General features: G+C 60.9%; 84 protein-coding genes and 1 tRNA gene (1 of these 85 running past the window's edge). 56 read left to right on the forward strand and 29 right to left on the reverse strand.

Translation table 11 applies throughout. The features are described from left to right. From tssF to ACQZ2L_RS10085, 15 genes are all read left to right on the forward strand, one after another. Positions 1 to 1036: the 3' portion of a type VI secretion system baseplate subunit TssF gene (tssF, locus tag ACQZ2L_RS10015; protein WP_430325907.1), read on the forward strand. Its footprint begins 731 nt before the window's first position; only the last 1036 of its 1767 coding nucleotides appear in the window; its start codon lies beyond the left edge, outside the window; its stop codon occupies positions 1034 to 1036. Continuing rightward, positions 1000 to 2016 (forward strand): type VI secretion system baseplate subunit TssG, encoded by a 1017-nt coding sequence (gene tssG, locus ACQZ2L_RS10020; RefSeq protein WP_430325908.1) that lies wholly within the window; start codon positions 1000 to 1002, stop codon positions 2014 to 2016. Before tssF ends, tssG begins: the two co-directional genes overlap by 37 nt. Then, positions 2013 to 2582 (forward strand): FHA domain-containing protein, encoded by a 570-nt coding sequence (locus tag ACQZ2L_RS10025; RefSeq protein ID WP_430325909.1) that lies wholly within the window; start codon positions 2013 to 2015, stop codon positions 2580 to 2582. The genes tssG and ACQZ2L_RS10025 overlap by 4 nt, the downstream gene beginning before the upstream one ends. Next, on the forward strand, positions 2579 to 3364 hold the full coding sequence (gene tssJ, locus ACQZ2L_RS10030) for a type VI secretion system lipoprotein TssJ (RefSeq protein WP_430325910.1): 786 nt from the start codon (positions 2579 to 2581) through the stop codon (positions 3362 to 3364). Before ACQZ2L_RS10025 ends, tssJ begins: the two co-directional genes overlap by 4 nt. A 54-nt stretch (positions 3365 to 3418) precedes the next feature. After that, complete coding sequence (tssK, locus tag ACQZ2L_RS10035) at positions 3419 to 4756, forward strand: type VI secretion system baseplate subunit TssK (protein WP_430325911.1); 1338 nt, start codon at positions 3419 to 3421, stop codon at positions 4754 to 4756. A gap of 1 nt (position 4757) precedes the next feature. Continuing rightward, positions 4758 to 5570, forward strand: coding sequence for a type IVB secretion system protein IcmH/DotU (gene icmH, locus ACQZ2L_RS10040; RefSeq protein ID WP_430325912.1), 813 nt, complete (start codon positions 4758 to 4760; stop codon positions 5568 to 5570). A gap of 124 nt (positions 5571 to 5694) precedes the next feature. After that, the gene (locus ACQZ2L_RS10045) at positions 5695 to 6210 is read left to right on the forward strand and encodes an Hcp family type VI secretion system effector (protein ID WP_103436934.1); all 516 of its coding nucleotides are present in this window, start codon (positions 5695 to 5697) and stop codon (positions 6208 to 6210) included. Positions 6211 to 6284: 74 nt separating this feature from the next. Next, positions 6285 to 8450 (forward strand): type VI secretion system Vgr family protein, encoded by a 2166-nt coding sequence (locus ACQZ2L_RS10050; RefSeq protein ID WP_430325913.1) that lies wholly within the window; start codon positions 6285 to 6287, stop codon positions 8448 to 8450. Beyond that, entirely contained in the window at positions 8447 to 9373 is a 927-nt protein-coding gene (locus tag ACQZ2L_RS10055; protein WP_430325914.1) for a DUF4123 domain-containing protein, read from the forward strand. Before ACQZ2L_RS10050 ends, ACQZ2L_RS10055 begins: the two co-directional genes overlap by 4 nt. Beyond that, complete coding sequence (locus ACQZ2L_RS10060) at positions 9366 to 12359, forward strand: T6SS effector BTH_I2691 family protein (protein ID WP_430325915.1); 2994 nt, start codon at positions 9366 to 9368, stop codon at positions 12357 to 12359. The genes ACQZ2L_RS10055 and ACQZ2L_RS10060 overlap by 8 nt, the downstream gene beginning before the upstream one ends. Beyond that, complete coding sequence (locus ACQZ2L_RS10065) at positions 12356 to 13249, forward strand: DUF6708 domain-containing protein (RefSeq protein WP_430325916.1); 894 nt, start codon at positions 12356 to 12358, stop codon at positions 13247 to 13249. The genes ACQZ2L_RS10060 and ACQZ2L_RS10065 overlap by 4 nt, the downstream gene beginning before the upstream one ends. Before the next feature lie 384 nt (positions 13250 to 13633). Further along, the gene (locus ACQZ2L_RS10070; RefSeq protein ID WP_430325917.1) at positions 13634 to 14524 is read left to right on the forward strand and encodes a DUF6708 domain-containing protein; all 891 of its coding nucleotides are present in this window, start codon (positions 13634 to 13636) and stop codon (positions 14522 to 14524) included. Continuing rightward, positions 14521 to 14775, forward strand: a complete 255-nt coding sequence (locus ACQZ2L_RS10075) for a PAAR domain-containing protein (protein ID WP_430325918.1) — start codon at positions 14521 to 14523, stop codon at positions 14773 to 14775. Before ACQZ2L_RS10070 ends, ACQZ2L_RS10075 begins: the two co-directional genes overlap by 4 nt. A 127-nt stretch (positions 14776 to 14902) precedes the next feature. After that, the gene (locus tag ACQZ2L_RS10080) at positions 14903 to 15826 is read left to right on the forward strand and encodes a hypothetical protein (RefSeq protein ID WP_430325919.1); all 924 of its coding nucleotides are present in this window, start codon (positions 14903 to 14905) and stop codon (positions 15824 to 15826) included. A 184-nt stretch (positions 15827 to 16010) separates the two neighbouring features. Next, positions 16011 to 16928 carry a LysR family transcriptional regulator gene (locus ACQZ2L_RS10085; protein WP_314874034.1) on the forward strand — a complete coding sequence of 306 codons (918 nt, stop codon included), beginning with the start codon at positions 16011 to 16013 and terminating at the stop codon, positions 16926 to 16928. Between the two features lie 49 nt (positions 16929 to 16977). Here the strand turns inward: ACQZ2L_RS10085 and madM are convergent, their stop codons facing one another. The 9 genes from madM to mdcA are packed head-to-tail and all read right to left on the reverse strand — an operon-like array spanning position 16978 to position 24193. After that, the gene (madM, locus tag ACQZ2L_RS10090; protein ID WP_101318465.1) at positions 16978 to 17739 is read right to left on the reverse strand and encodes a malonate transporter subunit MadM; all 762 of its coding nucleotides are present in this window, start codon (positions 17737 to 17739) and stop codon (positions 16978 to 16980) included. Between the two features lies 1 nt (position 17740). Next, positions 17741 to 18157: a malonate transporter subunit MadL gene (gene madL / locus ACQZ2L_RS10095; protein ID WP_430325920.1), complete on the reverse strand. Its 417-nt coding sequence runs from the start codon at positions 18155 to 18157 to the stop codon at positions 17741 to 17743. Between the two features lie 59 nt (positions 18158 to 18216). After that, on the reverse strand, positions 18217 to 19143 hold the full coding sequence (mdcH, locus tag ACQZ2L_RS10100; protein WP_430325921.1) for a malonate decarboxylase subunit epsilon: 927 nt from the start codon (positions 19141 to 19143) through the stop codon (positions 18217 to 18219). Further along, the gene (locus ACQZ2L_RS10105; RefSeq protein ID WP_430325922.1) at positions 19140 to 19745 is read right to left on the reverse strand and encodes a malonate decarboxylase holo-ACP synthase; all 606 of its coding nucleotides are present in this window, start codon (positions 19743 to 19745) and stop codon (positions 19140 to 19142) included. Before ACQZ2L_RS10105 ends, mdcH begins: the two co-directional genes overlap by 4 nt. Before the next feature lie 4 nt (positions 19746 to 19749). After that, entirely contained in the window at positions 19750 to 20532 is a 783-nt protein-coding gene (mdcE, locus tag ACQZ2L_RS10110; protein ID WP_430325923.1) for a biotin-independent malonate decarboxylase subunit gamma, read from the reverse strand. After that, positions 20529 to 21383, reverse strand: a complete 855-nt coding sequence (locus ACQZ2L_RS10115) for a biotin-independent malonate decarboxylase subunit beta (RefSeq protein ID WP_430325924.1) — start codon at positions 21381 to 21383, stop codon at positions 20529 to 20531. Before ACQZ2L_RS10115 ends, mdcE begins: the two co-directional genes overlap by 4 nt. Then, positions 21376 to 21675 (reverse strand): malonate decarboxylase subunit delta, encoded by a 300-nt coding sequence (locus ACQZ2L_RS10120; protein ID WP_430325925.1) that lies wholly within the window; start codon positions 21673 to 21675, stop codon positions 21376 to 21378. The genes ACQZ2L_RS10115 and ACQZ2L_RS10120 overlap by 8 nt, the downstream gene beginning before the upstream one ends. 2 nt (positions 21676 to 21677) lie before the next feature. Beyond that, complete coding sequence (locus ACQZ2L_RS10125) at positions 21678 to 22532, reverse strand: triphosphoribosyl-dephospho-CoA synthase (protein WP_430325926.1); 855 nt, start codon at positions 22530 to 22532, stop codon at positions 21678 to 21680. Next, positions 22532 to 24193 carry a malonate decarboxylase subunit alpha gene (gene mdcA / locus ACQZ2L_RS10130; protein WP_430325927.1) on the reverse strand — a complete coding sequence of 554 codons (1662 nt, stop codon included), beginning with the start codon at positions 24191 to 24193 and terminating at the stop codon, positions 22532 to 22534. Before mdcA ends, ACQZ2L_RS10125 begins: the two co-directional genes overlap by 1 nt. A gap of 326 nt (positions 24194 to 24519) precedes the next feature. Between mdcA and ACQZ2L_RS10135 the strand changes: the two genes are divergently transcribed. Both ACQZ2L_RS10135 and ACQZ2L_RS10140 read left to right on the forward strand, forming a co-directional pair. Beyond that, positions 24520 to 25344: an MBL fold metallo-hydrolase gene (locus tag ACQZ2L_RS10135; protein WP_430325976.1), complete on the forward strand. Its 825-nt coding sequence runs from the start codon at positions 24520 to 24522 to the stop codon at positions 25342 to 25344. Positions 25345 to 25488: 144 nt separating this feature from the next. After that, a complete protein-coding gene (locus tag ACQZ2L_RS10140; protein WP_430325928.1) occupies positions 25489 to 29823 on the forward strand; it encodes an NEL-type E3 ubiquitin ligase domain-containing protein in 4335 nt (1444 codons plus the stop codon). 44 nt (positions 29824 to 29867) lie between these two features. Here the strand turns inward: ACQZ2L_RS10140 and ACQZ2L_RS10145 are convergent, their stop codons facing one another. Continuing rightward, positions 29868 to 30611 carry a ribonuclease T2 family protein gene (locus ACQZ2L_RS10145; protein WP_430325977.1) on the reverse strand — a complete coding sequence of 248 codons (744 nt, stop codon included), beginning with the start codon at positions 30609 to 30611 and terminating at the stop codon, positions 29868 to 29870. 93 nt (positions 30612 to 30704) lie between these two features. Then, positions 30705 to 31799 (reverse strand): hypothetical protein, encoded by a 1095-nt coding sequence (locus ACQZ2L_RS10150; protein ID WP_430325929.1) that lies wholly within the window; start codon positions 31797 to 31799, stop codon positions 30705 to 30707. 296 nt (positions 31800 to 32095) lie between these two features. Here ACQZ2L_RS10150 and ACQZ2L_RS10155 point away from each other — a divergent pair, with 296 nt between their 5' ends. The 3 genes from ACQZ2L_RS10155 (at position 32096) to ACQZ2L_RS10165 (ending at position 35419) form a co-directional block, all read left to right on the forward strand. After that, the gene (locus tag ACQZ2L_RS10155) at positions 32096 to 33844 is read left to right on the forward strand and encodes a S8/S53 family peptidase (RefSeq protein ID WP_430325930.1); all 1749 of its coding nucleotides are present in this window, start codon (positions 32096 to 32098) and stop codon (positions 33842 to 33844) included. 233 nt (positions 33845 to 34077) lie between these two features. Next, complete coding sequence (locus ACQZ2L_RS10160; protein WP_430325931.1) at positions 34078 to 34806, forward strand: glycosyltransferase; 729 nt, start codon at positions 34078 to 34080, stop codon at positions 34804 to 34806. Between the two features lie 304 nt (positions 34807 to 35110). Beyond that, the gene (locus tag ACQZ2L_RS10165) at positions 35111 to 35419 is read left to right on the forward strand and encodes a hypothetical protein (RefSeq protein WP_430325932.1); all 309 of its coding nucleotides are present in this window, start codon (positions 35111 to 35113) and stop codon (positions 35417 to 35419) included. Positions 35420 to 35588: 169 nt separating this feature from the next. Here the strand turns inward: ACQZ2L_RS10165 and ACQZ2L_RS10170 are convergent, their stop codons facing one another. From ACQZ2L_RS10170 to ACQZ2L_RS10200, 7 genes are all read right to left on the reverse strand, one after another. After that, positions 35589 to 36020 carry a PaaI family thioesterase gene (locus ACQZ2L_RS10170; protein WP_430325933.1) on the reverse strand — a complete coding sequence of 144 codons (432 nt, stop codon included), beginning with the start codon at positions 36018 to 36020 and terminating at the stop codon, positions 35589 to 35591. A 16-nt stretch (positions 36021 to 36036) separates the two neighbouring features. Then, on the reverse strand, positions 36037 to 36474 hold the full coding sequence (locus ACQZ2L_RS10175) for a hypothetical protein (RefSeq protein ID WP_430325934.1): 438 nt from the start codon (positions 36472 to 36474) through the stop codon (positions 36037 to 36039). Positions 36475 to 36726: 252 nt separating this feature from the next. After that, positions 36727 to 36802, reverse strand: a tRNA-Gly gene (locus tag ACQZ2L_RS10180). A gap of 63 nt (positions 36803 to 36865) precedes the next feature. After that, positions 36866 to 37426, reverse strand: a complete 561-nt coding sequence (pgsA, locus tag ACQZ2L_RS10185; RefSeq protein ID WP_314874064.1) for a CDP-diacylglycerol--glycerol-3-phosphate 3-phosphatidyltransferase — start codon at positions 37424 to 37426, stop codon at positions 36866 to 36868. A gap of 33 nt (positions 37427 to 37459) precedes the next feature. Next, on the reverse strand, positions 37460 to 39283 hold the full coding sequence (gene uvrC / locus ACQZ2L_RS10190; protein WP_430325935.1) for an excinuclease ABC subunit UvrC: 1824 nt from the start codon (positions 39281 to 39283) through the stop codon (positions 37460 to 37462). 6 nt (positions 39284 to 39289) lie between these two features. Continuing rightward, positions 39290 to 39928, reverse strand: a complete 639-nt coding sequence (gacA, locus tag ACQZ2L_RS10195; protein ID WP_101318436.1) for a response regulator transcription factor GacA — start codon at positions 39926 to 39928, stop codon at positions 39290 to 39292. A 126-nt stretch (positions 39929 to 40054) separates the two neighbouring features. Continuing rightward, positions 40055 to 40381 carry a helix-turn-helix domain-containing protein gene (locus ACQZ2L_RS10200; protein ID WP_430325936.1) on the reverse strand — a complete coding sequence of 109 codons (327 nt, stop codon included), beginning with the start codon at positions 40379 to 40381 and terminating at the stop codon, positions 40055 to 40057. Positions 40382 to 40830: 449 nt separating this feature from the next. Here ACQZ2L_RS10200 and ACQZ2L_RS10205 point away from each other — a divergent pair, with 449 nt between their 5' ends. The 11 genes from ACQZ2L_RS10205 to ACQZ2L_RS10255 all read left to right on the forward strand — a co-directional run bounded on the left by ACQZ2L_RS10205 (position 40831) and on the right by ACQZ2L_RS10255 (position 55080). Continuing rightward, positions 40831 to 42138 (forward strand): nucleotide sugar dehydrogenase, encoded by a 1308-nt coding sequence (locus tag ACQZ2L_RS10205; RefSeq protein ID WP_430325937.1) that lies wholly within the window; start codon positions 40831 to 40833, stop codon positions 42136 to 42138. Positions 42139 to 42201: 63 nt separating this feature from the next. Continuing rightward, positions 42202 to 43734: a glycosyltransferase gene (locus ACQZ2L_RS10210; protein ID WP_178080758.1), complete on the forward strand. Its 1533-nt coding sequence runs from the start codon at positions 42202 to 42204 to the stop codon at positions 43732 to 43734. Between the two features lie 17 nt (positions 43735 to 43751). Next, complete coding sequence (locus tag ACQZ2L_RS10215) at positions 43752 to 44915, forward strand: PilZ domain-containing protein (RefSeq protein WP_430325938.1); 1164 nt, start codon at positions 43752 to 43754, stop codon at positions 44913 to 44915. A gap of 22 nt (positions 44916 to 44937) precedes the next feature. Then, entirely contained in the window at positions 44938 to 46389 is a 1452-nt protein-coding gene (locus tag ACQZ2L_RS10220; RefSeq protein WP_430325939.1) for a sel1 repeat family protein, read from the forward strand. Beyond that, a complete protein-coding gene (locus ACQZ2L_RS10225) occupies positions 46386 to 47840 on the forward strand; it encodes an alginate export family protein (RefSeq protein WP_430325940.1) in 1455 nt (484 codons plus the stop codon). Before ACQZ2L_RS10220 ends, ACQZ2L_RS10225 begins: the two co-directional genes overlap by 4 nt. Before the next feature lie 14 nt (positions 47841 to 47854). Then, positions 47855 to 49282: an MBOAT family O-acyltransferase gene (locus ACQZ2L_RS10230; protein ID WP_430325941.1), complete on the forward strand. Its 1428-nt coding sequence runs from the start codon at positions 47855 to 47857 to the stop codon at positions 49280 to 49282. A gap of 9 nt (positions 49283 to 49291) precedes the next feature. Next, positions 49292 to 50386, forward strand: a complete 1095-nt coding sequence (locus ACQZ2L_RS10235) for an alginate O-acetyltransferase (RefSeq protein ID WP_430325942.1) — start codon at positions 49292 to 49294, stop codon at positions 50384 to 50386. Positions 50387 to 50405: 19 nt separating this feature from the next. Further along, complete coding sequence (locus ACQZ2L_RS10240; protein ID WP_430325943.1) at positions 50406 to 51035, forward strand: alginate O-acetyltransferase AlgF; 630 nt, start codon at positions 50406 to 50408, stop codon at positions 51033 to 51035. A 24-nt stretch (positions 51036 to 51059) separates the two neighbouring features. After that, complete coding sequence (locus ACQZ2L_RS10245) at positions 51060 to 52469, forward strand: alginate O-acetyltransferase AlgX-related protein (RefSeq protein ID WP_430325944.1); 1410 nt, start codon at positions 51060 to 51062, stop codon at positions 52467 to 52469. After that, positions 52460 to 53611, forward strand: a complete 1152-nt coding sequence (locus tag ACQZ2L_RS10250; protein WP_430325945.1) for a polysaccharide lyase — start codon at positions 52460 to 52462, stop codon at positions 53609 to 53611. The genes ACQZ2L_RS10245 and ACQZ2L_RS10250 overlap by 10 nt, the downstream gene beginning before the upstream one ends. 14 nt (positions 53612 to 53625) lie before the next feature. Next, entirely contained in the window at positions 53626 to 55080 is a 1455-nt protein-coding gene (locus tag ACQZ2L_RS10255) for a right-handed parallel beta-helix repeat-containing protein (protein ID WP_430325946.1), read from the forward strand. 3 nt (positions 55081 to 55083) lie between these two features. On the opposite strand, the gene ACQZ2L_RS10260 is transcribed toward ACQZ2L_RS10255, so the two are convergent. The 3 genes from ACQZ2L_RS10260 to ACQZ2L_RS10270 all read right to left on the reverse strand — a co-directional run bounded on the left by ACQZ2L_RS10260 (position 55084) and on the right by ACQZ2L_RS10270 (position 58256). Next, positions 55084 to 55515 carry a GNAT family N-acetyltransferase gene (locus tag ACQZ2L_RS10260; RefSeq protein ID WP_430325947.1) on the reverse strand — a complete coding sequence of 144 codons (432 nt, stop codon included), beginning with the start codon at positions 55513 to 55515 and terminating at the stop codon, positions 55084 to 55086. A gap of 85 nt (positions 55516 to 55600) precedes the next feature. Further along, positions 55601 to 56296, reverse strand: a complete 696-nt coding sequence (locus ACQZ2L_RS10265; RefSeq protein ID WP_430325948.1) for a glutathione S-transferase N-terminal domain-containing protein — start codon at positions 56294 to 56296, stop codon at positions 55601 to 55603. Positions 56297 to 56861: 565 nt separating this feature from the next. Then, a complete protein-coding gene (locus ACQZ2L_RS10270) occupies positions 56862 to 58256 on the reverse strand; it encodes an amino acid permease (RefSeq protein WP_430325949.1) in 1395 nt (464 codons plus the stop codon). 421 nt (positions 58257 to 58677) lie between these two features. Here ACQZ2L_RS10270 and ACQZ2L_RS10275 point away from each other — a divergent pair, with 421 nt between their 5' ends. Further along, the gene (locus ACQZ2L_RS10275) at positions 58678 to 59928 is read left to right on the forward strand and encodes a 2-aminoadipate transaminase (protein ID WP_430325950.1); all 1251 of its coding nucleotides are present in this window, start codon (positions 58678 to 58680) and stop codon (positions 59926 to 59928) included. A gap of 3 nt (positions 59929 to 59931) precedes the next feature. Here the strand turns inward: ACQZ2L_RS10275 and ACQZ2L_RS10280 are convergent, their stop codons facing one another. Continuing rightward, positions 59932 to 60231: a hypothetical protein gene (locus tag ACQZ2L_RS10280; RefSeq protein WP_101318402.1), complete on the reverse strand. Its 300-nt coding sequence runs from the start codon at positions 60229 to 60231 to the stop codon at positions 59932 to 59934. 182 nt (positions 60232 to 60413) lie between these two features. On the opposite strand from ACQZ2L_RS10280, the gene ACQZ2L_RS10285 reads away from it, so the two are divergent. Continuing rightward, positions 60414 to 60842 carry a hypothetical protein gene (locus ACQZ2L_RS10285; RefSeq protein WP_430325951.1) on the forward strand — a complete coding sequence of 143 codons (429 nt, stop codon included), beginning with the start codon at positions 60414 to 60416 and terminating at the stop codon, positions 60840 to 60842. A 99-nt stretch (positions 60843 to 60941) separates the two neighbouring features. Further along, positions 60942 to 63053, forward strand: coding sequence for an elongation factor G (gene fusA, locus ACQZ2L_RS10290; protein WP_430325952.1), 2112 nt, complete (start codon positions 60942 to 60944; stop codon positions 63051 to 63053). A 55-nt stretch (positions 63054 to 63108) separates the two neighbouring features. Here the strand turns inward: fusA and ACQZ2L_RS10295 are convergent, their stop codons facing one another. After that, complete coding sequence (locus ACQZ2L_RS10295; protein ID WP_430325953.1) at positions 63109 to 64551, reverse strand: SulP family inorganic anion transporter; 1443 nt, start codon at positions 64549 to 64551, stop codon at positions 63109 to 63111. Positions 64552 to 64751: 200 nt separating this feature from the next. On the opposite strand from ACQZ2L_RS10295, the gene ACQZ2L_RS10300 reads away from it, so the two are divergent. The 16 genes from ACQZ2L_RS10300 to ACQZ2L_RS10375 all read left to right on the forward strand — a co-directional run bounded on the left by ACQZ2L_RS10300 (position 64752) and on the right by ACQZ2L_RS10375 (position 85066). Beyond that, positions 64752 to 65486 carry a secretin N-terminal domain-containing protein gene (locus tag ACQZ2L_RS10300; protein WP_430325954.1) on the forward strand — a complete coding sequence of 245 codons (735 nt, stop codon included), beginning with the start codon at positions 64752 to 64754 and terminating at the stop codon, positions 65484 to 65486. Positions 65487 to 65985: 499 nt separating this feature from the next. After that, the gene (aceA, locus tag ACQZ2L_RS10305) at positions 65986 to 67311 is read left to right on the forward strand and encodes an isocitrate lyase (protein WP_101318394.1); all 1326 of its coding nucleotides are present in this window, start codon (positions 65986 to 65988) and stop codon (positions 67309 to 67311) included. A gap of 595 nt (positions 67312 to 67906) precedes the next feature. Beyond that, positions 67907 to 68320 (forward strand): NADH-quinone oxidoreductase subunit A, encoded by a 414-nt coding sequence (locus ACQZ2L_RS10310; protein ID WP_101318392.1) that lies wholly within the window; start codon positions 67907 to 67909, stop codon positions 68318 to 68320. 9 nt (positions 68321 to 68329) lie between these two features. Then, positions 68330 to 69007 (forward strand): NADH-quinone oxidoreductase subunit B, encoded by a 678-nt coding sequence (locus tag ACQZ2L_RS10315; protein WP_101318390.1) that lies wholly within the window; start codon positions 68330 to 68332, stop codon positions 69005 to 69007. Positions 69008 to 69086: 79 nt separating this feature from the next. Next, the gene (gene nuoC, locus ACQZ2L_RS10320) at positions 69087 to 70868 is read left to right on the forward strand and encodes an NADH-quinone oxidoreductase subunit C/D (protein ID WP_101318388.1); all 1782 of its coding nucleotides are present in this window, start codon (positions 69087 to 69089) and stop codon (positions 70866 to 70868) included. Between the two features lie 2 nt (positions 70869 to 70870). After that, on the forward strand, positions 70871 to 71368 hold the full coding sequence (nuoE, locus tag ACQZ2L_RS10325; protein ID WP_101318386.1) for an NADH-quinone oxidoreductase subunit NuoE: 498 nt from the start codon (positions 70871 to 70873) through the stop codon (positions 71366 to 71368). Then, complete coding sequence (nuoF, locus tag ACQZ2L_RS10330; protein WP_101318384.1) at positions 71365 to 72741, forward strand: NADH-quinone oxidoreductase subunit NuoF; 1377 nt, start codon at positions 71365 to 71367, stop codon at positions 72739 to 72741. Before nuoE ends, nuoF begins: the two co-directional genes overlap by 4 nt. A 134-nt stretch (positions 72742 to 72875) precedes the next feature. Next, positions 72876 to 75590: an NADH-quinone oxidoreductase subunit NuoG gene (nuoG, locus tag ACQZ2L_RS10335; protein WP_430325955.1), complete on the forward strand. Its 2715-nt coding sequence runs from the start codon at positions 72876 to 72878 to the stop codon at positions 75588 to 75590. Beyond that, entirely contained in the window at positions 75587 to 76594 is a 1008-nt protein-coding gene (gene nuoH / locus ACQZ2L_RS10340; protein WP_101318381.1) for an NADH-quinone oxidoreductase subunit NuoH, read from the forward strand. Before nuoG ends, nuoH begins: the two co-directional genes overlap by 4 nt. 11 nt (positions 76595 to 76605) lie before the next feature. Further along, a complete protein-coding gene (nuoI, locus tag ACQZ2L_RS10345; protein ID WP_101318379.1) occupies positions 76606 to 77154 on the forward strand; it encodes an NADH-quinone oxidoreductase subunit NuoI in 549 nt (182 codons plus the stop codon). Between the two features lie 10 nt (positions 77155 to 77164). After that, positions 77165 to 77665 carry an NADH-quinone oxidoreductase subunit J gene (nuoJ, locus tag ACQZ2L_RS10350; RefSeq protein ID WP_101318377.1) on the forward strand — a complete coding sequence of 167 codons (501 nt, stop codon included), beginning with the start codon at positions 77165 to 77167 and terminating at the stop codon, positions 77663 to 77665. Between the two features lie 3 nt (positions 77666 to 77668). Then, positions 77669 to 77977, forward strand: a complete 309-nt coding sequence (nuoK, locus tag ACQZ2L_RS10355; protein ID WP_103436825.1) for an NADH-quinone oxidoreductase subunit NuoK — start codon at positions 77669 to 77671, stop codon at positions 77975 to 77977. After that, on the forward strand, positions 77974 to 79827 hold the full coding sequence (nuoL, locus tag ACQZ2L_RS10360) for an NADH-quinone oxidoreductase subunit L (protein WP_430325956.1): 1854 nt from the start codon (positions 77974 to 77976) through the stop codon (positions 79825 to 79827). Before nuoK ends, nuoL begins: the two co-directional genes overlap by 4 nt. Positions 79828 to 79876: 49 nt before the next feature. Further along, a complete protein-coding gene (nuoM, locus tag ACQZ2L_RS10365) occupies positions 79877 to 81409 on the forward strand; it encodes an NADH-quinone oxidoreductase subunit M (protein ID WP_101318371.1) in 1533 nt (510 codons plus the stop codon). A gap of 7 nt (positions 81410 to 81416) precedes the next feature. Further along, the gene (nuoN, locus tag ACQZ2L_RS10370) at positions 81417 to 82886 is read left to right on the forward strand and encodes an NADH-quinone oxidoreductase subunit NuoN (RefSeq protein ID WP_186701572.1); all 1470 of its coding nucleotides are present in this window, start codon (positions 81417 to 81419) and stop codon (positions 82884 to 82886) included. 131 nt (positions 82887 to 83017) lie between these two features. Beyond that, on the forward strand, positions 83018 to 85066 hold the full coding sequence (locus ACQZ2L_RS10375) for a TonB-dependent receptor family protein (RefSeq protein ID WP_430325957.1): 2049 nt from the start codon (positions 83018 to 83020) through the stop codon (positions 85064 to 85066). Between the two features lie 7 nt (positions 85067 to 85073). On the opposite strand, the gene ACQZ2L_RS10380 is transcribed toward ACQZ2L_RS10375, so the two are convergent. Then, positions 85074 to 86135 carry an AI-2E family transporter gene (locus ACQZ2L_RS10380; RefSeq protein ID WP_430325958.1) on the reverse strand — a complete coding sequence of 354 codons (1062 nt, stop codon included), beginning with the start codon at positions 86133 to 86135 and terminating at the stop codon, positions 85074 to 85076. Between the two features lie 130 nt (positions 86136 to 86265). Between ACQZ2L_RS10380 and yegQ the strand changes: the two genes are divergently transcribed. The 4 genes from yegQ to ACQZ2L_RS10400 all read left to right on the forward strand — a co-directional run bounded on the left by yegQ (position 86266) and on the right by ACQZ2L_RS10400 (position 89703). After that, positions 86266 to 87600: a tRNA 5-hydroxyuridine modification protein YegQ gene (gene yegQ, locus ACQZ2L_RS10385; RefSeq protein WP_430325959.1), complete on the forward strand. Its 1335-nt coding sequence runs from the start codon at positions 86266 to 86268 to the stop codon at positions 87598 to 87600. Positions 87601 to 87752: 152 nt separating this feature from the next. Continuing rightward, a complete protein-coding gene (locus ACQZ2L_RS10390; protein WP_430325960.1) occupies positions 87753 to 88181 on the forward strand; it encodes a DUF411 domain-containing protein in 429 nt (142 codons plus the stop codon). 10 nt (positions 88182 to 88191) lie between these two features. Then, entirely contained in the window at positions 88192 to 88629 is a 438-nt protein-coding gene (locus ACQZ2L_RS10395; protein ID WP_430325961.1) for a YqaA family protein, read from the forward strand. Positions 88630 to 88704: 75 nt separating this feature from the next. After that, positions 88705 to 89703, forward strand: a complete 999-nt coding sequence (locus ACQZ2L_RS10400) for an alpha/beta fold hydrolase (protein ID WP_430325962.1) — start codon at positions 88705 to 88707, stop codon at positions 89701 to 89703. Between the two features lie 19 nt (positions 89704 to 89722). Here the strand turns inward: ACQZ2L_RS10400 and zapE are convergent, their stop codons facing one another. From zapE to ACQZ2L_RS10420, 4 genes are all read right to left on the reverse strand, one after another. Continuing rightward, positions 89723 to 90829, reverse strand: coding sequence for a cell division protein ZapE (gene zapE / locus ACQZ2L_RS10405; RefSeq protein ID WP_430325963.1), 1107 nt, complete (start codon positions 90827 to 90829; stop codon positions 89723 to 89725). A gap of 46 nt (positions 90830 to 90875) precedes the next feature. Continuing rightward, complete coding sequence (locus tag ACQZ2L_RS10410) at positions 90876 to 92027, reverse strand: PQQ-dependent sugar dehydrogenase (RefSeq protein ID WP_430325964.1); 1152 nt, start codon at positions 92025 to 92027, stop codon at positions 90876 to 90878. Positions 92028 to 92049: 22 nt separating this feature from the next. After that, positions 92050 to 92364, reverse strand: a complete 315-nt coding sequence (locus ACQZ2L_RS10415) for a hypothetical protein (RefSeq protein ID WP_430325965.1) — start codon at positions 92362 to 92364, stop codon at positions 92050 to 92052. Positions 92365 to 92508: 144 nt separating this feature from the next. Beyond that, positions 92509 to 92772, reverse strand: a complete 264-nt coding sequence (locus ACQZ2L_RS10420) for a hypothetical protein (protein WP_430325966.1) — start codon at positions 92770 to 92772, stop codon at positions 92509 to 92511. A 131-nt stretch (positions 92773 to 92903) separates the two neighbouring features. On the opposite strand from ACQZ2L_RS10420, the gene ACQZ2L_RS10425 reads away from it, so the two are divergent. Next, positions 92904 to 93221 (forward strand): DUF883 family protein, encoded by a 318-nt coding sequence (locus ACQZ2L_RS10425; protein WP_101318340.1) that lies wholly within the window; start codon positions 92904 to 92906, stop codon positions 93219 to 93221. Positions 93222 to 93251: 30 nt separating this feature from the next. On the opposite strand, the gene ACQZ2L_RS10430 is transcribed toward ACQZ2L_RS10425, so the two are convergent. Beyond that, on the reverse strand, positions 93252 to 93869 hold the full coding sequence (locus ACQZ2L_RS10430) for a tRNA-(ms[2]io[6]A)-hydroxylase (protein ID WP_430325967.1): 618 nt from the start codon (positions 93867 to 93869) through the stop codon (positions 93252 to 93254). A 151-nt stretch (positions 93870 to 94020) separates the two neighbouring features. Here ACQZ2L_RS10430 and ACQZ2L_RS10435 point away from each other — a divergent pair, with 151 nt between their 5' ends. Further along, positions 94021 to 94884 (forward strand): universal stress protein, encoded by an 864-nt coding sequence (locus ACQZ2L_RS10435; protein ID WP_430325968.1) that lies wholly within the window; start codon positions 94021 to 94023, stop codon positions 94882 to 94884. The last annotated feature ends 36 nt before the right edge of the window (positions 94885 to 94920 follow it).

Genomic DNA, 94920 nt, shown 5'->3' on the forward strand with positions numbered 1-94920 from the left:
CCACTTTTTCAGTCTGACGGGCCTTGCCAAGCTTTGGCCTGCCCACAGCAGCAAATGTGTACGCCTGGAGTTTCACTTCACCCGCCAGCTGCCCAGCTCGATCCGTGTGGGCAAAGACGACTTCGGCCTGTTCTGCACCCCTGCAGTCAACCTGTTCAAGCACAGCGCCGAGCCTATCGACTTGTCAGGGCGCGACACCCAGGTAGAACTGCAACCCAACGGCAATCGCGCCGACGCCTACGAGATTTTCAGCGTCGACCGGGTCGTCAGCACGCGCACCACGGGCGAAGATACGCCGGGTGAGACGCTGCGCACGTTCCGGCCCTTCGAATCATTTGCCCACGAGATCGAGCATGTGCAAGGGCGCACGGCGCTCTATTACCACTGCGAAATCGAAAACTCGCTGCGCGGCAATGGCGTGATTCAGCGCATCGCTTTTGTGCGCGGGGATGCCACCGCCTACATCGAACAACTCGAAACCGCTTCGATCGATCTGACCTGCACCAATCGCGACCTGCCGCTGGCACTGGGGATCGGCGACATCGATGTGATCACCGAGATCACCCCACCGCTGGCCAGCTACCGCAACATCTGCCGCCCTACCCGCCCCTATCGACCGGTGCTGGACGGCGACTTGCAATGGGCATTGATCTCCAACCTCTCGCTCAACTACCTGTCGTTGCTGTCGGCGGAGCCGCTCAAGGCTGTCATCGGCGCCTACGACTTCGCCGCCTTGCATGACATCCAGCAAGCACGCGCCACGCGCAAGCGCCTGGACGGTATCTGCGATGTGCAGACGGCGCCGCTGGACTGGCTGATCAAAGGCCAGCCGATCCGCGGGCTGCGCACCCAGCTCAAGCTGAACCAGGACGCCTTCTCCTGCGAGGGCGACCTGTATTTGTTCAGCTGCGTGCTCTCTCAGTTCTTCGCCCTGTACGCCAGCATCAACTCCTTCCACCAATTGGAAGTGATCAATACCACCAACAATGAGCACTACACATGGCCACTGCTGACCGGCAGACAACCGCTGATCTAGCCGACGCTTTGCTCGCCCAGGCGCACCAGTACAACTTTTTCCAGTTGCTGGAGCGTTTGCATGGCCTGCACGGCGACGATCTCGAACCGCGCTGGCCAGCCGAAGCAACACGGCTGCGGGTGAGGCTTGGCTGCGATCCGCGATTGACCTTTCCCGTGTCGGACGTATTCAAGGCAGAGCGATTTTCCGATCATGCCGAGCGCTACAGCGTCTGTACCACCTTTATGGGCCTGCATGGCACTGACTCGCCACTGCCCACCTATTACCTCGAGCAGATTGCCTACGACCATGCCCACGACATCGGCGTGCGCCCGGCCTTCTTCGACTTTTTCAATCATTACCTGCTCAGCCTGCTGCACCGTATCTGGCGCAAGTACCGCTATTACATTCGCTTCCAGGCGGGCGCCGCTGACGGCTTTTCGCAGTATGTGTTCGCCCTGATTGGCCTGGACAACAAGCAGTTGCGTGGCGATACCGAGCTGCCATGGAGTCGCCTGCTCAGCTTTGCCGGCGTTATCGCCAGCCGCAGCCGTGCCCCCGGGACCGTGGCGGGCATCATCGCCCACTGCTTTGACTTGAGCAGCGTGCAGATCCGTGAGTTCGAGAGCCGATCAGTGCCTACCGCCATCAGGCAGACGGTCAGCCTTGGCCGCTCCAATGGTTGCCTGGGCAGTACCTTCATGGTCGGGAACCGTACCCGCACCCGCAGCAGCAAGTTCACCATCCTCATCAGCGACCTCGACCAGGCCCAGCTGCGCCAGTTGCTGCCAAGTGGAGTCAATTTTGGTCGCCTGCGCGCATTGATCGACTTTCTCCTGCGCGACGGCCTGGCCTACGACCTCGAGCTGCGGCTGAAACAGCATGCGCTGTCTCCGTTCTGCCTGCACCGCAGCCAGGGTGCGCACCTGGGCTGGACCAGTTTCGTCGATGACAAGCATGGGAAAAGCAGCCCGGTAGTTCGAATCAGGGGGCGCGCATGAACACCCTGGACCTGGTGATCAGCAATATCGACCAGCTCGAACACGGCGTGATCGCCCGCCATCGATTCGACCGCAACGGCGGCACCATCGGCAGCGGGCCAGCCGACTGGCTGCTATGGGACCGCGCGCAGCGTATCCAGCCGCTGCACTGCGAAATTCGCTGGATCGAGGGCAGCTTCTGCGCCGTCGACCTATGCAACCAGACCTACCTCAATGACACCCCGCGAAGCCTCGGCGAGCGCTCACCCGTGCGCCTGCAACAAGGCGACCGGCTGCACATCGGCAGCTATCGCATCCATGTGCATTGTCAGCAGCACTCAGCCGACGAGCAGTCCCTGGAGGAGCTGTTCGCACCTGGCCAGCGACTGCTCGACGCCCTGATCGCCGACGCTCCGGCGGATCCTTGGCAGATCGAAGTTTCAGCGCATCAAGCCACCGTCGATATCTGCACAGCGTTCGACCGGCCGCTCGGCCATGACCCTCTGGCCGCGCTGGATGCGTTGCTGGACACACCGCCAGCACACGCCGACGCGTTGCAGCGCCTTATCACCGGAGAGCAAGCATGAAACGCCATCTCCCAATGACCACTCTGTTGCTGGCATTGCTTGCCCTGGCCGGATGCACCTCATTGAGCAGAATGAGCCAGGTGGCACTGGATCACTCCTTGCCGATCGGACCGCCAGAGGATCATCCCACCCAAGTTGCCTTCAGCATCAACGCCAGCCCCACCCTCAACGGCAACCCCAACAGCGCACCCTCTCCCGCCGAGCAGGAAAGCGCGCTGCCACCAAGCCCCTATGCCATCAGCCTGAGCGCGCAGGATCCGCAGGCGCTGGTGGAAAAAGTCGGCAGCTTGTTCGACTACCTTCAGCAGCAATTTCCGCAAGCACTAGGCGAGCAAAGCCAGAGTGGCAGCCTGGCCTTTGCGGCTGACGACGACAGCACTCTCGGCAGCTATGACGACCCGGCGGTAGTGCTGACCCTGCCCAGTGCCACCGAGGTAACGGCTGAACCAATTGCCACGCCTATTGCGATCAAGATTCTGCAGCTGCGCGATGACTCGCTGCTGCGCAACAGTGTGTATCAGCTGCTGGATGAAGACCCGGCCAAGGTGCTGCGCAGCACCTATATACGCGATGACGACTACGTGCTCGCGCCCGGGCAGTTCAAGTTCATACCTTTCGAACCGATTCACACCGACACCCGCTTCATCGCCGTGATCGGCGACTACCGCGAGCAGAACGGCGCGACCTGGGGGCAGGTACTGCGCATCACCCCACGGGGTCGTCAGGTGGTGCTCTCGGTGCTGCTCAATGACACGCAGATCGTGCTCAAAGAGGAAGACTGATGAGTCTCCCCTGCACCTGCACCGTGCTTTTTAACTTCTCGATCCGGAGCGCCCATGAGCTCACGTAATCCCGTTCTCTGGCCCGAAGGGCTGTTCGTCAAACCGCAGCACTTCCAGCAGGCAGCACGCGCCAGCGAGGCTGCGTTCCATCAGCGCCTGAGCAGCCTGAACCCCGGTTTTTTTGGCTTCAGCGAACTGCAGCTCAACGGTGAATACCTGAGCTTGGGCAAGGTGGCCATCACTCGAGCCCGCGGCATCATGCCGGACGGCACGGTGTTCGATATCCCCGCTGATCTGCCACCACCGCCACCGCTGGAAATCGACGACGACGCTGCGCAGAACGGCGAGATCTACCTGTGCCTGCCGCTGCGCACCGAAGGTGGCCGCGAAGTGAGCTGGCCAGACAACGCCGCCAACTTCCGGTACACCGCGCACGCCGAGGAAATCAAAGACACCCACACCGCAGATGGTGATCTGGTCCAGGTCGATCTGGCGGTGCCCAACCTGCAGATCAAGCGCAATAGCGAAGACCGCAACGGCTATAGCCGCCTGGCCTTGGCGCGGATTCTCGAGAAAAGCCCGAACGGCGCGTTGAAACTGGACGAGAACTTCTATCCGACCAGTGTTTCGGTACGTGCGGTGCCGGCACTACAACGGTATCTAGACGAGATCAGCAACACCCTGCGTGAACGCGCCCGCAATCTCGCGGCACGGATCGGCGCAGGCGGCCAGTCGGGTATCGCCGACATTCGCGATTTCAATCTGCTGCAAGCCATGAACCGCTGGTGGCCATGCTTCCAGCACTTGTCACGCCAGCAGCATGTCCACCCCGAACAGCTCTACCTGAGCATGAGCCAGGCCTGTGGCGAGCTGGTGACCTTTACCGATGAAAGCAGGCTGCCGCAAGACTACCCGGCGTATCAGCACAGCGCCCTGCGCCCATCGTTCAAGCTGCTGGAAGATACCCTGCGTCGGGTTCTGAGCACGGTGCTGCAACCCCGCGCGATATCGCTGCCGCTGCATGCCCATGAATACGGTGTGCTGACGACGACCCTGGATGATCGGCGCCTGATCGACCAGGCCGAATTCATTCTGGCGGTCCGCGCCAGCCTGCCGCCAGAAACCCTGCGCCAGCAGTTCATCCAGAAAGCCAAGGTCACCTCGCTGGAAGCACTCAACGACCTGGTGCCACTGCAACTGCCGGGCATCCCGCTGCTGCCGCTGCCGGTGGCCCCTCGCGACCTGCCCTTCCATGCTGGTTTTTGCTACTTCGAACTGGACCGGCGTAACGCCGCGTGGGCGACCATGCAGGAAAGCAACGGCTTTGGTTTTCACATAGCCGGTGAGTTCCCGGGCCTGGAGATGCAATTCTGGGCGATCAGGAGCGAATGAGATGACCTTTGGCCAAGCGAAGCTCGGTACAGCACCTGATGCTGAACACACCAACCCAGAGCCAGCAATACAGCCTGACGGCGACCCTGTCAGCCAGCATTACGCAGCCGATCCAGCATTTCAGCTGCGCGGAGGCTACGCCAATCCCATGGTCGACGCTGCGATGCCGCTGCTGGGCCTGGTGATGCGTCTGCGTAGCGTGGACGAGATGGACAACATCGATGAAGTTCACACCCAGGTGCAGACGCAAGTCAGCAATATCCTCGAGGAGATGCGCCAGCACGCCTACGAGCCCGCCCATCTGCTGGCCTACTCCTACGCGCTGTGCCTGCATCTGGACGAAGCCGTGATGAGCCGGTCGTGGGGCAAGAAGTGCCGCTGGAGCCACGAGCCCCTGCTGAGCATCTTCCACCACGAGACCTGGGGCGGCGAGAAGTTCTTCACCGTATTGACGCGAATGATGCAGGAGCCCAAGCGCTACCAACACGTGCTCGAGTTCATGTACCTGTGCCTGTGCCTTGGCCTCAAGGGCAAGTACGCCATCGCGCCCAAGGGCGACGACGCCCTGCAGGCGCTGATCAACAAGCTCTACGGCGCCATACGCGAACTGCGCGGGCCCGTGCCTGAGCAGCTCTGCCAGCCGCTGGGCAATGTTGCTCCACGCAATTACCGCATGAACCGCCAATGGCCATGGTGGAGCCCGCTACTGCTGTGCTCAGCCGTGATGGCTGCACTTTATGGGCTGTACAGCTACCGCTTGCACGTGATCACCAACGAGGTGCTCACCTCGCTCGGCGGGATCTTGCAGCAATAGCCAAAGCCAACCGAACTCAACCCGTTTAGCGAAGCCTCGGTTTCGTTAGCAAGCCCATCGCTTCCGATGGCCACGTCCCCTCAGGGAGACGTGTTTTATCCACATGGATGCAGGACATTCTGCCATGCCAACACCCGCTTACATCAAGATCGAAGGCCAGACCCAAGGCAACATCACCGCTGGTGCCTTTACCTCCGACTCGGTCGGCAATGTCTACGTCGAAGGCCACGAAGACGAAATCCTGGTGCAGGAAATCAAGCACCAGGTGACCGTCCCGACTGACCCGCAAAGCGGCCAGCCGTCCGGCCAGCGTGTGCACAAACCGTTCATGTTCACCAGTTCGCTGAACAAGGCCACGCCACTGATGTACCAGGCACTGGCCAGCGGCGAGATGCTGCCCACCGTCGAAGTCAACTGGTACCGCACCTCGGTCGAGGGCAAGCAGGAGCACTTCTTCACCACCAAGCTGGAGGACGCGACGATCGTCAACATCAACACCGTCATGCCTCACGCTCAGGACAAGGAGAACGCCGACTTCACCCAACTGATCGAGGTCTCGATGGCGTATCGCAAGATCACCTGGACCCATACCACTGCCGGCACCGAAGGTGCGGACGACTGGCGCAAGCCGATCGTCTGACCTAGCTGCGTTGCCCCAGCCCAGCGCGCCTGGCCTGGGGCATCACCCCCTCGGACGGCAGACAAGGATTTCATATGGCTAGCCAATCTGATCTGCGCTACAGCTTCCAGCCACTGCTCGCAGGTGGCGCCAGCTTCGAAGTGGTCTCGTTCACCCTCGACGAAGCCTTGAGCACGCCCTTCGCCTTGCACCTGAAGCTGATCAGCTTCAGTCATGACGTCGATTTCGGCAAATTGCTCGACAAACCCGTGTTGTTCACCGTCTGGCGAGGCGAGCAGCCGGTGCGCTACGTGCACGGTTTGGTCAGCAGCTTCAGCCAGGACGAAAGTGGCTTTCACCGGACCCGCTATCGAGCCCTGATCGAACCGCAACTGGCCCGCGCGCGGTTACGCTCGAACTGGCGCATCTTCCAGCAAAAAACCGTGCCGCAGATTCTGCAACTCATGCTCCAGCGGCAAGGCATCACCCAGTTCGACATCGGCACCAGCTTTGATCATCAGGTGCGTGAATTCTGTGTTCAGGCCGGCGAAAGCGACCTTGATTTCATCGCACGCCTGGCCGCAGAAGAAGGCTTCGTCTACAGCTTCGAACACAGCGCCAAGCAGCACAAACTGCTGCTCACCGACCGCCTGCTATCACTCGGCTTGATCAGCCGTGGCGCGATCAAGCCCGAAGACACTGACGCTCGCTTTACCGCGCCGGAACCGCTCGCTGCCGACACTGTGCTGTACCAACCCAGCGGCGGCGGCGACCAGGCCATACCCTGCCTGCGCCGGTTCAGCTATAGCGAACAAGTACGCACTGCACGCCAGGTGCAGCGTGACTACACCTTCACCAACCCGGCCTATCGCCAGCAGCACTCGGCAGCCAGTAAAGCTTCGCATCAGTCCAGCGACTACGAGTGCTTCGACTACCCAGGCCGCTACAAGCGCGATGTGGCTGGCAAACCCTTCACGCAAACCCGCATGACCGGCCTGCGCCATGATGCTTGCCTGGCCGACGTCAGCGGCGACGACTTGCGCCTGCAGCCTGGCCTGTGCTTCAAACTGATCGAACACGAGCGCGAGGACCTCAACGTGCACTGGCGGGTGATCAGCACTCACCACGAGGGCAAGCAGTTCACAAGCCTGCAGGAAGAAGCCGCCGATGCCGAGCACGGCACCCACTATCAACAGAGTGCAGTGCTGGTCCCAGGTATGAGTGAGTGGCGACCCAAACCCCTGCAGCGGCCACGCGTCGACGGCCCACACATGGCCACCGTGGTCGGCCCGCCGGGCGAGGAGATCTATTGCGATGAATGGGGCCGGGTCAAGGTTAGTTTCCCTTGGGACCGAGAAAGCCGCGACAACGAGTTCAGCTCCTGCTGGGTGCGTGTGTCGCAGGGCTGGGCCGGTGGCAGTTGGGGGTCGATGGCCATCCCGCGGATCGGCCAGGACGTGATCATCCAGTACGTCAACGGTGACCCTGACCAGCCGATGATTACCGGCCGAACCTACTGCGGCAACCAGCTGCCGCCCTACGACCTGCCACAACACAAGACGCGCATGACCATCAAGAGCCAAACCCACAAAGGGCCGGGCTTCAACGAGCTGCGCTTCGAGGACGAACTGGGCCGGCAGGAGGTGTTCATTCATGCCGAGAAAGACCAGAACAACATCGTCAAGCACGACGAAACCACCTTTGTTGGCAATGACCGTGAAGAGCAGGTCGAGCATGACAAGACCATCAGTATCGGCCACGACCGTCGAGAAACCGTAGGCAACGATGAACAGGTCTCGATCGGACAGGACGCGTTCGTCACCGTCGGCCGCAACCAGACGATCAAGATCGGCAAAGACCGTGTCGAGTCAATCGGCAACCACCGCCATGATGAAATTACCGCCAACCATCACACCCGTATTGGCGGCAATCAGGAGGTGCAGGTCGAAGGTCATGCAGAACTGCTGGCGAAAGCGGAGATTCGCCGTCGTACCGCTGTGTATGACCTGCAGGCAGCTGATGCCGTGGTGATCAAGGGCCCGGGCGGATCGATCCGCATCGACAACAACGGCATCACTCTGGACACGCCGACTATCCGCATCAACGGCCAACTGCTGAAAACGCCACAAGGCGCAGGCAGTACGTTCTCGATCGCCAGTGCGCCTGTCAGCGGCGAACCTCTGGATAACAGCTGCGGACGCCAACCTGACGGCAGCTGTTCGCTGCCCGACTGCAGGTGCCTGGGGGGCAGAAGCTCATGACTGTCTTCCCCTCCCGATACGTAGCCGAAGGGCCACCGACCCGCGAGCACTTTCGCTACCTGTTGCTGATGACCAACACACTCGAGGACCTGGCTTATCGGCCGGCTGCTCAGGATGCCCGGTTTCTGCCCGCCTACGCCCCGTCGGTGCTGGAGCTGATCGACGAGGTGACCAATCGCCCCCCGCACACGTGGATATGGAAGCGCACGGCGCTGGACGATGAGCACGAGTTCGGGCCGCTACTGGTCGACATTTCCCAGGCACCGGAGTTGCTGGACCACGCCGCTGCCGAATGGATGCCGGTCGATGCGGCCATCGCGATCGACTCAGACCTGCCCCTCGTCGAACTTGCTGACCACTTCAGCAGCATGATCCAGTTCGGCATTCGCGGCGCGGAAATCAACAACCACTCGCTTGATCCCAACCACCTCGACGCCTGGCTGGATGCATTGGCGCCAGACAACCGCGAGGCCTGGCTAGGGCCCATGTCGCGCCTGGGCTGGCGGATCAATTGGGGCCCTGCATTCGAATGGCGCCAGCTTGAACGCAGCCAGACAGTTGCGCGGCTCAGAGTCGAGCCGATGTTGATGCTGCAGCAGGATGAAGTGCACAAACTGGCGTGGGGCCTGCACGACCATTTTGTCCTCAGCCTCGCCCACAAGATCATCGCCATGCCGCAGTACACCACACGCAGCCTCAGTGAAATAAGGCCGTGGATCGAGGCGCTGCTGCCGCAACTCAGAGACCTCAATTTCGCCAACGAAACGGTGGCAGGCCAGTTTGTCCTGCTCGTGGCTGCGCACATGTGGCTGATGAGCAATCAACAGGCAACCGCCATTTACACCAATCTCGAAGAGTCGCCCGAAGCCCGCCTTCGCCAGATGCAGGCGCTGGTCCTGAGCAAGGAGCCCCACCATGACTGATCCCGCTGTCACCCGCGCGTCCTCAGGACCTACCTGCAGCGGCCGCGTGCCCATTCTGCCGGTGCGCTACGCCATCGTCCCGCGGCCTGCCGAAGCCCCGGCCTGTCGCTATGCAGAATCCGGTTTCAACCTCGAACAAGGCTTTGCCCCACTGCAGCACTCAGCCTACACCCTGCGTGCGCTGCGCCCAGGCTATGTGTATGTGTTCATGAAGGGCACGAAAAGCGAAAAGCTGGTCATCCACGAATATGACGGCGAAGGCCACTATCAGGAACTGCGCTATCGCGGCCTCGATTGCTACCACCGCCGTAACCGCTACATGGGCAGCCGTACCTTGGGCTGGGTTTGGGCCGACACCAGTGCCGAAGCCGGCAAAGAAGTCTGGATCGCTTACAGCCCGCACCTATGGACCAACGCCATGACCGCCCGCATCTGCCAATCTGCGGTCCTGCGCAAGCGGCATATGCGTTTGCTGGACACTGCTGAACTGGTCGCCGGCAGCAAACAGCCCTCGACCCAGCCGCACGTACTGCCTGTCAGCGCGCTGAAGGAATGGGTAGAAGACTTCAAGCCCGAAGACCGGCGCATGTCGTTGATCTGGAGCAGCCACCCGATAAAGGAAACTCTGCCGATGGGCACCCTCGGCGCGATGCTCCGTCAGTACCCGTATACCCAGCCGAAAATTCCGGCGGTGGTTGCGCTCAATGACGCAGAGGGCATGGCCCTGGACCTGAGTCTGTCGGTTTCAGCCTACCAGCACCAAATGCGCGACCTGATCCCGTCCGAGCAACTGTACTCCCATGAGCCTGAGCCAAATTCCGAGCAGGCCTGCGTGCCCAACTGTTTTCGATTGGATACCGAGCGCCTGAGTGCACGAAGCCGCGACTTCCACCACCGCAACCTGGTGGCGATGCTGCTCGACAAGACGCTCGTCAGCCTGTACCCGGCCAAACCACGACGTTCAATAGAAGCAGCGGCGCGCGCCCTGAGCATGCCAGACGGCCGCCCCTGGCCGACGCCCGCCGAAGCACGTTACCGCGCGCTGACCCACAAGTCCTATTCGGAGCACGGCGCACGGCTCGGTTTGCGGATTGATACGGACAAGTACCATAAGTTTCTCGCAGAACGCGATGAGCTGGAAAAGCGCATTACCGTGCTGCGCAAACAAGCCCTGCAAGCCAGTAACGACCACGACATCTGGCTCGGCACAGCCGAGAACCAGCACATTGAAAACCCCACCAGCCTCGCCGCAGCACTGGCCAGTTACGACCGGAATAACCTCACCTCCGCCCGCGGCCTGGAGATGTCCCTGGCCTTGCTGATCCACCCAATGGGCCAGCCTGCACCCGGTACGGAAGACGAGGATCGCCGCTTCAAGCGACTGGATCAGTGGCTTGACCAGCATGACAGCCCGCTGTATGTGGCGCTGGCGCCGTTTAATCCGTTCAAGGACAAGGCTGACTCCGTTGGCACCCTGCTCGGTGCCAGCGATAACGTAATAGAAGCCCTAGTAGGACGTTTCCCGGCAACTGCCAGCATCACCGAACTTACGGCTCAATCGATATCAACCGTAGTTCTTAAACGCATGCATGGAAGAACTCGCTGGGATGCGAGTAAAAACTTGCGCCAACAGGTGCTATCAGCGGCAAAGGAAGGGAATGCTGAAAAAGCGCTGGGACTCTTGGCAGCACGCTACAACATCACAGATAAATATGTGCACGAAAACCCGTTCAGCCAAGAGGTAGATAGATATTTAAAGAACGGCATGGCTCAAGTTGATAAAACCAAGAGACTAAGGGTCACTGGAAGTCACACCATTTTGATCGAGACCACAACTACTTCACAAGTGAAACCCAGCAATAAAGCATTGACAGCTTCAATCGCAGGAGGGTTACTGAATGCAGGACTTCTGTGGTTCAATATAATTAGCCTGCAGACCGCATACAAAAATTTGCAGACTAGCGATGCAGCAGAGTACACAACGGGATTTGCAGCGGCCATCTTCGGAGTGATTGGGGCTACAATTACAAGCACATTAAGCGCTGGAGCTGCACATAGAGTAGCATTACTGAAATTAACAGGCACAGCGCCTGGAACCGCTTTCGGCATGGCACTTTCACGTTACGCAAGCGGAAAACTTTTAACCCGCGCCATCAGCTACCCAGGAATATTCCTAAGTGCAAAATCCGACTATCACAAATATAAGAGACAAAAAAACAACGGCGACAACACTGCAGCCTCGTACACGATAACCTCTACAGCTGCAAACTTAACAGGATCGGTTATCATCCTAGAAGTTAGCCTAGGACTCCTAGGCACTATTTCAAGTATACCCGTGGCGGGTTGGGCAGCAGCTATACTGTTGGGCGGCGCACTCGTTGCTGGAGGTATGTATTTTAGCTCGAAAGCTAACGAACGACTGCATAACCCTCTGGAACTGTGGGCAGCACGGAGTGTTTTTGGTACTCGTCAGAACGATGGTGAAATTCGGCCGGCCATTACTCTGGACCCCGATAAGAAACTTCCACCTTTTTTAAACTTGGGCCAAGAACTAGATTCATGGCACACGACCTACTACGCCCCTACCTTGCTTGACTCCGAACAATCTCGAACTTTAGGATTAAGTAATTTAGACAGCGCGTGGAAAAGCAATGATTCTTGGGCTCCTGCCAACTGGACAGCAATTGTTAGCAACGACATAAAGCAAGCTTCCGCAACTGTAGAATTTACGGTGCTACTACCACAATTCACCCTATCCCGAAGTGATTGGCGCGCCGAATATAGCAGCACCAACCAACTGGGAGAGACTACCATGCTACCAATAACCCCAGACTGCTATCTCGTTACAGCAGGGGTCGTACTTTACTTCAAGAGCGAGCTAGCACATCGCAGTAGCGCAACCCTGAAGATAATTTATAAGCCAACTAGCGGGCTCAATGACGAGATCGAATCCATCGCCACATTCATGCTCAAGGCACAAAGATGAAAACTACTTGGCTCTTCACTGCCGATTCTGACTCTCAACATCTGCCAAAAATAGCCAGCCAAATCTCAAGGATTGACAATCACCTACTAACGCTACGTAACCCTTGGGTCACTGACTCGGTATTTATGGCAAAAATCTACACCGGCATGACATTGGGATTAATTGCAACTGTATACCCGGACATAATCAATGACTATTATCACTGCAGCCAGAAACCCAACTGGTTAGACATTGCAATTCTTTTGATATTCCCACTAATACTTACCCCATTTATTGCCTATCGTATTTTCTACATCAAGAACCTGTCCGCAATTTACCTAAACCGCGACAATCGCACCATATATTATCAGCGCCTAAAACAGCTTATAACTATTGACTGGGACAACGCCAGAGGAGGAATATTCACTCGTTTTGAATTTAGCAGTTCGGGGTTCAGCACAAGCTATGGACTGGCATTCGTTCAATGTCGATCGGATGGTAGCCCACACCAGAAAGACGCACTTTGGATTGATAGCAATAGCCCTAACGACCCCGATGTAAAATATGTTGCTGAGGCATGGGAGTATATGCGGCACTACATGGACCATGGCTTGGAGAACTTACCTCCTCTTGGCGAACCTAATTGGTTTTACGCACCGCTGCATGAAATTTGCCTGACACCTTTGCAAGCGTGGCGTCACTACGCGCCGTGGCGCACAGGGGAGATTGGTGAAATGCAAGGGAAGAAGCTGTGGATGCTGCCGTTCTGGGCGATTTTGTTTCCTTACAATCTCTCTGTGGCAATTAGCTGGTACGTTATCTGTCGCTTATTTAATGTCAAGGCAGCCGCGGCTCCCGTTGAGGCACTAGAAAAAGTTTCAGTCAAAACGCCTGAGGCCCAGCACTTATGAAACATGTTTAGTTTATTGATCACCAAAATTGCCGCACCACTCACAAGGTGGAGTTCAGCGCTCAGCCGGAAATACTCAGGTAGGAACTTGCAGACAAGCGGGCGCGGGCTCCACTTAACCGGACAGCGACCTCCTACAACAAATTGAACGATATCATCCCAATGTGAGCTTAATATTATCGATCAGCAGGCTTGCTCATAGCTCGAGCAATTGGACGACGGGGATTAATGACTCCAGCAACAGATCAATGCTGATCCCAAGTATTAGATGCAGGCCTCCTGCACATTACATAAGCCAGCTAGCCCACCATCTCGCCTCTACTCGACGCTGGGTTGGAGGAAATGGATAGAGTCTTCAACCGCGGTCGTGCTAGAGAACCAAGAAATGCAAACAAACTGGATTTTTAACAGCCAAACCTCTTCCATGCATCCACCGAAGCTGGCCAATCAAGCAATCAGCGTAAACAGAGACATGCTTGTTCTACGAAACCCTTGGATGACAGACTCAGTATTTATGGCGAAACTGTATCTCACCCTCACACTGGGCCTTGCAGCATTAATTTACCCAGACACCCTAAATGACGAATACAGAACGCTTCTTACAAATCCATTTTCCATCGCGAGATATGCATTATCCCCGCTTATCCTAACGCCGTTCCTGGCATATCGCATATATTACATACGAAACCTGTCGGCCATTTATCTAAATCGAAACACAAAGAAAATATATTACAAGCGCATCAACACACTAATCATCTACGACTGGAACAATATCGGCGCAGGAATATTCAAACGCACCGAGTTTGGTGGTGCATCATTCACAACCAGTTATGCACTGGCATTCGCCGAGCGTCGAGAAGACGGTAGTTTCAATCAAAAAGATGCTCTTTGGATCGACAGCAATGAACCCACTGAACCAGACGAGAAATATGTGGCTCAAGCGTGGGAGTACTTGCGTCACTTCATGAGCCATGGACCGGAAAAACTACCTCCGTTTGGCGAACCCAACTGGCTATATAGACCTCTGCCTGAGATTTGCCTGACCCCGGCTCAAGCGTGGCAGCATTATGCTCCATGGCGTACCGGTGAGCCAGGTGAGATGCAAGGGAAGAAAACATGGTTGCTTCCTATATGGGCCGTGCTATTCCCCTACAACCTTTCACTCGCCATATGCTGGTACGTGATGTGTCGAGTTTTCAATATCCGCACAGCACCACCTCCCGCAGAGGCGTTTGAACAAGCACCTGTCAAAGCAGCTAAGAGAGCGCGCAAATGAAACCTATCGTACTTGTCGGCCATCGACATAACTGTCCTATCCACGGCGAAGGCACTGTCACAACAGGGTCAGATGCTACTTTGGTCGATGGCCGCCCGGTAGCACGTGTCGGGGACAAGGTAAGCTGCGGCGCGGTAATCGAAACCGGCGCTGACTGCACGATAATTGATGGCCAACCGGCCGCCCGAGAGGGAGATACGACTAGCCATGGCGGAACTCTTGTTGAGGGTGATCCAGGTTGGCTGATCTAATTAATGTGAAACTCTTATGGTAATTTTCAGTGACAAATCCCGAACTACGTCACGGCACCGATGACACACACCTTAAAGATCAAGTAAAAACTGGTGAGCACGCCAATAAAAATAGAGGAAACTCAAAATGGCGACCTTCTGGCTGTTCAATCCACACACCAGCTCTGGGCATGCGCCAAAAATACGCAGCCAGCTTTCCGGAATAGATGATAAATTGCTGACTTTGCGTAACCCTTGGGTCGCTGACTCGGTCTTCATGGCCAAGCTATACACGGCAATGATAGTCGCAACGGCTATCTTTGTTTACCCATGGACTTTCGATCCCGACAATTCTTTCGAGGGAGCGCACGTACTTTTGGCGATGCATATAATTACCCCATTTATCTTTGCGCCTTTTCTAGCTTATCGAATTCTGTACATCAAGAAGCTTTCCAACTTCTACCTGAATCGCTCGACAAAAATGATCTACTACCAGCGCTTTAGTAAACTCTTTACTTTCAATTGGCGCGAAGTGCACGGCGGACTATTCAGGCGCGTCGAGTTCGGAGGATCTGGATCCAGTACTTGCTATGCCCTGGCATTTGCTCCTGCCCGCGCCGACGGCAGCCTCCACCAAAAAGACTGCCTATGGATCGACAGTAACGAACCGACCGAGCCGGACATCAAGCACGTCGCCGAAGCCTGGGAATACCTCCGCCACTTCATGGACCACGGCCCAGACAAACTCCCCCCATGCGACGAATCCAACTGGCTCTACCGCCCACTGCACGACATCTGCCTTACCCCTCTCCAAGCCTGGCATCACTACGCCCCCTGGCGCACTGGCGAGCCTGGCGAAATGCAGGGCAAGAAAAACTGGATGCTGCCCTTCTGGGCGGTGCTGTTCCCATACAACCTGTCACTCGCCATCTGCTGGTACGTTGTCTGCCGCCTATTCAACGTCAAGGCTGCAGCGCCGCCTGCTGAAGCCTTTGAAGAGGCACCCGCACACGAACCGTCGCAGAAGGAAAAACTATACGGTCGTCGCCGCACACGACTCCCCAAGGAGTAGATTCCCCACGGCCTCTGTACGCAAAACCACACCGCAATAGCTGCCAAGGCCATTCATAACCCACCACTGTTCACCCACCCTCAATACAAATTGCCGCCCAAGCCCCAACCCCCTATCCTGATCCCGCCCTACCCCTCTTTCGCCAGCAACAACTGATACCCGCCCCACCGCTTCCGAGGCCCACATGCAGATCGACGAAGAGCTCACCCTGAAGAAGCTCGAAATATTCCTCGCCTTCATGCACAGCGGTAACCTGGCCCGTGCAGCCAGCGCGCTGGACACCAGCAGTGTCAGCGTGCACCGGGCCATCCATTCCTTGGAAAACGCCCTGCGCTGCCCGCTGTTCAAGCACGAGGGCCGCACGTTGACGCCGCTGGAGAGCGCCTACGTGCTTGAGGAAAAGGCCCGCAAGCTGATCCAGGACACCACCGAGATGGTCCGCGCAACGCGCGAGGCGGCGGGCTTTTCGTCTGAGCGGTTCAAGCTCGGCGCGCTGTATTCACTGACGGTGAAGACCGTGCCGTTGCTGGTGATGGGCCTGAAGCTGCGCCGCAGTGAGCTGAACATCGACCTGACCCTAGGCTCGAACGTGGACTTGATGTACCGGCTGAAAAACTTCGAGCTGGACGCGATTCTGGTCTCGCTGGATGAGAGCACCTGCGATGCGGCATGCGAGCAATTGCCGCTGTTCTCGGACGATATCTTCCTGGCGGTGCCGAACGATTCGCCGTTTGCTCAAGAGCAGGAAGTCGATCTGGCTGACTTGGCCAACTCGACCTTCATCACTCTGACCCAGGGCTTTGCCACCCACCGCGATGGCGAGCGGGTCTTCGAGCAGGCGGGGTTCAAGCCGAATGTGGCGATGCAGGTGAATGACATTTTCACGCTGCTGAGCATGGTCAGCTCGGGCGTGGGTTATGCGCTGCTGCCGGGGCGGATTTCGGCGGTGTACGAGAACCGGATCCGGCTGATCCCGCTGCAGGCGCGCTACCGTCATCAGCAGCATATCGGCGCGGTGTTCCTGAAGACTCGCGAGCGCGACCCGAACCTGCTCGCCTTGGTTGCCGAATGTCGGATGTACAGCCGCCAACGCGAGGGCTGAAACGCAAACGCCCCGGCGTTCAGGGCCGGGGCGTTTGTCAAAGGTACTTTCAGCCGACCAGGCCGCGTACGCAGAAGTAGAGGATCGATGGCCCCATCAAACAGCCGAGGCCGGTGTGGAAGGTGGCGGTCAATGCGCCGTATGGCACCAGCCTGCGGTCGGTAGCCGCGAGGCCTGCGGTAACGCCGCTGACGGTGCCGGCGAGGCCGCCGAAGACCATTGCCGAGCGTGGGTTGTCCAGCGCGAGCCAGCGCGCCGAGACGGGGGTGAAGACCATCACCAGGATGGCCTTGATCAGGCCGGTGGCGATTGACAGCGCCATCACTTCCGAGCTGGCGCCCAATGCTGCACCGGTGACCGGGCCGACGATGTAGGTGACGGCGCCAGCGCCGATGGTGGTAATGCTCACCGCGTCGCGGTAACCGAAACTCCACGCGACCGCCGCGCCGACCACGAACGGCAGCACGGTGCCCAGCAGCAGTGCGATTGCGCCGATCATGCCGGCCTTGCGTGCCTCGGTGGCCTGCACTTCAAAGGCGGTGGCGACGATGGCGAAGTCGCGCAGCATGGCGCCGCCCATCAAGCCGATGCCGGAGAACAGGGTCAGGTCAGCCAGGCCTTTTTGCCCGCCGGTTAGGGTGCCGCCGACCCAGGCCAGCACCAGGCCGATGACGATGGCAATCGCCGAGCCGTGCACGCGCCCAAAGGTCAGGCGCTTGGAGAGGATCACCGAGATCCACATCACCGCGCCGACTACGGCGAAGGCAGTGATCAGGCTGTTGTGTTCGAGTGCTTTGAGGATGACTTCCATATCAGCGACCTCCGGCCGGTGCGACTGCGATGGAGGTTTCAACGACCTCCTTTTCCAGCGGTTCTCCGCGGTGGGTGCGGCTGATCAGGGCGATGGTGGCGCCACACAGCAGTACCGAGCCGATCGCTGCCAGCAGTGCGACGGGGCCGCCATGCAAGGCGGTGACGACGTTTTGCTGCGCGGCCATGGCCACCACGATAGGGATGTACATCGCGCCCCAGAAGCCCACACCCAGCTCGCACTCTTTGCTCATGCCGCCGTTACGCTGCATGTACAGGCGGGCGAAGATCAGCAGGATCATGGCAATGCCGACTCCACCGACGTTGGATTTCACCCCGAGCAGAACGCCAAGGAAGTCGCCGAGGATGACACCGGCAAGCGTGCAGATGGCCAGCAAGGCCACACCGTAAATGATCATTGTTGTTTTCCTCACGTTGAATCGAAGTTGTTTGTTGTTGTTCTTCGAAATGCGGGCAGTCAGTCGCTGGCGTTCACCTCCCGCCGCAACAGGGCATCCAGAGTGTCGGCGCGGGCGCCTTGGCAGGCGATCACCGTACCGGGGTTGAATACACGCCGCGCCAGGCCGCTGAGGACGGTGCCGGGGGGCAGTTCGATCAGCAGGCGCACGCCGCGCTCATAGGCATTGCACAGCGTGCCGTACCAGTCGACGGTGCGGCACATGTTCAGCGCCAGGTCGCGGCGCAGGGCTTCAGGGTCATGCAGTTGGCGGGCGTTGGTACTGCTCAGGTAACCCAGTTGCGGGCGCTTGAGCGGCACGTCGGCGAAGGCTGCTGCCAATTTGGCGGCAGGCGCATCGAGCAACGCGCAGTGGGACGGCACGCTCATCGCCAGCCGCTTGCACGCGCCGGCCCCCAGCGCCAGGGCCTGGCTGGCAAGCGCGGCCATGGCCGAATCGCTGCCGGCGATCACGAACTGGTTGTCGGCATTGATGTTGGCCAGGTACAGCGGCTGCGCCGAGGCTTGAATGAGGCGTTCGACAGTGCCTTGATCAAGGCCGATGATCGCGGTCATGCCGTAGCCTTCGGGGTAAGCCTGTTGCATCAATTCGCCGCGCAACGCCACCAGCCGCAGGGCATCGGCGAAGGTCAAAGCACCGGCGATGACTGCCGCTGGGTAAGCGCCGATCGAAAGGCCGGCAACGTAATCCGGCGCTGGGCTGCGCTCCAGCAACCAGCGCGCATGGGCGACACCGGCCACCAGCAGGCACAGTTGCACCGCACGAGTGGACGCTAGCGACTGCGCCGTGTCGAGCTGCAACAGCGGCTGCTGCAGCACGTCGCTGGCCTCCTCCACGCAGGCCCGCACTACGGCAGCATCCGGCAATTGCTGAAGCATGCCGGGCCGTTGCGCGCCCTGCCCGGGGAAGGCAAACAAGCTGCTCATGCCGACAGCTCCAAGGCTGACCACGGGTCGCTGACCAGGCATGCACCATGGCGGCTTTTGAGCAGCACTCGCTTTGAAGCACCGGCCCATTCGGCCAACGCAACAGCGCCGTAGGGTGTTTCCAGCTGCAGGTCGATACGGCACGGTGCAGCGCACAACGCCTGATACAACGCTTTCGCATCGACACGAGTCAAGACTGCGGGCGTGCGCAAAACCAGGTCCAGATCGCTGCCTTGGTGCAGCACAGCGATCCCCGTCGCCAACTGATAGCCCACCCCTCCGGTCGGCCCCCAAGACAGGCCGAGGCTGTCCATGAATGGCGTAACAGCGTGCAGTGCCTGTAGCGCACCCAGCTCCGCCCTGCCCTCGCCACGCAGCTGTTCAGGGCTGCAACGGCGCTGGATCGCGGCGACGGGCATTTCAGCTGCCAGACGCTCGCCGCGCTGTCCGCCGCGCACGCCGACCGCCACGCGCCCCGCACCGCCAACGGCACGACGCACCACCACCGGCTGACCGGCCAGCAGCACCTGCCGCGCCCACGCGGGGGCGTCTGCAGGCAACTGGTCCGGAGCCATGCCCCACAGCAGGTCGTGTGCGTTCATGGTTTCACCATTGCTCGCGCAGCAGTTGCCGAACCCGGGCAGACATCGCCCGGTTGGGCGCGCCCAGTCGCCCGCGCAGATCAGTACTGCTGCCGATGTCGTCCACGGCGCTTTCCAGCACTGCGCGGACCTTGCCGATATCGGCGGCAGTCGGCTGCTCGACCGCGTCCACCTTGACCCGCTCCCAGAGCAAGCCGAGCGAGGCATAGCTGGCAATGTCGTAGGCCATGGGCGGCACTTTTGCGGCCAGAACCTCAAGCTCCTCGACACTGCGCAGGGTAATCCGCGCAGCCGCCGCCTTGCCCATGGCATGCACCATCACCCCTTGATCATCCAGCGCGATCAAGCGCTGCGCTTGATAGCCGTGGGCGAGAAACGCCCCGGACATGGCCTTGCCCACCAGCAGCCCGATCAGCGCATGGCCGGCCAGGCGCGCCCGGGCATAGGCATCTACTGCACCGGCCAGCGCCTGATGAATGCCGAGCGCCTCTTCGCGGCGACCGTAGGCCTGGCTAGGCACATCGACCACGGCGACCAGCACCCGCGGCGTGCCGCCCTGATCAGCCTGAATCGCCTCATCGACAGCCTTGGCCAAGCCCCAGCCTTCGAGCAGGCCGACCTCGCCATCGCGCGCCCGTGGGAACGGGTTTTGCGCGTCAGGCACAACCGCGATGAAGCGTGCGGGAAGGTTGCCCAGTTCGCCGTCGATGACTTTAACCGAGGCGGGATAGCCCGGTAGCTCGCTGCCCTGGGCCAGCGCCCGAATCCACTCAAGACCACGGCTCATTGCAGTTCTCCTTGGTACAGCGCCCGCGTCAGGGCGGCGTCAACTTGCGCACAGTCAGTGCCCAGCGTGGCCAACAGCGCGAGGAAGTCAGCGTGGCGACGGCTGCGTGGCAGTGCTGGTTCGCCTGCGGCGAGTTGCGCTACCAGCGCCTCACGTACCTGGGCCAGATCATCCGCCACATAGGCGTCGGCCAGGCCGCAGGCGTGGCGTTGCTCGCCACCGGTCAGGCTCCAGATGAACGGCCGGTCGCGCGAGTCGTACTCTTCAATGCCGGCTTCCTGTTCGATCACCTGCGGCCCATTCAGGCCCAGGCGTGCTTCGCGGGTGACGATCAACCGGCTGCACAGCCCGGCAGCAATCGACATGCCGCCAAAGCACCCGACCGACCCGGCAATCAGGCCGACCACGGGCTGGTACTGGCGCAGTTCGACAATCGCGGCCTGGATCTCGGCGATCGCGGCTAGGCCAAGGTTGGCTTCCTGCAGGCGCACGCCGCCGGTTTCCAGCAGCAGCACCGCGGCGGTGGGTATGCCGTTGCGATTGTCCTCGACCGCCAGCTCCAGCGCCCCGGCGATCTTGGCGCCGCCGACTTCGCCCATGCTGCCGCCCTGGAATACGCCTTCGATGGCGGCCACCAGCAAGGGCTGGCCATCGAGGCTGCCCTTGGCGATGACCACGCCGTCGTCAGCCTGGGGCACGATGCCTTGCTGCGGCAGCCAGGGCGACATCATCCGGTCAAACGGCCCGAGCAATTCGCGAAAGCTGCCGGCATCGAGCAAGGCGCGGGCGCGCTCGCGGGCGCTGAGTTCGACAAAGCTGCAGGCCTGCAGCAAACGGTCGATGTCAGTCATGGTTGATCTCCTCGAAGCCTTGTTCCAGCCTCAGCCGCACCACGCCGGGTGTGGCGCCGAAGTCGTGGATGTCGATGTTCATGGCGGGCAGGCTGTGCTCGGCGAACAGGCGCTGAAACAGCTGCTCCCAGCGCGGCGCGCTGCCGTTTACCGAGGTCACTACATTGATGTTCAGTACACCGCTGGTGCCAGGTTCGAGCAGCACTTCAAGGTCGCCGGAGCCGACACAGCCGACCAGGGCTCGGTTGCTTGCCGGCGCGCCGGCCGGGAATTTGAAAGACAAGGTTTCCATGCTCAAAGGCTCCCGAAGTTATCAAGCAGCAGGCAGGCTGCCAGCAGGTCAGCCGCGCCGCCCGGTGAGGCGTTCAGCGCCAGCAGGCGGGTGTCCAGTTGGCGCAGCGCGCGGCGCCCGGCCAGGCTTGCGCTGCCTCCGGCGCCGAGTACCTCGCGGGCCCCCTCGTGCATGGCCTGCAGGCCGTCGAGGCCAGCGCGCCAGAGCACGCAGGTGTCGTGCAGCTGGCTCATGATCGCCAGCAGCGCATCCAGCCGTGCGTTCTGCTCACCACTGCCGGCAGCGCGGCTTTTGGCCAACTGCGGCAAGCCGTGGGCGAGCACCGTCGGGAAGCCCAACTGCGCCTCTTCGCGGGCGCCACGCACGCCGAAGCGGCGCTGTACTTGCAGGCCATGACTGTCGTGCTGACGCGGCGCATAGCGGTCGTCGATCAGGGCGATGCGCCCTGCCCGTGCGGCAATCGAGGCGGCATCGCTGTTGCTTGGATCAAGGGCACGGGCAGCGACCAGCAAGCCCAGTGCCCAGATGGCGCCACGGTGAGTATTGATACCGGCAGTAGTGACGCGCATGGCTATTTCGCCTTCCCGGCCTATGCGGCCGAGGGCTTCGCGCAGTGGCTGGCCGACCTCGCCATGGAGCGTCGCTGCGTCGGCCATTTCCTTGAAGCATGGCCACAGCGACAGCGCCGAAGCGTGCATCAGGCCAAGGTGCAAATCACTGTGGGCGCCGCTGCCACGGCGGTCGACCAGGGCCGGTTTGGGCGACAGATCGGCTTCGTCGAGCAGCGCTTCAACCGCCAGGTCAGCCAGCTGGTGCGACAACGGCAACGGCACGTGGATCTGAATGGATGCAGTCATCACCAGCTCCTGAAGCGTGCGGGCGGGTTGTACAGTCCGCCGGACCAGTCGACCAGCTCGGCGATGCTCTTGGCGGCGAGCAATGCACGGGAGGCCTGATTGCGATGGATGCCGAGGTCTTCGGGCAAGGCGATCAGCCCTTCCCGGCGCATGCGTGCGGTGTCTTTCGGGTCATGGCGCAGGCCGATGCTGGTCACGCCAGCAACCGCCGCGATCATTGCCTGGCGCTCTTCGAGCGTGCGTGCCTTGTACAGGTAGGCAATGCCTTCTTCGGTGAGCAGGTGGGTGACGTCGTCGCCGTAGATCATCACCGGCGCCAGCGGCATGCCCGCCTTCCTGGCGACCTCGACCGCATCGAGGGTATCGACGAAGGTGGGCTTGCCGCCCTCCTGGAAGGTCTCGACCATCTGCACCACCAGCTTGCGACCGCGTTCGAGCAGGGTCACCGGGGTGGTCATGTCGAGCCAGGCCGGCGTGGCATGGCGGCGCCCGCGGGGGTCGTGGCCCATGTTCGGCGCGCCGCCAAAGCCGGCCAGGCGGCCACGGGTGACGGTCGAAGAATGGCCGTCGCCGTCGACCTGCAGGGTAGCGCCGATAAACAGGTCGACCGCGTACTGCCCGGCCAGTTGGCACATCATCCGGTTGGAGCGCATCGAGCCATCGCGGCCGGTGAAGAACACGTCCGGGCGCTGGGAGATGTAGTCCTCCATGCCCAGTTCGGTACCAAAACAATGCACGCTCTGCACCCAGCCGGTTTCGATCGCGGGGATCAATGTCGGGTGCGGGTTCAGCGTCCAGTTGCGGCAGATCTTGCCCTTAAGTCCCAGTGATTCGCCGTAGGTCGGCAGGATCAGCTCGATGGCCGCGGTGTTGAAACCGATGCCATGGTTGAGCGACTGCACGTTGTGTTTTTCGTAGATGCCGCGGATCGCCATCATCGCCATCAGCACGTGCACCGGCTTGATGTGGCGCGGGTCGCGGGTGAACAGCGGTTCGATATAGAACGGCTTGTCCGCGACCACCACGAAGTCGACCCAGGACGCCGGGATATCCACCCGCGGCAGGTCGCGCACATCGTCAACCAACTGATTGACCTGGACGATGACGATGCCATCGCTGAACGCCGTAGGCTCGACCAGCGCCGGGGTGTCTTCGGTGCTGGCGCCGGTATAGATATTGCCCTCGCGGTCGGCCATGAAGCCGGCTACCAGAGCGACGTTTGGGATCAGGTCGACCAGCAGGCGCGAGTACAACTCGATGTAGGTGTGAATGGCGCCGACTTCGAGCAGGCCGTCTTCCAGCAACTGGCCGATGCGCAGGCTCTGCGGCCCGGCGAAGGAGAAGTCGAGCTTGCGGGCGATGCCGCGCTCGAACAGATCAAGGTGCTCGGCGCGGCTGACGCTGGGCATGATCATGTGCAGGTCATGCAGGCGGCCTGGGTCGGCCTTGGCCAGCGAGCGTGAGAGAAAATCTGCCTGCTTCTGGTTGTTGCCTTCGAGTACCACACGGTCGCCGGGGGCGATCAAGCGTTCCAAGGCTTCGACGATCCGCTCGCTGGGCAACACCACGCCATCGGCAAGGTCTCGCACCTGCTCGAGCCGACGCTGCTTTTCGCTGCGCCGCCGCGACCATTGCGGTGGGGGGGAGGTTCTTGTTGTCATTATGCAACTCCACGGGTGCGCTTTCGTGGGGTTCATTTAAGGCTGGCGGGTTGAGGCAATCAATCAACGGCGCGGGCTGATCGTTACTCTCAGGTTAATGAACAGTTAATCTGCAGAGCGCTAATGGTGACGGTCTGGTTGTCGTTACAACGAGAATGTTCCCAGCGCGATCGACGTCAAAGGCGTTGCCCCCTTCGCTTCAACCTTCTGCCAAATGAGGCCCGATGAAATCACCACGGTTTGTCCTTTCAGCCCTGACTGTCGCCTTCGCCACGCTGGTGGCTGGCAACGCCTACGCTGCAAGCCAGGTCAACGAACCACCCGTCATGACCAGGCCTGCGCATCAGGCAGTGACGGTGGACGTATTCAACCCGGGCGAAGCGGCAATCTTCGCAGTGACATCGGTGCTGGTTGAGGGCAAGCAGGACGCGATTCTGATCGACGCCCAGTTCTCGGCGCAGGAAGCAGCCAAGCTGGCAGCCCGGATCAAAGCCTCCGGCAAGCGACTGACGACCATCTACATCAGCCATGGCGACCCCGACTACTACTTCGGGCTGGACACCCTGGTGCGCGCATTCCCGGCTGCAACGGTCGTCGCCACCCCGCAGACCATCGCCCATATCAACGCTAGCAAGGACGCAAAACTGAAAATCTGGAGCCCCGAGCTTGGCGTCAATGCGCCGCGCCAGATCGTCGTGCCGCAGCCCCTGAGTGGCGACACCCTGACGCTGGAAGGTCAGGCGCTGAAGATCATCGGCCTCGACGGCCCGACGCCGGATCGCACCTTCGTCTGGATCCCGTCGATCAAGACTGTGGCCGGGGGCATTCCGGTGCAGTGGGGCGAGCATGTATGGATGGCTGATACACAGAGCGCCACCTCGCACGAGCACTGGCTGGCGACCCTCGAGCAGATCAAGGCGCTGGCACCGGCCACGGTCATACCGGGGCATTTCAACGAGCCCTACCCTCAGGGTTTGCAAGCTGTGCAATTCACCGCTGACTACATACGCGCGTTTGACCAGGAAACGGCCAAAGCGAAGGACTCCAGCGCCTTGATCGCTGCGATGAAGACGCGCTACCCGAGACTGGCCGGGGACAGCTCGCTCGAGTTGAGCGCCAAGGTGGCAAAAGGCGAGATGAAGTGGGAGTGATCCCGCCAGCCCAAAGCCGCTGACCTCTCAGCCTGCGGCTTTGGGCACCAAGGGATACAGGTCTCTGCGCGCTCATCAATATAAGTACCGCCGCAACCGGTGACGAAGCGGGTTGAATCATCATTTTGCGCTCAATGGTGAATCATGACAGCCACTGCCTCCCCGGATACTTGCGTTGACACCTTCATAGCCAATCACTTACCAGACTGGCTGGGCACGGCATCCTCCGAACAACTCACTGTGCTGCATCAGGCACTGATCGCTCAGCAGCGCGCGCGCGAACAGGTGCAGCTTCTTTTCGCCCAGATCAAACCGCTGGACGGCTTCGTCAGCTCCTCGCTGGACGCAGCCCTGCAAAAGCTGGTACAGCCCTCGGTGAATGTGCACACGGCCAAGCTCAGCCGGGTTGTTTACGTGCGTTACCCATCAGGCGTCAGCACAGTCCCCGATTACGTTGTCCCCTCCACAACTGAGCAAAGCCTGCTGGACTGCGCCCTGCACAACTTCGAGCGTCGGGAGACCTCCGAGTCGGCCTGGTTGGCAAAGTCCAGGCTGCTCAATGCAGACGGCACGTTGATAAATCTGCGACCACGTGCATTCGCCGGCCTGTGCCGTTCTCTGGATGTGGGTGCGCTTTATCAGCAACATCTCAAGCAGGTGCTGTTTGCAGACGACAGCCATCGGCGCAGCGTCAACGCAACGCTTGAGGCAGGATGGCGTACGAGCCTGCTGGCGGCCGCGCAGTTGGCGCGCCTTAAAGGCGAGGTCGAGGGGGCGCTGCTGGATGGCATGCTGGACGCGGTATCGGCGCCAGCCAAAACCGCCGCAGGTATGTTCAGCGAACTTCGGCTGCTGGGGCGGGTGATCACCGGCGTGACGGTGTTCCAGCCGAGCTCGGATACAGATGCTTCTAAGCCCCAGAGCCTGATTGTGTGGATACCTGACGATCCGCATGGGGCCCTGAACGTCTATGGGTCCTGGCTGCAAGTGTTCAACACACTGGGCACCCGTTTACGCGATCCAGCCTACCGATCGTTTTTCCAGCGGTTCATCAAAGAGCATGACCGGATGCACTTCGGCCAGCAATTGAAGCGTTTGCTGGACGAAGGCAGTGCTCAGCAGCCGATGGAGCTGGACGGCCGCCAGCAGCTTATCAACGGTTCACTGATCGAACACCTGCGCCAGGTGCAGATCGACAAGGTACTGCTGGACGCTCAAGCCTTGGCAGTCCCCAACAGCGCCGTCGATAGTCAGGAACGCGACCGGCGCATGCATTTTTTCAAAGGGCTTGGCGTGGACATGCTTGGGCTGGCCGCTTTCTTCGTACCAGAGCTTGGCTTGCCATTGCTTGCGCTGGCTGCCCAGCAGATCACAGATGACGTATTCGAGGGTTACCACGAGTGGGAGCTGGGTGATCGTGAAGCGGCGCTAGGTCACGTGATGTCTGTGGCACAAAACGTCGCGATGATCGGGCTTGGTGCGGTCGCTGGGGCCGCATCAGGCCAGATACTGACTCGAGAAGCTGCCGTTGACGAACTGGCACCGGTACTCACATCCACCGGCGAGCAGCGCCTGGCACGGGCTGACCTGCCGGGCTACTCGTCGGCAGACTCCAGCTTGATGTCAGGCCAGCGCGGTGTCCTGGATGGCAAGCCACACGTGGCGATCGCGGAACAGGTTTACCGCTTGGGTCAGAGTGAAGAGCGGCCAACCGTGGTGCACACCCAGCGTGGCGAAGCGGCAGCAATAGCCCTGGAAGAAAACGGGGCCGGTGGCGTGCACCACGCCTTGGAGCGGCCGCATGACTGGCACGATGCTGGACTGCTGATGCGAAGGCTCGGTTCGAACCTTGGTTTGGCTTCGGATGACCTGGCCAGCTCGGTGCTGCGCAGCGTAGGTATGGATACCGCCTGCCTGCGCCGCCTTCATCTGGAAAACGCCCCCGCCCCTGCCCGGCTCTGTGACGCACTGCAACGCTACGTATTACATGAGTCCTCGCCCCGCCTGCGCGGTCAGGCATTCGAAGCTTACTGGCAGGAGTCGCAGCCGGTTCCGAGCCGGGCAGCAGAGCCCTTGCACCGGGTCTTTCCTGGCCTGACGATCCGCTCAGGCAGGGCCTTGATCGCCGCCGCCAACGACAGTGATCTCAGCGAACTCCTGGAGCAACAGCGGGTACCGCTGGCGCTGGCTGAAAAGGCTCGCTGGGAGCTGCGCGACGCGCGTCTGGACCGTGCTTGCGCAGGCTTCGAGCTGGCAGCTGCTGTGACGACTGACACCGAGCAGTTGGCCCTGCGCTTGCTGCACGGCGCATGGCCCTGGCAATCGACGGTGCGGGTGGAGGTGCGCGACACCCAACTCAACGGTGATGTCGCGGCCAGCGTCGGCGCTGAGCAGCCAACGGAAACTCGCTGTCTGATCCGTACCGTACGAGGCTATCTTGCCACCGACAACGCAGGTGTCGCCAAGCCCGGTGCCATGGCCAGCGACGGTCTGTTCAAAGCCCTGTTACATCTATTGGACACGCAGCAACGTGTGGCGCTGGGCGATGCTGCAGTATCGCCGGCCAAGCTGGCCAATACCCTTGCCGATCAAGCCTTAGCAGACCGAACCGCGGCGGCACAGCTGCTGGGCATGGCGCAGATCGGCACGGCTCGCCCACCCATGCGTTTGGGTGATGGACGCATCGGCTATGTGCTCAGCGGTCGCCCGCAAGGCTCACGGCGAGCGATGCTGCACGGCTATCAGCAAATCTTCCCGACCTTGACCGACATGGAGATAGAGGTCTATCTGGAGGGCATTCGCTCGCAGGGTGAGCAACCGTGGGATCACTTGCACAGCTTACAGCAGCGCCTTGTCGAACTGGGCGAAAGCCTGGCCGCGTGGCGTCGCGAGGCCACTGTGGCACCGTTGCCTGAGCGCCGCCGCCTGATCGCCCGACGTATTCGCCAGTGCTGGCGGCGCAAACGGCCTGACACGGACGGCGAATACCGTCTGGTGATAGATAGCGAGCGTATCGATAGCCTACCGGCGTTGCCGGCGCACGTGACGTTTGACCATGTCACTCATCTAGTCCTGCGCCGCGCGCATTTATCGGACATCACCGAGGGTTTTCTGCAACGGTTCGCCAATGTGCGCACACTGGACCTCAGTGACAACCTGCTAGCCAGCATCCCGGACGGCCTGCAAGCACTGACTCAGCTCACCGAACTGCGCCTGACGCGCAATCAGATCGTGATTGACGATGCAGGCCTGGCCAGGCTCAGTGCATTGTCCAGGCTGCGGGTGCTGGAGCTGTCGCATAATCCGATCGGGCAACTGCCGCCACTGGGCAGCCTGCTCAACCTGCAGCGCCTGCATTTGCGCGCTACCGGCCTGAGCGAGTTGCCTGTGGAGGCATATATGCACCCTGTGCTTGAAGACATCGACCTGCGCGACAATCAAATCCAGAGCATGAGCCCGACCTTGGCCCAATCGCAACGCAGACTGGTCGGCTTGAGCCTGCATGACAACCCCATCCCGGAGCCAACCCAGGCCACCCTGCGCAGCACATTGGGCGAGGCAGGTGCAGGCGCGTTGCCTACTCGACGTCATGGGCCCGGCGGGCAGGAGTCGCTCGAGCGATGGCTCGCCGACTTCAGTGTCGAGGAACGTGCCATCTTCTCTGAGCAATGGCTGGCGCTGACGCAACAGCCGGGTTGCGATGATCTCATGCGCTTTCTCAACGACCTCGGCCGGTCCAGAGATTATGACTTGCAGGGCATCGACTTACGCAGGCGCATCTGGTCGCTCGTCGAGGTGTGCGTCGAGAATACGCAAGTGCGCGAGGCGATCTTCCAGCAAGCTGCAGGCCCGCGGACCTGTGCTGATCAGATGCTGCTGATGCTTAGTTTGTTCGAGGTGCGTGCCTTGGTCGCCACCCGCACCGCCGAGCTGGTCAGCGCCGACGTGAGCCCGGCGCTGGTGCAGCTCGGCCGCGAGCTGTACCGGCTGGACGAGGTGGATCGCATTGCCGCACAGCACATTGGCGAGCTGAGGACTAGCAACCCCTACGGTCTGATCGATGAAGTGGAAATACACCTGGCGTACCGCGCGGGTCTGGTTCGTCCCTTGGGACTGCCGGCTCAGGCGCGCTATATGTACCACCGGATGTTCTCCGATGTGAATGATGCTCACCTGCACGAATCCGCCCGCACCATTCTGCTGGCAGAAACTGATGCCCGTATCGCGGATTCGATGTCACAGCGGACCTTCTGGACCGACTTCTTGCGTGCTACCTACGCGGAAAAATACGAGACGCTGAACCAGCCCTACCATGATCGCCTCGAAGCGCTGCTGCAGCCCGAAGAAGGCGCTAGCGAGCAGCAAGTCATCGACGCTATCGGCAGGCTGGCTGATGAACGCAGCGCCGCCGAGCGCGAACTGACGCTGACCCTGACCCGGGGATTGCTTACCGAACACCCCTGGGCAGGCGCCTTGTAGAGTGACGAGGTAGTCAAAGGCGAGGTGCGGTTGGGCTGATTCAGTCAGGCGGCCGGTGGAGCAACGTCGCCTTTTGCCTCAGGCATGCCGCGGGGGATCCAGGTCCTCCGCTCCTCGCACTGGACGCCGATTTGTAGACGTTTTTCCTTAAGGTATGGCTGCCCCTGCGCATCGATCAAATAAAAGACTTCATGCAGATACTGCTCGCCTTTCACATCTCTGTAGCAGCGAAACGCGGTATTGGCCGGGAAGACTGCACGGATCTCGGCGAACTCAGTGTCCACTCCGATCATGTCATCAAATGCATCTTGATCGTCAATGACTACGGCTTTCCTCAAGTCGACAAAGCTCTGGAAGTACGCTTCAACGGTTCTGCCTGAGCACGTGCCGTGCTTCCTCCACTCATGGGCAAACATGGGCTCCGGATCACGGGTTACCCAGGCCCGTAAATCTTCATTGGCGAGCACTTTACGCATGTCGTCTGCAGCCACGTCACAAACCGCTGCGCCCTTGCATGCAGGTGACCGGGTGCAGAGCTGTGGATGGCGATTGGTATGTGTAGCGGTGCTATTGCTGTAGGGCCAGACACCATGCGTCAGAAAGCGTTGAGGGGCCGGCCTGCAACCCAGGGTAAGTGGCCACATGATGCAAAAGGTGGGTTGCCAGGTAACGGCGTAAACCAGGAAGCTCGCAGGCGGTCCATCGGCGTAGGCTTCTTCGTTGGCATCCAGGGGCTTGGCGTTGCCTGCAGCAGTCATCAACAGCAGAATAAAAAAAGTTGTCAGCATTCGCACGGGATTCAGTCCTTGAAAAAAACTCCAGGCAGCGGTGGCTGTTCGTCCACACAGGCACTGGGGCGTCACATTGACGGCCGCGGCTTCTCACGGCGTGCTGAAGCTCACGACGTCGTAGACGAACTCATGCGCTTCGCGCTGGCGATGGGTGTCCGGGTCTTTTACGCGAATCCGATCATCATCATGCACGATCAATACGTGAGACCCGTCGAGTACCTCTACCCCTTCCGGCTTGTGATTGAAGGCCAGTACTGAATCATCCTTCAACCTCACGGGCTGCGGGTCGCCAATCGTTTTACCGTCATAGCTCAACACCCAGAGATATCCCCCGAGCGCTTGGTCGCTCTCGAAACTCGTGGTGGCATAAAACCGGTCTTTATTGTAACGATCGAACTCTATTCCCGAGAGTCCCAGTTCGGAGTGAGCGGAGTAGGAGGAGCCCAGCCGCTTCATCAGCTCGTCCGGCGAGAGCCTCCAGACAACTTCGAACTCATCGCCGAGTACAGCGTGTTGCCCGTCAATCTTGAACGGGATCGACAGCAGCAAGAATGAAAAATCTGCGCTCTTGTTGCTTTCACCATACTTGCGGACACCGACCAGAAGCCGATCGTCAGGGGCTGTGGTCAGCGCCTCAATCTGATAGTAAGGCGACTGTACAGCTCTACCGATCCGCTCCCGCAGGCCGCGCGAACTGGTGACCTGTCCCCGCGCTGAGGGGGTGATGACCTTCGCATCCTGAGGCGAGCCTACCGGCCAGTAAAGCAGCGTGTTGAGTACATCGGCAGCAGGATTGTCCGCCGTTCCTTCCTTGTTGAACGCCGTAATTGCAACGACATACTGCCCATCCAACGTCGTGGTCAGGCCTTCATATTTGTCTGCTTGATTCAGGACCTTGCTGCTCAGGTAAGTAGGCTTCCCCGTCACCTTGTTCGAACTGTCGATCTGCATCGTAAAAATTGCAGGATCGCCACTGCTGGGCATCTGTTTGTCGTTTGCAAAGACCAGATGGTCAGCGACCCGCGCTACGCCGGAGACCTCGCAGTTCACGCCCTTGCCCTGCTCATGGCAGGGTGCGATGTGCCTCTGCACAGCGTGGACTGAAGCATCGATTGGCGCTGCGGACAGGCTGGGGAAATGCATCACCATCCCAGCCAGCGTGGCAAGCATGATTGGTTTGTTCATTGTTCCATCCGTGGTTGAGCCATTCCCTGAGAGGGTCAACCTACGATAAAGAACAACCACGCGAAACTGGCATTTTTGATAGTTGCCAAGGGAGAGAAAACCAGAAGAGACAGAGAAACGCAGTCTCTAAACCGCCGCAGAGATTGCTGAATTTCCTGCCTTCGCTACCTGGTATTTCTGCCAGTAGGCATGTGCCGCCCTGGGATATAGGGTCATGCCCAGATAGAGGGCTTGCCGTATGCGTTAGAAGAACCCGCAGACGGCTTGTCCTCGTCCAGGACATGGAAGTGGCGGACATGAGCAAATCTGATTTCTACCTGTTGACCTTGATAACGGTACTTTGTACGTGCACCGCCAACGCATTCGGCAAGATACGGATCGATGATCTCAAACCCACCGGCCATGACGGTGTCAGCGGCGCGCAGCAATGGTGCGCGCACATGCAGGGTGCAACCGCGGGGCCAATAGTGTTTATGAATGGAATTGCTCTGCCCGCGCATCGGGTCAAACCGTTTGGCAACGCCCTGTGCTTCGAATTGGCAGCGGATGCTGTCAGTGGCCCGCTTTGGTTACGGGATGAAGGACATACCAGCAATGCAGTGTGGCTAAGTACGCGCCAGACTTGGGTGCTCGCTGCCAATCAAGGCCGACGTGTGGAGATTGCAGATTATGTGGTTACGGATCTGGAACTTGTCAGTCTGGTTTTAAGTGAAAAGGCTGATGGTCTGACGCAGGCCAAGCGAGTTGCCCAGCAGCATGATCTGGAGATCGTAGGGGCGATACCGCCTCTGAATGTCTATCAAGTACGACTTCCCGTTACGTCGCTGGTGGCGCGCACGGATTTATTGAGCCAGTTGCGCCGCGACCCTGCCGTGATGGGTGTCGTGGTAGAGGATGACAATCTGGAGATGCCCCAGAACCCGGAGCGAATGACTGAGCCGCCGGATGACGAGGGATGGGAAGCCAACAGGCTTGAGCAGGCAGTCACTGCCTACGCGCAGATTGCGCGTGGCTCGTGCCAGCGCTTCAAGCCGGCCAACGTCGTGATCGGCGTCATTGAAAAAGGGGTCAATTTTGAATCGGTGGATTTTCGAGGATTGGCGCAACCCTGCCCAGGCATCGGGACATGCCTCTTTGCTCGACACAGCAATGCAGCCAATGCGCATGGCTCGATTGTTACAGGAATTCTGGCCGCACGGCTTTATCAGCAGGGCAATCTGGGTTTTCTGAGCCGACTGGGCGCCAATGGCGGTCGCTTCGATATCATTTTGGATCGTGGCGCATCATCAGGTGTTACGGCCCGCATCGCAGCGTCGGTCAACCTTGTCGAAGATGGCGCACGCGTACTGAATTGGAGCTGGGGTGTGCACCTGGCCGGAACATTCAATCTCAGGGGTGAGCCTGTCGAGACTAACGTTCGTTCGAGTGAGGCTATGGAAGGTTACGCACTGTTGTTGGAGCGTTTCTTCGATTGGCTGGCGCGTCATCATCCTACTGTGGTGGTGGTCAACTCCGCGGGGAACAGCGGCTCTACCACGGATTTTCATATGCCGGCATCGCTTTTGTCAGACCAGCTTGTGGTGGTCGGCGCACATCAGCGCACGCGCCGGTCCGCAAATGTTGCTGAACCACATTTTGCAGAGCCTAGACAGAGCTCGAACATCGGCCCTCGCGTCGATATCAGCGCAGCTGCATGCCCCAGGCCTCCGCTATCGACGCTGCCCAAGAGCGGACGAGGTGGGGGCTGTGGCACCTCATACGCTGCAGCGCTGGTCACGGGAGTCGTCGCCGCAATAATTTCCATCAACCCCGAGCTTACCCCTTACCAGATAAAGCAACTCTTGCGCCGCAGTGCATTGCCAATGGCTGCTCGGCCTGATCAGGCAGTACGCATTGGATACACGCTACCGATCACTGTAGTTGGGGGGGCAGATGAGGGCGGCGATGCCACTAAAGAGTTCGCTCGATTGGATATGTATCAGGCGGTGATGCTTGCGCTGAAGAGCAACGCAGCAATTGATGCCTGCTGCGATGACCCTGAGTGACAGCGAGATCGGCAAGTTTGCCAGGGACCTTGATACACCTTATCAGAGTGACTCGCTGCTGGCTCACGCTGGCTTGCGAAGTGCAGTTCTCTCAGCCCTGTGGGAGCATGGAAAGCCGAAATGAGTACATCTACCCTGCGACGACAGGACGCCGACCTAATACTTTTATCAGTTGCCCGTCCGGCCCTGCCGGAACAGATTAAATTCTCAGCCCTAACCGGCATAACTCGACCATGATCAAGATCTCGGTAATCACTGCCTCGTACAACAGAGCAGATTTGTTGGCAGACTGTATAGCGAGTGTGCAGCGCAGCAAATTAACCCCGCTATCAAACGTAGCCGTCGAGCATATAATTTATGATGACGGCTCGACTGACGGCACCCAATTACTGATGAATTCAATGAGTCACGACAATCTCGTTTTTCTGACAGACCCGAAAAACAGGGGACAATCTTGTGCCCGTAACAGAGCCATAGAAAAAGCCCAAGGCGATTATCTTTTCATCCTGGACAGTGACGACATCTTATTGGAAAGAGCGCTGTATCAGTTCAGCCGTTTAGCACTGCACCAGCCCACCTGTGCGTGGTTCACGTCGGATTTCTTGAGGGTAGACAGTACACTTCGTTATTTGCACGGACATGACTACTATGGCTGGCAATTCGACTCATGTTCAGCCATGTTGAATTCGATATTCAACGGTGAACATTTCCTGCAAGGCAACACGTTCTTCAAGCGTGAGATTTTTACTCAAGCTGGCGGCTACGATGATAGCCTGCACATGGCCGAGGACTTGGATTTGTACATTCGCTTTGCCCGTGCAGGCCACCTACCTCATCATGGAAACTTTATTTCCCACCTGCACAGAGTTCATGACAGAAGCATTAGCAAGCACGTGACTCGCGAAAAACATCTGCTTGATGCGAGCGCACTAGCGCACAAATACAGCACCTCATCTGTGTAGCGCGTATACATCTAGGTAACAACACAGCAGCTCTCGCAGGCAAATCAGGCTGCACAGATACTTTCCGCGTTGATAATACGCTGCGACAGGCACCCGCCATCGCTGTACTTGCACCGTCTGGAATCTGCAGCTGATGACGAACGGCAAAGCTGCCATGTGCAGCGCTTGCGTGTCTTGGCGAGGTAAGTATCCAGCGCTCCTTCGCACAGCCTCGCATTGCTGTAAACCTAGCAGTTCTACCAGTAGAGCAAAAGGGCGGAGCATTGCATCCTGACGCCTCCAATTACCTGAAGGAGTAGGTCACATGCGTTTTTATACAATGGTAGGTATTGCAAGCGTTCTGGCTGTTGGCAACGCATTTGCGGCGCAATGCCCAGCCCACTCTGACATAACCCAGACAGCTGAAACTCAGGGGAAGGTCGAAGGAATCGCTTATAGCGTCAAGAATAAGGACGGCGACTGGCACGGTTTCACACCCTACGCGAAGAAAACCGACGCTGCCCTGTTCAAACTGAATGGGAGAAAACCGAAGACCGAGACCGAGACCTCAACCACGACCATTTGCCAATACGAGAGCGCGGAAGAGGGCTTCAATCTCGTGTTGAAGCACTAACAGAACACAGAGAGCGCTGAACCTGGCCACGCATGGGCTTCAGACATCTTGTGTTCGCGCATAACATGAGTAAGCGGAGCATGTATGCCAACCCAAAGGATGCCCTTGCGTGAACTGCCCTGAGGTCGAAGGGAAGCACCTGTCGCAACGCCAACCATCTTGCCACACGTCAATCTCGCTGCTTGAGGCTGATCACCTTGTAGCAGGCCGACGCCGTCACTAACGTCTCGTCTCTGCCGTTCCTGAGCTCACCCTTGGCGTAGCAGTAATCGCCGCGACGTCTGTACATCCTGGCGATGCCCGTGATCTGCCCTGGCGAGGCTGCGCGTACAAAGGTGGTCGCCATCTTCACTGTCAGTGCCACTTCGTGCGTGTCCAGGGTTGCGTAGATTGCCGGGCCGAGGCAGTCATCGAGCATCGCTGTCAGCATCCCGCCCTGGATCTTGCCCAGTGGATTGGTCAATGATTCCGATGCGTCGAACTGCACTCGCATTTCGCCCGTTGCTTGTTCATGGCTGACGAAGTTCCAGCCAAGCAGCCGTGCGGCATTTGGCAGTGGCACCAATCCGGCGATCATTTGCCAAAAGAGATTGTCTTTCATGTACATCGCTCCTTTTTCACTCACCCGTCCGGGCGAGTAGCCCGAACAGAAAGCCCAGCCAACACAGCATCATGGCCACCCAGCTGAACATGATTGGTGGTGACCCGTTGCTATGGCGCTTCACGTGGCTGGCCACAGCGATAGTCGGCGTGATCGCGAGCAAGCAGTACGCTTGCAACAGCACCAGCAACTGCAGCGGAATGCGCTGCACAAACACTTGGTACAGCAGTATCAACCCCGCGCAGGCAATGGCCAGCCACGCCCAGCCGACCAGGCGCACCAGGGCAAGCAGCAACAATTGCAAAGGCGCGTCAAGGGTGCGCCAAGGGCGGTTGATCACCGCAGCGTGGTAGGGCATGAATTGCGAGCGGGTCGCGTAGATGAGGGCAAAGGCGGCGATGATGAGCAGTGCGGCGCCGTAGCTTGCCAGATGAATCAATATGAGCCAGTCCATAGCAGAGCCTCCTGAAACCTGAGGCAATGGTGGACCGCGTCAGGCCAACGGGCTACTGGCAAAAATAGCTGGTGGCAGTGTAGTGGCGCTTAACCCAGGCACGGACTGCCACTACTAGGCGCCCATGGCGTCGATGAACAGTGCAAGGCCAGCGTGGATGGGGAGATCCAGGCAGACTGAAACGAAAAAAGACGCCGAAGCGTCTTTTTTCAATGATTTACAGAATTCAGCAGAACACTGTAGATCTATATTTGGAGCGGGAAACGAGACTCGAACTCGCGACCCCGACCTTGGCAAGGTCGTGCTCTACCAACTGAGCTATTCCCGCTTGGTGATGGCGCTATTCTAGCGATCTGCCAAACGCAGTCAAGCCCTTGATTCAAAAAAACTTTTATTTCTGCTCGGAACCTTCGCGCAGGTGCGGCCAGGCGGCGATCAGGTAGTGCATCATCGAGATCAGGGTCAGTGCGGCAGCCACCAGCAGCAGACCATAGCCCAGCACTACCCAGAAACCGAACACCGGCGGGTTGGCCAGCAGGATCACCAACGCGACCATCTGCGCGGCAGTTTTCCATTTGCCCAGGTCAGACACGGCAACGTGCGCCCTCGCCCCCAGCTCGGCCATCCACTCGCGCAGCGCCGAAACGACGATCTCGCGGCCGATGATCACCGCGGCCGGCAGGGTCAGCCAGAAGTTGGCGTGCACTTGCACCAGCAAAACCAACGCTACCGCGACCATCAGCTTGTCGGCCACAGGGTCGAGGAAGGCACCGAACGGGGTGCTCTGCTGCAGCCGGCGGGCCAGGTAACCGTCGAGCCAGTCGGTGGCTGCGGCGATGGCGAACACCGTACTGGCCGCCGTGTAGCTCCAGTGATAAGGCACGTAGAACAACAGGATGAAGATCGGGATGAGCAGAACGCGTAGAACAGTGAGCAGATTTGGAATATTCATCGGTACGACTGGCTGCGAGTTGAACTGGGCATTCTACTCGCTATGCAGGCTGGCATAAATCGACTCGGCAAGCTTTTTACTGATTCCAGGCGCTTTGGCGATCTCGTCGATACTGGCGCGGTTGAGCTCTTGCAGCCCGCCGAAATGTTTCAGCAGCTCGCGGCGGCGCTTTGGACCAACCCCTGCTACGTCTTCCAGGCTGGAGGTGCGCCGGGCCTTGCCGCGCCGGGCACGGTGGCCGGTGATGGCAAAACGGTGAGCTTCGTCGCGGATCTGCTGGATCAAGTGCAGCGCAGCTGAGTCGCCCTTGAGGGTGAACTCATGGGCGACGTCGTTGAGGTACAGGGTCTCGAAGCCGGCCTTGCGCGTGACACCCTTGGCTACGCCAAGCAGGGTCAGGTCAGTGATACCCAGCTCCTGCATGACGTCGCGTGCCATGTTCAACTGGCCCTTGCCGCCATCTACCAGCAACACATCGGGCAGCTTGCCCTCGCCGGCCTGGATCCGGCCATAGCGGCGCATCAGCGCCTGGTGCATGGCGGCGTAGTCGTCGCCGCCGGTAATGCCTTCGATGTTGAAGCGGCGATAGTCGGACTTGATCGGGCCTTCCGGGCCGAACACCACGCAACTGGCCACCGTGGCCTCGCCGCTGGAATGGCTGATGTCATAGCACTCAAGGCGCTGCGGTACTTCATCGAGGCCGAGCACGCTGGCCAGGGCCTCGAAACGTGCGGCCATATGTTGCCGGTTGGCCAGCCTGGCGTTCAATGCCTGCTCGGCGTTGGTGACAGCCAGTTGTTGCCAACGGGCGCGGGTGCCGCGAACCCGATGGGTGATGGCCAGCTCACGCCCGCGCAGGGTCTGCACCGCTTCGCTGATAGCGGCAAAGTCTTCGTGAACGACGTTGACGATCAACTCGCCCGGCATCTCGCGCTCGGCATTGCCCAGGTAATACTGGGCGAGGAAAGCCGCCATGACTTCGCTGACGTCCTCCTCGATACCCACCTGCGGGAAGAAGTTCTTGCTGCCGAGTACCCGCCCGCCGCGCACGCTGATCAGGTGCACACAGGCGCCGCCCGGGTTGATGAAGGCCGCCACCACGTCGACCTCGCCGGAGCCGCCTTCCATATACTGCTGATCCTGCACACGGCGCAACAAGGCGATCTGATCGCGCAGCTGGGCGGCCTTCTCGAAATTCAAGGTCATCGCCGCCTGTTCCATCTCGGCATTGAGCTCATTGCCCAACTGCTGGCTGCGGCCCTCGAGGAACATCACCGAGTGACGCACGTCCTCGGCATATTCCTCTGGGCTGACCAAGTCCACGCAGGGGCCTTTGCAACGCTTGATCTGGTATTGCAGGCACGGCCGGGTGCGGTTGGCGTAGTAGCTGTCCTCGCACTGACGGACCATGAAACCCTTCTGCAGCAGGCTCAAACTTTCTCGGATGGCACCCGCACTCGGGTACGGGCCGAAATAACGGCCTTTGGCCTTTTTCGCTCCGCGATGAATACCCAGGCGTGGGAACTGCCCGTCGGACAGGAATACATACGGGTAGGACTTGTCGTCGCGCAACAGGATGTTGTACGGCGGTCGCCATTCCTTGATCAGGTTCTGCTCGAGCAGCAGTGCCTCGGTCTCGTTGGCGGTAATGGTGGTCTCGACCTGGGCGATACGGCCGACCAGGGCTGCGGTCTTGGGCGCCAGCCCTGTCTTGCGGAAATAGCTGGCCAGACGCTTCTTGAGGTTCTTGGCCTTGCCCACATAGAGCAGCCGCGCCTCGGCGTCGAACATACGGTACACACCCGGCCGACCACTGCAGGTCGCCAGGAATGCGCTGGCATCAAAAATTGGGGACATGAAAACTCAGAGGCTTGCGTCGACCATACCGTGGCGTACGGCCAGTAACGTCAATTCGACATCGCTGGTGACCGAAAGTTTTTCGAAGATTCGATAGCGGTAAGTATTGACGGTCTTGGGCGACAGACACAACTTGTCGGAGATGATCTGCACTTTCTGGCAGCCGACGATCATCAGGGCGATCTGGATTTCCCGCTCGGACAGCGAGTCAAACGGCGAGCCCTGCGGCTGGAACGACTTCAGCGCCAACTGCTGGGCGATCTGCGGGCTGATATAGCGCTGACCGGCAAATGCCAGGCGAATGGCCTGGACCATTTCATCGAGCGCGGCGCCCTTGGTCAGATAACCCGCGGCGCCTGCCTGCAGCAGGCGCGTCGGGAACGGATCCTCCTCACACACGGTGACCGCCACCACTTTGGTGTCCGGATGGCTGCGCAGCAGTTTGCGGGTCGCCTCAAGACCGCCGATGCCAGGCATCTTGACGTCCATGAGGACAACATCGGGTTTCAGCTCGCGGGCCAGCTTGAGGGCTGTTTCACCGGAATCCGCCTCACCCACCACCTGCAAGCCGTCGATATCGGCAAGCATGCGGGTGATGCCGGTACGCACCAGATCGTGATCATCGACCACTAGGACCCTAATCAAGCAGACACCTCGTCAGTGGGGCGATTGGATCCCGCCACCATAACAAAAAATTACAGGGTCGACCTAGCCCCACGCATCACAGACCCAGGCCTTTTGCTCGATTTGATCTGACTGTCTGGTCAGGCTTTAGCTGGCCTCACCCAGCAAGCGCTCGGCGAGGTACCACAGCGCGGCCTGATCAGTGACGGACAAACTGCGAAACGTACCTAGCAGGCGGTTCTCGTCTTCATTGAGGTTGCTGATGGGGGGTGGCGTGCGAACGCCACTGAGCACGTATCGAGCGTCGACGCCGCAAGCAGCGACTGCAGCGAGGTAGTCGACACGCGGGGTGCGCTCGCCACTCTCGTACTTACCCTGAGCGTTGGGTTCGACGCCGCCGATCTCGCCAAACCTGCGTTGGGTGAGAGCCAGACGTTCACGCTCTTCGCGCAGCCTGGTGCCGATTCCTTTCATGAGTGTGCTTCCTGTGCAGTAAGAGGCAATCGGGCGCTTCCAGCACCCGAGGTGTCACCGGGGCAACTATGCCTAGCACCGCCGCCCGACGCAAGGCTGTCAGGGGGTGCGGGCAAAGAGATCGCGGGGCGAGCATAAACGACAGTTTACCGACGCCATTTTGTTGCCAAACAAGCAGGATCGGATTTTTGACGCCGAACTTACATCAAACTTTAAATTATTGATTTTTAAGGGTTTTTAAACTTTAACAGGCAACGATTAAAGTATTTTCATCAAGCCGAAGAACAACGCTTGCGGTTCTAACAGCAACCCCTTTAGGATGAAAAAAGACCAAAAAAAACAGCCTGTATTGCCACTTCCTCGCGGCTTGTTTCTGCGCGTCTGCCTAATTGAAAACTTCTTGAACTGAGCATCTCGGCCGGCCTCGCCGTGTCCTGGGAGAGGGATCTATGAACATCAGCATCTTTGGCCTTGGCTATGTGGGCGCAGTCTGCGCGGGCTGCTTGTCGGCGCGCGGTCATCATGTGTTGGGAGTGGACGTCTCCCAGGCGAAAATCGACCTGATCAACCAGGGCAAGTCGCCAATCGTTGAACCAGGCCTCGAGCAACTGCTGCAGGACGGCGTCAATCAGGGCCGCCTGCGCGGTACTACCGACGTCCAGGCCGCAGTACTCGCCACCGACCTGTCGCTTCTGTGCGTCGGTACGCCGAGCAAGAAGAACGGCGACCTCGACCTGGTCTATATGGAAGCCGTGTGCCGTGAAATCGGTACGGTCCTGCGCGACAAGCAAAGCCGCCACACGGTCGTGGTGCGCAGCACCGTGCTGCCCGGCACCGTCAAGAATGTGGTCATTCCGATCCTTGAGCAGTACTCGGGCAAGAAGGCCGGCACCGATTTCGGCGTTGCCGTCAACCCTGAGTTCCTGCGTGAAAGCACCGCAATCAAGGATTACGATTTCCCGGCAATGACCGTAATCGGCGAGCTCGACACCCAGTCGGGCGACTTGCTGGCTTCCTTGTACCAAGGCCTGGATGCGCCGGTGATCCGCAAGTCGGTGGAAGTCGCCGAGCTGATCAAGTACACCTGCAACGTCTGGCACGCGACCAAGGTCAGCTTCGCCAACGAAATCGGCAACATCGCCAAAGCCTCCGGCGTCGATGGCCGCGAAGTGATGGACGTGGTCTGCCAGGACTACAAGCTCAACCTGTCGCGCTATTACCTGCGCCCAGGCTTTGCCTTCGGTGGCTCGTGCCTGCCCAAGGACGTGCGGGCCCTCACCTACCGCGCCGGCCAGCTGGATGTCGAGCACCCCCTGCTCGCCTCGCTGATGGCCAGCAACCGCAATCAGGTCGATATCGCCTTCGATATGGTCGAGCGCACCGGCAAACGCAAAGTCGCCCTGCTCGGCCTGGCGTTCAAGGCCGGCAGCGATGACCTGCGCGAAAGCCCGCTGGTGACCCTGGCCGAGAAATTGATCGGCAAGGGCTACGACCTGCGCATCTTCGACGCCAACGTCGAGTACGCACGGGTGTTCGGTGCCAACCGCGACTACATCGAGTCGGTCATCCCGCATGTGTCTTCGTTGCTGCAGAACGACCTTGAGCAAGTGATCGCCGAAGCCGATGTGATCGTCCTGGGCAACAACGACGAGCGCTTTGCCAGTGCCCTGCAGAACAACGACGGCAAACAGGTCATCGACCTGGTCGGGTTCATGGATCGCGTCAGCGACGAGCAACGCCAAGGCATCTGCTGGTAATCGATGCAGGTCGCACCCCGGCAGTTCGCCGCGGGTGCGGCCGCAGACAGGAGCACACGCTACATGGAACGAACGCAACAGCGACCTTTCGAGGCCCCAGGTTACCTGCGCGCGGCCGCCAGCTTCTGCGCCTGGGCGTGCCTGGCCGGGCTGATCGCGCTGGCGTCGGAGATGATCGCCCCGGCTTATCTGGACCCGAGCCATCATCTGTTCATCTTTGTTATCGGCACGCTCGGCATGTGGCGCTATGGCAATGCCATCGTCCACTACCTGCGCGGCATGTATTTTCTGCATTGGCGGTTCCCACGCATGCGCCGCGAAGTCGAGCGCCTGGGTGATGCGGCGCTGCCTTCGCACATGTTCATGGTGGTGACCAGCTTCCGTATCCCGACCTCGACCACTTTCAAGGTCTACCAGTCGGTGTTTCAGGAAGTTCAGCGGCTGAATGTACCGTGCACCGTGATCGCTTCGATCGTCGAAAAGGGCGACGAGAATTTCATCAAGGACATCATGCGCAATGAAGTGCGTGACCGCGACGACATCAAGCTGGTGATCGTTCGCGCGCGCGGCACCGGCAAACGTGATGGCCTGGCCCACGCCTTCCGCGCACTGTCGCGGCAGATGCCGATGGAAGATGCCGTGGTCGGTGTGGTCGATGGCGACACCATGATGCTGCCCGGCTGTGTCGAACGTGCGGTGAAGATGTTTGCCGTGCTGCCCGATGTCGGCGGCCTGACCACCAACGAGTTCTGCGAAGTCGAGGGCAGCCGCCTGATGCGCCAGTGGCACTCGATGCGCTTTGTCCAGCGGCACATCAACATGTGCTCGATGGCCCTGTCGCACCGGGTACTGACCCTGACCGGGCGGCTGTCGTTCTTCCGCGCCAGCGTGATGATCGACCCGGAGTTCATTCGCGATGTTGAAGCGGACTTTCTTCAGCACTGGCGCCTGGGCCGTTTCCAGTTCCTGACCGGCGACGACAAGTCCAGCTGGCTGAGCCTGATGCGCGCGGGCTGGGACACCTTCTATGTACCCGACAGCCACACCCTGACCGTCGAGCACCCACCCAGCGACAGCTTCTGGATCGCCACCCGGCAGTTGATGTTCCGCTGGTACGGCAACTCGCTGCGGCAGAACTTCCGCGCCACCGCCCTGCTCGGCCGCGCGCGTCTGGGGTTGTTCACCCTGTACGTGCTGTGGGACCAGCGAGTGTCGATGTGGACCTGCCTGATGGGCCTGACCGCCTCGGTGGTAGCTGGCCTGGTGTTCGGCATCCAGTACCTGCTGGTGTACCTGTTCTGGGTATTGATCTCGCGCACCCTGGTGACCGTGCTGTTCGTGTTCGCCAAGCACCCGGTCAGCCCGATGTATCCGTTCGTTCTTTATTACAACCAGATCGTTGGCTCGGTAATGAAGGTCTACGCGATGTTCCACATGGACCAGCAAAGCTGGACCCGGCAGAAAACCACCCTGGCTACCGGCAGTGTCGATTTCGACACCTCGCTAAACCGCTGGTCCTCGAAGGCGATGTTGTTCTCCTCCATCGCCATCTTCTTCGGGGTCATCACCGTACTTCTTGAACTCACGCAACGTTAAAGGAAAGGCGCCTGCACATGAGCATGACCAACAGTCCCGCGGCCCCGGGCAAGACATCGGCCAACATCGTTCATGAAGCGGTTGACGAGCGCCAGTACGTACGCACCCGCATCAACGCCCGCGTGCGCCTTGCCAGCGGCGGTCAGACCGTCATCGAAACCACCCTGCAGGACATCTCGCTGGGCGGTATCGGCCTGCTGCATGAAGGCCCGCTGACCATCGGCGCGCTGTATGACGCGTCGATCCAGCTGCGCCTGAACCAGGTCGACCTGTCGATCGATGGCAAGGTCAAGATCGTCTCCCAGCGTGGCAACGAAGTCGGCGCGCAATTCGTCGATCTCGACGCGCAGAAGCGCGACATTCTGCGCTACATCATCACCGCCTACATGTCCGGCGAAATCGCCGACATCAATGGCCTGTTCAACGTGATGCAGCGGGAAAACTACATCAAGGAACGCAAGCACAAGTACGCTTCGCCGCGTTCTGCCGGTGCCCGCCTCCAGGCCATGACCGGTACCTTGCTGTACAGCGCTGCTGGCCTGGCTGCCTTGGCATTCGTTGGCTACAAGGGTTACATGCTGTTCTTCCGCATCCCGGCCCTGCAGGCCCAGGTTGCGACCAATGCGCAGATCATCAGCATGCCCGACAACGGCTATGTGAAGTACCTGCTGCCGGCCGGCACCACCGAAGTCAAAGCGGGTCAGCCACTGGCCAGCATCTCGACTCAGTTGGCCACCAGCTTCACCAGCCCGGCTGACATGAAGGCGGTTGCCGACCTCTCGCCAGGCGACCTGCAAACCCTGCTCGGCCGCGCCACAATCGAGACCGTGATCAACAGCCCGTGCGACTGCCAGGTGTACTTCCCAAGCCAGCCACTGGATGGCTATGGCTATAAAGAAGCACCGCTGATGCACCTGTTGCCCAAAGACCAGGGCCTGTTCGTGCGCGCCAACGTGCCGTTCGACAAGCTGGCCGACGTCAGCCGCATTCGCTCGGTGGACATGCAGGTGTTTGGCCTGGATGAACACTTCAGCGGCAAGGTGGTCGATGCACGGGTTGACGAGGTCAATCGCAACCTGTCCCTGACCATTGCCCCAGACAGCCCGTTGCCGGCCACGGCCTACCAGAAAGCAGTGTCGGTAGACCTGTTCCTGGGCCTGCCGTTTACCGGCCAGAACTGAGTTCATCGAGAGAGCTGACGTCATGACCCTGAAGACGCCTTCGCGCCTGCTGCTGGCCAGCATCGCCCTCGCCTGTGCCAGCGCCGCCAGCGCTGGACAGAGCCTGGAGCAGATCCGCTACGCCTTGTACAAGGACCCGAGCGCCGACGTCACTGCCGACCTGCGCGAGCTTGCCGGCCGCGGCGACCTGGCCAGCGCCCTGCTGCTGGGCGACGTGCTGGCCGGGCGGCCGGATGGCAAACCGCAAGAGTCGGTGGCGCTGTATCACCAGGCCTTTGCCGATGGCCGCGGGTTGATCCCGGCGCTGGCTTCGCTGGCACGCCTGATCGAGCGCCAGCCAAGCCTGCGCCAGGCCCAACAGCCGTGGATGAAGCAGGCGCTCGAGCGCTACCCGAGCCGGCTCGACCCGCGCAACGCCAGCACTACGCTTGAGGTGTTTCTGGTCTATCCGGAGCTGGTCGACGTGCCGCAGGCCACCGAGCTGCTCGGCCTGTACGAACAGTCGTGCCTGCTCAACTGCCGGCCGCAGCTGTACAAGGCCGTGCTGGCCGAACGCAAGGGCGACCGCGCCGGTGCCGAGCGCTGGTACCGCGAAGCTGCGCGTTTCGACGTGCGTGCGGTCAACCGCTACTACGCGTTCCTCGGCGAGCAGCAAGACCCGGCCTTCCGCGCCTTCGCCTCCGAGCTTGAGCCGCAGCGCAGCCAATTGCCGGTAGAAGTCGTGCACGCGATCGCCTCGTTGCTGGACAACATCACCAGTGTGCAACGTGCCGAGCAGGACGCCGACCGCTACGAGCGCGAAGAAGCCAACCCGGCTGCTGCCAAGCTGCCACCAACGCCAGAGCAACTGGCCCGCGACAAGGTTCAGGCCGAGGCACTGGCAGCATCGATCGCGCAAGTTCAGCGCTGGCGCGACGACGCCGTCGAGCGCGGTTTTGTGCCGGCGATGGTGTCCAAGGCCAACTACATGATCTCCAACCCGACCGAACACAACGCCGATGAAACCCAGGCGATGATCGATCTGGTGCAAAAGCGCGACCCGGTCCGCGGCAAAGCCCTGCAGGCGTCGTTCTACATGGTCAATAACTGGCTGACGCTTGATCCGGACAAGGCCCTGGCCCTGATCGAGGAGCTGCGCGCCAGCGGTTACCCAAGCGCCGGCCTGTTGCTGGCCGAGTACTACAGCAAGGGCGTGGCTGATCAGCCCGATCAGGAAAAGGCCATGGCGCTGTTCCAGGCCGAGGCCAACAAGGGTTCATCGGCTGCCTGGTACCGCATGGCCAGCCTGCACACCTTTGGCCGTGCCCTGTGCCATGACCGGGTCAAGGCCTACACCTACGCGCGGATTGCCCTGGATATGGGCGAGCGCAGTGCGCGCAGCCTGGTCCGACGTCTGGAAAGAACCCTGCCCAAGGATGATATCGAGCGTGCCCTGGCCGCACGCAACGACCTGTTGAAGGAGGCCACCCTGTGAAAGCGCATTCCCCCCTGTTCGGCGCCCTGCTTGCCCTGGCCCCATTGTCGGCAGCGTTCGCTGCTGAAGAAGTCACCGGCCCCGAGGCTGACAGCAACGAACCCGTGCGGGTTGCCGCTGCTGATGGCAGCGAGCCGGTGATCACCTCCGAGTTCTTCAACAAGCTCACCGTACAGACCGGCTACGGCCCGGAAGACTCGCAGGTCGGCAGCGACCGCGAGATGTTCTACAGCCTGCGCTACGAGCCGTCGTTCGCCTGGTACTCGCCGGAAAAGCGCTGGGCCAAATGGATGGTCTATGGCCGCCTGTGGTTGAACTATGACTCCAGCCAGTCGAGCAACCTGACCAACGAAGGCACTACCACCAACGCCCGCGAACAGCCCGAAGGCTGGTACGCCGAGATGCGCGAGCTGTACGTCAAACGTAACTTGATCGGTGATGATCCGCGTTTTTCGGCATCGTTTGGTCGCCAGCGGTTCTTTGACACCTACGGCATCTGGTGGGACGACAGCCTCGAGTCGCTGCGCTTCAACTACAAAGACACCTTCTCCGACGCCTTCGTCGCGGTCGGGCAGAAGTTCCACAACTACAACACCGACGTCAACTCGCTGCCTGACAGCGAATCGCGCACCACCTATGTGATGAGCGAGTACGCCTACCGCTGGACCCAGAACAACCGCGCCGGCGTGCGCCTGATGTACGAAAACGACCACAGCGGGCATGACGCAGACGACCGCTACGACTTTACCGGCGTGCGCTACGGCCTGTTCTTCAATGGCGACAACCTGCCCTCGCCACTGGTCAGCGACTACCATCTGGAACTCGCCGCGCTCAACGGCAAGATGGACAACACCGACGGCAACGGCGTCACCAGCACCGGCAACACCAGCAAAGGCTGGGCCGCGCTGGGTGAAGTCGGCAAGCGCTTCGACGACATGCCGTGGACGCCGCGGGTAGCACTGCGCGGCGGTCTGACCGACAAACCGAGCGATGAAAACGACGGTTTCCGCCTGAACGCGATTCAATCGGATCGGATCACCCGCACCGGCTCCTACAGCACCCGCCTGACCAGCTCGTTCGTCGCCCTCGACCTGCGCAACCTGAGCTACTACGGCATCGCTCTGGAAACCCGGCCGACGCCGCGCACCGCCCTCGATATGCGGGTCACTCAGCTGAACCTGCGGGATGCCGATGGCACCTTGCCGATCCGCATGAACGGTGACCAGCGTGCGCAGCGTAACCGCGAGATCACTCAGGGCACCCAGGGCAGTGGTCGTAACGTCGGGCAAATGCTCGACATCAACTACTACTGGAAGATGTTCCCGGTCGCCCTCGATGGCAAGCACCTCGATATCAACGCCCTGGTCAGCGCCAGCTACCTCAATGCCGGTAGTGCGCTGGAGACCGGCGATGACTATCAGCTGAGCCTCGGCGTAGTTGTCAGCTACTAAGGACGGACCTTGCCATGATCTTCGCCTCCAACGTGTTCCTGTTCCTGTATCTGCCGCTGTTCCTGGCCGTGTACTTCCTGGCCAGGCCGCAGTGGCGCTCGACCGTGATCGTTGCCGCCAGCTACATCTTCTATGCCTGGTGGCGGCCGGACTTCCTGCTGCTGTTCGTCGCGATCACCTACTGGAACTACTGGTTCGGCCTGCGCATCAAGGATCGCCTCGACGCCGGCGACAAACGCTGGGCGCTGCGCCTGCTGTGGATCGGCGTGATCGGCAACCTGTCGACCCTGGGCTACTTCAAGTACGCCAACTTCGGCGCCGAAGTGCTGGCGGTGCTGCTGGCGCCACTGGGTATCAACACCTGGACGCTGGAGAACATCTTCCTGCCACTGGGCATCTCGTTCTACGTGTTCCACGCGCTGAGCTACATCGTCGACATCTACCGCAAGGACGCCACGCCAACCAACCGCTTCATCGACTTCGCCGCCTTTGTTGCGCTGTTCCCGCACCTGGTGGCCGGTCCGATTTTGCGGTACAGCCAACTGGCGCCGCAGCTGCGCGAACGTACCCACTCTTGGGAGCTGTTCTCGCTCGGCGTGTGCCGGTTCATGCTCGGCTTCATCATGAAGGTGTTGATTGCCGACCGCCTGGCGCCGATCAACATGCTCTTCGTTGGTGAAGGCACGCTGCAGTTCAGCGATGCCTGGTTTGGTCTGGTGGTGTCGACCCTGCAGCTGTACTTCGACTTCGCCGGTTACAGCCACATGGCACTGGGCCTGGCGTTGATGATGGGCTTCCGCTTCCCGGAAAACTTCAACCAGCCGTATGTGGCGCAGAGCGTGACCGAGTTCTGGGCGCGCTGGCACATGACCCTGGCGCATTTTTTGCGCGACTACGTGTACATGCCGCTGGTGCGCAAACGCGTCACCGGCGCCCTGCCCGCGCTGGTCTGGACCATGCTGCTGTCGGGGCTGTGGCACGGCGCGAGCTTCGCCTTCATCTTCTGGGGACTGTTCTTCGGCTTCGCCATGGTCATCGAACGCAAGTTCCACCTGGCGACCAAGATCAACACGCCGTACAAGCTCGGCCGTAATTTGCGCACCGCGCTGCTGATCGTGCTGAGCATGCCGCTGTTCTTCACCATGGACCTGCGCCACAGCCTGGACATCTACAAGGCGCTGTTCGGTTTCAACGGCTTCGGCTCGCTGGAGCTGTACGTGTTGGGCGCCTCGAAGATGGCCATGGCGTTTGTCCTGGTGGCGGTGGTGTGGCTGCTGCTGGCCGGGATCAACAACGTGCGTTTCTACGCCGGCAACAAGGACGGCTACTTCATGCGCCACGTCGGTGCGCTGCACAGCGTGCTGCTGTGGGGCGGCTTCGTGCTGGCACTGAGCAGCCTGGCGGCGAATTCGTTCTCGCCCTTCCTGTATTTCCAGTTCTAGGAGACTGCCATGTACCCCGTGATGAATTCGGCCAGCAAGGCCAATGGCATTCTCTTCGTGTTGGTGCTGGCGGCGATGTTCGTCTATTCGCTGCCGCCGGTGTTCAGCTTTGCCCGCACCCAGACCGACACCTGGAACCTGTTTGTCGATGGCAAGCTGCTGCGCAAGTTCGAGCAGGTCTACGACAAACGCTTCTTCCTGCGTGAGCCTTCGGTGGAGCTGTGGGCCGATGCCCAGTTCAAGCTGTTTGGCGAAGGCACCAAGGGTGTGGTGCTGGGCAAGCAGGGCTGGCTCTACACCAACCAGGAATACCGCGTGCCGAACGACCTGCAAGCCAACCTCAACACCCAGCTGGAGCAGATCGCCAAGATCAAGGCGCAGCTGGCCGAGCACGGCAAGCAGTTGGTGATCCTGCCGCTGCCAATGAAGCTGGATGTGTATGCCGAGCATGCCCAGCACCGCTTCGATCCACGCGTGGTCAGCCTGTACGACGATTTTGTCGGCGAACTGCAAGCGCGTCAGCTCGACGTGGTGCCGCTGCGCGGGGCGTTCCTCAGCAAGCTCAACGGCCCGGAGTTGTTCCTCAAGTCTGACACCCACTGGAGCCCGGACGGTGCCCGCCTGGCCGCCTTCGAGCTGGCCCGGCAACGCCCACAACTGGTCGGCGATCAGGCTTACGTGTCGCACAAGGCCGGCGAGAAAAGCGTCAAGGGCGACCTGATGAACTACATCCAGTTCGACCACAACCGCCTCGCGCCGCAGTTCGGCCCGAACCAGATCGACCTGTACGAGACGCTCAAGGCCGAGCAGAGCAGCGACGATTTGTTCGCCGAGCAGGAGCAAAGCCTGCTGCTGGTTGGCACCAGCTACAGCAAGATCGATGACTGGAACTTTGTCGGCTTCCTCAAGGAAGCGCTCAACCGTGACCTGATCTCGATTGCCGTCGAGGCCCGTGGCCCGTTCGAGTCGATGAGCCAGTTTCTCGCCGGCGATCAGTTGAGCAACCCACAGATCGACACCGTGGTCTGGGAGTTCCCCCTGCGCACATTGCTGGCCCATCGCCCGGGCTCGCTCAGCCGTAGCGCCCAGCCGCAACATTTTTGAAGAATCAAAGGAGTAACCGATGAAACTCACCCACCTGTTTACTGCAATCGCCCTCGCCTTCGGCAGCCACCTGGCGGTCGCCGCCGAAGGCAACGCCGACCTGTACGATGCCGTCGCCCCGGCCGACTCGGCGTTTGTCCGCGTGCTCAACCTGTCAGAGAGCAATATCGACGTCAGCCTCAGCGGCAAGGTCAACCCACAGAAAGTCGCCGCCGGCCAGCTCAGCGGTTACCGCTTCATCCCCGCCGGCACGCACAAGATCGCCGTCGGCGGCAAGGCCATCGAACCGCAGCTCAAGGCCAACGCCGCCAGCACCGTGGTCTACGACGGCAAGCAGCTCAAGTTGATCGCCGACAAGTACGTCAACGAGCCGAAAAAAGCCCAAATCGCCTTCTACAACCTCAGCGACAAGCAAGCTGCGCTGAAGACCGTCGACGGCAAGCACGTAATCGTCGACCCGCTGAGCAACGGCCAGACCGGCAGCCGCATGGTCAACGAGATCAAGATTGGTTTCGCCGCCTACGAGGCTGAGAAGAAGGTGGCCAGCTTCGATGAGCTGTTCCTTAAAAAAGGCCGCTCTTACAGCTACGTGCTGCTGCCTGACGATCGCAGCATGAGCATGGCCAACAGCATCGACCCGACCGAGTAATTTCGCTGCAAGGATGAAATGGCAATGAAGATCCTCAAACCCCTGGGCCTCGGCGCCGCCCTCGCCCTGCTCAGCCAGACCGGCCACGCCGCCACGCCTGCGCAAGGCGCCAAGCCCGGCTGCGAAAACCTGCAGTGCATGGTCTGCCCGGCCTTGAGCGATCCTCAGCAGTATGCCGAGGGGCGCATGAAACTGATGCGCGAGATCGTCCCTGGTCAGGAGCGCTGGCTGTTCCGTTCGGCGGTCGACCTGACCAATGAGTTCGGCATTCCGGCGCCGATGCGCCCGGAGTTTGCCCGCCTGATGAAAACCTTCAACCAGCAGGGCATTCAGGTCGCCATGGCGATCCAGCCGACCCGTGGCCTGATGCACCGTGACCGGTTGATTGGCGAGCATCCTTACGGCTTTGACTACGCCCGCGCCAGCGCCAACCTGGCGGCTTACCTTGGCCAGCTCAAGCAAGGTGGCGCGGTGGTCGCGCCGATGATGCAACTGGTCCAGCAGCCGCCCAAAGGCGAGTACTTCTTCCGCCGCGACCACCACTGGACACCGGTGGGCGCCGAGGCGACCGCGCGCCTGATGGCAGACGAGATCCGCCGTCAGCCGTTCTATGCTGGCCTCACCAAGAAGCAGTACCGCACCGAGCCTGGCGTGATGGTGCCCAAAGACGGCACCCTGAATCTGGCCATGAGCGCGATCTGCGGCAACAACTACGGTTTCCAGTACGTGCGCGGCTACCAGACCATCCCGGTCGAAGCCAGCGCCGAAGCGCTGTTCGACGAGGCGCCGGACCCGGAAGTGATTCTGGTCGGTGACAGTAACGCGGCAGCGCGGGAAGACGAGAGCAAGCAGTTCAACTTCGACGGCTACCTCAAGCAGTACCTCAGCGTCGACGTGCTCAACTACGCCCTGCCCGGCGTTGGCGAGGACGGCTCGCTGCTGGAATACCTGCTCTCGGATGACTACAAGGCAGACGCGCCGCCGAAGCTGATCGTCTGGGAACTGCCAGCCAACTACCGGCTTGACTCGCCATTGATGTATCGCCAACTGATCCCGGCGGTCAAAGGCGGCTGCGAAGCGTCGCGCGAAGTGCTTGGCAACAAGCTGCAGCGTTCGCCGCTGAAGGTCGGCGAACGGATCGAGCTTTTGTCCAACGCCGGCAGCGGTCGCCAGGCGCTGAGCGGGTCGAACGGCTTTCTGGATATCCGCCTGAGCGACAAGAACGTCAAGGACTTCTACGTCATCGTCTACTACGACAACGGTGCTCGCGACAAGGTCTGGTTCCGCCGTGAAGCTGCGGTCACGGGTGGCCAGTACTACCTTGAACTGAGCAAAGATCCGGCCTACGCCGGCGCCAACCTGCTGTCGGTGTTCCTTGAGCCGACCAAGGCCAGCGCTGCGCCTACCGATGTGGAAACCCGTCTATGCCTGTAAACCTGCAACGCGCGACGGTCAGCACTGGCCGCGCGCCCGCGCGTCAACTGAGCCTGCTGGCTCTGGCCCTGGCCCTGCTCGCGCCTCAGGTGCAGGCAGCCCAGTCGATCTGGCCTGCGCGCAATACCCCGCAGGCAGCGATGATCGCCGACTACCGTACCCTTGAGTGCAGCAAGGCGCCGCCGCCGCCGTACACCGGCAGCCTGCGCCTGCAAAGCAAGTACGACCAGAGCGACGCGAGCAAGTCGACCTTGCGCAGCAGTCCGGATGCCGACAGCGAACGGATCGGCAAACAGGTCAAGGAGTTCATCGGCGGCCTGATCTATGCCAGCAAGCGCTTCCAGCGGGCGAAAAAGCCGCAGGAGGCCAACATGGCCCTGGCCTGCCAGGACCAGTGGCTGGAACAGTGGGCCAGCGCCGGCGCACTGCTCACCGAGGACGCCAGCAGCACCGGCATGGCTGCACGCAAGTGGGCGCTGGCATCGATGGCCGGTGCAGTCTTGCTAACCCAGTCGGCCAGCGATGGCAAGTTGCAACTGACCCCGGTGCAGAAAGACTGGTTCACTCGCCTGGGCGAGCGCGTGATCGCTGAGTACGACCCGCGCCGCAGTGCCCGCGGTGTGTACTTCAACAACCACGACTACTGGGCAGCCTGGGCAGTGGCGGCCACCGGCATGCTGGTCGGTCGTGACGACTTCATCCAGTGGGCCGACGGCAATCTGCGCCGTGGCCTGGCCCAGGCGGTACGCAACAGCGACGGTAGCTACGCCTACCTGCCGCTGGAAGTCGCACGGGCGAAACTGGCCGCCAGCTACAGCCAGTACGCGCTGGTGCCGCTGGTGCTGCTGGCTGAATCGGCCCGCGCCAACGGCCTGCCGTGGACGGCCGAAGACCAGCACACGCTGGATCTGCTGGCCAACTTCGCCGCCCGCAGCGTGCTCGACCCGGACGCCCTGCCAGAACTCAAAGGCAAGTCGCAGGCGGACGTTGCGCCGTACAAGCTGGCCTGGCTGATCCCGTATCTGCAACGCAACCCGGGCAACAGCCTGGCGCGCAAGCTGTATGACAGCGAAGACGGTGAGGTCGACAACTACAGCCAGCTCGGCGGCCCGATCCAGTCTGCTTATTCCCATTTGCGTTGAACAAGGACGTGCCCATGGCCCCCTTCGCCCGTTTTTCCCTGACCTGCCTCGCCGCCCTGCTGCTGGCCGGTGCTGCCCAGGCCGGCACGCAGACCTTGCCCGTCAAGCAGACGGTCGACGTGCTGCCTGCCGAGCAATACCAGCAACACTTGCAGCAACTGCGCCAGCAGGTCCGCCAGGCAGTGACCTTTGCCCAGGCCGAACGCGCACGCCCAGCTGGCCGCGCCAGCGTCAGCCTGCAACCGATGTTCTCGGCCCAGGCCGGTAGCTGGCCGTTCGAGCCGTTCGTCAACAATGGCTTGTTCCGCGCCATTGCCGGCTATCAGGCGCATCACCCGCAAGTGGTGACCCTGCGCGGCGGCAGCATCACCCTCGCCCAGTTGCACGATGCGTTGAATGACTCACGCATCCTCAAGCGCTACAAGGATGGTTATCTGCTCAGCTACCCGCTGATGATCGGCGCCGATGCCGGCCTGGTCCTCGAGGGCACCAGCCTGTATCTGTCGAGCTACTCCGGTACCGCGCTGATCAACCAGGGCTGGCTGGGGCTGAACAAGTCCAACCTGGAAAGCATGGCCGGTGACAAGGCGGGCAATACCGACCGCGCCTGGCGCCCCTTCGTGATCGCCTGGGCCGGCAGCCACACCCAGGTGGTTGGCTCTACCTTGAAGCGCCTGGGCTACAACGCCAACCTGTCGCGTGGCCTGACCACGGCGATCAGCACCCAGCAGCCGGCCAGCAGCCGCCCGGCCACGGTGGTGATCCGCGACAGCCAGTTCAGTGAGATGTCCAGTGCGGTCGAGCTGCAGCGCAGCCAGGCAACCATCGAGGGCAGCCGCTTCGAGCAGTCTCAGCAATATGCAATCGATGTGCGTGACAGCCAGGTCAGCCTGCATGACAACCAGCTGCGCGGCATCGACAACAACAGCGGCGTGCGTCTGCGTGGGCAAACCCGGGCACTGGTGGAAAACAACCTGATCCTCGGCGCGGGCAAGGCTGCCATCGAAGTCAGCGAGCAACAGGGCGCAGTGTTGCTGGCCGGCAACCGCATCGGCGACAGCCGTGGCAATGGCATCCAGCTGCGCAGCCTGGCGCCAACCCCGGCAGCGCCACTGGTGATCGACAACAACTTGCTCGGCAGCAGTGTCGGCAGCGCCATCGACGCAAGCGAAGTCGGCGCACTGGCGCTGCTGGGCAACTACATCACCAATACCCCCGAGTACGCGGTGAGCCTGCGCAACGCCACGCCCTTGGCCGGGCCGCTGCTGCTCAGCGGCAACCGTCTGGGCCAGGTCGGCAAGGCCATCCTGCGGGTAGAAGGCATGCGTCAGGTCGAGTTGGGTGGCAACAGCTTCGATGGCAAGCCACTGCTGCAGAACCTGTTGATCGGCGACCTGTTGCCGCTGCAGGGCACCCTGCTCGAGTCGACCGTGCGCCAGGGCAATACCGTGCGCGTCAGCCAGCGTTGAGGCTCAGGCGACTGCGCGCTGCATGCGCACGAAGCAGTCGTCTTCGCCCATTTCGACGAAACCCTGGCGCAGGTACAACTGCCGCGCCGGGTTGATCTTGAACACCATCAGCCGCAGCAAGCCCAGCTTGCGCCGCGCGGCCATCGCGGCCAGGGTTTGCAGGGCCCAGCTGCCGACGCCGCGGTTGCGCTGCTCGGGCAGCAGGTGCAGTTCGCGAATGAACAGCGCCTGGCGATCCTGGCTCAAGCTGCAAAAACCCAGCACCGTCTCACCTTCCATCAGCAGCCACTGTTCGCGCCAGCTCCAGGCCTGATCGAAGGCTTCTTCGATCCAGCGCAGGCCAAAGGCCTGGTAGTACGGCAACATGGCCTGGCGGGTGAGACCCCGTGCGAAGCTGCGGTGGCTGTCGTTGGCGCGGATCAATTCAAAGCCCATTGCCTACCACCGCGGTGCTGGCCTGTGCATCGTCTGAAGGCTGTTGCAGGATCTTCATCGCTCACTCCAGAGCACCCAGTACCACTCAGCTCGGGATCGTCAAACCGCGCTGTACCGCTGGCCGCGCGAGGAAGTTGGTCAACACCCGCTGCACCTCCTTGAACTGCTCGAACTGCACCAGCTCGCGTGCGTTATAGCGGTCGACCAGATTACGCACCCAGGGGAAGATGGCGATGTCGGCGATGCTGTAGTCGTCGACCATCCATTCCCGGTCCTGCAGATGCCGATCCAGCACCCCCAGCAAGCGCCGCGATTCATTGACGTAGCGATCACGCGGACGTTTGTCTTCGAAGTCCTTGCCGGCGAAGAAATGGAAGAAGCCAACCTGGCCAAACATCGGCCCGATGCCGCCCATCTGGAACATCAGCCACTGCAGTGTCTGATAGCGCTGGGCCGGGCTGACGCTGAGCAATTGCCCGCTCTTCTCGGCCAGGTACTGCAGAATCGCGCCTGACTCGAACAGCGCCAGCGGCTGGCCGTCCGGCCCGTTGGGGTCGAGGATGGCCGGGATCTTGTTGTTGGCACTCAGCGAAATGAATTCGGGGCTCAGCTGCTCTTCATTTTCAAAACTGACCTTGTGCGCCTCATAGGCCAAGCCGATCTCTTCGAGCATGATCGACACCTTGACCCCGTTGGGTGTTGGCAGCGAATACAGCTGCAAGCGCTCGGGATGCGCGGCAGGCCATTTGTGGGTGATAGGGAATGCGCTCAGATCGGTCATGGTCGCTAGCCTGTGTGCGGAAGAATGACACTGTAGGCCACAGAAGCGTTCGCTGACTATCTCCTGCTGCGAGAGATCTCCCTCTGCGCCAGCGCAGCAAGGCGTGCCTTTGATCTTGATCTTGCCCTACGCCAGCGCAGCGAGGCGTGCCTTTGATCTTGATCTTGATCTTGCCCTGCGCCAGCGCAGCGAGGCGTGCCTTTGATCTTGATCTTGATCTACCGGCGACTCAGGAGGCCGAGCGCAGGTCTTGCGAAGGGAGGTGACGGGCATGGATGCCCGTCAAGCGCTGCGGCCCAGGATGGGCCGTACAGCGCGGTCCTCCCGGGAGCAAGACCGGAGCGAGGGAACCCCGCAGCGCAGCGAAGGGGCCGGATGTGGAGCCAAGCATTTTTTTGGTTACTTTTTTGGGGCGTTTGCCAAAAAAGTGACTCGCCGTAAGGGCGAAAGGGGCCATAACTTCATATAAATCAAACGGATAAGCTCCCCGTAAAGAAGGGCAAAGGGGCCCCAAACCGGCACCCCACAAGATCGGCATCAGCCCAAAACACCCACCCCAACCCCATCAATCCCCAGAAACCAAAACCGAAGACCGCCCCACCCCACGCCGCCGGGTAACCGCCACCAGCAAGATAAACGCCGTAACCCCAGCAGTCATCAACGTCTCATACCGATAAGCATCACTGAGCAACATATACCCCAGCACCATCACAATCGTCCCGATCACCAACCAGGTCAGCCAAGGGAACAACCACATCTTCAACTCCAGCACAGTCCCCAGCCGATCCGCCCGCCCACGCATGCGCAGCTGCGAAACCGCAATCACCAGGTACACCAGCAACGCAATCGCCCCCGTAGTGGACAGCAGGAAGCCAAACACCTTCCCCGGGAACACATAGTTGACCAGACACCCGGCAAACCCAGCCAAGGTAGACAACAGCACTGCCACCGTCGGCACGCCATTCCCCGATACACGCCGCACCATCACCGGCGCCTCCCCCCGCGAAGCCAGCGAGTAGAGCATCCGCGAAGCCGTGTACAAGCCAGAGTTCATGCAACTGGTCACCGCCACCAGCACCACCAGGTCAACCAGCAGTTTCGCCCCCGGCACATTCAGCACCTCGAGCGCCCGTTGGAACGACCCCACCGCTTTCAGTGCAGGATCGTTCCACGCCACCAGCGACACCACGAGGAAGATCGACGCGAGATAGAAGATACCGATGCGGTACACAACCAGGTTGGTCGCCCGGCGAATCTTGTCTTTCGGATTGGCCGTCTCATCGGCAGCAATGGTCACGATCTCGGCACCAAAGAACGAGAAAATGGTGATCAGCACCCCGCCCAGCACCGTGCCAAAGCCGTTCGGCATAAACCCGCCATTGGCCCACAGCTGGCTCACACCGCGCGTCTCGGCCAACGGCCAGAAACCCAGCACCGCCATTGTGCAAACGATGATGAACGCGACGATGGCAATCACCTTGATCAAGGCAAACCAATACTCGAATTCACCGAAGTTTTTCACGCTGATCAGGTTGGTGCACGACAACACCACCATGATCAGAAACGCGAACAACCATGACGGCACATCAGGGAAATACGCATGCAGGATATCCGCCCCGGCAATCGCCTCGACCGGAATGATCAATACCCAGAACCACCAGTACAGCCAGCCGATGGTAAAACCAGCCCAAGGCCCAATCGCTTCACTGGCATAAGTCGAGAACGAGCCGCTGTTGGGGTTGGCGATGGCCATCTCACCGAGCATGCGCATCACCAGCAGCACCAGCAAGCCGGTCATGGCGTAGGAGATCAGAATCGCCGGCCCAGCCGTGGCGATGGCATTGGAAGAGCCGATGAACAACCCCGCGCCGATAATCCCGGCAATCGAAATCATCGACACCTGACGCGAGGTCAGACCATGTTGCAAGGACCGCTGTTTCTTGTTTTTTAGCGAAGCCATGGAAAACCCTCGAGTGGGTCGGCCGCCGCTCGGGCGGCTGAACTTGGAGCAGAATTCGTACAATGCAAACGTGCATCTAGTTGTTGTTCTGTAAGTACCGACGCAAGCCTTTTCGTTATTCAGGCCTACCCAGCCGCGATCATTGATCCACGTCAGTATTGATCTTCGGGGGGAGTACCAACAAACGACCTTTTTGCAGCACATGATTCCGCAAGGGAATGAACTCATGCCGAGACGACCTGACCAATCGGCCAAAAAACAAAAAAACACCCACCACCTTGAGCCAGCGGTTTACGCCGCCATGCACGCCAGCGCTTGAGATTCAGGAATCAAGGGAATGACCGCAATCGAATTATTCGTTTGCGCGTGGGCCATCAAAGCGTTTGGATAGTCCGCAAAATCGAACAAGGTGCGTGTGCCCATGAATCAGGAAAGTATCAGCCAGTCCATTTCCATCGTTCACCCCATCACACTTTCCCATGGCCTCAATGCACATGTCTGGGATACCGACGGCAACGGCTATATCGACTTCGTCGGCGGCATCGGCGTACTCAACCTGGGCCACTGCAACCCGGCAGTAGTTGCAGCGATCCAACAGCAGGCCGGTCGTTTGACCCACTATGCGTTCAACGCTGCCGCCCATGGCCCGTACCTGCAACTGATGGAACAACTGAGCAGTTTTGTGCCGCTCAGCTACCCCATGGCCGGGATGCTTACCAACAGCGGCGCGGAGGCTGCCGAAAATGCCCTTAAGGTCGCCCGCGGTGCCACCGGCAAGCGCGCGATCATCGCCTTCGATGGCGCCTTCCATGGCCGCACCCTGGCCACCCTCAATCTCAATGGCAAGGTCGCACCGTACAAACAGCGGGTCGGCGATTTGCCTGGCCCGGTCTATCACCTGCCCTACCCCAGTAACGACACCGAGGTCACCTGCGAACAGGCGCTCAAGGCCCTGGATCGGCTGTTCAGCGTCGAACTGGCAGTGGAGGATGTGGCTGCGTTCATTCTCGAGCCGGTGCAGGGCGAAGGTGGCTTCCTGGCGCTTGATCCGACGTTCGCCCAAGCGCTGCGGCGCTTCTGCGATGAGCACGGGATTCTGTTGATCATCGACGAGATTCAATCCGGTTTCGGCCGCACCGGGCAGCGCTTTGCCTTCCCGCGACTGGGCATCGAACCCGACCTGCTGCTGTTGGCAAAGAGCATGGCGGGCGGTATGCCGCTGGGCGCGGTAGTCGGCCGCCGGGAGTTGCTCGCAGCGTTGCCCAAGGGTGGCCTGGGTGGCACCTATTCAGGCAACCCGATCGCCTGCGCGGCAGCCTTGGCCAGCCTGGCGCAGATGACCGATGCCAATCTGGCGACCTGGGGTGAGCGCCAGGAGCAAGCTATCGTCGGCCGCTATCATCGCTGGAAGGCATCAGGGCTGTACCCGTCACTGGGACGCTTGACCGGGGTCGGCGCCATGCGTGGCATCGAACTGGTCAATACCGACGGCACGCCAGCCCCGGCGCAGTTGGCCAAACTGCTGCAAGCGGCGCGCAGCAAGGGTTTGCTGCTGATGCCTAGCGGCAAAGCGCGGCATATCATTCGTCTGCTGGCACCGCTGACCATCGAGGCAGAGGTGCTCGAAGCAGGCCTGGATATCTTCGAGCAGTGCCTTGCCGAGCTGGACTGAGGCTTACAGGCCGAGCTCTTGCGGGGTGAGCATGTCGGACTCGAAGGCGATCCAGCCGCCTTCGAGTTCGGCATGACCGTTGACGATCGGGCCGTAATAAACGAGGCCGTTCTCCAGAGTCACGCAAATGTGCGTGGCAGGTTTTTCCGGCGCTGCCAGCGCAGCGACGAAATGTACCTTCTTCAAAGTCTCGGTCACAGCCTCGATGCCAACCCGCATGTTGACGTTCTCCGATGCTTCAGTGTCGCCCCCGCGGTCTTCGCTGCTGACGGTGATGGTGGCGATGTACGGAAACTTGTTCAAGCGACTTGCCTCATGGGTTGGGATCGGCGCGCGGGCACCGGGGGCGCATAGGTTACGGCAGCACGCGGCGCCGCGCGAGTGGCAGACGACCGGATGTGTGCGGGCGCCCGCGCGCATGGCCGAAAAAGCACCGATCTGTTAGGGTGCCCGCCGATGCAGGCCACACCACACGAGGACACCGCGTGAGCGCTGAACAACCGATGACCGCCGACCTGTTCGAGGTCGACAAACGCCTTTCCCTCAAGCCCGTCGTGGACTTCAACAGCTACCTGCGCAACGCCTTCGGCGACGGCGCCTGCAGCTGCTACCGCTGCGTCGAAGGCGCAGGCGACGAGAGCACCTACAGCCACCGCCACACCTTCGAGCTGGAAGGCCGCACGCTCAACCGGCGCTTTGCCAACACGGCAGGCAGCGATGTGCTGCAGTACCTGAAGAAGGCCTGGCTGTCGTACACCAAGACCGACATGCAATTGCTCGGCGAGCTCGACCTGGACACGGTCAAAGGTTTTACCGACCCGGCCCTGCATCAGCGCCTGCTGGCTCTATTGCCGGCCAGCGGCCTGGCGCGTGAAGTCGACGGCAAGTGGCAGTTGCAGGCCCAGGCCGACTGACACCGTTCCTCGCATAGCCGGCCATTGGGCTAGCAGGCGGCGTGCCGTCTGCTACCGTGGGAATACCCCTCCCCGCGCATTCACCTCAGGTGACTGACCATGGCCCGCACGACCCCCATCGAGCTGTACCGCAACATCGGCATCGTCGCCCACGTCGACGCCGGCAAGACCACCACCACCGAACGCATCCTGTTCTACACCGGCGTCAACCACAAGATGGGCGAGGTGCATGACGGCGCGGCGACCATGGACTGGATGGCGCAAGAGCAAGAGCGCGGTATCACCATCACTTCCGCCGCAACCACCGCCTTCTGGCAGGGCTCGACCAAGCAGTTCGCCGACAAGTTTCGCTTCAATATCATCGACACCCCCGGCCACGTTGACTTCACCATCGAAGTCGAGCGCTCGTTGCGTGTGCTCGATGGTGCGGTCGTGGTGTTCAGTGCGGCCGACGGGGTCGAGCCGCAGTCTGAGACGGTCTGGCGCCAGGCCAACAAGTACCATGTGCCGCGCCTGGCCTACATCAACAAGATGGACCGCCAGGGTGCGGACTTCCTGCGCGTGGTCCAGCAGATCGACAAACGCCTCGGCCACCACCCCGTGCCGATCCAACTGGCCATTGGCAGCGAAGAAAACTTCATCGGCCAGATCGACCTGCTGAAGATGAAGGCCATCTACTGGAACGATGCCGACAACGGCGCCAGCTACCGCGAAGAGGACATCCCCGTCGAGCTGCAGGCGCTGGCCGACGAGTGGCGCGCGCATCTGGTCGAGGCGGCTGCTGAAGCCAACGACCAGTTCATGGAGCTGTATCTGGACGGCCAGGAACTGAGCAACGAGCAGATCAAGGCCGGCCTGCGCCAGCGCACCATCGCCAATGAAATCGTGCCGACCGTGCTCGGCTCGTCGTTCAAGAACAAGGGCGTGCCGTTGATGCTCGACGCGGTCATCGACTACCTGCCTGCCCCCAGCGAAATACCGGCCATCAAAGGCACCGACCCGGATCACGACGACCGGCCACTGGAGCGCCACGCCGACGACAATGAGCCGTTTTCGGCCCTGGCATTCAAGATCGCCACCGACCCGTTCGTGGGCACGCTGACCTTCGCTCGAGTCTACTCCGGCATCCTCAGTTCAGGCGATGCGGTGCTCAACTCGGTCAAAGGCAAAAAGGAACGGGTTGGACGCATGGTGCAGATGCACGCCAACCAGCGTGCCGAGATCAAGAACGTCTGCGCCGGCGACATCGCCGCGCTGATCGGCATGAAGGACGTCACTACCGGCGATACCCTGTGCGACCTGAACAAGCCGATCATTCTCGAACGCATGGACTTCCCTGACCCTGTGATTTCGGTGGCGGTCGAGCCAAAAACCAAGGCCGACCAGGAGAAAATGGGCATTGCCTTGAGCAAGCTGGCCCAGGAAGACCCGTCGTTTCGGGTCAAGACCGACGAAGAAACTGCGCAGACGATCATCTCCGGCATGGGCGAGCTGCACCTGGACATCATTGTCGACCGCATGCGTCGCGAGTTCGGCGTCGAGGCCAACATCGGCAAACCCCAGGTTGCCTACCGCGAGAAGATCCGCAACACCTGCGAAATTGAAGGCAAGTTCGTCCGTCAATCCGGGGGCCGCGGCCAGTACGGCCATTGCTGGATCCGCTTTGCCCCAGGCGAGGAAGGTAAAGAGGGCCTGGAGTTCATCAACGAGGTGGTCGGCGGCGTGATACCCCGCGAATACATCCCAGCCATCCAGAAGGGCATCGAAGAGCAGATGCACAACGGCGTGCTGGCGGGCTATCCACTGATCGGCCTCAAGGCGGCAGTATTTGACGGCTCCTACCATGACGTCGACTCCAACGAGATGGCCTTCAAGATCGCGGCCTCAATGGCCACCAAGCAGCTGTCGCAGAAAGGCGGCGCAGTCTTGCTGGAGCCAGTGATGAAGGTTGAAGTGGTCACCCCCGATGAATATCAGGGCGACATCATCGGCGACCTGAGCAGGCGCCGCGGCATGATCCAGGAAGGGGAAGAGACGCCGGCCGGCAAGGTGATCCGCGCCGAGGTGCCGTTGGGTGAGATGTTTGGCTACTCGACGCAGATGCGCTCGATGACCCAGGGCCGGGCCAGTTACACCATGGAGTTCACCAAGTACGGTGAGGCGCCGGCCAATATCGCCGAGGCGATCATCAAGAAGAACACCGGCAGCTAGGCCACTTGGGTGTCATGCCTGAGCCGCGCATCCGCGCCGGCCCAGGCATGATCGATCAGTGCTGGGCCCCTGCCCGCTTGAGCAGCTTTTTGCAGCGCTCGGACAGGTGCACGACGCGTAGATGCTTGCCCGCCTTGCTGTAGCGCTCGCGCAAGGTTTGCAACGCCGCTACCGCCGAGTAGTCGACAAAGCTCAGGTGCTTGCAATCCAGCGTCACCCCATCAGGGTCCTGCGCTGGCTCGAACTGGTTGAGAAACGCCGCGGTAGACGCAAAAAACAGCGTGCCGTGGACCTGATAGTGCTTGTTCCCATCGCTGTCGACATGGCTGTCGGCATACAGCTCGCGGGCATGCTGCCAGGCGAAGTTGATCGCCGCCAGAATGATCCCGAACAGCACGGCCATGGCCAGGTCGGTGAGCACCGTGACCACGGTCACGGCAATGATCGCCAGCACATCGCTGACCGGCACCTTGTGCAGCACGCGCAATGACGCCCAGGCGAAGGTCTGCTGGGCCACCACGAACATCACCCCGACCAGCGCCGCCAGCGGAATTCGCTCGATCAGCGGCGACAGGAACAACACGAACAGCAGGATCATGCCCCCGGCCACTACCCCCGACAGCCGCCCACGGCCGTTGGAGCTGAGGTTGATCATGGTCTGGCCGATCATCGCGCAGCCGCCCATCCCGCCGCACATGCCCGAGACCATGTTGGCGGCGCCCAGGGCCACGCACTCGCGGTCGGGGAAACCGCGGCTCTCGGTGATTTCGTCGGTGAGGTTGAGGGTCAGCAGGGTTTCCAGCAGGCCGACCATGGCCATCAGCAGTGCATAGGGGGCAATGATTTTCAGCGTGTCCAGGGTCCATGGCACCTGCGGCCAGGCCAACTGCGGCAGGCCGCCGGCGATATGCGCCATATCACCCAGGGTCCTTGTCGGCAGATCAAGCAGGTACACCAGCAGGCCGACGCCAACAATGGCCACCAGCGCCGGCGGCACGCTGCGGGTCAGACGCGGCAGCACATAGACCACCAGCATGGTCAACGCTACCAGGCCAATCATCAGGTACAGCGGGGCGCCACTGAGCCACTGCTCGCCACTTTTGAAATGCTCGAGCTGGGCCATGGCGATGACGATGGCCAGGCCATTGACGAAGCCAAGCATCACCGGGTGCGGCACCAGCCGCACCAGCTTGCCCAGGCGCAGCACGCCAAACAGGATCATCAGCAACCCGCCCAGCAGCACCGTTGCCAGCAGGTATTGCGCGCCGTGCTGCACCACCAGCGCGACGATTACCACTGCCATCGAACCGGCCGCGCCGGAGATCATCCCCGGTCGCCCGCCGAACAAGGCAGTCAGCGTGCAGATGATGAATGCGCCGTACAAACCCATCAGCGGGTTGAGATGGGCGACCAGAGCAAAAGCGATGCACTCGGGCACCAGGGCGAAGGAAGTAGTCAGGCCGGCGAGAACATCGGCGCGTAGTCGGGCAGGTTTCATGGGCTTCCTGAGATCAGTCAATCTGTGCAAGCGCTGGCATCTGAACGTGCAGCGAGCGGGGGCGCGATGTTACGGAATTTGTCCGGGAGCAACCACCTGCGCGTGGCGGCTGAGCGCATTTGCCTCAGGTTGTGATCCTCATCCGGCATAACCGTGACAAATTTGCCATCATGTCTGTTCAACCAGCGGAGAACTTCAACATGCTGCTACGCCCCCTGCTCGCTTCACTGCTGCTGGCTACCAGCCTTGGCGCCCAGGCCGCCACCGAAGTCCTGCCCTTGCAGCACCGCAGCAGTGCCGAGCTGCTGCCCACCGCGCAGGCTTTTATTGGCAAGGAAGGCAGCGTCAGCGCCTTTGAGAACAAGCTGATCGTCAACGCCAGCCCCGAGCGCATTGGCGACTTGCGCGCCCTGCTGCAGCAGCTCGACAGCAAACCCAAGCGCTTGCTGATCAGCGTCGACAACAATGACAGCAACTTCCAGGACAACCGTGGCAATGCTCGGGTGATTCGCTACGGCACCAGCAACCGGGAAGGCGGCCTGCAGCAAATTCAGGCCAGCGACGGCCAGCCGGCGTTGATCCAGGTTGGCCAGAGCGTGCCGATCACCAGCAGCAGCACCGACGGCTACGGCCGCGTGCAGAGCAATACCGAATACCGCAATGTGACCCAGGGTTTCTATGTCACACCGAGCATCAGCGGCGACACGGTGCGGCTGGCGATCAGCAGCAATAATGATCGAATGAGCAGCGAACGTCCTGATGTAGTGAAAGTACAGAGCACCGACACAACCGTAACCGGCAGGCTTGGCGAGTGGATTACATTGGCCGGATACAACCAGCAGAGCCATGCTGAACGGAGTGCGTCAAGCCACAGTTACAGCACGCAACGCGGGGAAAACATGACTTTGCGTGTCAGAGTCGACCTTGTGGACTGAACCCAGGCAATTCGAGGCCTCGACCAAAGGCCTTAAAACTGACTGTGGAGTCGTATTAGACCAAAGATGTAGTAGACCTAAAAAAGCACTACAAAACATTTGACAGGCACTTTTTGACAAGGGCATGATGGCCTCGCTCCCGCTAATCAGAGGCCCTGGCAAGGGTCTTCGAGGCGCGCTCCGGCTACCCCTGGAGGCGTCTCGTGTCTATACGGCCCACAAGGCGGTTCGACCGGATTGCGACTGCAACGAGAAGTTGTCCCGAGGGACGGAAGCGCATCACCGCAGTCATCAGGCAAATCCTGTCGCGCCACAGCAAGGCATCCACGAGCCGACCTGTTGCCGCACCTTGCCCGAGCTGCGCCCTCCTTCCCCTTCGAGCCTTGGCGTTCGCCGTCGTACCTCCTTCGAACAGGACAGCCGTCAGGCCCCCTGATCCGCGACTTTTGAGCATCAGCACCACAACTACCCCAAGAATGATGCGACGAGGTTTAATCACATGGCACTGACACGCGAACAGCAAATTGCAGCCCTCGAGAAAGACTGGGCCGAGAACCCGCGCTGGAAAGGCGTGACCCGTACCTACTCCGCCGCCGATGTCGTTCGTCTGCGTGGCTCGCTGCAACCGGAGCACACCCTGGCCCAGGTTGGCGCAGAGAAACTCTGGAAGCTGGTCACCCAAGGTGCTCACCCGTCGTTCCGTCCGGACAAGGATTTCGTCAACTGCATGGGCGCCCTCACCGGTGGCCAGGCAGTGCAACAGGTCAAGGCCGGCATCCAGGCTATTTACCTGTCAGGCTGGCAGGTTGCCGCCGACAACAACTCTGCCGAGTCGATGTACCCCGACCAGTCGCTGTACCCGGTTGACTCGGTGCCGACCGTGGTCAAGCGCATCAACAACTCGTTCCGCCGCGCTGACCAGATCCAGTGGAAAGCCGGCAAGAACCCAGGCGACGAAGGCTACGTCGACTATTTCGCGCCGATCGTGGCTGACGCCGAAGCCGGTTTCGGCGGCGTGCTCAACGCCTACGAGCTGATGAAGAACATGATCGAAGCCGGCGCCGCAGGCGTGCACTTCGAAGACCAGCTGGCCTCGGTGAAAAAATGCGGCCACATGGGCGGCAAGGTGCTGGTACCGACCCAGGAAGCCGTACAGAAGCTGGTAGCTGCGCGCCTGGCTGCTGACGTTGCTGGCGTACCGACCATCATCCTGGCCCGTACCGACGCCAACGCTGCCGACCTGCTGACCAGCGATTGCGACCCGTACGACCAGCCGTTCGTGCTCGGCGAGCGCACCCGTGAAGGCTTCTATAAAGTACGCGCCGGTCTCGACCAGGCCATTTCGCGCGGCCTGGCCTACGCCCCGTATGCCGATCTGATCTGGTGCGAAACCGCCAAACCGGACCTGGACGAAGCCCGCCGCTTTGCCGAGGCGATCAAGAAGGAGTACCCGGACCAGCTGCTGTCGTACAACTGCTCGCCGTCGTTCAACTGGAAGAAGAACCTCGACGACGCGACCATCGCCAAATTCCAGCGCGAGCTGTCGGCGATGGGTTACAAGCATCAGTTCATCACCCTGGCCGGCATCCACAACATGTGGCACGGCATGTTCAACCTGGCGCATGACTATGCCCGCAACGACATGACCGCCTACGTGAAGCTGCAGGAGCAGGAATTCGCCGATGCCAGCAAGGGCTACACCTTCGTTGCGCACCAGCAGGAAGTGGGCACTGGCTACTTCGACGACATGACCACCGTGATTCAGGGTGGCGCTTCGTCGGTGACAGCACTGACCGGCTCGACCGAGGAAGAGCAGTTCCATTGATCTAGCGGTTGGCTGATGGAATGAGCAGGCCCAGGGTCCCGTGAGGGAGCCTGGGCTTTTTTATGGGCGGCGAAAAGGGGCCGCACCTGTGCTGCTTCGGGGCTTTGTAAAAGCAAAAGCTCGGATCAGGTCTATGCTCCCAGAAGCGAACAAACCGCCCCAACAATCACCTAGCCATTGATCCAGAGCGGGGTAATCCCGGCAAAAAGCTGCTAGAACGAGAGCCCTTCGCATTTGCAATCAAAAAATGCCGGCAGCAACTTTGCAAGCTTCAGACCAAGTAAAATGAAACGCATCAGGCCAAACGATATTAATTATCATTACGCAACTTGCATTCCGTTACACGCCGCAAGAAACATAATTAACAAAACCAGCCGCAATGCCCTAAAATCAAGGCTTTCAGCCAGTTACAATCGGTTTTTGTTGTTAAACCGAAGAATTAATTTGCCATAGAAATTTTACTTGCTCTTGGTTTACCCATAAAATCAGCGCGATTGATTCAGCTGCGACATTTGGTCACTGCACCCGCGACACCGCGTCGCCGCGTTACTTATTTCAGACTGCAGAGCTGGGTCTCTGTATAAGGATTTCTAGCATGTCGGATTCAGCAGGACTCATCGCCCACAACTGGGGCTTTGCCATCTTCCTTCTGGGTGTCGTCGGCCTGTGCGCCTTCATGCTCGGCCTGTCTGCCCTGCTCGGCAGCAAAGCCTGGGGCCGCGCCAAGAACGAACCCTTTGAATCCGGCATGCTGCCCACCGGCGGCGCACGCATGCGCCTGTCGGCAAAATTCTATCTGGTCGCGATGCTCTTCGTGATCTTCGATATCGAAGCCCTCTTTCTCTTTGCATGGTCTGTGTCCGTCCGCGAAAGCGGCTGGACCGGATTCGTCGAAGCACTCGTTTTCATAGCAATTCTGTTGGCAGGTCTTGTCTACCTATGGCGCGTCGGGGCCCTCGATTGGGCTCCCGAAGGTCGTCGCAAGCGGCAAGCGAAGCTGAAACAATGAGGCTTTGGCATGCAATACAATCTCACCAGAATCGATCCGGATGCACCCAACGAGCAATATCCGGTCGGTGAGCGGGAAACCGTTACCGACCAACTGCTCGAAGACCAGGTCCACAAGAACATCTACATGGGGAAACTCGAAGATGTGCTGCGTGGTGCGGTCAACTGGGGTCGCAAGAACTCCCTGTGGCCGTATAACTTCGGCCTGTCCTGCTGCTACGTGGAAATGACCACGGCGTTCACGGCACCCCACGACATCGCCCGCTTCGGCGCCGAAGTCATCCGGGCATCGCCGCGTCAAGCCGACTTCATGGTCATCGCCGGTACCTGCTTCATCAAGATGGCGCCGATCATTCAGCGCCTGTACGAGCAGATGCTCGAGCCGAAATGGGTCATTTCCATGGGTTCGTGCGCCAACTCCGGTGGCATGTACGACATCTACTCGGTCGTTCAGGGGGTCGACAAGTTCCTCCCCGTGGATGTCTACGTACCCGGCTGCCCGCCACGCCCCGAGGCGTTCCTGCAAGGCTTGATGCTGCTGCAGGAATCGATCGGGCAAGAACGACGTCCGCTCTCCTGGGTAGTAGGCGATCAAGGCATTTACCGTGCCGAGATGCCTGCCCAGAAAGACCTGCGTCGTGAACAGCGTATCCAGGTCACCAACCTGCGCAGCCCCGACGAAGTCTGATCCAGCGACCTGCCGCCCGCTCCCTCTGGAGCCGGCGGCCTGGCTTCATTCTCTACGTTGACCGAAAGCGACCGAGACCATGACAGCGGACACCGCTATTTATATTCCGCCTTACAAGGCTGACGACCAAGATGTGGTCGTCGAACTGAACAACCGCTTCGGCGCCGACGCCTTCGTCGCCCAAGAGACCCGTACCGGCATGCCGGTGCTGTGGGTCAAGCGCGCCCAACTCAAGGAAGTGCTGGCGTTTCTGCGCAACGTGGCCAAGCCGTACAGCATGCTGTTCGACCTGCACGGTGTCGACGAGCGTCTGCGCACTCATCGCCGCGGCCTGCCGGCGGCTGACTTCAGCGTGTTCTACCACCTGCTCTCGGTAGAACGTAACAGCGACGTGATGATCAAGGTCTCGCTCAGCGAAGGCGACCTCAACCTGCCTTCGGTGACCGGTATCTGGCCAAACGCCAACTGGTACGAGCGTGAAGTCTGGGACATGTTCGGCATCGACTTTGCCGGCCACCCGCACCTGACCCGTATCCTGATGCCGCCGACCTGGGAAGGTCACCCGCTGCGCAAGGACTTCCCGGCGCGCGCCACCGAATTCGATCCGTTCAGCCTGACCCTGGCCAAGCAGCAGCTTGAAGAAGAGTCGGCGCGTTTCAACCCGGAAGCCTGGGGCATGAAGCGTCAGGGCGCCAACGAGGACTACATGTTCCTCAACCTGGGCCCCAACCACCCGTCTGCGCACGGTGCCTTCCGTATCGTCATGCAGCTGGACGGTGAAGAGATCGTCGATTGCGTGCCAGACATCGGTTACCACCACCGTGGCGCCGAGAAGATGGCCGAGCGTCAGTCCTGGCACAGCTTCATCCCCTACACCGACCGTATCGACTACCTCGGCGGCGTGATGAACAACCTGCCGTACGTGCTCGCGGTCGAGAAGCTGGCGGGGATCCAGGTGCCGCAGAAGGTCGACGTGATCCGCATCATGCTCGCCGAGTTCTTCCGCATCACCAGCCACCTGCTGTTCCTGGGTACCTATATCCAGGACGTCGGCGCCATGACCCCGGTGTTCTTCACCTTTACCGACCGCCAGCGCGCCTATACCGTGATCGAAGCGATCACCGGTTTCCGCCTGCACCCGGCCTGGTACCGCATCGGTGGCGTCGCCCACGACCTGCCACGCGGCTGGGAGAAACTGGTCAAGGACTTCGTCGATTGGCTGCCCAAGCGCCTCGACGAGTACAACAAGGCTGCCCTGCAGAACAGCATCCTCAAGGGCCGGACCATCGGCGTTGCCGCCTACAACACCAAAGAGGCCCTGGAATGGGGCGTCACCGGTGCTGGCCTGCGTTCCACCGGTCTGGACTTCGACCTGCGTAAAGCGCGGCCGTACTCCGGCTACGAGAACTTCGAGTTCGAAGTACCGCTGGCCAACAACGGCGATGCCTACGACCGCTGCATGGTCCGCGTCGAAGAGATGCGCCAGAGTATCCGCATCATCGACCAGTGCATGCGCAACATGCCGGAAGGCCCGTACAAGGCGGACCACCCGCTGACCACGCCGCCACCGAAAGAGCGCACCCTGCAGCACATCGAGACCTTGATCACGCACTTCCTGCAAGTCTCGTGGGGCCCGGTCATGCCGGCCAACGAGTCGTTCCAGATGATCGAAGCGACCAAGGGCATCAACAGTTACTACCTGACGAGCGACGGCGGCACCATGAGCTATCGCACCCGGATTCGTACGCCGAGCTACCCGCACCTGCAGCAGATCCCTTCGGTGATCAAAGGCAGCATGGTCGCGGACATGATCGCGTACCTGGGCAGTATCGACTTCGTTATGGCTGACGTGGACCGCTAAGCATGAATAACACGCTTATCCAAACCGACCGTTTCGCCCTGAGCGAAACCGAGCGCTCGGCCATCGAGCACGAAAAGCACCACTACGAGGACCCGCGTGCGGCGTCCATCGAAGCCCTGAAGATTGTCCAGAAGCAACGCGGCTGGGTCCCGGACGGCGCCATCTACGCGATTGGCGAGCTGCTCGGCATCCCTGCCAGCGACGTCGAAGGTGTGGCCACCTTCTACAGCCAGATCTTCCGTCAGCCGGTCGGCCGGCACATCATCCGTGTCTGCGACAGCATGGTCTGCTACATCGGCGGCCACGAGTCGGTGGTCAGCCAGATCCAGAGCGAGCTGGGCATCGGCCTCGGCCAGACCACTGCAGACGGGCGTTTCACCCTGCTGCCGGTGTGCTGCCTGGGCAACTGCGACAAGGCCCCGGCGTTGATGATCGACGATGACACCTTTGGCGACGTGCAGCCTGCTGGCGTGACCAAACTGCTGGAGGGTTACGTATGACCATCACTTCCTTCGGCCCGGCCAACCGCATCGCGCGCGCCGCCGAGACTCACCCGCTGACCTGGCGCCTGCGTGACGACGGCGAGCCGATCTGGCTCGACGAGTACCAGGCCAAGGACGGCTACGCCGCTGCCCGCAAGGCATTGGCGCAGATGTCCCAGGACGATATCGTCCAGACCGTCAAGGACGCCGGCCTCAAGGGCCGTGGTGGCGCCGGCTTCCCCACCGGGGTGAAGTGGGGCCTGATGCCCAAAGACGAATCCATGAACATCCGCTACCTGCTGTGCAACGCGGATGAAATGGAGCCCAACACCTGGAAAGACCGCATGCTGATGGAGCAACAGCCCCATCTGCTGGTAGAGGGCATGCTGATCAGCGCCCGCGCCCTCAAGGCCTACCGCGGTTATATCTTCCTGCGTGGCGAGTACACCACCGCAGCCAAGAACCTCAACCGCGCGATCGACGAAGCCAAGGCCGCTGGCCTGCTGGGCAAGAACATCCTCGGCAGCGGTTTTGACTTCGAGCTGTTCGTGCACACCGGCGCCGGGCGTTACATCTGCGGTGAAGAAACCGCGCTGATCAACTCGCTCGAAGGCCGCCGCGCCAACCCGCGCTCCAAGCCGCCCTTCCCTGCCGCCGTCGGCGTGTGGGGCAAGCCGACCTGCGTGAACAACGTCGAAACCCTGTGCAACGTGCCGGCCATCGTTGGCAATGGCGTTGACTGGTACAAGTCGCTGGCCCGCGAAGGCAGCGAAGACCACGGCACCAAGCTGATGGGCTTCTCCGGCAAGGTGAAAAACCCAGGCCTGTGGGAACTGCCTTTCGGCGTCACCGCCCGTGAGCTGTTCGAAGACTACGCTGGCGGCATGCGCGATGGCTTCAAGCTCAAGTGCTGGCAGCCAGGCGGCGCCGGTACCGGCTTCCTGTTGCCCGAGCACCTCGACGCGCAGATGTACGCCGGCGGCATCGCCAAGGTTGGCACCCGGATGGGTACCGGCCTGGCGATGGCGGTCGACGACAGCGTCAGCATGGTATCGCTGCTGCGCAACATGGAAGAGTTCTTCGCCCGTGAGTCGTGCGGCTGGTGCACACCATGCCGTGATGGCTTGCCGTGGAGCGTGAAGATGCTGCGCGCACTGGAGAACGGCCAGGGCAAGGCAGAGGACATCGAGACGCTGCTGGGCCTGGTCAACTTCCTCGGCCCTGGCCGCACCTTCTGTGCCCACGCACCGGGTGCCGTCGAGCCGCTGGGCAGTGCCATCAAATACTTCCGCTCCGAGTTCGAGGCCGGTGTCGCTGCTACCAGCGAGCACACCCTGCGCCCGGATTTGGCCAAGCCGATCCAGGTCGAACCGACTGTGGCCGGCGCGTAACACATTTGCATGCGGGTGGTCCGTGCCACCCGCCCGCCTCGCAGGCGCGCACGGTATTGACCGATGCGCGCCGCAGGCACACAGATTTCCATTAGCCACGCCCGCTCACGCGGGCCAACGAAGAACTTTGAACCATGGCCACTATCCACGTAGACGGCAAAGCGCTCGAAGTCAACGGTGCAGACAACCTCTTACAGGCCTGTCTGTCGCTCGGCCTCGACATCCCTTATTTCTGCTGGCACCCGGCGCTTGGTAGCGTCGGTGCCTGCCGCCAGTGTGCGGTCAAGCAGTACACCGACGAAAACGACACCCGTGGTCGTATCGTCATGTCCTGCATGACCCCTGCCAGCGATGGCACCTGGATTTCCATCGAAGACGACGAGTCGAAGGCGTTTCGCGCCAGCGTCGTCGAATGGCTGATGACCAACCACCCGCACGACTGCCCGGTCTGCGAAGAAGGCGGTCACTGCCACCTGCAAGACATGACGGTAATGACCGGCCACAACGAGCGCCGTTACCGCTTCACCAAGCGTACCCACCAGAACCAGGACCTCGGCCCGTTCGTCGCACACGAGATGAACCGCTGCATCGCCTGCTACCGCTGCGTGCGCTACTACAAGGACTACGCCGGCGGCACCGACCTGGGTGTCTACGGCGCCCACGACAACGTCTACTTCGGCCGCGTTGAAGATGGCGTGCTCGAGAGCGAGTTCTCCGGCAACCTCACCGAGGTCTGCCCGACCGGTGTGTTCACCGACAAGACCCACTCCGAGCGCTACAACCGTAAGTGGGACATGCAGTTTGCGCCAAGCATCTGCCATGGCTGCTCGAGCGGTTGCAACATCAGCCCGGGTGAGCGCTACGGCGAACTGCGTCGTATCGAAAACCGCTTCAACGGTTCGGTCAACCAGTACTTCCTGTGCGACCGTGGCCGCTTCGGTTACGGCTACGTCAACCGCAAGGACCGTCCGCGCCAGCCGCTGCTGGCCGATGGCAACAAGCTGAGCGTGGATGCCGCGCTGGACAAGGCTGCCGACCTGCTGCGCGGGCGCACCATCGTTGGTATCGGTTCGCCACGGGCGAGCCTTGAAAGCAACTACGGCCTGCGCGAGCTGGTCGGTGCCGAGTACTTCTACTCCGGCATGGAAGCTGCCGAGCTCAAGCGCGTGCGCCTGGTGCTGGACGTGCTCAACAACAGCCCGCTGCCGGTGCCGACCCTGCGCGACATCGAAGACCACGACGCGGTGTTCGTCCTCGGTGAAGACCTGACCCAAACCGCAGCGCGCGTCGCCCTCTCGGTTCGCCAGGCCACCAAAGGCAAGGCCGAAGCCATGGCCGACGCGATGCGCGTGCAGCCCTGGCTCGACGCCGCCGTGAAAAACATCGGTCAGCACGCGCTGTACCCGCTGTTTATCGCCAGCCTTGCTGAAACCAAGCTCGATGACGTCGCTGAAGAGTGCGTGCACGCCGCCCCGGCCGACCTGGCGCGCCTGGGCTTCGCCGTTGCCCACGCAATCGATCCAAGTGCTCCAGCGGTAATCGGTCTGGACGACGATGCCAAGGCCCTGGCCCAGCGTATCGCCGACGCACTGGTAGCTGCACAGCGTCCGCTGGTGGTGTCGGGTGTTTCCCTGGCCGAACCTGCATTGATCGAAGCTGCGGCCAACATCGCCAAAGCCCTCAAGCTGCGCGAGAAGAATGGTTCGCTGAGCCTGGTCGTGCCAGAGGCCAACAGCCTCGGCCTGGCCATGCTCGGTGGCGATTCGGTGGACGCTGCGCTGGATGCGGTCATCAGCGGCAAGGCTGACGCCATTGTCGTGGTCGAAAACGACCTGTACGCCCGTGTTCCGGCGGCCAAGGTCGACGCTGCTCTGGCTGCTGCCAAAGTGGTCATCGTTGCCGACCACTCCAAGACTGCCACCAGCGAGCGCGCTCACCTGGTCCTGCCAGCGGCATCGTTTGCCGAAGGCGATGGCACCCTGGTCAGCCAAGAAGGCCGCGCCCAGCGCTTCTTCCAGGTGTTCGACCCAACCTACATGGACAGCAGCATTCAGATCCACGAAGGCTGGCGCTGGATGCACGCCCTGCGCGCGACCCTGCTCAACAAGCCGGTCGACTGGACGCAGCTGGACCACGTCACCAGCGCCTGCGCTACCGCTGCGCCGCAACTGGCCGCGATCGTCAACGCCGCACCTAGCGCCGCGTTCCGCATCAAAGGCCTGAAGCTTGCCCGTGAGCCGCTGCGCTACTCCGGCCGTACGGCCATGCGCGCCAATATCAGCGTGCACGAGCCGCGTACTCCGCAAGACAAGGACACCGCGTTCGCCTTCTCCATGGAAGGCTACTCGGGTTCGGTCGAGCCGCGCCAGCAAGTGCCATTCGCCTGGTCGCCGGGCTGGAACTCGCCGCAAGCCTGGAACAAGTTTCAGGACGAGGTCGGCGGCCATCTGCGTGCCGGTGACCCAGGCGTACGCCTGATCGAGTCGCAAGGTGACCGTCTGAACTGGTTCAGCGCCATTCCGGCAGCCTTCAGCCCCGCCCGTGGTACCTGGACGGCAGTGCCGTTGTTCCACCTGTTCGGCAGCGAAGAAACCTCGTCGCGCGCCGCTCCGGTGCAAGAGCGCATCCAGCCGGCCTATGTGGCCCTGGCCAAGTCCGAAGCAGACCGTCTCGACGTCAACGAAGGCACGCTGCTCAGCCTGACCGTCGCTGGCGTGTCGCTGCGCCTGCCGCTGCGTATCAATGAACAGCTGGGCGCAGGCCTGGTCGCGTTGCCGAAAGGCCTGGCCGGGATTCCACCGGCCATCTTCGGTGCATCCGTCGAAGGCCTGCAGGAGGCAGCACAATGACCTGGTTCACCCCCGAAGTGATCGACGCGATCATCGCCGTGGTCAAGGCCGTCGTGGTCTTGCTTGCGGTCGTGGTCTGCGGCGCGCTGCTCAGCTTTGTCGAGCGGCGCCTGCTGGGCTGGTGGCAGGACCGTTACGGTCCGAACCGGGTTGGCCCGTTCGGCATGTTCCAGATCGCAGCCGACATGCTGAAAATGTTCTTCAAGGAAGACTGGAACCCGCCGTTCGTTGATCGGGTGATCTTCACCCTGGCACCCGTAGTGGCCATGAGCGCACTGCTGATTGCCTTCTCGATCATTCCGATCACCCCAAGCTGGGGCGTCGCTGACCTGAACATCGGCCTGCTGTTCTTCTTCGCCATGGCCGGTCTGTCGGTCTATGCGGTGCTGTTCGCAGGCTGGTCGTCGAACAACAAGTACGCCCTGCTCGGTGCCCTGCGGGCCTCGGCGCAGACCGTGTCGTACGAAGTGTTCCTGGGCCTGGCGCTGATGGGCGTGGTGGTGCAGGTTGGCTCGTTCAACATGCGCGACATCGTCGAGTACCAGGCACAGAACCTGTGGTTCATCATTCCGCAGTTCTTCGGCTTCTGCACCTTCTTCATCGCTGGCGTGGCCGTGACTCACCGTCACCCCTTCGACCAGCCAGAAGCCGAGCAGGAACTGGCCGACGGTTACCACATTGAGTATGCCGGCATGAAGTGGGGCATGTTCTTCGTCGGTGAGTACATCGGCATCATCCTCATCTCGGCGCTGCTGGTAACGCTGTTCTTCGGTGGCTGGCATGGCCCGTTCGGCATCCTGCCGCAGGTGCCGTTCCTCTGGTTCGCCCTGAAGACCGCGTTCTTCATCATGCTGTTCATCCTGCTCCGTGCGTCGATCCCGCGTCCGCGCTACGACCAGGTGATGGATTTCAGCTGGAAGTTCTGCCTGCCGCTGACCCTGATCAATTTGCTGGTGACCGCTGCGATCGTGCTTTACAACACGCCAGCCGTCGCGGCCCAGTGAGGATTTGACCCATGTTCAAGTATATCGGCGACATCGTTAAGGGCACCGGCACGCAGCTGCGCAGCCTGGCCATGGTGTTCTCCCACGGGTTCCGCAAGCGCGACACCCTGCAATACCCCGAAGAAGCTGTGTACCTGCCGCCGCGCTACCGCGGCCGCATCGTCCTCACCCGCGACCCCGATGGCGAGGAGCGTTGCGTAGCCTGCAACCTCTGCGCGGTGGCCTGCCCGGTCGGCTGCATTTCGTTGCAGAAGGCCGAGACCGAGGACGGTCGCTGGTACCCGGAGTTCTTCCGCATCAACTTCTCGCGCTGCATCTTCTGCGGCTTGTGCGAAGAAGCCTGCCCGACCACCGCAATCCAGCTGACTCCGGATTTCGAAATGGCCGAGTTCAAGCGTCAGGACCTGGTGTACGAGAAAGAAGATCTGCTGATCTCCGGCCCCGGCAAATACCCTGACTACAACTTCTACCGTGTTGCGGGCATGGCAATCGCTGGCAAGCCGAAAGGCGCTGCACAGAACGAAGCCGAGCCGATCAACGTGAAGAGCTTGCTCCCATAAGGACAGAAAGATGGAATTCGCTTTCTACTTTGCATCCGGGATTGCCGTGGTTTCCACCCTGCGGGTGGTTACCGGCACCAACCCCGTACACGCCCTGCTCTACCTGATCATTTCGCTGATTTCCGTGGCGATGATCTTCTTCTCGCTGGGTGCGCCGTTTGCCGGTGCCCTGGAAGTGATCGCCTACGCCGGCGCCATCATGGTGCTGTTCGTGTTCGTGGTGATGATGCTCAACCTGGGGCCGGCTTCGGTCGCCCAGGAACGCGGCTGGCTGACCCCAGGGATCTGGGCCGGGCCGGTGCTGCTGGGCGCCTTGCTGCTGGCTGAGTTGCTCTATGTGCTGTTCGTTGCGCCAAGCGGCGCGGGCATCAGCGGCACCACCGTGGACGCCAAGACCGTCGGCATCAGCCTGTTCGGTCCGTATCTGCTGGTGGTCGAACTGGCTTCGATGCTGCTGCTTGCTGCGGCCGTCACCGCCTTCCATTTGGGCCGCAACGAGGCGAAGGAGTAAATCATGGGTGCTATCCCGATGGAACACGGCCTGGCAGTCGCCGGCATTCTGTTCTGCCTTGGTCTGGTTGGCCTGATGGTCCGCCGCAACATTCTCTTCGTGCTCATGAGCCTGGAAGTCATGATGAACGCTTGTGCGCTGGCGTTTATCGTCGCCGGCGCGCGTTGGGTACAACCCGACGGCCAGGTCATGTTCATTCTGGTGATCAGCCTGGCAGCCGCCGAGGCCAGCATTGGCCTGGCGATCCTGCTGCAGCTGTATCGCCGCTTCCACACTCTCGACATCGATGCTGCCAGTGAGATGCGCGGATGAACCTTCTCTTCCTGACTTTCGTCTTCCCTTTGCTGGGCTTTGTGCTGCTGTCGTTCGCGCGCGGGCGGTTCTCGGAGAACCTCTCGGCGCTGATCGGCGTTGGCTCGATCGGCCTTTCGGCTGCTGTTTCGGCCTATGTCATCTGGCAATTCAACGTTGCCCCGCCTGAAGGCGGCGCCTACAGCCAACTGCTCTGGCAGTGGATGTCGGTGGATGGCTTTGCGCCGAACTTCACCCTCTACCTGGACGGCCTTTCGGTAACCATGCTTGGCGTGGTCACCGGTGTCGGCTTCCTGATCCACCTGTTCGCTTCCTGGTACATGCGTGGCGAAGCCGGCTACTCGCGCTTCTTCGCGTACACCAACCTGTTCATCGCCAGTATGCTGTTCCTGATCCTGGGCGATAACCTGCTGTTCATCTACTTTGGCTGGGAAGGCGTGGGCCTGTGCTCGTACCTGTTGATCGGTTTCTACTACAGTAACCGCAACAACGGTAACGCCGCACTCAAGGCCTTTGTCGTGACCCGCATCGGCGACGTGTTCATGGCCATCGGCATGTTCATTCTGTTCGCCCAGCTGGGTACCTTGAATGTGCAGGAACTGCTGGTGCTGGCACCGCAGAAGTTCCAGGCCGGTGATACCTGGATGGTACTGGCAACGCTGATGTTGCTCGGTGGTGCGGTGGGTAAATCGGCGCAGCTGCCGCTGCAGACCTGGTTGGCTGACGCCATGGCGGGCCCGACGCCGGTTTCGGCACTGATCCACGCCGCGACCATGGTCACGGCGGGCGTCTACCTGATCGCGCGTACCCACGGCCTGTTCGCCCTGGCGCCGGATATCCTCCACCTGGTCGGTATCGTTGGCGGTGTGACCCTGGTGCTGGCCGGCTTTGCCGCGCTGGTGCAGACCGACATCAAACGGATCCTCGCCTACTCGACCATGAGCCAGATCGGCTACATGTTCCTGGCCCTGGGCGTTGGTGCCTGGGAAGGCGCGATCTTCCACCTGATGACCCACGCCTTCTTCAAGGCGCTGCTGTTCCTTGCCTCCGGTGCGGTGATCGTTGCCTGCCACCACGAGCAGAACATCTTCAAGATGGGCGGCCTGTGGAAGAAACTGCCACTGGCCTACGCCAGCTTCGTGGTCGGTGGTGCGGCGCTGGCTGCCCTGCCGATCCTGACCGCAGGCTTCTACTCCAAGGACGAGATCCTCTGGGAAGCGTTCGCCAGCGGCAACAGCGGCCTGCTCTATGCCGGCCTGCTCGGCGCGTTCATGACCTCGCTGTACACCTTCCGCCTGATCTTCATTGCCTTCCATGGCGAAGCCAAGACCGAAGCCCATGCTGGCCACGGGATTTCCCACTGGCTGCCACTGGGTACGCTGATCGTGCTGTCGACCTTTGTCGGTGCCTGGATCCATCCACCACTGGCGGGTGTGCTGCCGCAGAGCGTCGGCCATGCCGGCGGCGAAGCCAAGCACAGCCTGGAAATCGCCTCGGGCGCCATTGCCATCGCCGGTATCCTGCTCGCGGCCATGCTGTTCCTGGGCAAGCGTCGCCTGGTCACGGCCATCGCCAACAGCGGCATCGGTCGCCTGCTCACGGCCTGGTGGTTCGCCGCCTGGGGCTTTGACTGGATCTACGACAAGCTGTTCGTCAAACCTTACCTGCTGATCTGCCACTTGCTGCGCAAGGACCCGGTAGATCGCGGCATCGGCCTGATTCCTCGGCTGGCACGTGGCGGTCATGTCGCCATGAGCAAGACCGAGACCGGCCAGCTGCGCTGGTACACCGCTTCGATCGCCGTAGGTGCAGTACTCGTACTCGGCGCCGTGCTGGTGGCTGCGGTATGACTTTCACACTTGCGAACCTTGCGACTTTGCCAAAGGAAACGAACCCGTCATGATTTTGCCTTGGCTGATCCTGATTCCCTTCATCGGCGGCTTCCTGTGCTGGCTGGGTGAGCGCTTCGGCTCTACCCTGCCGCGCTGGATTGCACTGCTGACCATGTCCCTGTTGCTCGGTATCGGCCTCTGGCTGTGGGCCAACGGTGACTACACCCTGGCCCCTGCTCCAGGCGCCGAACCGGCCTGGGCCTTCGAATACAAAGTCGAATGGATCAAGCGCTTCGGCATCAGCATCCACCTGGCGCTGGATGGCCTGTCGCTGCTGATGATCCTGCTCACCGGCCTGCTCGGTGTGCTCTCGGTGCTGTGCTCGTGGAAAGAGATCCAGCGCCACGTCGGCTTCTTCCACCTCAACCTGATGTGGATTCTGGGCGGCGTGGTCGGTGTGTTCCTGGCACTGGACCTGTTCCTGTTCTTCTTCTTCTGGGAAATGATGCTGGTGCCGATGTACTTCCTCATCGCGCTCTGGGGTCACAGCTCGGCGGATGGCAAGAAGACCCGGATCTACGCGGCGACCAAGTTCTTCATCTTCACCCAGGCCAGCGGTCTGATCATGCTGGTGGCGATCCTCGCCTTGGTACTGGTCAACTATGGCAACACTGGCGTCATCACCTTCAACTACAGCGACCTGCTCAAGGCCGACCTGCCGGCCGGTACCGAGTACCTGCTGATGCTGGGCTTCTTCATTGCCTTCGCGGTGAAGCTGCCGGTAGTGCCGTTCCACTCGTGGTTGCCTGATGCTCACGCCCAGGCGCCGACTGCCGGTTCCGTCGACCTCGCCGGTATCCTGCTGAAAACCGCTGCCTATGGCCTGCTGCGCTTTGCCCTGCCGCTGTTCCCTAACGCGTCGGCCGAGTTCGCGCCAATCGCCATGACCCTGGGTTTGATCGGTATCTTCTACGGGGCCTTCCTGGCCTTTGCGCAGACCGACATCAAGCGCTTGATCGCCTTCTCCAGCGTCTCGCACATGGGCTTCGTGCTGATCGGTATCTACTCTGGCAGCCAGCAAGCCCTGCAAGGCGCGGTGATCCAGATGCTGGCCCACGGTGTTTCGGCTGCCGCGCTGTTCATCCTCAGCGGCCAGCTGTACGAGCGCCTGCATACCCGTGACATGCGTGAAATGGGCGGCCTGTGGCACCGTATCGCCTACCTGCCGGCCATCAGCCTGTTCTTCGCAGCTGCTTCGCTGGGCTTGCCGGGCACCGGCAACTTCGTCGGCGAGTTCCTGATCCTGATCGGCAGCTTCGCCCACGTGCCGTGGTTCACCGTGATTGCCACCACTGGCCTGGTGTTCGGTTCGGTCTACTCGCTGATCATGATCCACCGCGCCTACTTCGGCCCGAGCAAGTCCGAGACTGTGCTGGCTGGCATGGACGGCCGCGAGCTGATCATGGTGCTGGGCCTGGCCGTGTTGCTGATCGTGCTCGGCGTCTACCCGCAGCCGTTCCTCGACACCTCTGCCGCCACCATGAGTGGCGTGCAGCAGTGGCTCGGTTCCGCATTCACTCAACTCGCTTCGGCACGGTAAGAGCGCTATGGAATTCACCACTCAACACTTCATTGCATTGGCGCCGATGCTGATCACCACCCTCACCACGGTTGTGGTGATGCTGGCGATCGCCTGGAAGCGCAACCACTCGCAGACCTTCCTGCTGTCGACCATCGGTCTCAACGCTGCCCTGCTGTCGATCCTGCCAGCACTGAAAGTCGCGCCGCTGGCGATCACCCCGTTGATCACCATCGACAAGTTCGCCTGCCTGTACATGGCGATCATGCTGGTCGCTACCCTGGCCTGCGTAACCTTGGCCCATGCTTATCTGGGCGAAGGTTCCAAAGGCTACCCGGGTAACCGCGAAGAGCTTTACCTGCTGCTGCTGATGTCGGCACTGGGCGGCCTGGTGCTGGTCAGCGCCAACCACCTGGCGGGCCTGTTCATCGGTCTGGAGCTGCTCTCGGTGCCGGTCTACGGGCTGGTGGCGTACGCGTTCTTCAACAAGCGATCGCTGGAAGCCGGTATCAAGTACATGGTGCTGTCGGCCGCGGGCTCTGCGTTCCTGCTGTTCGGCATGGCGCTGCTGTATGCCGATGCAGGCACCCTGAGCTTCGACGGTATCGCCAAGGCTCTGGCCAGCACCAACATGCCAAGCCTGCTGGCTCAGATGGGCCTGGGCATGATGCTGGTCGGCCTGGCCTTCAAGCTGTCGCTGGTACCGTTCCACCTGTGGACCCCGGACGTCTACGAAGGCGCCCCGGCGCCGGTTGCAGCGTTCCTGGCCACCGCCAGCAAGGTTGCCGTGTTCGCCGTACTGATGCGTCTGTACATGATCTCGCCTGCTGCCAGCAGCGGTGTACTGAGCACCGTCCTGGCGGTAATCGCCGTGGCCTCGATCCTGATCGGTAACCTGTTGGCGCTCACCCAGAGCAACCTCAAGCGTCTGCTCGGTTACTCGTCCATCGCCCACTTCGGCTACCTGCTGATCGCCTTGATCGCCAGCAAGGGCCTGGCCATGGAAGCCATGGGTGTGTACCTGGTCACCTACGTGATCACCAGCCTCGGCGCGTTTGGTGTGATCACCCTGATGTCCTCGCCTTACGCCGGCCGTGACGCCGACGCGCTGTACGAATACCGCGGCCTGTTCTGGCGCCGTCCGTACCTGACGGCGGTGATGACCGTGATGATGCTGTCGCTGGCGGGTATCCCGCTGACTGCAGGCTTCATCGGCAAGTTCTACATCATCGCTACTGGCGTCGAGTCGCAACTGTGGTGGCTGGTCGGTGCATTGGTGATTGGCAGCGCCATCGGCGTTTACTACTACCTGCGCGTCATGGTCACCCTGTACCTGGTCGAGCCGAACCTGCGTCGCCACGACGCGCCGCTGAAGTGGGAACAGCAAACCGGTGGCGTGATGCTGCTGGCCATTGCCCTGCTGGCGTTCGTGCTTGGCGTGTACCCGCAACCGCTGCTGGAGATGGTTCAGCAGGCAGGTCTGCACCTGATCGGCTGATTGCGCTGATCATCGACAAAACCCCGCTTCGGCGGGGTTTTGTTATTTCAGAGGGTCAATAAACAAAGCTGTGCTTCGTTTGAGAGTTGTAGCGTCAGAACTGCGCTCATAGACCGGAAGCCGTTTTTGCCATGCGCCCTACCCTGCCCCTTTCCATGCTGACTGTATTGATCAGCAGCGCTGCTCTGGCCGATGGCCGGATCGAACTCGACCCACTACTGATCGCCGATCAACAGCAGAGTGAACTCGACGCTGCGGCCGAGCGCCTGCGCGAGACGCCGGGGGCGAGCAACCTGGTCGACATGCAGCGGGTTGGCCAAGGGCGAGTTGCCAGCAATCAGGACGTACTGGCTTATCAGCCGGGTGTTTTTGCCCAGTCTGCCGGCAACGACGGTATCAAGCTGTCGATCCGCGGCTCGGGCATCAACCGCGCGCCCGGTGCGCACGGTTCGGGCGTGTACACGATGTTCGACGGCCTGCCATTGACCGGGCCCGGCGGCACGCCGTACGAGTTGTTCGAGCCGTTGTGGTTGAGCCGGGCAGAAGTCCTGCGTGGCGCCAATGGCTTCGATCGTGGCGCGCTGGCCCTGGGTGGTGCGGTCAACTACGTTACCCACACCGGTTACGATGCCGACCGCCTGCAGTTGCGCTATGAGGTCGGTAGCCGCGGCTATGCCCGTCGGCACATCAGCTCAGGCCAGGTACTGGGCAACCTCGACTACTACGTGGCCCTGACCGATGCTGAATATGATGGCTACCAGCGCCACAGCAGCGGCAGCGCCAAGGGTTTCGCGGCCAACGTCGGCTACCGCTTCAACCCGAATCTGGAAACGCGCTTCTACCTGCGTTACCGCGAGACCGAGAACGAGCTGCCTGGGCGTTTGACCCAGGCGCAGATCAAGCACAACCCGCGCGCCGCCAACCCTGCGTACCTGGCCCGCGACGACAGCCGGCCGCAACCGGGCAGTACCTGGGTGGCGAACAAGACCACGTTCTTCCTCGACGATGATTCACGCCTGGAAGCCGGGCTGGTCTATCACGACTTCCCGATGGACCTGCGCGAAGGCCCGATGCGTTTGAAGGTGGCGTACAGCGATGTCAGCGGCACGCTCAACTACAACCGTCGCGACACCCTGTGGGGACGCGAGAGCAAAACCACCATTGGCTGGCGGACCACCAAACACCTGCCCAATAGCGGTGCCTCGCAGTTCGCACGTAATGGCGACATCATCGGCCCACGCAGCCGCGACTTCAGCTATCAGGGCTCGGACACAGTACTGCACATGGGCAACGATCTGGAGTTGATACCAGATCTGTGGCTGACCACCGGTCTGGCCATGATCTACACCCGCCGCGAGAGCGACGTCAGCTATCCGGCAAGTGGCGGCAAGGTCAGCCAGCACGATTGGGACTACGCCCCGCGGATCGGCCTGCGCTACGACTGGCAACCAAACTTGCAGCTGTACGGCAACCTCAGCCGTTCGGTCGAGCCACCGCACCCGTGGTCGCTGATCTGGAGTTCTACGGTTGCGACCCAGCCAATCAAGATGCAAAACCAGACGGCGACCACGCTCGAGCTTGGCGCGCGAGGCGACTCCGTCGTCGGCCGCTGGGACCTGGCCTGGTACTACGCCCAAGTCCGCCATGAGCTGTTGGCAGTGGAAATTGTGCAAGGCGCACCTGCCAAGGAATTCAATGCCAGCGCAACAGTGCATGAAGGGATCGAGGCCAGCCTGGACAGCACCCTCTGGGAGCAGTCCGGCAGCGGCAAGTTAAGCCTGCGCCAGGCCTATACCTTCAGCGACTTCCACTACCGCGATGACCAGCGCTTTGGCGACAACCGCCTGCCCGGCCTGCCCGTGCACTACTACCAGGCCGAGCTGCGCTATGACTGGCCGAGCGGCTTCCATGTCGGCGTCAATACCCAGATGGCGTCCAAGGTGCAGGTCGACTATGCCAACAGCAACCACGCCGATGCCTACGCACAGTTCGGTGCGCGGCTGGGTTGGGATTCACCGCAACAGGACTGGCAAACCTGGCTTGACCTGCGCAATCTAACCAACAAACGCTACAGCGCCAGCGTCACTCCGGGCTATGACGATCAAGGCGGCGACCAACCCCGGGCAACGCCCGGGGAAGGCTTCGGCGTGTATGCAGGTGTGTCCTATAGCCTGAAGTAAGGCAGATTCAGGGCAGCTGCACTTGCGGCTTGGTTTCGGTGAAGATGGTCCAGCTGGAGATGAACAACGCAGCGATCAACGGCCCGATTACGAAGCCGTTGAGGCCAAACACCGCCAGGCCGCCCAGGGTCGATACCAGGATCAGATAGTCGGGCATGCGCGTGTCGCGCCCGACCAGGATCGGTCGCAGCACGTTGTCGACCATACCGATCACCAACACACCAAACGCAGTCAGCACCAGGCCCTGCCAGGTTGCTCCGGTCAGAATGAAGTAGGCCGCAACCGGTGCCCAGACAATCCCTGCGCCAACTGCCGGCAGCAATGACAGAAACGCCATCAGCACCGCCCAGATCAACGCACTGGGAATATCCAGAATCCAGAAAATTATCCCACCCAACGCGCCCTGAGTGATGGCCACCAGCAGGTTACCCTTGACCGTAGCGCGCACCACCCTGTTGAACTTCAGTTGCAGGCGGCGCTTCTGATCCTCGGGCAACGGTACTGCCAATCGGACTTTACGTGCCACCTCCGGGCCTTCACGCAAGAAGAAGAACAGGATGTAGAGCATGATGCCGAAGCTTACGAGGAAGTCGAACGTACCTTGACCAAAGCTGAACGCCTGGCTCGCCAGGATCTGGCTGCCCTGACCGGCCCATTTGGTGATCTTGTCACGCAAGCCGTCGAGGTTACCCATGCCCATCTGGTCGAGGCTGTTCTGAGCGAATGCCGGCAGCATGTTCTTGCCTTGCTCAACATAGCCTGCGATGTCTAATTGACCATTCTGGATGCGTTGATACAGCGATGCACCCTCCTGTACCAGCAGCGCGCTGGTGAAGATCACCGGCAAGATCGCAATCAGCAGACAGACCAGCAGTGAAACACCAGCGGCGAGGTTGCGCCGGCGGTTGAAACGGATCAACAGGTTGCGCTGCAACGGGGCAAACAGGATGCCCAGGATCACCGCCCAGAATATCGCGCCGTAATACGGCAGCATGATCCAGACGAAGGCAATGGTGACGGCGGCCAGCAGCACGGCCAGTGCCCGGTTCTGTAGTGCGGTTTGGTTCATGAGCATTCCTCGGGGATTCAGACCTTTAGTGCAGCAGATATCGGAAAAAGTGCCCTGCCATGCTTGATCCAGATCAATGCGCCTGAATTAGCCAGCCACTACCATCCGCGCCCTTTGCTCCGGTGCGCCCATGACCTCTCTCGCCAAGCCTGAATTGCTCGCCCCTGCCGGCACCCTGAAAAGCATGCGCTACGCCTTTGCCTACGGCGCCGACGCGGTGTACGCCGGTCAACCGCGCTACAGCCTGCGGGTACGCAACAACGAATTCGACCACGCCAACCTGGCCTTGGGCATCAACGAGGCCCATGCACTGGGCAAGCAGTTCTACGTGGTGGTCAACATCGCCCCGCATAACGCCAAGCTGAAGACCTTCCTCAAGGACCTGGCCCCGGTGATCGCGATGGCGCCCGACGCGTTGATCATGTCTGACCCCGGCCTGATCATGCTGGTGCGCGAGCACTTCCCGCAGATGCCGGTGCACTTGTCGGTGCAGGCCAACACGGTCAACTGGGCGAGCGTGCGCTTCTGGCAGCAGCTTGGCCTGAGCCGCATCATCCTCTCGCGCGAGCTGTCGCTGGAAGAGATCGAGGAGATCCGCCAGCAGGTACCGGACATGCAGCTGGAGGTATTCGTCCACGGCGCCTTGTGCATGGCCTACTCAGGGCGCTGCCTGCTGTCGGGCTACCTGAACAAGCGCGACGCTAATCAGGGTAGCTGCACCAATGCCTGCCGCTGGAAGTATCAGGCCACTGCGGCGGTGGAGAACGTCAGCGGCGACATCGTCCATGAAGTGCAACCGACGCTTGGTCTGGGCACCCCGACCGAGCAGGTGTTCCTGCTTGAAGAGGCCAATCGGCCCGGCGAGGCGCTGCCTGCGTTCGAGGATGAGCACGGCACCTACATCATGAACGCCAAAGACCTGCGCGCAGTACAGCACGTCGAGCGGCTGACGCGCATGGGTGTGCATTCGCTGAAAATCGAGGGCCGGACCAAGTCGCACTTCTACTGCGCCCGCGCGGTGCAGTCCTACCGTCAGGCCATCGACGATGCTCTGCAGGGGCGGCCGTTTGACCGCAGCCTGATGGACAACCTTGAATCGCTGGCCCAGCGTGGCTACACCGAAGGCTTCCTGCGTCGCCATGTGCACGACGAATACCAGAACTACCAGCGCGGCAACTCGGTGTCCGAGCGACAGCAGTTCGTCGGTGAGCTGACCGGCGTGCGGCTCGACGGCCTGGCCGAGGTCAAGGTCAAGAATCGTTTTGCCCTTGGCGATCAGCTGGAGTTGATGACACCACGCGGCAACTACCATTTCGAACTGAACCGCCTGCACGATCGGCAGCAGCGCGAGATCGAGGTGGCGCCTGGCGATGGCCATGTGGTGTATCTGCCAGTCCCTGAGCAGGTGCCACTGGAGTACGCGTTGCTGATGCGGGATCTGGAGGGTGCTGCGCCGGCCAGCTGACAGCGCTGTAATGAATGGGTCAGCTTGCTGTCAGGTGAACTGCGCCATGCTGCCCGCTTTTGGTCTGCCTGCAGCAGGCTGCCGCCGGTTGCGTTAAGCTGCCGCCGAGCCTGCCGCCTAAAGGCGGCCGCCCCTAGCCGAGGAATTTGACCATGCTGCGCACTCGCCTGATTGCTCTGGGCCTGCTGGCCTTCACTGGCCTGGCCCAGGCCGCCGAGACCATCGACGTTTACCGTGACCCCAACTGTGGCTGCTGCAAGCAGTGGATCAGCCACCTGCGCGATAACGGTTTTACCGTCAATGACCATGTCGAGCCGAACATGAGCGCCGTCAAACAGCGCCTCGGCGTGGCGCCGCGGCTGGCCTCCTGCCACACCGGTGTCATCAATGGCAAATTCGTCGAGGGCCATGTGCCGGCCGAACAGGTGCGCCTGCTGACCAAGCGCAACGACCTCAGGGGCGTGGCAGTACCGGGCATGCCGATGGGTTCGCCGGGCATGGAGATGGGTGATCACAAAGACCCTTACCAGGTGATCGGCGTGACCCATGCGGGCAATGACGAGGTTGTGGCCAGCTACTGAGCCGCTGCCGATGATGAGCCTTGTGGCGCTGTTTCTCAGCGCCTTTGGCGCCGCCACGCTGCTGCCGTTGCAGTCCGAAGCCGTGCTGGTCGGGCTGCTGCTGCGCGAGCCGCAGGTCTGGTTGACCCTGCTGCTGGTAGCGACCCTGGGCAATGTACTGGGCTCGGTGGTCAACTGGCTGCTCGGCCGGGCGGTCGAGCGGCTGCGTGAGCACCGCTGGTTCCCGTTTAGTGGCGCCCAACTGGAGCGTGCCCAGCAACGTTACCAACGCTGGGGCCAGTGGTCGCTGTTGCTGAGCTGGATGCCGGTCATCGGCGATCCACTGACGCTGATTGCCGGCATCATGCGTGAGCCATTCTGGCGTTTTCTGCTGCTGGTGACGGTGGCCAAGTGTGGGCGTTACCTGGTGGTCGTACTGACTACCCTCGGCTGGGTTAACGGCCAGTAACACCTTTGCCGCTTGTTGCGCGTGTGGGGCTGCTACAGTCGCTTTTTCCTACATGGTCCTACACGGAGTGCCCCCATGCTGCGCGCAACCGCCCTGGCCCTCGCTTGCCTTGTTGGCAGCCCGGCGTTCGCTGCCGAGTCGCCTACCTATGGACAGCAACTCGAAGGCTTCGACTATCCCTACCCGCTCCAGCATTATGACTTCACCTCGCAAGACCAAGCCTTGCAGATGGGCTATATGGACGTCCCGGCTCAAGGCAAGGCCAACGGTCACAGCGTGGTGCTGATGCACGGCAAGAACTTCTGCGGCGCAACCTGGGAAAGCAGCATCGACGCCCTCAGCAAAGCCGGCTACCGGGTCATCGCTCCGGATCAGATCGGCTTCTGTACGTCGAGCAAGCCTGCCTACTACCAATACAGTTTCCAGCAGCTGGCGAGCAACACTCACGCCCTGCTCGAGCAGTTGGGGGTCAAGCAGGCGATCATTCTCGGCCACTCCACCGGCGGCATGCTCGCCACCCGCTATGCGCTGATGTACCCGCAGCAGGTCGAGCGCCTGGCGATGGTCAATCCAATCGGCCTGGAAGACTGGAAAGCCCTGGGCGTGCCTTACCGCACGGTCGATCAGTGGTATCAACGTGAACTCAAGCTGGACGCCGAGGGCGTGCGCAACTACGAGCGCAAGACGTACTACGCAGGCCGCTGGAAGCCCGAGTACGAGCGCTGGGTGCAGATGCTGGTTGGCTTGAATCAGGGTCCCGGACATGAGCGCGTGGCATGGAACTCGGCGTTGATCTACGACATGATCTTTACCCAGCCGGTGTATCACGAGTTCCATAACCTGAAGATGCCGACCTTGCTGCTGATTGGCGATCAGGACACTACCGCGATTGGTAGCGACATCGCCCCGGCTGAGGTCAAGGCGAAGCTGGGCGACTACAAGGCTCTTGGACCACAGGCGGCCGAGCTGATCCCGCAGGGCGAGTTGATCGTGTTTGAGGGGATGGGCCACGCGCCTCAAATCGAAGAACCGCGGCGCTTCCACAAGACCTTGATCGACTGGCTGCAGAAATGAACCTGCTCTGAGCGGGCCGTCAGCCGAAGCGTTGCAACTGCATTTCCCGGAGCCGGCTCAAGGTGCGCCGGAACGGGAAGGCCAGGTAACCCTCTGTGTACAGCGCGTCCAACGGCACTTGAGCCTCGAGGTAGAGGGCAACGCGGCGGTCATAGCACTCGTCGACCAAAGCGATGAAACGGCGCACGCTATCGTCCTTGGCTGACAACGTCGGCAGCTCGCGATCGCCGGCTGCTACCCGCTCGGCAGCATCTTCGGTGCCCCGTGCAATGCGCCCGGCGCGCTGCTCGCCGCCCAGCGCAGGGATAGCATCGATGAGGATCGCCTGGAACTGGTCACACAGGGCCATGAACTCGATGGCCGACAGCGGTTGCTCGCACAGATCGCTGAAATGACACCAGATGGCCTGGGCACTGCGGCACACCACACGGATGTGTCGCGAGCCTACTGGTAGTGGCTCGGTGCAACCAGCGTCGCCGGCGCTCAGTTGCTCGAACAGGGTGCCAAAGGTGCTGCTCGCATTGTCTGCTACACACCAATAGCGCTGACGCGCGAGGCCTGGGTGCAGGCGGTGATCCTGTTCGCCGGCAACCGGCAGAATCTGCATATGCCGCTGCATCGCCGCGATGGCGGGCAGAAACCGATCGCGATTGAAGCCATCGAGGTACAGCTCCGTCGGCGGTTGATTGGAGGTGGCGACGATCACCACACCGTGCTCGAACAACTCGCTGAACAATCGGCCAAGAATGATCGCGTCGCCGATGTCGTTGACGAACAGTTCATCGAAGCACAGCACGCGAATCTGCTCAGCCAGTTCACTGGCCAATGCTCGCAGCGGGTCGGCGGTGCCGTTGAGCTGGAACAGCCGCTGATGTACCCAGGCCATGAAGTGATGGAAATGCTGGCGCCGTGCGGGCACCTGCAGGCAGCGGTGGAACTGGTCCATCAGCCAGGTCTTGCCGCGACCGACAGGCCCCCATAGATAAACGCCCGGGCCGGCCTGCTCAGTCTGCAAGGATTCGAAGCACCGCTGAAGGGCCGCTACGGCATTGGCCTGCGCAGGATCGGCAACGAAGCCGTCCTGCTGCAAAGCCTGCTGATAGAGCGTTTGCGGATCGATAGCCATATGCCAGTGAGCGCTTGGGAAAACGCCATGGTACCTGTTATCGCGATTACTGGTCGCTGCTCAAACCGACTTTCAGCAACGCCCCGTCCTTGTCGTCGGTCAGCACATACAGATAGCCGTCAGGCCCTACGCGCACATCTCGAATACGTGCCTTCAGCTCGCCCAGCAGCCGCTCTTCGTGCACCACCTTGTCGCCCTTGAGCTGCAGGCGGATCAACTCTTGAGTCGCCAGTGCGCCGATGAACAGGTTGTGGTCCCAGGCCTTGAACGTAGGGCGGTCGTAGAACGCCATGCCACTAATGCCTGGTGATTTTTCCCACACATGGTGGGGATCGACCATGCCGTCAACGTGCTTGCCCTGTGCCTCTGGAATCGGCAATAGCGAGTAGTTGATGCCATGGGTAGCAATCGGCCAACCGTAGTTCTTGCCAGCCTCGGGAATGTTGATTTCGTCACCACCGCGCGGGCCGTGCTCATTGGTCCAGAGTTTACCGGTCCACGGGTTGAGTGCCGCGCCTTGCTGGTTGCGGTGACCGAACGACCAGATCTCAGGGCGAACGTCGGTTTTGCCGACGTAGGGGTTATCCTTGGGCACCTCGCCATCGGGGAGGATGCGCACGACCTTACCTTGCAGCTTGTCCAGGTCTTGCGCGGTGGCACGCTGGTTATTTTCGCCAAGCGCAATGAACAGATAACCGTTGCGGTCGAACACCAGCCGCGAACCGAAGTGGTTGCCTTCAGACAGCTTCGGCATCTGGCGGAAGATCACGGTGAAATTGTCGAGACGCGCGCGGTCGGCCGAGAGCTGACCGCGACCCACCGCGGTACCGGCCTTGCCATCGTCGCCTTCTTCAGCGAAGGACAGGTAGACCGTGCGGTCCTTGTCGAAGTCTGGCGACAGCACTACATCGAGCAGGCCGCCCTGCCCTTGCGCCCAAACCTTGGGGACGCCGCTCAGAGGTGGGCCGACCTTGCCTTCAGCGGTCACCAGACGCAGGTTGCCAGGGCGTTCGGTGACCAGCATGTCCTTACCCCCTGGAAGAAAAGCAAGGCCCCAAGGGTTATGTAGGCCATTGGCGACTGTGCTGACGGTGATTTCGCCCTCTTCACTGGGGAACTGTTGCTCGGAAGCGGCGTGGGCAAAAACGGGCAGCAGCGCTGCAACGGTCAAGCTGGTCAACCAGAATCGTGGAGTCATGCGGGGTTCCTTGCAGAAAAGTTCACGGCGCGCGTTGGCTGTCGCGCGGCGGGCGACTGGGTTCGAGGCGTGGGGCCTGTTGTTGGCGGCGCAAATTGTCACCATTGCCAATACCGCGGTTGTCCAGCGTTGGTGGACGTGGCATGGGCTGGGTGGAGGGCCCGCGCACGGGTGGCGTATCAGGCGCACTGCCCTGCCGGCTATTGGGGTTGGCGCGCTGAATAGGGCTATTGTAGGGATTGTTGTTGGCCGCCAGCACGCCGCTGTCAGCGAATGCGGCGCTGCCAGGTAACGCCAGCAACAAACCAAGGCCGAGGGCTGGCCAGACAGACTTCATGTGCCACCTCCAAAAACGAAAAAGCCACGCTTAGGCGTTGGATAGCCTAGGGCGTGGCAGGTTCGTATTAAAAGTGCGAATTCGTGTGCAGATGCTTCCTGACGTGTCTAGCGGCTGAGGGCCAGCACCGGCAACAGCACCCGATCAGCGATTGGCGTTGGCAGCAGCCATCATCTTATTGACCTCGCTGCGGACCATGACCGCAAAATCCTGTGGCGTCATCGCATCGAGCTCGGCGCGGACCCACTCGGCCCATTTGCCCTTGCGGCGAGACTTCTCGGAAATCAAGCGACCGGCTTCAGCTTTGACCTTGCCGAGGTTGCTCTGCCAATATTCGAACAGTCGCGCCTTCTCCGCTTCGATCTGCGCCCGTTCTTCAAAGCTTCTGTTGGCCAGATTGAAACTCATGAAAATCTACCCTGCTGCATGAAATTTGCCGGCTATCTTACACTGATGCGGCAATCGGCCGGAACGTCTGCGCAACTTTCCCGCCGCACAGGTATCCATTGTTCTAACCATCACCAAACGAGGAGCTGTACATGGCCCGGAAAACCACCCAAATCGATACCGATCAGATCAAGGATCAAGTTTTCAGCGAACTGCAGTCGCTGATCGAAGAGTCCGAGCGCTTGCTCGAGCAAAGTGCCTCGCTGATTGGCGAGGAGGCCGACACCCTGCGCGCTCAGATCAGCCAGAAGCTGAGCCAGGCTCGGCAGGCTGCCACCTCGGTACGCGACCGTGCGCAGCCGGTGGTAGAGGCCACCCAGGATTATATCGGTGGCCACCCGTGGCAGACCGTTGCTGTGTCTGCAGGCTTCGGTCTGGTAGTCGGCTTGCTGCTGGGCCGTCGTTCGTAACACTGGCGATATCGCTGGCTCACATGCTGATCAAGCGGCCAGGGCCAGCGGTATACCACTGTGGAAGCGTAATTCCTGATCTGTTGAACAGATCAACTCTGCTTCGGCTTCACGTACCTTCTCCACTGTCCGGGCAATGTCAGCCTGATCGCCATACTGACTGGCGAGCTTCAGATAGCCGAGAAAATGCCGCGCTTCGCTGTTCAGCAAGCCATGGTAGAACGTCCCCAGTTCTTCATCCAGATGCGGTACAAGCGCGGCAAAGCGCTCGCAACTGCGCGCTTCGATAAATGCCCCCACCACTAGCGTATCGACCAACTTGACCGGCTCATGAGAGCGAACCAGCTTGCGCAAGCTGGACGCATAGCGCCCTGCCGGGACCGGCCGCAGCGGCACGCCACGGCGTTTCATCAGGCGCAGCACCTGCTCATGGTGAACCAGCTCCTCGCGTGCAAGGCGCGACATCATGTTGATCAGGTCGAGATGCGTGTTGTACTTGGCAATCAGGCTCAACGCCGTGCTGGCGGCCTTGAATTCGCAATTCTTGTGATCGATCAGCAGCGTTTCCTGATCGGCCAGTGCTGCTTCGATCCAGGCATCAGGGGTGCGACAACCGAGAAAGGCTTCGACTTCGGGAATCAGGGACATAATTTCACGGCAACTGAACAGCGGCAGGGTCGGCGATTATACCGAGGGCAGCGGCGATCGCCAGCGACTATGCTTGATATACGTCAAACGGCGACGGTTAGCGCGCCGTCTATAGTCAGGCATCGGCCACCCATTTCAGGAGTCCATGCTCATGCAACAGGTCAGAAGCATTCTGGTTGTACTCGATCCAGACCACGCCCACAGCCGGGCGCTGACCCGGGCCAAGCTGATTGCCGGAGTGACTGGCGCCCGTATGCATCTGCTGATGTGCGACAAAAAGCACGACCATCAGGCGCTGCTCAGCGTGTTGGCGGGCCAACTGCAGGAAGACGGCTACGACAATATTACCTTTGAGCAAAGCAGGCACGATGTCGTGCATGAGGCCATCATCCAGGCCCAGCAGGCTGAAGGCTGCGACCTGGTGATCAAGGAACACCGGCCGGATAATCCGCTGAAGAAAGCCTTACTGACACCTAGCGACTGGAAGCTGCTGCGCCAGTGCCCTTGTGCGGTGCTAATGGTGAAGAGCGAGCAACCCTGGACGGGTGGGGTGATTCTGGCAGCGGTAGACGTGGGCAATCATGACGAGGAACACCGTCTGTTGCATGCGAGCATTATCGATCACGGTTATGGTATCGCCAGCCTCGCCAAGGGCGAGCTGCACGTGATCAGTGCCCACCCCTCCCCGATGCTCTCGGCAGCTGATCCGGTGTACCAGAACCGGGACAGTATCGAACAACGCTATCGCGAGGCGTGCAGCGCGTTTCAAGCTGAGTTCGATATCACTGATGATCGCCTGCACATTGCTGAAGGGCCGGCAGATGTACTGATTCCCTATACCGAAGATAAATACAAAGCCGTGGTGACTGTGATCGGCACGGTTGCCCGTACGGGTATCTCCGGCGCGCTGATTGGCAATACTGCTGAGGTGGTGCTGGATAAGCTGGAAGGTGATGTGTTGGTACTGAAGACCGAGCAGGTGATTGCGCATCTGGCTGAGTTGACCCGGGGGTGACGTTGGTTGGGGCGCATTGCGCCCCCGCTTTCAAAG

It is taken from the genome of Pseudomonas shirazensis (assembly GCF_050496565.1).
Lineage (GTDB): Bacteria > Pseudomonadota > Gammaproteobacteria > Pseudomonadales > Pseudomonadaceae > Aquipseudomonas > Aquipseudomonas shirazensis_A.

Bases quoted from the DNA above. Each gene is read 5' to 3' on its own strand.
- tssG (WP_430325908.1), top strand. From the start codon at position 1,000: ATGGCCACTGCTGACCGGCAGACAACCGCTGATCTAGCCGACGCTTTG.
- ACQZ2L_RS10025 (WP_430325909.1), top strand. From the start codon at position 2,013: ATGAACACCCTGGACCTGGTGATCAGCAATATCGACCAGCTCGAACAC.
- tssJ (WP_430325910.1), top strand. From the start codon at position 2,579: ATGAAACGCCATCTCCCAATGACCACTCTGTTGCTGGCATTGCTTGCC.
- tssK (WP_430325911.1), top strand. From the start codon at position 3,419: ATGAGCTCACGTAATCCCGTTCTCTGGCCCGAAGGGCTGTTCGTCAAA.
- icmH (WP_430325912.1), top strand. From the start codon at position 4,758: ATGACCTTTGGCCAAGCGAAGCTCGGTACAGCACCTGATGCTGAACAC.
- ACQZ2L_RS10045 (WP_103436934.1), top strand. From the start codon at position 5,695: ATGCCAACACCCGCTTACATCAAGATCGAAGGCCAGACCCAAGGCAAC.
- ACQZ2L_RS10050 (WP_430325913.1), top strand. From the start codon at position 6,285: ATGGCTAGCCAATCTGATCTGCGCTACAGCTTCCAGCCACTGCTCGCA.
- ACQZ2L_RS10055 (WP_430325914.1), top strand. From the start codon at position 8,447: ATGACTGTCTTCCCCTCCCGATACGTAGCCGAAGGGCCACCGACCCGC.
- ACQZ2L_RS10060 (WP_430325915.1), top strand. From the start codon at position 9,366: ATGACTGATCCCGCTGTCACCCGCGCGTCCTCAGGACCTACCTGCAGC.
- ACQZ2L_RS10065 (WP_430325916.1), top strand. From the start codon at position 12,356: ATGAAAACTACTTGGCTCTTCACTGCCGATTCTGACTCTCAACATCTG.
- ACQZ2L_RS10070 (WP_430325917.1), top strand. From the start codon at position 13,634: ATGCAAACAAACTGGATTTTTAACAGCCAAACCTCTTCCATGCATCCA.
- ACQZ2L_RS10075 (WP_430325918.1), top strand. From the start codon at position 14,521: ATGAAACCTATCGTACTTGTCGGCCATCGACATAACTGTCCTATCCAC.
- ACQZ2L_RS10080 (WP_430325919.1), top strand. From the start codon at position 14,903: ATGGCGACCTTCTGGCTGTTCAATCCACACACCAGCTCTGGGCATGCG.
- ACQZ2L_RS10085 (WP_314874034.1), top strand. From the start codon at position 16,011: ATGCAGATCGACGAAGAGCTCACCCTGAAGAAGCTCGAAATATTCCTC.
- madM (WP_101318465.1), bottom strand. From the start codon at position 17,739: ATGGAAGTCATCCTCAAAGCACTCGAACACAACAGCCTGATCACTGCC.
- madL (WP_430325920.1), bottom strand. From the start codon at position 18,157: ATGATCATTTACGGTGTGGCCTTGCTGGCCATCTGCACGCTTGCCGGT.
- mdcH (WP_430325921.1), bottom strand. From the start codon at position 19,143: ATGAGCAGCTTGTTTGCCTTCCCCGGGCAGGGCGCGCAACGGCCCGGC.
- ACQZ2L_RS10105 (WP_430325922.1), bottom strand. From the start codon at position 19,745: ATGAACGCACACGACCTGCTGTGGGGCATGGCTCCGGACCAGTTGCCT.
- mdcE (WP_430325923.1), bottom strand. From the start codon at position 20,532: ATGAGCCGTGGTCTTGAGTGGATTCGGGCGCTGGCCCAGGGCAGCGAG.
- ACQZ2L_RS10115 (WP_430325924.1), bottom strand. From the start codon at position 21,383: ATGACTGACATCGACCGTTTGCTGCAGGCCTGCAGCTTTGTCGAACTC.
- ACQZ2L_RS10120 (WP_430325925.1), bottom strand. From the start codon at position 21,675: ATGGAAACCTTGTCTTTCAAATTCCCGGCCGGCGCGCCGGCAAGCAAC.
- ACQZ2L_RS10125 (WP_430325926.1), bottom strand. From the start codon at position 22,532: ATGACTGCATCCATTCAGATCCACGTGCCGTTGCCGTTGTCGCACCAG.
- mdcA (WP_430325927.1), bottom strand. From the start codon at position 24,193: ATGACAACAAGAACCTCCCCCCCACCGCAATGGTCGCGGCGGCGCAGC.
- ACQZ2L_RS10135 (WP_430325976.1), top strand. From the start codon at position 24,520: ATGACCAGGCCTGCGCATCAGGCAGTGACGGTGGACGTATTCAACCCG.
- ACQZ2L_RS10140 (WP_430325928.1), top strand. From the start codon at position 25,489: ATGACAGCCACTGCCTCCCCGGATACTTGCGTTGACACCTTCATAGCC.
- ACQZ2L_RS10145 (WP_430325977.1), bottom strand. From the start codon at position 30,611: ATGCTGACAACTTTTTTTATTCTGCTGTTGATGACTGCTGCAGGCAAC.
- ACQZ2L_RS10150 (WP_430325929.1), bottom strand. From the start codon at position 31,799: ATGAACAAACCAATCATGCTTGCCACGCTGGCTGGGATGGTGATGCAT.
- ACQZ2L_RS10155 (WP_430325930.1), top strand. From the start codon at position 32,096: ATGAGCAAATCTGATTTCTACCTGTTGACCTTGATAACGGTACTTTGT.
- ACQZ2L_RS10160 (WP_430325931.1), top strand. From the start codon at position 34,078: ATGATCAAGATCTCGGTAATCACTGCCTCGTACAACAGAGCAGATTTG.
- ACQZ2L_RS10165 (WP_430325932.1), top strand. From the start codon at position 35,111: ATGCGTTTTTATACAATGGTAGGTATTGCAAGCGTTCTGGCTGTTGGC.
- ACQZ2L_RS10170 (WP_430325933.1), bottom strand. From the start codon at position 36,020: ATGAAAGACAATCTCTTTTGGCAAATGATCGCCGGATTGGTGCCACTG.
- ACQZ2L_RS10175 (WP_430325934.1), bottom strand. From the start codon at position 36,474: ATGGACTGGCTCATATTGATTCATCTGGCAAGCTACGGCGCCGCACTG.
- pgsA (WP_314874064.1), bottom strand. From the start codon at position 37,426: ATGAATATTCCAAATCTGCTCACTGTTCTACGCGTTCTGCTCATCCCG.
- uvrC (WP_430325935.1), bottom strand. From the start codon at position 39,283: ATGTCCCCAATTTTTGATGCCAGCGCATTCCTGGCGACCTGCAGTGGT.
- ACQZ2L_RS10200 (WP_430325936.1), bottom strand. From the start codon at position 40,381: ATGAAAGGAATCGGCACCAGGCTGCGCGAAGAGCGTGAACGTCTGGCT.
- ACQZ2L_RS10205 (WP_430325937.1), top strand. From the start codon at position 40,831: ATGAACATCAGCATCTTTGGCCTTGGCTATGTGGGCGCAGTCTGCGCG.
- ACQZ2L_RS10210 (WP_178080758.1), top strand. From the start codon at position 42,202: ATGGAACGAACGCAACAGCGACCTTTCGAGGCCCCAGGTTACCTGCGC.
- ACQZ2L_RS10215 (WP_430325938.1), top strand. From the start codon at position 43,752: ATGAGCATGACCAACAGTCCCGCGGCCCCGGGCAAGACATCGGCCAAC.
- ACQZ2L_RS10220 (WP_430325939.1), top strand. From the start codon at position 44,938: ATGACCCTGAAGACGCCTTCGCGCCTGCTGCTGGCCAGCATCGCCCTC.
- ACQZ2L_RS10230 (WP_430325941.1), top strand. From the start codon at position 47,855: ATGATCTTCGCCTCCAACGTGTTCCTGTTCCTGTATCTGCCGCTGTTC.
- ACQZ2L_RS10235 (WP_430325942.1), top strand. From the start codon at position 49,292: ATGTACCCCGTGATGAATTCGGCCAGCAAGGCCAATGGCATTCTCTTC.
- ACQZ2L_RS10240 (WP_430325943.1), top strand. From the start codon at position 50,406: ATGAAACTCACCCACCTGTTTACTGCAATCGCCCTCGCCTTCGGCAGC.
- ACQZ2L_RS10245 (WP_430325944.1), top strand. From the start codon at position 51,060: ATGAAGATCCTCAAACCCCTGGGCCTCGGCGCCGCCCTCGCCCTGCTC.
- ACQZ2L_RS10250 (WP_430325945.1), top strand. From the start codon at position 52,460: ATGCCTGTAAACCTGCAACGCGCGACGGTCAGCACTGGCCGCGCGCCC.
- ACQZ2L_RS10255 (WP_430325946.1), top strand. From the start codon at position 53,626: ATGGCCCCCTTCGCCCGTTTTTCCCTGACCTGCCTCGCCGCCCTGCTG.
- ACQZ2L_RS10260 (WP_430325947.1), bottom strand. From the start codon at position 55,515: ATGGGCTTTGAATTGATCCGCGCCAACGACAGCCACCGCAGCTTCGCA.
- ACQZ2L_RS10265 (WP_430325948.1), bottom strand. From the start codon at position 56,296: ATGACCGATCTGAGCGCATTCCCTATCACCCACAAATGGCCTGCCGCG.
- ACQZ2L_RS10270 (WP_430325949.1), bottom strand. From the start codon at position 58,256: ATGGCTTCGCTAAAAAACAAGAAACAGCGGTCCTTGCAACATGGTCTG.
- ACQZ2L_RS10275 (WP_430325950.1), top strand. From the start codon at position 58,678: ATGAATCAGGAAAGTATCAGCCAGTCCATTTCCATCGTTCACCCCATC.
- fusA (WP_430325952.1), top strand. From the start codon at position 60,942: ATGGCCCGCACGACCCCCATCGAGCTGTACCGCAACATCGGCATCGTC.
- ACQZ2L_RS10295 (WP_430325953.1), bottom strand. From the start codon at position 64,551: ATGAAACCTGCCCGACTACGCGCCGATGTTCTCGCCGGCCTGACTACT.
- ACQZ2L_RS10300 (WP_430325954.1), top strand. From the start codon at position 64,752: ATGCTGCTACGCCCCCTGCTCGCTTCACTGCTGCTGGCTACCAGCCTT.
- aceA (WP_101318394.1), top strand. From the start codon at position 65,986: ATGGCACTGACACGCGAACAGCAAATTGCAGCCCTCGAGAAAGACTGG.
- ACQZ2L_RS10310 (WP_101318392.1), top strand. From the start codon at position 67,907: ATGTCGGATTCAGCAGGACTCATCGCCCACAACTGGGGCTTTGCCATC.
- ACQZ2L_RS10315 (WP_101318390.1), top strand. From the start codon at position 68,330: ATGCAATACAATCTCACCAGAATCGATCCGGATGCACCCAACGAGCAA.
- nuoC (WP_101318388.1), top strand. From the start codon at position 69,087: ATGACAGCGGACACCGCTATTTATATTCCGCCTTACAAGGCTGACGAC.
- nuoE (WP_101318386.1), top strand. From the start codon at position 70,871: ATGAATAACACGCTTATCCAAACCGACCGTTTCGCCCTGAGCGAAACC.
- nuoF (WP_101318384.1), top strand. From the start codon at position 71,365: ATGACCATCACTTCCTTCGGCCCGGCCAACCGCATCGCGCGCGCCGCC.
- nuoG (WP_430325955.1), top strand. From the start codon at position 72,876: ATGGCCACTATCCACGTAGACGGCAAAGCGCTCGAAGTCAACGGTGCA.
- nuoH (WP_101318381.1), top strand. From the start codon at position 75,587: ATGACCTGGTTCACCCCCGAAGTGATCGACGCGATCATCGCCGTGGTC.
- nuoI (WP_101318379.1), top strand. From the start codon at position 76,606: ATGTTCAAGTATATCGGCGACATCGTTAAGGGCACCGGCACGCAGCTG.
- nuoJ (WP_101318377.1), top strand. From the start codon at position 77,165: ATGGAATTCGCTTTCTACTTTGCATCCGGGATTGCCGTGGTTTCCACC.
- nuoK (WP_103436825.1), top strand. From the start codon at position 77,669: ATGGGTGCTATCCCGATGGAACACGGCCTGGCAGTCGCCGGCATTCTG.
- nuoL (WP_430325956.1), top strand. From the start codon at position 77,974: ATGAACCTTCTCTTCCTGACTTTCGTCTTCCCTTTGCTGGGCTTTGTG.
- nuoM (WP_101318371.1), top strand. From the start codon at position 79,877: ATGATTTTGCCTTGGCTGATCCTGATTCCCTTCATCGGCGGCTTCCTG.
- nuoN (WP_186701572.1), top strand. From the start codon at position 81,417: ATGGAATTCACCACTCAACACTTCATTGCATTGGCGCCGATGCTGATC.
- ACQZ2L_RS10375 (WP_430325957.1), top strand. From the start codon at position 83,018: ATGCGCCCTACCCTGCCCCTTTCCATGCTGACTGTATTGATCAGCAGC.
- ACQZ2L_RS10380 (WP_430325958.1), bottom strand. From the start codon at position 86,135: ATGAACCAAACCGCACTACAGAACCGGGCACTGGCCGTGCTGCTGGCC.
- yegQ (WP_430325959.1), top strand. From the start codon at position 86,266: ATGACCTCTCTCGCCAAGCCTGAATTGCTCGCCCCTGCCGGCACCCTG.
- ACQZ2L_RS10390 (WP_430325960.1), top strand. From the start codon at position 87,753: ATGCTGCGCACTCGCCTGATTGCTCTGGGCCTGCTGGCCTTCACTGGC.
- ACQZ2L_RS10395 (WP_430325961.1), top strand. From the start codon at position 88,192: ATGATGAGCCTTGTGGCGCTGTTTCTCAGCGCCTTTGGCGCCGCCACG.
- ACQZ2L_RS10400 (WP_430325962.1), top strand. From the start codon at position 88,705: ATGCTGCGCGCAACCGCCCTGGCCCTCGCTTGCCTTGTTGGCAGCCCG.
- zapE (WP_430325963.1), bottom strand. From the start codon at position 90,829: ATGGCTATCGATCCGCAAACGCTCTATCAGCAGGCTTTGCAGCAGGAC.
- ACQZ2L_RS10410 (WP_430325964.1), bottom strand. From the start codon at position 92,027: ATGACTCCACGATTCTGGTTGACCAGCTTGACCGTTGCAGCGCTGCTG.
- ACQZ2L_RS10415 (WP_430325965.1), bottom strand. From the start codon at position 92,364: ATGAAGTCTGTCTGGCCAGCCCTCGGCCTTGGTTTGTTGCTGGCGTTA.
- ACQZ2L_RS10420 (WP_430325966.1), bottom strand. From the start codon at position 92,772: ATGAGTTTCAATCTGGCCAACAGAAGCTTTGAAGAACGGGCGCAGATC.
- ACQZ2L_RS10425 (WP_101318340.1), top strand. From the start codon at position 92,904: ATGGCCCGGAAAACCACCCAAATCGATACCGATCAGATCAAGGATCAA.
- ACQZ2L_RS10430 (WP_430325967.1), bottom strand. From the start codon at position 93,869: ATGTCCCTGATTCCCGAAGTCGAAGCCTTTCTCGGTTGTCGCACCCCT.
- ACQZ2L_RS10435 (WP_430325968.1), top strand. From the start codon at position 94,021: ATGCAACAGGTCAGAAGCATTCTGGTTGTACTCGATCCAGACCACGCC.